The organism is Halorubrum sp. LN27 (assembly GCF_016635065.1).
In the GTDB taxonomy this organism is placed as follows: Archaea; Halobacteriota; Halobacteria; order Halobacteriales; family Haloferacaceae; genus Halorubrum; species Halorubrum salipaludis.
In genome coordinates this window covers 335893-447557 of record NZ_JAEPET010000001.1, presented here as the reverse complement: position 1 = coordinate 447557, position 111665 = coordinate 335893, and the positions used below count along the sequence as shown (strand labels likewise).

114 protein-coding genes (2 of these 114 only partly in view) are annotated in these 111665 nt (G+C 69.9%); 47 read left to right on the top strand and 67 right to left on the bottom strand.

Features of this window, described 5'->3' with window-relative positions; translation table 11 throughout:
* From JIN95_RS02165 to JIN95_RS02155, 3 genes are all read right to left on the bottom strand, one after another.
* Positions 1–1229: the start of a cation-translocating P-type ATPase gene (locus JIN95_RS02165; RefSeq protein ID WP_200530385.1), read on the bottom strand. It extends 1270 nt beyond the left edge of the window; 1229 of the gene's 2499 nt are visible here — the first part of the coding sequence; it begins with the start codon at positions 1227–1229; its stop codon lies beyond the left edge, outside the window.
* A gap of 1 nt (position 1230) precedes the next feature.
* Entirely contained in the window at positions 1231–2076 is an 846-nt protein-coding gene (locus JIN95_RS02160) for a sulfite exporter TauE/SafE family protein (protein ID WP_200530384.1), read from the bottom strand.
* Positions 2077–2184: 108 nt separating this feature from the next.
* Positions 2185–2610 carry a plastocyanin/azurin family copper-binding protein gene (locus tag JIN95_RS02155; protein ID WP_200530383.1) on the bottom strand — a complete coding sequence of 142 codons (426 nt, stop codon included), beginning with the start codon at positions 2608–2610 and terminating at the stop codon, positions 2185–2187.
* 332 nt (positions 2611–2942) lie between these two features.
* On the opposite strand from JIN95_RS02155, the gene JIN95_RS02150 reads away from it, so the two are divergent.
* The 4 genes from JIN95_RS02150 to JIN95_RS02135 all read left to right on the top strand — a co-directional run bounded on the left by JIN95_RS02150 (position 2943) and on the right by JIN95_RS02135 (position 6356).
* Positions 2943–3743, top strand: a complete 801-nt coding sequence (locus tag JIN95_RS02150) for a bacteriorhodopsin (RefSeq protein WP_200532096.1) — start codon at positions 2943–2945, stop codon at positions 3741–3743.
* Between the two features lie 117 nt (positions 3744–3860).
* Positions 3861–4199 (top strand): peptidyl-tRNA hydrolase Pth2, encoded by a 339-nt coding sequence (gene pth2, locus JIN95_RS02145; protein ID WP_200530382.1) that lies wholly within the window; start codon positions 3861–3863, stop codon positions 4197–4199.
* Complete coding sequence (truD, locus tag JIN95_RS02140; RefSeq protein ID WP_200530381.1) at positions 4200–5678, top strand: tRNA pseudouridine(13) synthase TruD; 1479 nt, start codon at positions 4200–4202, stop codon at positions 5676–5678.
* A 123-nt stretch (positions 5679–5801) separates the two neighbouring features.
* Positions 5802–6356 carry a GMP synthase subunit A gene (locus JIN95_RS02135; RefSeq protein ID WP_200530380.1) on the top strand — a complete coding sequence of 185 codons (555 nt, stop codon included), beginning with the start codon at positions 5802–5804 and terminating at the stop codon, positions 6354–6356.
* Positions 6357–6383: 27 nt separating this feature from the next.
* Here JIN95_RS02135 and JIN95_RS02130 read toward each other — a convergent pair whose 3' ends face one another.
* From JIN95_RS02130 to JIN95_RS02095, 8 genes are all read right to left on the bottom strand, one after another.
* On the bottom strand, positions 6384–6809 hold the full coding sequence (locus tag JIN95_RS02130; protein ID WP_095636298.1) for a universal stress protein: 426 nt from the start codon (positions 6807–6809) through the stop codon (positions 6384–6386).
* A gap of 82 nt (positions 6810–6891) precedes the next feature.
* Positions 6892–7089: an HVO_0649 family zinc finger protein gene (locus tag JIN95_RS02125; protein ID WP_095636297.1), complete on the bottom strand. Its 198-nt coding sequence runs from the start codon at positions 7087–7089 to the stop codon at positions 6892–6894.
* A gap of 172 nt (positions 7090–7261) precedes the next feature.
* On the bottom strand, positions 7262–7552 hold the full coding sequence (locus tag JIN95_RS02120; RefSeq protein WP_095636296.1) for a DUF3194 domain-containing protein: 291 nt from the start codon (positions 7550–7552) through the stop codon (positions 7262–7264).
* Positions 7553–7558: 6 nt separating this feature from the next.
* Positions 7559–7942 (bottom strand): prefoldin subunit beta, encoded by a 384-nt coding sequence (locus JIN95_RS02115; protein WP_095636720.1) that lies wholly within the window; start codon positions 7940–7942, stop codon positions 7559–7561.
* A gap of 112 nt (positions 7943–8054) precedes the next feature.
* Positions 8055–8318, bottom strand: a complete 264-nt coding sequence (locus tag JIN95_RS02110; RefSeq protein WP_200530379.1) for a KEOPS complex subunit Pcc1 — start codon at positions 8316–8318, stop codon at positions 8055–8057.
* Between the two features lie 18 nt (positions 8319–8336).
* Positions 8337–8471: a DNA-directed RNA polymerase subunit P gene (locus JIN95_RS02105; RefSeq protein WP_004049526.1), complete on the bottom strand. Its 135-nt coding sequence runs from the start codon at positions 8469–8471 to the stop codon at positions 8337–8339.
* A 4-nt stretch (positions 8472–8475) separates the two neighbouring features.
* A complete protein-coding gene (locus tag JIN95_RS02100; protein ID WP_200530378.1) occupies positions 8476–8742 on the bottom strand; it encodes a 50S ribosomal protein L37ae in 267 nt (88 codons plus the stop codon).
* A 146-nt stretch (positions 8743–8888) separates the two neighbouring features.
* Positions 8889–9299 (bottom strand): hypothetical protein, encoded by a 411-nt coding sequence (locus JIN95_RS02095; RefSeq protein ID WP_200530377.1) that lies wholly within the window; start codon positions 9297–9299, stop codon positions 8889–8891.
* 166 nt (positions 9300–9465) lie between these two features.
* Here JIN95_RS02095 and JIN95_RS02090 point away from each other — a divergent pair, with 166 nt between their 5' ends.
* From JIN95_RS02090 to JIN95_RS02060, 7 genes are all read left to right on the top strand, one after another.
* Positions 9466–10401, top strand: a complete 936-nt coding sequence (locus JIN95_RS02090; protein WP_200530376.1) for an FAD-dependent oxidoreductase — start codon at positions 9466–9468, stop codon at positions 10399–10401.
* A gap of 96 nt (positions 10402–10497) precedes the next feature.
* Positions 10498–11004 carry a metal-dependent hydrolase gene (locus JIN95_RS02085; protein ID WP_200530375.1) on the top strand — a complete coding sequence of 169 codons (507 nt, stop codon included), beginning with the start codon at positions 10498–10500 and terminating at the stop codon, positions 11002–11004.
* 109 nt (positions 11005–11113) lie between these two features.
* On the top strand, positions 11114–12871 hold the full coding sequence (gene pyk, locus JIN95_RS02080; protein WP_095636291.1) for a pyruvate kinase: 1758 nt from the start codon (positions 11114–11116) through the stop codon (positions 12869–12871).
* A gap of 77 nt (positions 12872–12948) precedes the next feature.
* Positions 12949–13266, top strand: a complete 318-nt coding sequence (locus JIN95_RS02075; RefSeq protein ID WP_200530374.1) for a hypothetical protein — start codon at positions 12949–12951, stop codon at positions 13264–13266.
* A gap of 207 nt (positions 13267–13473) precedes the next feature.
* A complete protein-coding gene (locus tag JIN95_RS02070) occupies positions 13474–14094 on the top strand; it encodes an NfeD family protein (protein ID WP_200530373.1) in 621 nt (206 codons plus the stop codon).
* 449 nt (positions 14095–14543) lie between these two features.
* Positions 14544–15014, top strand: coding sequence for a Rieske 2Fe-2S domain-containing protein (locus JIN95_RS02065; RefSeq protein ID WP_095636288.1), 471 nt, complete (start codon positions 14544–14546; stop codon positions 15012–15014).
* Between the two features lie 72 nt (positions 15015–15086).
* On the top strand, positions 15087–16094 hold the full coding sequence (locus JIN95_RS02060) for a hypothetical protein (protein WP_200530372.1): 1008 nt from the start codon (positions 15087–15089) through the stop codon (positions 16092–16094).
* A gap of 4 nt (positions 16095–16098) precedes the next feature.
* Here JIN95_RS02060 and JIN95_RS02055 read toward each other — a convergent pair whose 3' ends face one another.
* Complete coding sequence (locus tag JIN95_RS02055) at positions 16099–16545, bottom strand: DUF5788 family protein (RefSeq protein ID WP_095636719.1); 447 nt, start codon at positions 16543–16545, stop codon at positions 16099–16101.
* Between the two features lie 119 nt (positions 16546–16664).
* Between JIN95_RS02055 and JIN95_RS02050 the strand changes: the two genes are divergently transcribed.
* A complete protein-coding gene (locus JIN95_RS02050; protein WP_200530371.1) occupies positions 16665–17450 on the top strand; it encodes a YkgJ family cysteine cluster protein in 786 nt (261 codons plus the stop codon).
* Between the two features lie 46 nt (positions 17451–17496).
* On the opposite strand, the gene JIN95_RS02045 is transcribed toward JIN95_RS02050, so the two are convergent.
* The gene (locus JIN95_RS02045; RefSeq protein ID WP_200530370.1) at positions 17497–18402 is read right to left on the bottom strand and encodes a dihydrodipicolinate synthase family protein; all 906 of its coding nucleotides are present in this window, start codon (positions 18400–18402) and stop codon (positions 17497–17499) included.
* A gap of 161 nt (positions 18403–18563) precedes the next feature.
* On the opposite strand from JIN95_RS02045, the gene JIN95_RS02040 reads away from it, so the two are divergent.
* On the top strand, positions 18564–18983 hold the full coding sequence (locus JIN95_RS02040) for a TRAM domain-containing protein (RefSeq protein WP_095636284.1): 420 nt from the start codon (positions 18564–18566) through the stop codon (positions 18981–18983).
* Position 18984: 1 nt separating this feature from the next.
* Here JIN95_RS02040 and JIN95_RS02035 read toward each other — a convergent pair whose 3' ends face one another.
* Both JIN95_RS02035 and JIN95_RS02030 read right to left on the bottom strand, forming a co-directional pair.
* Positions 18985–19731, bottom strand: a complete 747-nt coding sequence (locus JIN95_RS02035) for a class I SAM-dependent methyltransferase (protein ID WP_200530369.1) — start codon at positions 19729–19731, stop codon at positions 18985–18987.
* Between the two features lie 121 nt (positions 19732–19852).
* The gene (locus JIN95_RS02030) at positions 19853–20245 is read right to left on the bottom strand and encodes a PPOX class F420-dependent oxidoreductase (protein ID WP_200530368.1); all 393 of its coding nucleotides are present in this window, start codon (positions 20243–20245) and stop codon (positions 19853–19855) included.
* Between the two features lie 152 nt (positions 20246–20397).
* On the opposite strand from JIN95_RS02030, the gene JIN95_RS02025 reads away from it, so the two are divergent.
* From JIN95_RS02025 to JIN95_RS02010, 4 genes are all read left to right on the top strand, one after another.
* Positions 20398–20670, top strand: coding sequence for a helix-turn-helix domain-containing protein (locus JIN95_RS02025; RefSeq protein ID WP_004049512.1), 273 nt, complete (start codon positions 20398–20400; stop codon positions 20668–20670).
* A 93-nt stretch (positions 20671–20763) separates the two neighbouring features.
* Positions 20764–21897, top strand: coding sequence for a glycosyltransferase (locus JIN95_RS02020; protein WP_200530367.1), 1134 nt, complete (start codon positions 20764–20766; stop codon positions 21895–21897).
* A 61-nt stretch (positions 21898–21958) separates the two neighbouring features.
* Complete coding sequence (hisF, locus tag JIN95_RS02015) at positions 21959–22777, top strand: imidazole glycerol phosphate synthase subunit HisF (RefSeq protein ID WP_200530366.1); 819 nt, start codon at positions 21959–21961, stop codon at positions 22775–22777.
* Between the two features lie 125 nt (positions 22778–22902).
* Entirely contained in the window at positions 22903–23085 is a 183-nt protein-coding gene (locus JIN95_RS02010; RefSeq protein WP_095636279.1) for a hypothetical protein, read from the top strand.
* Positions 23086–23607: 522 nt separating this feature from the next.
* Here the strand turns inward: JIN95_RS02010 and JIN95_RS02005 are convergent.
* Positions 23608–25773 (bottom strand): glucan 1,4-alpha-glucosidase, encoded by a 2166-nt coding sequence (locus JIN95_RS02005; protein ID WP_200530365.1) that lies wholly within the window; start codon positions 25771–25773, stop codon positions 23608–23610.
* Between the two features lie 103 nt (positions 25774–25876).
* Here JIN95_RS02005 and JIN95_RS02000 point away from each other — a divergent pair, with 103 nt between their 5' ends.
* The gene (locus JIN95_RS02000; protein ID WP_200530364.1) at positions 25877–28183 is read left to right on the top strand and encodes an alpha-amylase family glycosyl hydrolase; all 2307 of its coding nucleotides are present in this window, start codon (positions 25877–25879) and stop codon (positions 28181–28183) included.
* 61 nt (positions 28184–28244) lie between these two features.
* On the top strand, positions 28245–29348 hold the full coding sequence (locus JIN95_RS01995) for a TrmB family transcriptional regulator sugar-binding domain-containing protein (protein WP_200530363.1): 1104 nt from the start codon (positions 28245–28247) through the stop codon (positions 29346–29348).
* Between the two features lie 13 nt (positions 29349–29361).
* Here JIN95_RS01995 and JIN95_RS01990 read toward each other — a convergent pair whose 3' ends face one another.
* The 10 genes from JIN95_RS01990 to JIN95_RS01945 form a co-directional block, all read right to left on the bottom strand.
* Positions 29362–30405, bottom strand: coding sequence for a hypothetical protein (locus JIN95_RS01990; protein ID WP_095636275.1), 1044 nt, complete (start codon positions 30403–30405; stop codon positions 29362–29364).
* Between the two features lie 23 nt (positions 30406–30428).
* Positions 30429–31259: an FAD-dependent oxidoreductase gene (locus JIN95_RS01985; RefSeq protein WP_095636274.1), complete on the bottom strand. Its 831-nt coding sequence runs from the start codon at positions 31257–31259 to the stop codon at positions 30429–30431.
* Positions 31256–31420, bottom strand: coding sequence for a hypothetical protein (locus tag JIN95_RS01980; RefSeq protein WP_158224029.1), 165 nt, complete (start codon positions 31418–31420; stop codon positions 31256–31258). Before JIN95_RS01980 ends, JIN95_RS01985 begins: the two co-directional genes overlap by 4 nt.
* The gene (locus JIN95_RS01975) at positions 31417–31593 is read right to left on the bottom strand and encodes a hypothetical protein (protein WP_198951508.1); all 177 of its coding nucleotides are present in this window, start codon (positions 31591–31593) and stop codon (positions 31417–31419) included. The genes JIN95_RS01980 and JIN95_RS01975 overlap by 4 nt, the downstream gene beginning before the upstream one ends.
* On the bottom strand, positions 31594–32850 hold the full coding sequence (locus JIN95_RS01970; RefSeq protein ID WP_200530362.1) for an ABC transporter substrate-binding protein: 1257 nt from the start codon (positions 32848–32850) through the stop codon (positions 31594–31596).
* A 2-nt stretch (positions 32851–32852) separates the two neighbouring features.
* Positions 32853–34085, bottom strand: coding sequence for an ABC transporter substrate-binding protein (locus JIN95_RS01965; RefSeq protein WP_200530361.1), 1233 nt, complete (start codon positions 34083–34085; stop codon positions 32853–32855).
* A 114-nt stretch (positions 34086–34199) separates the two neighbouring features.
* A complete protein-coding gene (locus tag JIN95_RS01960) occupies positions 34200–35102 on the bottom strand; it encodes an ABC transporter ATP-binding protein (protein WP_200530360.1) in 903 nt (300 codons plus the stop codon).
* Entirely contained in the window at positions 35103–36272 is a 1170-nt protein-coding gene (locus tag JIN95_RS01955) for an iron ABC transporter permease (protein WP_200530359.1), read from the bottom strand. It lies immediately after the preceding gene.
* Positions 36269–37276 (bottom strand): FAD-dependent oxidoreductase, encoded by a 1008-nt coding sequence (locus JIN95_RS01950; RefSeq protein ID WP_200530358.1) that lies wholly within the window; start codon positions 37274–37276, stop codon positions 36269–36271. The genes JIN95_RS01955 and JIN95_RS01950 overlap by 4 nt, the downstream gene beginning before the upstream one ends.
* Positions 37273–38559 (bottom strand): ABC transporter substrate-binding protein, encoded by a 1287-nt coding sequence (locus tag JIN95_RS01945; RefSeq protein ID WP_200530357.1) that lies wholly within the window; start codon positions 38557–38559, stop codon positions 37273–37275. The genes JIN95_RS01950 and JIN95_RS01945 overlap by 4 nt, the downstream gene beginning before the upstream one ends.
* 252 nt (positions 38560–38811) lie before the next feature.
* Here JIN95_RS01945 and dpsA point away from each other — a divergent pair, with 252 nt between their 5' ends.
* The gene (gene dpsA, locus JIN95_RS01940; RefSeq protein ID WP_095636267.1) at positions 38812–39357 is read left to right on the top strand and encodes a DNA starvation/stationary phase protection protein DpsA; all 546 of its coding nucleotides are present in this window, start codon (positions 38812–38814) and stop codon (positions 39355–39357) included.
* A gap of 19 nt (positions 39358–39376) precedes the next feature.
* Here dpsA and JIN95_RS01935 read toward each other — a convergent pair whose 3' ends face one another.
* The 4 genes from JIN95_RS01935 to JIN95_RS01920 all read right to left on the bottom strand — a co-directional run bounded on the left by JIN95_RS01935 (position 39377) and on the right by JIN95_RS01920 (position 41526).
* The gene (locus tag JIN95_RS01935) at positions 39377–39718 is read right to left on the bottom strand and encodes an amphi-Trp domain-containing protein (protein ID WP_095636266.1); all 342 of its coding nucleotides are present in this window, start codon (positions 39716–39718) and stop codon (positions 39377–39379) included.
* Between the two features lies 1 nt (position 39719).
* Positions 39720–39887 (bottom strand): hypothetical protein, encoded by a 168-nt coding sequence (locus tag JIN95_RS01930; RefSeq protein ID WP_198951507.1) that lies wholly within the window; start codon positions 39885–39887, stop codon positions 39720–39722.
* Positions 39888–40038: 151 nt separating this feature from the next.
* On the bottom strand, positions 40039–40479 hold the full coding sequence (locus JIN95_RS01925) for a metal-dependent transcriptional regulator (RefSeq protein ID WP_200530356.1): 441 nt from the start codon (positions 40477–40479) through the stop codon (positions 40039–40041).
* 132 nt (positions 40480–40611) lie between these two features.
* Entirely contained in the window at positions 40612–41526 is a 915-nt protein-coding gene (locus JIN95_RS01920; protein WP_200530355.1) for a serine/threonine-protein kinase RIO2, read from the bottom strand.
* Between the two features lie 585 nt (positions 41527–42111).
* Between JIN95_RS01920 and JIN95_RS01915 the strand changes: the two genes are divergently transcribed.
* Positions 42112–42606 carry a redoxin domain-containing protein gene (locus tag JIN95_RS01915; protein ID WP_095636263.1) on the top strand — a complete coding sequence of 165 codons (495 nt, stop codon included), beginning with the start codon at positions 42112–42114 and terminating at the stop codon, positions 42604–42606.
* Positions 42607–42744: 138 nt separating this feature from the next.
* Entirely contained in the window at positions 42745–43542 is a 798-nt protein-coding gene (locus JIN95_RS01910) for an SDR family oxidoreductase (protein ID WP_200530354.1), read from the top strand.
* 59 nt (positions 43543–43601) lie between these two features.
* Here JIN95_RS01910 and JIN95_RS01905 read toward each other — a convergent pair whose 3' ends face one another.
* The 6 genes from JIN95_RS01905 to JIN95_RS01880 form a co-directional block, all read right to left on the bottom strand.
* Positions 43602–44372, bottom strand: coding sequence for an SDR family oxidoreductase (locus tag JIN95_RS01905; protein WP_095636261.1), 771 nt, complete (start codon positions 44370–44372; stop codon positions 43602–43604).
* Between the two features lie 39 nt (positions 44373–44411).
* Positions 44412–44801 (bottom strand): cupin domain-containing protein, encoded by a 390-nt coding sequence (locus JIN95_RS01900; RefSeq protein WP_095636260.1) that lies wholly within the window; start codon positions 44799–44801, stop codon positions 44412–44414.
* Between the two features lie 479 nt (positions 44802–45280).
* The gene (icd, locus tag JIN95_RS01895) at positions 45281–46543 is read right to left on the bottom strand and encodes an isocitrate dehydrogenase (NADP(+)) (RefSeq protein WP_200530353.1); all 1263 of its coding nucleotides are present in this window, start codon (positions 46541–46543) and stop codon (positions 45281–45283) included.
* A 154-nt stretch (positions 46544–46697) separates the two neighbouring features.
* Positions 46698–48125, bottom strand: a complete 1428-nt coding sequence (tcuA, locus tag JIN95_RS01890) for an FAD-dependent tricarballylate dehydrogenase TcuA (protein WP_200530352.1) — start codon at positions 48123–48125, stop codon at positions 46698–46700.
* A 136-nt stretch (positions 48126–48261) separates the two neighbouring features.
* Positions 48262–49275, bottom strand: coding sequence for an NAD(P)-dependent oxidoreductase (locus JIN95_RS01885; RefSeq protein ID WP_200530351.1), 1014 nt, complete (start codon positions 49273–49275; stop codon positions 48262–48264).
* Positions 49272–49709: a universal stress protein gene (locus tag JIN95_RS01880; RefSeq protein WP_095635222.1), complete on the bottom strand. Its 438-nt coding sequence runs from the start codon at positions 49707–49709 to the stop codon at positions 49272–49274. Before JIN95_RS01880 ends, JIN95_RS01885 begins: the two co-directional genes overlap by 4 nt.
* 136 nt (positions 49710–49845) lie before the next feature.
* On the opposite strand from JIN95_RS01880, the gene JIN95_RS01875 reads away from it, so the two are divergent.
* Positions 49846–51375: an SLC13 family permease gene (locus JIN95_RS01875; RefSeq protein ID WP_234699148.1), complete on the top strand. Its 1530-nt coding sequence runs from the start codon at positions 49846–49848 to the stop codon at positions 51373–51375.
* Positions 51376–51816: 441 nt separating this feature from the next.
* Here JIN95_RS01875 and JIN95_RS01870 read toward each other — a convergent pair whose 3' ends face one another.
* From JIN95_RS01870 to JIN95_RS01855, 4 genes are all read right to left on the bottom strand, one after another.
* Positions 51817–53307, bottom strand: a complete 1491-nt coding sequence (locus tag JIN95_RS01870; protein WP_095635224.1) for a tripartite tricarboxylate transporter permease — start codon at positions 53305–53307, stop codon at positions 51817–51819.
* Positions 53308–53925 (bottom strand): tripartite tricarboxylate transporter TctB family protein, encoded by a 618-nt coding sequence (locus JIN95_RS01865; protein WP_095635225.1) that lies wholly within the window; start codon positions 53923–53925, stop codon positions 53308–53310.
* A 96-nt stretch (positions 53926–54021) separates the two neighbouring features.
* Positions 54022–55026, bottom strand: coding sequence for a tripartite tricarboxylate transporter substrate binding protein (locus JIN95_RS01860; RefSeq protein WP_233138624.1), 1005 nt, complete (start codon positions 55024–55026; stop codon positions 54022–54024).
* 195 nt (positions 55027–55221) lie between these two features.
* Positions 55222–56199: a hypothetical protein gene (locus JIN95_RS01855; RefSeq protein ID WP_095635226.1), complete on the bottom strand. Its 978-nt coding sequence runs from the start codon at positions 56197–56199 to the stop codon at positions 55222–55224.
* A gap of 318 nt (positions 56200–56517) precedes the next feature.
* Between JIN95_RS01855 and JIN95_RS01850 the strand changes: the two genes are divergently transcribed.
* Positions 56518–57492 carry an aminopeptidase gene (locus tag JIN95_RS01850; RefSeq protein WP_095635227.1) on the top strand — a complete coding sequence of 325 codons (975 nt, stop codon included), beginning with the start codon at positions 56518–56520 and terminating at the stop codon, positions 57490–57492.
* Positions 57493–57624: 132 nt separating this feature from the next.
* Here the strand turns inward: JIN95_RS01850 and JIN95_RS01845 are convergent, their stop codons facing one another.
* Entirely contained in the window at positions 57625–58731 is a 1107-nt protein-coding gene (locus tag JIN95_RS01845; RefSeq protein WP_200530350.1) for an alcohol dehydrogenase catalytic domain-containing protein, read from the bottom strand.
* 157 nt (positions 58732–58888) lie between these two features.
* Here JIN95_RS01845 and tcuA (JIN95_RS01840) point away from each other — a divergent pair, with 157 nt between their 5' ends.
* The 7 genes from tcuA (JIN95_RS01840) (at position 58889) to JIN95_RS01810 (ending at position 66717) form a co-directional block, all read left to right on the top strand.
* A complete protein-coding gene (gene tcuA / locus JIN95_RS01840) occupies positions 58889–60298 on the top strand; it encodes an FAD-dependent tricarballylate dehydrogenase TcuA (protein ID WP_095635229.1) in 1410 nt (469 codons plus the stop codon).
* Positions 60295–61440 carry a PrpF domain-containing protein gene (locus JIN95_RS01835; protein WP_095635230.1) on the top strand — a complete coding sequence of 382 codons (1146 nt, stop codon included), beginning with the start codon at positions 60295–60297 and terminating at the stop codon, positions 61438–61440. Before tcuA (JIN95_RS01840) ends, JIN95_RS01835 begins: the two co-directional genes overlap by 4 nt.
* 163 nt (positions 61441–61603) lie before the next feature.
* Complete coding sequence (locus JIN95_RS01830) at positions 61604–62356, top strand: IclR family transcriptional regulator (protein ID WP_095635231.1); 753 nt, start codon at positions 61604–61606, stop codon at positions 62354–62356.
* A 990-nt stretch (positions 62357–63346) separates the two neighbouring features.
* A complete protein-coding gene (locus JIN95_RS01825; RefSeq protein WP_200530349.1) occupies positions 63347–64246 on the top strand; it encodes a biotin/lipoate A/B protein ligase family protein in 900 nt (299 codons plus the stop codon).
* An 88-nt stretch (positions 64247–64334) separates the two neighbouring features.
* The gene (locus JIN95_RS01820) at positions 64335–65171 is read left to right on the top strand and encodes a deoxyribonuclease IV (protein ID WP_095635233.1); all 837 of its coding nucleotides are present in this window, start codon (positions 64335–64337) and stop codon (positions 65169–65171) included.
* A 186-nt stretch (positions 65172–65357) separates the two neighbouring features.
* Entirely contained in the window at positions 65358–65825 is a 468-nt protein-coding gene (locus JIN95_RS01815; RefSeq protein WP_095635234.1) for a hypothetical protein, read from the top strand.
* 85 nt (positions 65826–65910) lie between these two features.
* Positions 65911–66717 carry a class I SAM-dependent methyltransferase gene (locus tag JIN95_RS01810; protein WP_200530348.1) on the top strand — a complete coding sequence of 269 codons (807 nt, stop codon included), beginning with the start codon at positions 65911–65913 and terminating at the stop codon, positions 66715–66717.
* A gap of 93 nt (positions 66718–66810) precedes the next feature.
* On the opposite strand, the gene kdgK1 is transcribed toward JIN95_RS01810, so the two are convergent.
* The 7 genes from kdgK1 to JIN95_RS01775 all read right to left on the bottom strand — a co-directional run bounded on the left by kdgK1 (position 66811) and on the right by JIN95_RS01775 (position 73968).
* Positions 66811–67776: a bifunctional 2-dehydro-3-deoxygluconokinase/2-dehydro-3-deoxygalactonokinase gene (kdgK1, locus tag JIN95_RS01805; protein WP_198951469.1), complete on the bottom strand. Its 966-nt coding sequence runs from the start codon at positions 67774–67776 to the stop codon at positions 66811–66813.
* Positions 67777–67914: 138 nt separating this feature from the next.
* Entirely contained in the window at positions 67915–68541 is a 627-nt protein-coding gene (locus tag JIN95_RS01800) for a hypothetical protein (protein WP_200530347.1), read from the bottom strand.
* Positions 68481–69935, bottom strand: coding sequence for a DUF58 domain-containing protein (locus JIN95_RS01795; RefSeq protein ID WP_234699147.1), 1455 nt, complete (start codon positions 69933–69935; stop codon positions 68481–68483). The genes JIN95_RS01800 and JIN95_RS01795 overlap by 61 nt, the downstream gene beginning before the upstream one ends.
* On the bottom strand, positions 69932–70537 hold the full coding sequence (locus JIN95_RS01790; protein ID WP_200530346.1) for a hypothetical protein: 606 nt from the start codon (positions 70535–70537) through the stop codon (positions 69932–69934). The genes JIN95_RS01795 and JIN95_RS01790 overlap by 4 nt, the downstream gene beginning before the upstream one ends.
* Complete coding sequence (locus JIN95_RS01785) at positions 70537–71574, bottom strand: DUF4129 domain-containing protein (RefSeq protein ID WP_200530345.1); 1038 nt, start codon at positions 71572–71574, stop codon at positions 70537–70539. The genes JIN95_RS01790 and JIN95_RS01785 overlap by 1 nt, the downstream gene beginning before the upstream one ends.
* 187 nt (positions 71575–71761) lie before the next feature.
* A complete protein-coding gene (locus JIN95_RS01780) occupies positions 71762–72808 on the bottom strand; it encodes an MBL fold metallo-hydrolase (RefSeq protein WP_200530344.1) in 1047 nt (348 codons plus the stop codon).
* A 116-nt stretch (positions 72809–72924) separates the two neighbouring features.
* Positions 72925–73968, bottom strand: coding sequence for a PAS domain-containing sensor histidine kinase (locus JIN95_RS01775; RefSeq protein ID WP_095635239.1), 1044 nt, complete (start codon positions 73966–73968; stop codon positions 72925–72927).
* A gap of 132 nt (positions 73969–74100) precedes the next feature.
* On the opposite strand from JIN95_RS01775, the gene JIN95_RS01770 reads away from it, so the two are divergent.
* The 5 genes from JIN95_RS01770 (at position 74101) to JIN95_RS01750 (ending at position 78164) form a co-directional block, all read left to right on the top strand.
* Entirely contained in the window at positions 74101–74478 is a 378-nt protein-coding gene (locus JIN95_RS01770) for a hypothetical protein (protein ID WP_095635240.1), read from the top strand.
* Positions 74479–74727: 249 nt separating this feature from the next.
* The gene (locus JIN95_RS01765; RefSeq protein WP_200530343.1) at positions 74728–75423 is read left to right on the top strand and encodes a phosphoribosyltransferase; all 696 of its coding nucleotides are present in this window, start codon (positions 74728–74730) and stop codon (positions 75421–75423) included.
* Between the two features lie 10 nt (positions 75424–75433).
* The gene (locus JIN95_RS01760; RefSeq protein WP_200530342.1) at positions 75434–76090 is read left to right on the top strand and encodes an HD domain-containing protein; all 657 of its coding nucleotides are present in this window, start codon (positions 75434–75436) and stop codon (positions 76088–76090) included.
* A 144-nt stretch (positions 76091–76234) separates the two neighbouring features.
* Positions 76235–77692, top strand: coding sequence for an FAD-dependent oxidoreductase (locus tag JIN95_RS01755; RefSeq protein WP_200530341.1), 1458 nt, complete (start codon positions 76235–76237; stop codon positions 77690–77692).
* 187 nt (positions 77693–77879) lie between these two features.
* On the top strand, positions 77880–78164 hold the full coding sequence (locus JIN95_RS01750) for a hypothetical protein (protein ID WP_095635244.1): 285 nt from the start codon (positions 77880–77882) through the stop codon (positions 78162–78164).
* Between the two features lie 56 nt (positions 78165–78220).
* Here JIN95_RS01750 and JIN95_RS01745 read toward each other — a convergent pair whose 3' ends face one another.
* Positions 78221–79648 carry an HD domain-containing protein gene (locus tag JIN95_RS01745; RefSeq protein WP_200530340.1) on the bottom strand — a complete coding sequence of 476 codons (1428 nt, stop codon included), beginning with the start codon at positions 79646–79648 and terminating at the stop codon, positions 78221–78223.
* A gap of 104 nt (positions 79649–79752) precedes the next feature.
* On the opposite strand from JIN95_RS01745, the gene JIN95_RS01740 reads away from it, so the two are divergent.
* From JIN95_RS01740 to mtnP, 3 genes are read left to right on the top strand one after another with little or no spacing between them, the layout of a single operon-like run.
* Positions 79753–79935 carry a hypothetical protein gene (locus JIN95_RS01740; RefSeq protein WP_095635246.1) on the top strand — a complete coding sequence of 61 codons (183 nt, stop codon included), beginning with the start codon at positions 79753–79755 and terminating at the stop codon, positions 79933–79935.
* Positions 79935–80930 carry a putative sulfate exporter family transporter gene (locus JIN95_RS01735; protein ID WP_095635247.1) on the top strand — a complete coding sequence of 332 codons (996 nt, stop codon included), beginning with the start codon at positions 79935–79937 and terminating at the stop codon, positions 80928–80930. Before JIN95_RS01740 ends, JIN95_RS01735 begins: the two co-directional genes overlap by 1 nt.
* Positions 80931–80985: 55 nt before the next feature.
* Positions 80986–81852, top strand: coding sequence for an S-methyl-5'-thioadenosine phosphorylase (gene mtnP / locus JIN95_RS01730; RefSeq protein ID WP_095635248.1), 867 nt, complete (start codon positions 80986–80988; stop codon positions 81850–81852).
* A gap of 404 nt (positions 81853–82256) precedes the next feature.
* Here the strand turns inward: mtnP and JIN95_RS01725 are convergent, their stop codons facing one another.
* From JIN95_RS01725 to JIN95_RS01715, 3 genes are read right to left on the bottom strand one after another with little or no spacing between them, the layout of a single operon-like run.
* A complete protein-coding gene (locus tag JIN95_RS01725) occupies positions 82257–83225 on the bottom strand; it encodes a ScpA family protein (protein WP_200530339.1) in 969 nt (322 codons plus the stop codon).
* Positions 83218–86811 (bottom strand): chromosome segregation protein SMC, encoded by a 3594-nt coding sequence (gene smc, locus JIN95_RS01720; RefSeq protein WP_200530338.1) that lies wholly within the window; start codon positions 86809–86811, stop codon positions 83218–83220. The genes JIN95_RS01725 and smc overlap by 8 nt, the downstream gene beginning before the upstream one ends.
* Before the next feature lie 23 nt (positions 86812–86834).
* Complete coding sequence (locus tag JIN95_RS01715; protein WP_200530337.1) at positions 86835–87287, bottom strand: bZIP transcription factor; 453 nt, start codon at positions 87285–87287, stop codon at positions 86835–86837.
* Between the two features lie 172 nt (positions 87288–87459).
* Between JIN95_RS01715 and JIN95_RS01710 the strand changes: the two genes are divergently transcribed.
* The 3 genes from JIN95_RS01710 to ftsZ all read left to right on the top strand — a co-directional run bounded on the left by JIN95_RS01710 (position 87460) and on the right by ftsZ (position 89690).
* Entirely contained in the window at positions 87460–88071 is a 612-nt protein-coding gene (locus JIN95_RS01710; RefSeq protein WP_095635252.1) for a zinc ribbon domain-containing protein, read from the top strand.
* Between the two features lie 217 nt (positions 88072–88288).
* Complete coding sequence (locus JIN95_RS01705; protein WP_004595187.1) at positions 88289–88468, top strand: ribbon-helix-helix domain-containing protein; 180 nt, start codon at positions 88289–88291, stop codon at positions 88466–88468.
* A gap of 4 nt (positions 88469–88472) precedes the next feature.
* Positions 88473–89690 (top strand): cell division protein FtsZ, encoded by a 1218-nt coding sequence (gene ftsZ, locus JIN95_RS01700; protein ID WP_095635253.1) that lies wholly within the window; start codon positions 88473–88475, stop codon positions 89688–89690.
* Positions 89691–89834: 144 nt separating this feature from the next.
* On the opposite strand, the gene JIN95_RS01695 is transcribed toward ftsZ, so the two are convergent.
* Complete coding sequence (locus tag JIN95_RS01695; RefSeq protein ID WP_200530336.1) at positions 89835–90815, bottom strand: TIGR00269 family protein; 981 nt, start codon at positions 90813–90815, stop codon at positions 89835–89837.
* A gap of 662 nt (positions 90816–91477) precedes the next feature.
* Here JIN95_RS01695 and JIN95_RS01690 point away from each other — a divergent pair.
* Positions 91478–91996: a DUF4442 domain-containing protein gene (locus JIN95_RS01690; protein ID WP_200530335.1), complete on the top strand. Its 519-nt coding sequence runs from the start codon at positions 91478–91480 to the stop codon at positions 91994–91996.
* 27 nt (positions 91997–92023) lie between these two features.
* On the opposite strand, the gene JIN95_RS01685 is transcribed toward JIN95_RS01690, so the two are convergent.
* The 4 genes from JIN95_RS01685 to JIN95_RS01670 form a co-directional block, all read right to left on the bottom strand.
* Complete coding sequence (locus tag JIN95_RS01685) at positions 92024–92812, bottom strand: response regulator (RefSeq protein ID WP_095635256.1); 789 nt, start codon at positions 92810–92812, stop codon at positions 92024–92026.
* A gap of 86 nt (positions 92813–92898) precedes the next feature.
* Complete coding sequence (locus tag JIN95_RS01680) at positions 92899–93855, bottom strand: alpha/beta hydrolase (RefSeq protein ID WP_200530334.1); 957 nt, start codon at positions 93853–93855, stop codon at positions 92899–92901.
* Between the two features lie 140 nt (positions 93856–93995).
* Positions 93996–95078 (bottom strand): methylmalonyl Co-A mutase-associated GTPase MeaB, encoded by a 1083-nt coding sequence (gene meaB / locus JIN95_RS01675; RefSeq protein ID WP_200530333.1) that lies wholly within the window; start codon positions 95076–95078, stop codon positions 93996–93998.
* Positions 95079–95498, bottom strand: a complete 420-nt coding sequence (locus JIN95_RS01670) for a cobalamin B12-binding domain-containing protein (RefSeq protein WP_050026575.1) — start codon at positions 95496–95498, stop codon at positions 95079–95081. It lies immediately after the preceding gene.
* 129 nt (positions 95499–95627) lie between these two features.
* Here JIN95_RS01670 and JIN95_RS01665 point away from each other — a divergent pair, with 129 nt between their 5' ends.
* Both JIN95_RS01665 and JIN95_RS01660 read left to right on the top strand, forming a co-directional pair.
* On the top strand, positions 95628–96578 hold the full coding sequence (locus JIN95_RS01665) for a VOC family protein (RefSeq protein WP_200530332.1): 951 nt from the start codon (positions 95628–95630) through the stop codon (positions 96576–96578).
* A 150-nt stretch (positions 96579–96728) separates the two neighbouring features.
* A complete protein-coding gene (locus tag JIN95_RS01660; RefSeq protein WP_200530331.1) occupies positions 96729–98987 on the top strand; it encodes a helix-hairpin-helix domain-containing protein in 2259 nt (752 codons plus the stop codon).
* A gap of 126 nt (positions 98988–99113) precedes the next feature.
* Here JIN95_RS01660 and phoU read toward each other — a convergent pair whose 3' ends face one another.
* From phoU to JIN95_RS01635, 5 genes are read right to left on the bottom strand one after another with little or no spacing between them, the layout of a single operon-like run.
* Complete coding sequence (phoU, locus tag JIN95_RS01655; protein ID WP_200530330.1) at positions 99114–99821, bottom strand: phosphate signaling complex protein PhoU; 708 nt, start codon at positions 99819–99821, stop codon at positions 99114–99116.
* Positions 99822–100652 (bottom strand): phosphate ABC transporter ATP-binding protein PstB, encoded by an 831-nt coding sequence (gene pstB, locus JIN95_RS01650; RefSeq protein WP_095635262.1) that lies wholly within the window; start codon positions 100650–100652, stop codon positions 99822–99824.
* Position 100653: 1 nt separating this feature from the next.
* Positions 100654–102438: a phosphate ABC transporter permease PstA gene (gene pstA / locus JIN95_RS01645; protein WP_200530329.1), complete on the bottom strand. Its 1785-nt coding sequence runs from the start codon at positions 102436–102438 to the stop codon at positions 100654–100656.
* Positions 102438–103409 (bottom strand): phosphate ABC transporter permease subunit PstC, encoded by a 972-nt coding sequence (pstC, locus tag JIN95_RS01640; RefSeq protein ID WP_095635264.1) that lies wholly within the window; start codon positions 103407–103409, stop codon positions 102438–102440. The genes pstA and pstC overlap by 1 nt, the downstream gene beginning before the upstream one ends.
* 57 nt (positions 103410–103466) lie before the next feature.
* Complete coding sequence (locus JIN95_RS01635; protein WP_095635265.1) at positions 103467–104507, bottom strand: PstS family phosphate ABC transporter substrate-binding protein; 1041 nt, start codon at positions 104505–104507, stop codon at positions 103467–103469.
* Between the two features lie 179 nt (positions 104508–104686).
* Between JIN95_RS01635 and JIN95_RS01630 the strand changes: the two genes are divergently transcribed.
* Positions 104687–105013, top strand: a complete 327-nt coding sequence (locus JIN95_RS01630; protein ID WP_095635266.1) for a hypothetical protein — start codon at positions 104687–104689, stop codon at positions 105011–105013.
* A 28-nt stretch (positions 105014–105041) separates the two neighbouring features.
* Here the strand turns inward: JIN95_RS01630 and JIN95_RS01625 are convergent, their stop codons facing one another.
* The 4 genes from JIN95_RS01625 to JIN95_RS01610 all read right to left on the bottom strand — a co-directional run bounded on the left by JIN95_RS01625 (position 105042) and on the right by JIN95_RS01610 (position 109449).
* The gene (locus JIN95_RS01625) at positions 105042–107204 is read right to left on the bottom strand and encodes a (Fe-S)-binding protein (protein ID WP_095635267.1); all 2163 of its coding nucleotides are present in this window, start codon (positions 107202–107204) and stop codon (positions 105042–105044) included.
* Between the two features lie 104 nt (positions 107205–107308).
* Positions 107309–108022, bottom strand: a complete 714-nt coding sequence (locus JIN95_RS01620) for an energy-coupling factor transporter transmembrane protein EcfT (protein WP_095635268.1) — start codon at positions 108020–108022, stop codon at positions 107309–107311.
* The gene (locus JIN95_RS01615) at positions 108019–108837 is read right to left on the bottom strand and encodes an ABC transporter ATP-binding protein (protein ID WP_200530328.1); all 819 of its coding nucleotides are present in this window, start codon (positions 108835–108837) and stop codon (positions 108019–108021) included. Before JIN95_RS01615 ends, JIN95_RS01620 begins: the two co-directional genes overlap by 4 nt.
* 30 nt (positions 108838–108867) lie before the next feature.
* Entirely contained in the window at positions 108868–109449 is a 582-nt protein-coding gene (locus tag JIN95_RS01610; protein ID WP_200530327.1) for a biotin transporter BioY, read from the bottom strand.
* Positions 109450–109597: 148 nt separating this feature from the next.
* On the opposite strand from JIN95_RS01610, the gene JIN95_RS01605 reads away from it, so the two are divergent.
* Entirely contained in the window at positions 109598–110272 is a 675-nt protein-coding gene (locus JIN95_RS01605) for a hypothetical protein (protein WP_095635271.1), read from the top strand.
* 592 nt (positions 110273–110864) lie between these two features.
* Here the strand turns inward: JIN95_RS01605 and JIN95_RS01600 are convergent.
* A protein-coding gene (locus tag JIN95_RS01600) for a signal recognition particle protein Srp54 (protein ID WP_095635272.1) crosses the window boundary here: on the bottom strand, positions 110865–111665 show its 3' portion. Its footprint extends 594 nt past the window's final position; 801 of the gene's 1395 nt are visible here — the last part of the coding sequence; its start codon lies beyond the right edge, outside the window; its stop codon occupies positions 110865–110867.

The following is a 111665-nucleotide window of genomic DNA, read 5'->3' as shown; positions in this document are numbered from 1 at the left end:
ACGCGGTCGAGGCTGGAGGTCGCGTCCGGGCCGACCTCCACCGTCAGCGACCCGTCCGCGACCACGGAGCCGCCGACCACGGCGTCGCCCGGCGCCTTCCGGACCGGCATCGACTCGCCCGTGACGACCGACTCGTCGACCGCGGCGTCGCCCGCGACCGCCTCGCCGTCGACCGGGACGCGCTCGCCGGCGCGCACGAGCAGGCGGTCGCCGGGCGCGAGGTCCTCGATGGCGACTTCTTCAGTCTCGCCACCGTTCCCCTCGGCCTCGCCGCCGTTCCTCTCTGCTCCCGCCGCGTCGACGCCGACGATCCGCCGGGCGCTGTCGACCTGCACCGCGGTGAGATCGGAGAGGAGCTCGGTCGCGCGCCGCTTGATCGAGTCCTCGTAATGGTTCCCGACGGTGACGATCACGATGATCGCGACCGTCACGTCGTAGTAGATCGACGGCGACTCGACGAAGATCACGGCGAGGGTGCTGTAGACGTACGCGCTGAGCGCGGCGATCGCGACGAGCAAGTCCATGTTCGGCGACCGCGTCCGCGCGCTGACGTACGCCCCCCTGAGTATCGGCTTCCCGGTGACGAACAGCACGAGCGTCGTCAACACGCCGATCACGATGAAGAAGTACGTCCCCGAGGTCGACGACATCGCCTGGTTGAGGTACTCCAGCGTGCGCTCGTTGTAGAAGGGGAACGCGAAGTACGTCGGGTAGATGATGACGATGTACTGTAACATGACCGCCATCCCGACCATGACGCCCGCCGCGAGCCGCGCCGTCGCCATGTTGTTCGCCTGCCGGCGGGAGAAGGCGTCGTCGCGGTCGTACGCGCTGTAGCCGAGCCCGCTCACCGCCTCCGAGAGGTCGTCCGGGGAGACCGCGTCGGGGTCGTGGTCGATCCGCACCGTGTCCGTGACGTAGCTCGCGCTGGCGGCGCTGACCCCCTCGGTCCGCGTGGCGACCGTCTCGATGAACGCCTCGCAGGTGGCGCAGTGCATCCCGTCGACCTCGAGGAAGGTCGCCTCGTGGCCGGCTGGGACCTGTGCGTCGGCGGAATCGTCTCCCTCCCCCTGCCGCCGCTCGCGAACCGCCTCCGCGTCGACATCGACGTCGCCGAGCGACTCGTACACGTCTCGACAGCCGGTACAGCAGAACGCGTTGCCCTCGTCGTCGACCACGTCGACGCCGGCGGTCGGGAGCTCACAGAGGGTGCAGTCGGGCGCGCTCATCTCACATTCCCCCCGCGGCGGCCGCGTCGAGCGGGTTCCAGAACGGGAGGCTCGGGTGCGGCACGTGGACGCCGACCGCCATCAACCCGTGCGCGAACAGGACGTAGCCGAGCGCCACGAAGGCGACGCCGAGCAGGCGGTGGACCCGGCGGCGATGGACCGCGTCGACGCTCTCGATGACCGTGCCGTAGAGGAAGACGGCCGGCATCGTCCCGACGCCGAGCGCGCCGAGCGCGAGCGCGCCGCTGACGGCGGAGCCGCTGGCGAACGCGTAGAGGTACGCCGGGTAGAGGATCGGACACGGGAGCAGCCCGTGGACCGCGCCGAGCCCGACGATCCCGGGCCCGTTGGCGAGCCGGTCGACGTGCCCGGTGAGCCACCCGGTGACGCGGTCGAGGCCGGGGAGGTGGACCCCGCCGGTCGCGCCGCCGAGCGCGTACCGGACGCCGACGACGATCACGGCCGCGCCGACGACGAGGCCGACGGCGCCGCGGACCGCCTCCGCCGCGCCGGTCAGCGTCGCAGTCGTGACGAGGAGGGCCCCGCCGAGCGCGCCGAGCGCCGCGCCGATCGTCGCGTAGCTCGCCGCGCGGCCGAGGTTGAACAGCGCGTGCTGGCGGACCTCGTAGGTCGTGAGGTGGCTCCCGCGCCGGTCGGCGGACCGGCCGGTTCCGCCGGCGGCCCCGCCGGTCGCTCCCCCGCCGTCGGCGCGTTCGCTCCCGTCGCGCATCCGGCCGGCGTACACCGTAACGAGCGGGCCGCACATCCCGATGCAGTGGGCGCCGCCGAGCAGTCCGATGGCGAGGAACAGCAGGACGTCGGTCCCGAGAAGCGGCGAGAGGTCCATGAGTCGAGTCACCCGTGGTAGGGGTCGCGCGCGCTAATGGGTTTCGTCGGGCCGGGGAGCGAGCGGTCGAGCCGGAGGAGGAAGCGGTGGGATCGGGAACCCCCCACGTCACTCCTCCACGACGACGGTTCCGACCATCCCCCCGGTCTCGTGGGGGATGCACACGTAGTCGTGGCGGCCGGGGACCTCGAACGTGTGGGAGAAGCGGTCCCCGCTTTCCAAGATGCCGCCGAAGTCGTCGTGCCACGCCTCGCGGGCGGTCACCTCGTCGTCGAAGCCGCCGGAGGCGAAGTAGTCGGCCGCGTCCGGGATCGCGCTCTCGTAGGCGGTAACGGTGTGGGCCCGCGCGCTCGTGTTCTCCCAGACGACGGTGTCGCCGACGGAGACGGTCAGCTCCGCCGGCCGATACGCGTCAGCGACCATTCCCACGTCGTAGCCGGGGTCGCCCCCGACCGCCGAACAGCCGGCGAGGGCGGTCGTCGCCGCCAGGCCCCCGGCCGCGCCGACCCGTCGGAGGAACCGTCTGCGGTACATACCCCTAACTGCGGTCCTCAGTCGTTTCAATACCGCGGTCGTCCCCGCCGAGTGAGAACGTCTCGCCGCGGACGCCGCGATCGCGGTGACGCCGTCTCACACCGGCCGTCTACCCCGAACCGATCGTCGATCCCCGAGCGTGAGAAACGCGCGTTTGCTGATGTAGGTAATAAGAAAAATGATCCGAATAATCCGACACAGAATGAAAAATACACGGCAAAACCCAACTAGTTGGGTGGTACCGTTTACCCGGTTCCTCTCGTACCGATAGGTGTCGAATGATCGAAACAGCAACGGCTGACCTGATCGCAAGCGGAACCGTCCCGCTCGAAATGACTCAAGCCGAGATTTTCCAGGCCATCCAGAGCGACGGGCTGCTGGCCGCGTCGCTCTGGATCAACATCGCCCTCGCGGGCCTGTCGATCCTCCTGTTCGTGTATATGGGTCGGAACGTGGAGGATCCCCGCGCGCAGCTGATTTTCGTCGCCACGCTGATGGTGCCGCTGGTGTCCATCTCGAGTTACACCGGGCTCGTCTCCGGGCTGACGGTAAGCTTCCTCGAGATGCCGGCCGGGCACACGTTGGCGGGGCAGGAAGTGCTCACCCCGTGGGGGCGGTATCTCACGTGGGCGCTGTCGACGCCGATGATCCTCATCGCGCTCGGCCTGCTCGCCGGATCGAACGCGACGAAGCTGTTCACGGCCGTCACGGCCGACATCGGGATGTGCGTCACGGGGCTCGCGGCCGCGCTGACCACGTCCTCCTACCTGCTTCGCTGGGTCTGGTACGGCATCAGCTGCGCGTTCTTCGTCGTCGTCCTGTACATCCTGCTCGCCGAGTGGGCTCAGGACGCCGAGGTCGCCGGCACCGCCGAGATCTTCAACACGCTGAAGATCCTCACCGTCGTCCTGTGGCTCGGCTACCCGATCGTCTGGGCGCTCGGCGCCGAGGGCTTCGCGGTGCTCGACATCGCCATCACCTCGTGGGCCTACAGCGGGATGGACATCGTCGCGAAGTACCTCTTCGCGTTCCTCCTGTTGCGGTGGGTCGCGAGCAACGAGCGCACGGTCGCCGACATGGCTTCGGGACTCGGTTCGGCCTCCCGCGGCGGCGCGGCGCCGGCCGACGACTGACGACGCGATCGCGGCGTCGCCGTCGCAGACCCGTTTTCGGCCCGTCTCGACACTCGCCGACCGCGAACCGGCGGACGAGAGACAAACGCTAAACCCGCGGCGGCGGTGGTCGGAGACATGAAACAGGCCATCGTCGCCCGCACCGACATCGGGATGGGCGAGGGGAAGCTCGCCGCGCAGGTCGCGCACGCGTCGCTGTCCGCGTACCAAGACGCCAGCCGGCGCGCCCGCAAGAAGTGGCAGGGCGAGGGACAGAAAAAGGTCGTGCTGAAGGGCGACTCGGAGAGCCAGCTGTTCGAGCTGGCGGACAAGGCGGACAGGGAGGGGATCCCGTACGCGATCGTCCGCGACGCCGGCCACACTCAGCTGGAGCCGGGGACCGTCACCGCGCTCGCCGTGGGACCGGCCCGCGACGACACCGTCGACCGCGTGACCGGCGACCTCTCGCTGTACTGAATGGCGCCAGAGAGCCCCCTCCGCGAGGCGCACCCGGCCGAGCGCGCCGCGGGGATCGACTTCTACGTCAGCGACGGCGACGGGATCGGCGGCCGGCTCCGCGAGTCGCCCGAGGACTTCCGCGTCCGGGAGCTGGAGGCGTTCGAGCCGGAGCCGCTCGGCGCGGACCCGGGGAGCTACCCCGAGCTCGTCGTCCGCGTCACCCTCCGCGACTGGGACACGAACGACTTCGCGCGGCGGATCTCCGACGCCCTCGGGGTCAGCCGCGAGCGCGTCTCGTGGGCGGGGACGAAGGACAAGCGCGCCGTCACCACTCAGCTGTTCACGCTCCGCGAGGTCGACCCCGACGAGCTCCCCGAGATCCGCGGCGCGGAGATCGAGGCCCTCGGCCGCGCCGGCCGCGGGCTCTCGTTCGGCGATCTGGCGGGCAACGCCTTCGAGATCCGGGTCGCCGACGCAGTGAGCGAGGCGCCCGAGCGCGTCGCCGACGCGGTGAGCGATCTGCGGGCGTTCGGCGGCGACGGGGGAGACTCGGCGGCCAGTGGTCCGGCCGGCGACGACGCAGCCACCGTGGGCGTCCCCAACTACTTCGGCCAGCAGCGCTTCGGGAGCCGGCGGCCCGTCACCCACCGCGTCGGGCTCGCCGTCGTCCGCGGGGACTTCCGCGAGGCGGTGCGGCTCTACGCCGGCAACCCCGCGGAGACGGAACCCGACGACACCCGCGCCGCCCGCGACCGGGTGGACGCCGCGTTCGGGGTTGACACGGGAAGCGAGGCGACCGGCGACGACTCCGGCCCCGCCGCCGACGGCACCGGCGACGGCGACTGGGAGGCCTGCCTCGACGCGATCCCGGGCAAGCTCCGGTTCGAGCGCTCGATGGTCCATCGGCTCGCCGAGCGCGACGTGGCCCCCGACGCGCCGCCGGACGGCGACGACTGGCGGCACGCGCTGGAGGCGGTCCCCTCGAACCTCCAGCGGCTCTTCGTCAACGCCGCCCAGTCGTCCCTGTTCAACCGGATCGTGAGCGAGCGCCTGCGCCGCGGGCTCCCGTTCGACCGCCCGGTCGCCGGCGACGTGGCCTGTTTCGCCGACGGCGACGCGCCCGACGAGCTGTACGCCCCCGACACGGACCGGCTCCAGCGGGTCGACGAGGACCGGGTCTCCGTCGTCGCCCGCCACTGCGAGCGCGGGCGGGCGTTCGTCACGGCGCCCCTCGTCGGCACCGAGACGGAGCTCGGCGACGGCGAGCCCGGCGAGATCGAGCGAGAGGTCCTCGACGACGCCGGGATCGAGCCCGGCGACTTCGCGCTCCCGGGCGAATTCGACTCGTCGGGCACCCGCCGCGCGATCCTCCTCCGAACCGACCTCGACGTGACGTTCGAGGACGGCGACCCGCGGTTCGCGTTCGCGCTCCCGAGCGGGTCGTACGCGACGGTGCTGCTCCGGGAGTTCACGAAAAGCGGGCCGCTCGACCTCTGATCGGCGCGCGCTCCGCATATCGATCCGCATGTGTGGATCATCGACAGTCGATAACGTCCGAAACCACCACGATACTGCGCTCCGTTCCGAGCCGTTTTTGTGCGGGAGCCGCCAACCGGAGCCATGACCCGGATCGTCGTCATCGACCTCCACGGCCAGTTCACCCACCTCGAACGGCGGGCGCTCCGCGACGTGGGCGTCGACACCGAGATCGTCTCGGCGGACACACCCCCCGCGGAGCTCGACGCCGACGGAATCGTGCTCTCCGGCGGCCCCGACATGGACCGCGTCGGCAACGCGCCGGAGTACCTCGATCTGGACGTCCCCGTGCTCGGGATCTGCCTCGGGATGCAGCTGATCGCGGTCGAGCGCGGCGGCGCGGTCGGCGGCGGCGACTACGGCGGCTACGCCGACGTCGACGTGGAGATCGTCGACGACGAGGACTCACTGGTCGGGTCGCTGGCGCCGGAGACGCGCGTCTGGGCCTCCCACGCGGACGAGGTGACCGAGGTCCCCGAGGGGTTCGTCCGGACCGCGACCTCCGACGTCTGCGACGTGGAGGCGATGTCGAACGCCGACGCGGGGCTCTACGGCGTCCAGTGGCACCCCGAGGTCGCCCACACCGAGCGCGGCGAGGAAGTGTTCGAGAACTTCGTCGCGATCTGCGAGTCGGCGTAGGAGAGCGACTAACCTCCCGATCAGCTATTACTCGCCGATGTGGGCCGTCAACACCGGGAGCTCGCTGTGTCGCACCACCCGCTCGGCGACCGAGCCCGCGGTGACGAAGCGCCCGATCCCGGTGCGGCCGTGGGTCCCCATCACGATCAGGTCGACCCCGTAGTCGGCCGCGGCGTCGAGGATCTCCTCGTGGGGGCGACCGCGCCGGAGGTGGGGTTCGGCCTCCACGTCCCGGTTCGCGGCCGTCTCGACCACCGCGTCGAGCGCGCGCTCGCCGCGCTCCTCCTCGCGTTCGACGACCAGGTCCCACTCGTCGGCCCCGGCGATCCCCTCGTCGACGACGAACAGCGCGTGGATACGCGCGCCCGTCAGCGCGGCGAGATCGCAGGCCTGCTCGATCGCAGCGTCGCTCCCGGCGCTCCCGTCGGTCGGACAGAGGATCGCGTCGTACATGTCGGTACCCCACGGACCGGTAGGTGTTAACGGTTCGCAGTATCTCGGTCGGAGCCGTCGGTCGCCGTCGGATCCGTCGTCCTCAGAGCCGGTACCGCCGGACGCGTTCCGTCCCGCAGCTCGGGCACTCTCTGCGGTACTCGACGGTCGCGCCCGACGTCACCGCCTCCCACGACCCTTCCTCGTCGACGAACCCGCACTCCTCGCAGGCGTGCGACTGCCCGTCGAGCCGCGCGCGGAGCCGATCGAAGGCCGACGTGCCGCCGTAGCTGGATGACATACGGTACCAATACACAATAACATGATTAATAATTATCGATCGGCCGGATCGCGGAGACGAACGCGCCGGCGACGTGCGCGTCCCTCTCCGGTTCGGCCGCCACAGCGGTCCGAGAAGACGCGTCGCTCTCCGTCTCGATCAGCACCGCGGTCCGAAAAGGCGGTGCGCCGCCCTACGCCTCGAACAACTCGTCGACCGCCTCGCCGGCGGTCTCGGCCGCCTCGCGGGCGACGGCGTCCGGGTCGGGGTCGTCGGGGGCGTTCAGGTAGACGTCGACGTCGAGGACGCCCTCCTCGAACGTGACCGTCACGTCCAGGTCGGTCACCGCCGACTGGTCGTAGTGGGCGAACACGACGCCCTCGGCCGCCTCCGCGGCGGTGCGGACGACTTCGTCGTCCGCGGGTTCGTCAGTCGGCCCGTCGGTCGGCTCGGCTGTCGATCCGTCGCTCGATCCGTCGGACATCGGCGCTTACGCGCCGCCCGCGCCCGGACCGCCCGGACCCATCGGGCCGCCGCCGGCGCCGCCCTGGAGCATCTGCTGGAGCTCGCCCTGCAGGTCGTCGAACTGCTCCTGCACGCGCTCCTCCTGCTTCTCGAGCTGCTCGACGCGGACTTCGAGGGAGTCGACCTTGTCCTCGAGGTCGTCGTAGGCGGACTCGTAGTCCGTCTCGACGAGGACCTCGCCGATCTCGCGGTACATTCCGGCGTCCTCGTCGACGTCTTCGAGGGCGTCGAGGGCCGTCTTGGACTCGTTGAGCGCGGACTGCGCCTGCTCCTTCTGCTCGGCGACCTGCTGTGCGGTCTCCTGCAGCTCCTGTAGCTCCTCGATCTTCTCCTGTGCCTCGGGCGGCATGTTCCCTTGCATGGGCGCAACGAGGCGGCCCGGACGGAAAAACCCCCGACTTCTCCGCCGCCGACCGATCCGTCGGGTACAGCACTGGAGAAGCAGGAAAACGGCGGTCGAGCTACTGCCGACCGCCCGCTGCCCCGACGCGCTCGGCGACCTCGACGAGCCGCGACCAGCTGTTGATCCCGGCGCGGAGGGCGACGAGGTCGTCGGCGACGACGCGGACGCGGACCGCGTCGCCGTCGCGGGCGACGGTCGCGGCGGACCGGGCGTCGTCGATCTCGCCGACCTCGGGTTCGAGCGCGTCGCCGACGAGCCGTGCGCGCCGCTCGGAGGGGTAGGAGAACGTGAGGACCGTTTCGTGTGCGCGGGTCGCCGTCACGGTCGGAGGCGTCCCGGGCTACTCGACGTTGACTTCTTTCACGTCGCCGCCGCGCTCCTTCAGGAGGACGCGGTGGCCGCAGTACGGACAGCGCACGCCGCCGTACTCGTCGAGGGTGACGTCGCGCTTACAGCGGGAGCACTTGTAGCTCATCGCCTTACTCCTCGTCGGAGAGCGCGGCGCGGATGGAGCGGCGGACGGTGCGACCGCCGGGCGTCTCGGGGCGGTACGCGCCGCCGGTGAACGTCTCGCCGGTCTCCTCGTTGACCCAGATGCCGGTACCCTTACGCGTGACGTCGTCGCCGTCGACGGTCGCGTTCTGCATCTCCTCTTCGATGTCCTGGACCCGCTTGCGGGAGACCCGGCCGTAGCGGGCGCCGAATCGGCCCGCGCTGCCGGTGCTTCGTGCCTTGTCCTCAGCCATAGTGACTGCGTCTACCGCCAGCGCGGGTAAAAAGGCTACGAGTCGAGTCGAGCCGATCCCGGCGACATCGACTCCCCGTGTCGAGTCGTCGGGGAGCCGGATCGATTCGCTCTCCTCACGAAGCAGTCGGTTCCACCGAACCCCGGTCACGACACGTCGTCGTCGTACACCCACGCTTCGACGACCCGCTCGTCGTCGTCCCGCCGCCACTGGATCTCCACGATGTCGGTTCCGGTCATAAGCCGGAGTCGTATCTCGTCGCCGTCGATCACGTCTTCCGCCTCCAGCTCGCCGTCCAGTTCCGCCCACGATCGGGCGCCCGTCTCGCGAGACTCCCAGTCGACGACGACCTCGTCGAAGTACACGTCGCCCGCTCGCAGGGTCTCCCGTCCGCCTGTGTGCCGAACGTCCAACCTGTTTGCCGCGTCATCGGCGCCGTGATACTCGAACTCGAAGCAGGCGGTCTCGTCACAGCCCGTGAGTCCGTGATACGCGGTGAAACCGCCGCCGACGGCCGCCGCGCCGGCGAGCGCGACGATCCGGCGTCTGGAGGGCATGGAACAGCCTCTCCGAGAGAGCCACTAAGCTCCTTCGACGGTCCGGGTCTCCTCGCGGAGCCGCGAGAGCGACGAGAGTCGCCGAGACGAGAGGCTCTCCCGCCGGTATCCGCTCTCCCACCTCGACCGCAACGCCTTTCACTACTTGGTAATACTACTTGGTTGTATGCACGGATTCGACGGCTTCAGCGACGTGAGCGAGACCGACGTGACGAAGGCGATCGGCAACGAGTGGACCGACGGATTCCTCGAGTTCACCGATTCGGAAGTGATCATCCTCGGCGGCGGTCCGTCCGGGCTGATGGCCGCGAAGGAGCTCGCCGAGCGCGGCGTGAAGGTGATGATCGTCGAGAAGAACAACTACCTCGGCGGCGGGTTCTGGCTCGGCGGGTTCCTGATGAACACGGTGACGGTCCGCGACCCTGCACAGGAGATCCTCGAGGACCTCGACGTCGACTACGAGCCGGTCGAGGACGTCGACGGCCTCTACACCGCGGCCGGCCCGGAGGCCTGTTCCGGGCTGATCAAGGCGGCCTGCGACGCCGGCGCGCGCGTCCAGAACATGACGGAGTTCACCGACCTGGTCGTCCGCGAGGACCACCGCGTCGGCGGGATCGTGATGAACTGGACCCCCGTCCACGCGCTCCCGCGCGAGATCACCTGCGTCGACCCGATCGCGGTCGAGTCCGACCTCGTCATCGACGCGACCGGCCACGACGCGGTCGCGATCAGCAAGCTCGACGAGCGCGGCGTCCTCTCGGCGCCCGGCATCGAGCACGCGAAGGAGCACAACACCGGGATGGACCAGACCGGCGACGGCGAGTACGGCGCGCCCGGCCACGACTCGCCCGGCCACGACTCGATGTGGGTCGGCGAGAGCGAGGACGCCGTGGTCGAGCACACGGGCGTCGTCCACGACGGCCTGATCGCCTCCGGCATGGCGGTCGCGACCGCCCACGGCCTCCCGCGGATGGGGCCGACCTTCGGCGCCATGCTCGTCTCCGGCAAGAAGGCCGCCCAGAGCGCCCTCGACGAGCTCGGCGTCGACGGCCCCGACGTGAGCCTGTCGACCGGGAGCGCGCCCGCGCCGGCCGACGACTGAAGGAAGCCCTCGCGACCGCTGACTGCGGCGGAACCCCCCGCTGACGGCTCTCCCTCCCTCGACGGGTTTATTACCGAAATCCCCCGAGCGTCGGCCATGTACTGGCGGGGCCACGTCGGGATCGCGCTCCTCGCGTACGCGCCGGTCGCGGCGGCGGTCCGCGTCGCCGGCGAGCCCGGACTGGCGGTCCTCGGCGCGGCGGTCGCCGTCGCGTTCGCGACGGTCCCGGACCTCGATCACCGGCTGCCGGTCGCGCACCGCGGCCCGACGCACACGGTCGGGTTCGTGGTCGCAACGGGAGCGGTCGTCGCCGTCGCCGGCGGGCTCGTCTTCCCCGCGAGCGGCGGGACTGACCTCCTCGCGAGCGGCGGATTCGCGCTCCCCGCGTGGACCCCAGCCTTCGCCGGCGGCGTCGCGACCCTCTCGCTCTGTTCGCACGTCGCCGCCGACGTGATCACGCCGATGGGGATCCGGCCGTTCCGCCCCCTCTCGACGTGGCACGTCACCTTCGACCTGACGCCGGCCGCGAACCCCCGCGCGAACCGGCTGTTCCTCGGCCTCGGCGTCGCGGCCCTCGCGCTGTCGGTCGCGCTCACGCCCTGAGCCGCCGGCTCCGGGAGCGCAGTCGGTGATCCGAGCAACCATCACGAACGTTCACTCGGTGGCGACTCAACCGTGTGGCTTTTTCCGCCCCTGCGCCGAATCCGGCGACATGCGAAACGCCAAAATCGTCTGTACGATCGGTCCCGCGTCGGACGACCGGGACGCGATCCGCGACCTCGCCGACGCGGGGATGTCCGTCGTCCGGCTGAACGCCAGCCACGGGACGACGGCCCACCGCGAGGAGGTCATCGAACGCGCGCGCGCCGTCGACGACGAGATCGACGACCCCCTCGCGGTGATGGTCGACCTGAAGGGGCCGGAGGTCCGCACCGCCGAACTGGAGGAGCCGATCCAGCTCGCGACCGGGTCCGAGGTGACGTTCGTCGAGGGCGACGACGCCACGCCCGAGCGCGTCGGCCTCACCCACTCGATCGGCGCCGCCGAACCGGGCGACACCGTCCTCCTCGACGACGGCCGGATCGAGTGTCGGGTCGAGCGCGTCGACGGGGAGTCGGTGGTCGCCACCGTCGTCTCCGGCGGGAAGCTCAGCTCGCGGAAGGGCGTCAACCTCCCGGGCGTCGCCATCGACGTGGACCTCATCACCGCCGAGGACGAGGCCGAGCTCGACCTCGCGGCGCGGGCGAACGCCGACTTCGTCGCGGCCTCCTTCGTTCGCGACGCCGCCGACGTCTATCAGATCGCGGACGCCCTCGAGGCGCGCGGCGCCGACGACATCCCGATCGTCGCGAAGATCGAGCGCGCGGGCGCGGTCGAGAACCTCGACGGCATCGTCGACGCCGCCGACGGCGTGATGGTCGCCCGCGGCGACCTCGGCGTGGAGTGCCCGCTGGAGGACGTGCCCGTCATTCAAAAGCGGATCATCCGCAAGTGCGTCAACGCGGGCGTCCCCGTCATCACGGCGACGGAGATGCTCGACTCGATGGTCTCCTCCCGGCGGCCGACCCGCGCCGAGGCGTCCGACGTGGCGAACGCGGTCCTCGACGGGACCGACGCCGTCATGCTCTCCGGCGAGACCGCCATCGGCGACGACCCCGTCAACGTCGTGGAGACGATGGACCGCATCGTCCGCGAGGTCGAGTCCAGCGACGAGTACGCGGAGACGCGCGAGCAGCGCGTCCCGGCCGCCGCCGAGGGCTCGCGGACCGAGGCGCTGGCCCGGTCCGCGCGCTACCTCGCGCGCGACATCGGCGCCTCCACCGTGGTCGCCGTCTCCGAGTCGGGCTTTACGGCCCGCAAGACGGCGATGTTCCGCCCCGGCGTCCCGGTGGTGGCGACGACCCCGAACGACCGCGTCCGCCGACAGCTCGCGCTCTCGTGGGGCGTCCGTCCCGTCCTCACCGAGTACGCCCACGACATGGAGACGATCCTCGACAACGCGGTCGACGCCGCGCTCGACCGCGGCGGGGCCGAGTCGGGAGACACCCTCGTCGTGCTCTCCGGCATGCTGACCGAGTTCGAGGGGACGAACACGACGAACACGCTCAAGGTCCACGTCGCCGCCGAGACGCTCGTGACCGGCAAGGCGGTCGTGGCCGGCAGCGTCGCGGCCCCCGTGTACCGCACCGCCGACGGCGACCTGAGCGAGGTCCCCGAGGGGTCGATCGTCGCGCTCGGCCCGAACTTCGAGGGCGAGTTCACGGGCGATCTGGACGGGCTCGCCGGGATCGTCGACGCCCGCGAGGGGATGACGGGATACCCGGCCGTGGTCGCGCGCGAGCTCGGCGTTCCGATGGTCTCCGGCGCGCGCCTCCCCGAGAGCGTGGCCGACGGGACCGTGGTGACGGTCGACGGCGAGCGGGGCGTGGTCTACGACGGCGACGTGATCGCGGCGGCGCGGGAGCGGTAGCGACGCGGTTTCCACGCTCGCTTCGCGTACCGCCCCCACCCGCCAGCCATTTACTGATGAGTCGCTTAGCCGCCGGTATGAGCAGCGACGACGGCCGCGACCGAGGGAGCGGCGACGGGGGGGACCGCGACGGGGAGAACCGCCGCGACGACGGCGGCGACGTGCGGAGCCGGGCGAACGAGACCCGCGCCGACGACCCTGGGGGCGACGACGAGGGCGACGACGAGAGCCAGTGGCGGTTCGCCGTCGACGACGTGGGTCCCGACGGCGTCACCGAGGACACGCACACGCCCGAGGACGAGCCGATCGAACCGGGATCGATCGACCCCGAGAACGCCGTCTTCGTCGCGCTGGGCGTCGTGCTCACGCTCGGCGTCCTCTTCGTCGGGTTCTGATCGGTTGCCGGCCGGGTCCGGCGCCCTCCGGCACTGCCGCCCACCCGCTCCGTCCCCGCACCGCCATCTCGCCGCACCGCCACCTTCCCGCACCGCCATCCTGCCGCACCGCCACCTTCCCGCACCGCCATCCTGCCGCACCGCCACCTTCCCGCACCGCCGCCCTCCCGCACCACCACTTATACCGCCGCGGCCGTACGTCCGGACATGGACGTGCTCGTGCAGTCCGGACTCCTCGCTCCGGACACGCTGCCCCTGCTGTTGTTGACGGCCGGGCTGTTGCTCTCGATGGCGGAGGCGCTGGCTCCGGGCGCGAACTTCATCGTGGTCGGGATCGCGCTGATCGGCGCCGGGCTCGGCGGCCTCCTCCTCACGTCGCTCGGCGTCGTCGGCGCGGGGCTGACCCTCGTCATGGCGATGCTGACGCTCCTCTTCGGCGCGGCGGCCTTCTACGGCTACCACGAGTTCGACCTGTACGGCGGGAAGGGGCAGCAGCAGACGAGCGACAGCGACGCGCTGAAGGGGAAAACCGGCGTCGTCACCGAGGAGGTGACCACGGCCGGCGGCGAGGTGAAGCTCTCCGGCGGCGGGTTCAACCCCCACTACTCCGCGCGCTCGATCGAGGGGACGATCGAGGAGGGCGAGGAGGTGATGGTCGTCGACCCCGGCGGCGGCAACGTCGTCACCGTGGAGTCGATGGGGTACGTCGAGGACGACATCGACAGGGAGCTCGCCGCGGACCGAGCGCGGAAGGAGGCGCAGCGGGGGGCCGAAGAGAGCGCGGACGGCGGCGAACCAGAACGCGAGACCGAGACCGAACGCGAGTGACTGCGGCAGCGACGATCGCTTATAAACCGGACTGCGGTGGCGCGCGCCTCCGAGTGGCCGCCCTCGGCGGCCACGAGGAGCGCGTGCGAGGGAGTCGCTGGCGCCTTATAAGGCGCCAGCGACAGGGCGAGAGCGAAGCTCTCGCTTGCAACCGGACGTAGTCCGGTGACGAGGCTGGGGAGGCGTGAGGTGCGGTTGCGGTGCGGGGTGGGCGGGACTCAAAGGGGCAGTCGGGAGGACGGCGCAGGTGACGTAAGGACCGCAAGGAGCGAGCAGCGCGAGCGACTGAGGACCGCAGCGAACGTGCGCCGTCCTCCCGACTGGGGCTTTGGAGGCGTTCACCGCCGATCCGCTGTCAACGATTTATAAGCGATCGACCGGGCGTCGGAACTCGTCACGGAACTCCACGCTATCGATCAGTTAAAACGCGCCGCCAGTCACGAACGCGTATGGACGCGGACCGCCGGATCGCCGCCGTCGAGGAGGTTCCCGAGGACAGCACGCTGCTCGTGACGCTGCGGCCGGTCGACGCCGACGCGGTCGACGAGGGCGAGGGCGACGTAGGGGAGGCCGCGGACGGTACCCCCGAGGCGGAGGCGATCCTCACCCGCGCGGCCGGCGAGGTGCGGGCGTTCCGCAACTACTGTCAGCACTGGACCGACGTGCGCCTCGACAAGGACGACGGGGCGTTCGTCCGGAACGGCGAGGTGTTCTGCCAGAAGCACGGCGCCACCTTCGAGGCCGACGGCGGCTACTGCAACTTCGGGCCCTGCGAGGGGGCCGTTCTGGAGTCGGTCGACGTGACCGTCGACGGCGACGACGTGTACCTCGCCGATGACGCCTACGAGTTCGTCCGGCTCGGCCACGCGACCCGCGACGACGACGCCGGGGACTCGCGGATCGACTTCACGGGGAACTGAGGAGAACGCGGAGACGACAGCGGCTCTTTGTGCAACGCCGGCGCATTTATGGGGGCCCGACGTACGACGGGTATGCACACTCCGAAGCCCTCCCGGCGCCGGCTACTCGCTGGCGGCCTCGCCGCGGTAGCGGGCACAATCGCCGGCTGCCTCGACGGGTCGGTGACTGGCGGCCCAGCGAACGACGGCGACGCCGACCGCGTCCTGTCGCTCAGCCTCAGCGACGCGGGAGAGACGCTCCGAGACGGCGCCGTCGTCGACCCCGCGGAGACCGATACGCGGTGGGACGACGGGGCGTTCGCGGCCGCCCGGCGCGGGGAGACGCACACCACGCAGTTCCGGACGCCGTTCTTCTCGACGCCGGACGACCCGACCTACGCCGTCCACGAGGGGACGTACTACCGGCTGAGCTCCGTCGTCGTCGACGAGGCGGCAGCGACCCGACCGGTGCTGCGGCTGTTCGGGGTCGAGGACCCCGAAACCGACGAGCCAGAGGCCGCCGACGCCGAGGCGCTCCCGGAGGGCGACCGGCGCGCCGTCGAGATCGCGCACTTCGCGGCGCGGGCGCGGGACAACGCCGGCGGGATGCCGGTCGGGTTGGTCGAGCGCGGAGGATACGTCTACCGAGACGAGGAGGCGGTCGACGCGAGCGCGCTGCTCGCCGACGACGGGCCGTCCCGCGTCACGTACCGCGACATCGTCTATCGGGTCGCGGTCGCCCGCGAGCGGTTCTACGAGCCCGTGTACCGCGCCGTCGCGGAGCCGGTCGCGGAGTCGCCCGCGGAGATGGAGGCGATCCTCCGAGCGCGCACCGTCGGCGCGCGGATCGACGGCGACGACCTCTCGGCCGACGCGCTGGAGGTGATCGAAGCGGCCAGACACGACGGGTACGAGGAGTCGCACCCGTACTCGGACGGGTACGCTGAGGTGCTCCGGGCGTTTCACGAGCGCCCGTACCTCGACGGCGACGTTCGGAACGACGGAGGGGTGAGCGAGTCGGGGGCGGATCGGATCCGCTACGAGGACCGGTACTACGACTACCGGCTCCGGTTTCTGCCGGCCGGCGACGAGTCGCCTTGAGGGGTTAGAAGCGCGTCCGACCGCCCGCGCCGCCCGCGTCGTCCCGCCCGAGCGCCTTCTTGAGGAAGCTCATCCAGCGCTTGCGGTCGGCCGCCTCCTGCCGTTTCGCCTCCGTCTCCGGGTCGGGCGCGTCGAGCCCCTCCAGCGCGTCGAGCGCGCGGTCGATGCCGATGATCGAGGCCGCCAGCTCCTCGCCGCGGTCGTAGCTCACCTCGTTCTCCTCGATGGGTTCGAGCCGCTCTAACCGCTCGCGCCGCAGGTTCCGCTTCGCCTGCTCGACCCGTTCGCGCTCGCCGGGCGGGACCGTGTCGCGGCGCTTGATCTCGAAGACGAACGACCGAAGCTCGATCGGCTCGCCCTGAATCTCGATCTCCTCCGGGATGTCGGCGCCCACCGTCGCCGCCTCGCGGTTGACGCGTTCCAAGAGCCCCTTCCGCTCGTACTCCTTCACGCCCGGTCGGTAGGGGGCGGTCGCACTTCGCTCCTTCGCCGCGCGCCTCGCTCCGCCCTCGGAGGGCACCGCAGCGAGCGAAGGAACGGGGTTAACTCGCCCGCGCCGCAAGCGGTCCCATGGAATCGCTCGAAGCCGAGCTCGACCGCGCCCGCGACCTCGACCCCGGCGAGCTCGCCGACGCCATCGAGTCGATCGGCTTCGAGTGCACGCGCTGCGGCGGCTGCTGTACGGGGTACGCGCCCGACGAGCCGGGCGGCGCGCCGGCGGGGGAGGGTGTCGACGGGCCCGCCGGCGACAGCGACGACCGCGACGCCACCGACGACCGCGACGCCACCGACCGCGAACCCCACACGGCCACCGTCTTCCCGGACGAGGTCCGCGCGGTCGCCGACGCCGCCGAGGCCGAGTTCGGCGAGCCGTACGACTGGCGCGACGTCGCCCGTCCCATGCCCTTCGGACTCTCCGCCGACGAGGACGGCGAGCCGACCGGCGAGACGTTCGAGTGGGCGCTCGCGACCGACGACTGCGGCGACTGCACCTTCTACGAGGAGACGGACGGGCAGGGAGCGTGTACCGTCCACGACGCCCGACCGCTCATCTGCCGGACCTACCCGTTCAGCGTCGCCTTGGAGGGGACGAGCCAGCCGATGGGCGAGGCGGTCGACGAGGCGGGCGTCGTCCGCGCCCACGAGTGCGAGGGGCTCGGCCGCGACATCTCCCGCGAGGACGCGGAGGCGCTGGCGGCGTCGCTCAAGGAGCGCGCGGTCCGCGAACTGGAGGAGGCGATCGGCGTGCGCGACGGCTACGACCCGACCGCCGCCGAGCGCGCCGAGGGCGACGCGGTCGTCTTCGACTCCGAGGGGCCGAAGGAGGCCGACGGGACGCCGATCGACGGGGAGTGAGCGCGCTCCGCCGCCCCGGCGCGCCGGCGACCGCCCGCTTCTCCCCTCAGACCGCGTCGAGCGCCGCGTCCACGTCGGCGGCGATCGCCTCGCGCGCCGCCGCGTCGGGGAGCGTGAGCGGCGGGCGGACCCGCGGGTCCGGAATGAACCCGCGGTGCGCGGCCCCGACCTTCGCGACGGGCGCGAACCCGTGCTCGGCGCACCGTGCGAACACCGGGGCGATCGCGTCCCGGTGGAGCGACAGCGCGCGGTCGTCGTCGCCGGCGCGGAGCGCCTCGCCGAGCGCGACGAACGCCTCGGGGATCACCTGCGAGAGCGCGTTGATCCCGCCGTCGACGCCGAGCGACGCGGTCGGGTAGAGCTGGGCGTCGACGCCCTGGAAGACGGTGAACGAGTCGGGGCTCCGGCGGAGGGCGGCGTCGAGCCCGGTGAGGTCGCCGGACGTGTCCTTCAACCCGACGACCGACTCGTGGTCGGCGAGGTCGCCGACGACCCCAGGGTCGATCGGCTCGCCGACCGTCGCCGGGATGTCGTACAGGTAGATCGGGAGGGGAGAGCCGTCGGCGACCCGTTCAAAGAAGGCCCGCTGGCCGTCGAGGCTCGTCGACGTGTGGTAGTACGGGAGCGTGATGAGCCCGGCGTCGGCGCCCGCCTCGGCGGCGAACCGCAGCCGATCGTGGGCGCCCGAGACCGTCGTGTCCGCCGCGCCGGCGATCACGGCGAGCCCGTCGTCGGCCGCCTCGACGACGGTCTCGATCGCGGTCCGTCGCTCCGCGTCGGTGAGGCTGGCGAACTCGCCGGTCGTCCCGCAGGGGACGACCCCGTCGAGGCCGGCGTCGGCGAGCGCCTCGACGTGGGTCGCGAGCGCGTCGGCGTCGACGCCGCCCTCGGCGTCGAACGGCGTCACGATCGGGGACGAGACGGCACCGTGTCGGAACTCCGGTTCGGTCATGCGTGTCGGTTCGGCGGGCGCCGAGAAAGGCCTTGGTCCGGTGGCGACGGTTGCCGGAGGCGACCCCCGTTACGAACGCACCGCCCGGAGTCCGAACGGATCGCGGGCGTGTCGGCGGTACAACTATACTGGTCCGTCACCACGTTTCGCTGGAGTCTACTATGGAGATCTCAGAGAAGCTCCTTTGTCTGTTCAGCGCCGACGTTCGCGAGGAGGACGGCGAGTACGTCGTCGACGTCCCGCGACGCGAGGTCGAGACCGGTTCGCTGGAGCCGGGCGAGACGTACCGCGTCGCGCTCATCTCTCGGTCAGAGTCCGAGGCGACCGAGACGGCCGACGAGGGCGTCGACGCCTCGGCGTCCCGCGCCGACGACGACGGCCCCCAACCCCCGGTCGAGCCCGGCGAGATGCGCTACGTCGAGATCGAGGACCTCGGCAAGCAGGGCGACGGGATCGCCCGCGTCGAGCGGGGGTACGTGATCATCGTCCCGGACACGGAGGTCGGCGAGCGCGTGAAAATCGAGGTAACGGAAGTCAAATCGAACTTCGCGGTGGGCGAAGTCGTCGAGGAGTCGCCGTAGCTCACTCGGCGGCGTCCGGTTCCGCCGAGCCCTCGTTTCCGGGGATCCGGGCGTCCCAGTAGGAGACGGACGCGACGTAGTCGCCCGGGATCGTGTTGCCGACGAGCTCGTCGAGCACCCGGAACGGCTTCGCGACGGGCCCCGGAAGCTCCCGGTAGAAGCCGTACGGCAGCACGAAGTCGTGCTCCTCGCCGGCGAGCGTCAGGTCCGCCGCGCGGAGCATGTCGACGACCTGTTTCTCGGAGTAGAGCCGGGACCCCATCGGGAGCAGCCAGGTGTACAGCGTCCGCAGGCTGCGGCTGTTGAAGGTGTCGAAGAACACCTGATCGGCGCTGACGCGGCGCAGCTCCGAGAGGAACGGAACCGGGTCGTCCATCAGGTGGAAGAAGCGCATCGCGACCACCGAGTCGAAGTGGTCGTCGGGGAACGGGAGCCGAGAGGCGTCGCCGCGGACGAACTCCAGCGTGTCGGAAAGCCCCGACTCGGCCGCCTTCTCGCGGCCCTGTTCGAGCATCTCGCGGGAGATGTCGAGCCCGACGATGTCGGCCCCCTGGTCCGCGAGCATGGTCGTGAACCGGCCGGTGCCGCAGGCGACCTCCAGCACGCGGTGCCCCTCCTCGATCGGTCCGAGCGCCGAGAGGACCGCCTCCTTCTCGCGCCGGTCGATGAGCTCCCCGCCGCCGGAGAACCGTACGTCCTCGTACTCTTCCGCGACCTCGTCGGCCTGGTACCAGTCCTGTCCCTTCACGTTGTGCGTACTGCACGCCCGACCGACAAAACCGTACTGGATGCGGTCGGCGAGCGTTCGACGGCGGCGGCGCCGACCGGTCTCACGACGGTCGGCGGCCCGAGCGACGGGACGGAGCCGGTTACCCGCTCGTCGTGACGGTCTCGGCCGGGATCTTCACCAACACCCGCGACCCGGACTCCTCGCCGTGATGGGGGTACTCGTCGACGTCGAAGTAGCGCCGCGCGAGCTCGTCGATGTGCTCGGTCGCCCCCTCCTCGGTGAGCTCGGCCTCACCGCGCACCGAGACGTACCGGTAGGGGTCCGTCGGGTCGAGCACGCTCACGCCCACCCTCGGGTTCCGGCGGACGTTCCGCTCCTTCTGGCGGCCGCGGGCCGTATTGACGAGGACGTACTCGCGGTCCTCGTGGTCGACCCACACCGGCGTCACGTGCGGCGTCCCGTCCGGCATTACCGTCGCGAGGTGGGCGTATGACTCGGACTCGAAGATGTCGACGTGCGACTCGGGGATCATCGACCGATCGGACGCGCCACGGCGTCAAAATACGCCTGATCGATCGGGATTGACAGCCGTCTGAGCTGTGATATTAACACATTATATTATTCCAATCGGATTGCCCTATATGTAGCCAACCTTTACCAATAGGCGCGGATTTGGCATGAGACATGAGTACCAGTCCCGCGGAGACCGCTGACCAGGACCGCCTGTCGGAAGCCGAGTACCGCGACCGCTTACGCGAACTCCCCCCGAGCGCCAAACTCGTCGCGAAGGTGCTGGAGGGCGACGCCCCGCTCTCGCAGGGCGGCCTCGCCGACGAGTCGCTGCTCCCCGACCGGACCGTCCGCTACGCGCTCAACCGCCTGGAGGAGGAGGGGCTCGTGGACTCCCGCTACAGCTTCAAGGACGCGCGCAAGCAGGTGTACTACCTGACTGTTTGAAGCGCGCCCGGACGCTCGCCGACCGATCGCGGCGCGACCGCGCTGTCGCCCGCACAGAGCCCTTTTTAATCCTCGGCCTCGATACCCGACCGTATGGACCTCTCGGTCGTCGTTCCCACGCTCAACGGGCGGGACCGGTTGGCCGCCTGCCTCGACGCGCTGGCGGCCCACGCTCCCGAGGCGGAGGTGATCGTCGCCAACGGCCCCTCCGCCGACGGCACCACCGGGATGGTGCGGGACCGCGACGACGTGGACGTGCTGGTGGAGATCTCCGACCGCACGGTCAACGTCGCCCGCAACGCCGGCATCGAGGTCGCCACGGGCGACGCGGTCGCCCTCGTCGACTACGACAACCGGATCGGAGCGGGGTGGGTCGACGCCGTCCGCGCCGGCCTCGACGACGCGGACGCCGTGACGGGACCGGTGACCCCGATCGAACCGGCGGCGGGGCGCGACGACGACGGAGGGCGCGACGGTGAGGACGGAGGACGCGACGGTGAGGACGGAGGACGCGACGGTGAGGACGGAGGACGCGACGGGAGACGCGGAGACGGAAGAGAGAACGACGAAGACGGGCGGGGAGACGACGAGCGCCGCGACGGCCCGGAGCGCCGGAGCATCGCGGGCACCGAGGTGACCTACTTCGAGGGGGGCAACGTCGCCTTCCGGCGCGAGACGCTCCGGGACCTGGACGGCTTCGACGAGTACCTCAACACCGGCGGCGCGCGGGACGCGGCCCACAGGCTGGCCCAGATGGGGCGGACCGTGGCGTGGCGTGAGGAGATGGCGGTCGCCAAGGAGCTCCCGAGCCCGACGGCGGCCGACGGCGGGCGCAGCGCCCGCGAGTGGGGGTGGAAGTACCGGGCGCTCGCGTACCGCCTCCTGAAGAACTACGGGATCCGTCCGACGGTGCTCGCGCGGGCCGGGACGCACGCCGCGACCGACGCCGTCGGGGCCGCCGGCGACGTGCTCCGCGGCGAGTCGACCCCCTCGCGGTGGGCCGCCACCGGCCGCGACGTGCTCCTCGGGCTGGCCGGCGGGACCTCCGACGGCCTCGTCGCGCGGAGTCGGGACCGGAGCCCCGCCCGGAACCCGAACGGCATCTCGAAGCGCGCCGACCGCGCGGTCGCGAAGTACGACCGGCGGTCGTCGGCGTCGGAGAGAACGGAGGCGGGGAGCGGGGAAAATGCGAAAGGGGAGAGCGGAGAGCGGGAGACGGAGGAGTGATCTCGCGCCGAGCGCGACCCCGCGTCTTTTAACCCCGGCCGCCGCCAACGACCGGTAACGAATGGGACTCACGAAGCGGATCATTCCCTGTATCGACGTCGACCTCGACGACGACGGGGACGCGGCGGTGTACACGGGCGTCAACTTCGAGAACCTGGAGTACACCGGCGACCCGGTCGAGCTGGCGAAGAAGTACAACGCCGCGGGCGCCGACGAGTTCGTCTTCCTCGACATCACCGCGAGCGCCGAGGGCCGGGAGACGATGCTCGACGTGGTGAACGCGGTCGCCGACGAGTGTTTCATCCCCCTGACGGTCGGCGGCGGCATCCGCACCAAGGCCGACATCAAGGAGACGCTCCGCGCGGGCGCGGACAAGGTGTCGATCACGACCGGCGCCCTGGAGCGCCCGGAGCTCATCGAGGAGGGCGCGGCGGCGTTCGGCAGCCAGTGTATCGTCATCTCCGTCGACGCCCGCCGCCGGTACGACGACGCGGGCGAGCACTTCTACGAGGACGAGGACGGCGAACGGGTGTGGTTCGAGTGCACCAAGAAGGGCGGCCGCGAAGGCACCGGCATCGACGCCGTCTCGTGGGCGAAGGAGGCCGAGGAGCGCGGCGCCGGCGAGCTGTTCGTCAACTCCATCGACAAGGACGGGACGAAGGACGGCTACGACATCCCGCTGATGACGGCGGTGTGCGACGCCGTCTCGACCCCCGTCATCGCCTCCTCCGGCTGCGGCGGCCCCGAGGACATGCACGAGGTGTTCACCGAGGCGAACGCCGACGCCGGGCTCGCGGCCTCCATCTTCCACTTCGGCGACTACTCGATCGAGGAGACGAAGCAGTACCTCGACGAGCGCGGCGTTCCGGTCCGGCTGTAGGGGAGGCGAATTCGATCTGCCGTTTCACTCGGAGTTCGGTTAATTTCCGGTATTGACGACGGTTGTTTCGCAGATTGCGAAAGAAAACCAATACTTATTATTTGATCCGGAGCGAATCGTGACGTATGTCCACGTCATCGACGCGCGTCCGTGCCGAGCGGTCGGAGCTCGTCTGTAAGCGGACCGACGGCGACTCCGACGGCGGGGAGGTGACGTTCTTCGAGCGGGACCGCGATCCCGACGAGCGGACGACCCGGTGGATCACGGTCCGTGCGGCGGACTGCGTGCCGGCCGACGAGTGGCGATAGGTCCGGCGCGTCGATTTTTGCGTGTGTTGTGTGAGATACCGCACCCGCAAGTGATGCGTGTCCGAAGTGAGTTTATAAGTATCCGACGAAGCGACGAAGACCGCCAAAGCGCCAGCCGCTCGCTTATAAATCGTTGGCTGCGGATCGACGGTGAAGGCCGCCAAAGCCCCAGCCGGGAGGACTCGCGCGGCTTGCTGTGCTCCTCGCTCAGTCGCGTTGCTCCTTCGCTGCGGTGCTTGCTGCGCCGTGCTTCGTCCTCCCGGCTGCCCCTTTGAGTCCCACCCGACCGCACCGCAACCGCACCTCACACCTCCCCAGCCTCGTCGCTCACTTCGTCGCCGGCGCTCCGCGCCGGCTGCCCGTGGCGCTCCGCGCCACGCTGTTCGCGACTCCCTCGCGCGTGCTGACTCGCGGCCTGTCGGCCGCTCGCAGGCACGCGCCACCGCACCATGACTTATAAATTCGGATCGCATTCGCTCATCGTCTTTTAAATATTGGATCGAAAACCCGCCGTCCGTCGCGTCAGTCGTCGGCGGCGACGCAGTCGGCGAACTGCGGGAGCTCGTCGTCGAGCAGCGCCACCGTCGCCAGTCGGATCGCGTGGGGCCAGCCGAGCGGCGTCGCGCTGTCGGGCGTCCCGTCGTCGAAGAACTGCTCGGGGAGATACGTCGTCGGTTCACAGAGGGAGCCGCCGGGCGAGACGTGCGCGAGCAGCTCCCGGGCGTTCTCGACCATCTCGGCCGCGCGGGGGTCCTCGCGGTCGGCGAGGAGGACCGCCAGCTCCGCACAGGCGTTCGCCCCCCACGCGGTCGAGACCGTCCACACCTTCTCGGAGCGCTGGCCGGCCCGCCGCCAGCCGTCGCCCTCGTACCGGATCAGGCCGGCGATCTCGTCGCTCTCGTGGGCGAGCCCGTCGACGACCGTCTCGACGTGCGAGACCAGCCGGTCGAGGCGCTCATCGTCGACCGCGCCGGGGGCGTCCGCCCCGTCGCCGCGCTCGCCGCGCTCGCCGTCGCCCCGCCCGAGCGCGTCGAAGGAGCGGTGCGCGCTCGCCAGCGACAGCGTCGAGGAGTCGAGCCGGTCGTCGATCGCGCCCTCGGCGGTCTCGCGGAGCGCGTAACAGCCGCGCTCGGGGACCCACAGGTCGTCGAGGGCGTCGTACACCCGCGCCGCCTGATCGCGGGCGTGGGCGGCGAGGTCGTCGGGGAGCGCGGCGGGGTCGAGCGCCGCGGTCGACCCGAAGGCGTCCGCGTCGAGCGCAGCCGCCTCCAGCCCGTCGCCGTGGAGGGCGAGCTCGCTGTACGCCTCCAGGAACGTCGCGGTCGTGTGCGCGAAGCGCCCGGCGCTGTCCTCCCACGCGTTCTGGCACACGACAGGGCGCCCGTCGTCCGCGAGGGTCTCGTCGAGCCCGGCGAGCGCGGCGACGAGCGTCTCGTCGAGCCCCTCGGCGTCGACGCCCGCGGCGCGCGCCTGCGCGAGGTAGGCGATGACGCTCCCGGTCTGGTCCGCCTGGTAGTCCACGTCGGGCCCGTCCTCGATGCGCGCGTTCGCCCAGCCGGGCGCTAGCGCCCCGTTCCGGGGCCACACCCGGTGGGGCCACGAGCCGTCCGGGCGCTGGGTGGCGACGTACATCTCGGCCGAACGCGCGTGCCAGTCGTCCAGCCCGAGCCCGAGCCGGTCGTCCGCGTCGAGCGCGAACGTCGAGATCTCGGCGTCGTCGCGGAACCACGTGTAGCCGTAGCCGCCGGAGGTGGAGTAGAAGGGGTCGAAGTCCGGGCCGGCGATCCGGAGCCCGGACTCCGCGGAGAGCAGGGAGAGAACCCGGAGGTCGGCGACGACCGACTCCCGGGCCGGGACCGACTCGGGGACCGCAGGGATCGTCTCGCCCGCGGCCGCGGCGAGCGCGTCGGGGGAGTCGAGCTCCGCGAACAGCGCCGCGAGCCGCTCGCGGGCGGCCTCGCGCGTCGTCTCCTCGCGGTCGGTCAGCAGGGTGCCGACCGTCGCGACGCCCTCCTCGAAGGGCACGTCCGCGATCACCTCGCCGGAGAGCCGCTCCTCCTCGTAGCGGTCCCCGTCGCGGTCGCGCGGGAGGTCGGTGGGGGCGTCGTCGAGCAGCTCGGGGAACGTCGCCGGGAGCTGGCCGCGCAGGTCGGCGAGACCGGTGTCGCTCGCGAGGAAGTCGCGCTCGTCGGCGTGGTACACCTCGACCGCGTCGTCGTACCGGAGCTGTCCCACTCGATCGTCGCGTCCGTCCGGCGCGAACCGGGCGTACACGACGAGCGAGAGGTCGGCCGGGTCGACGTTCGCGTGGCCGTCGTCGCCCACGTCGACCGACGCGCGCGTGAGGTGGGCGTCGCCGATCGTCGCGTCGTGGCGGGTGACCGTCCCGTGGTCCGTCTCGTGGACGGTCTCGATCAGGGTCGTGTCGCCGACGTAGCGCTGCTCGGTCGGCACCTCGTCGAGCCACGCGATCTCGTCGCCGACCGCGAGGCCGACGCGCGAGCGGACGAGCCCCGTTCGGCCGGTCAGCGGGTAGCCGAAGTCGCGGAGCTCGCCGTCGCCGGCGACGTGAACGAGCCGTCCGTCGCCGCCCGAGAATCGCCCGGTGACGGTCCGGCGTTCGCCCGGGAACCGGGTGGCGTGCCCGGTGTTTCGCTTGTAGTCGTCGAGCGCGTCGCGGAGTTGCATTACGCGAGTACACGGACCCTCCGCGTATGAAGTTTTGGTGTAATTATTGTTCATTCGTTCGCAGAACGGAAACGCTCAAGCCGGGGCGCCGTCGGGAACCAGTATGCACGACCCCGGTCCGCCGCGCGCGACGAGCGTCGGCGAATCCGTCGAGCTGTCGCCGCGGAGCCCCGATCCGGACGGAACCTACGAGTGGACCCTCCGCGACGCGCCCGCGGAGAGCGACGCGCGCGCCGACGGGGAGCCGGTCCGCGGAAGCGACGACGACGATGGAGTCCTCGTTCCCGGCGCGACGAGCCGGCCTGACGCGCCGGTCGTTCACCTCCGACCCGACGCCCCCGGAACGTACGTCCTGACGCTCGACGCCCCGGACGGGACCCACCGCCAGCGCGTGCGCGCCTACCCCGACGAGCGGCGGCCGGTCGAGCTCCGCGTCCCCGCCGCGGACCTCCCCGTCGACGACAGCGACGTGGACCGCGTCTCACTGATGTGGCCCCACAACGACCGCCTGCTCGCGCGCGACCGCCCCGAGCGCGACGGCGACGACTGGGTCTGTCCGGTCCGCGTGCCGCCCGGTCGCCACGGGTTCAGCTTCGTCGCCAACGACGACCCCGGCAACGAGCACCGCGACGCGGTGACGGTGCCGGGCCCGGGGCGGCCGCGCGTCTCGCTGTCGACGAGCGTCGTCGAGGGCGACGGCGACGCCGAGGCGGTCCGAATTACCGCCGACGCCGCCGCGCCGCCCGACCTCGACGGGGGGGAGGAATCGACCCCCGACGACGGGGACGGCGCTTCCGGGAGGACCGCCGGCGAGTCGCCCGTCGCCGTCGACTTCCTCGTCGACGACCGCGACGCGCCCCCCGAGACGGTCGCGCGGATCGAGTCGCTGGCGGCGGGCGACGCCCTCTCGATCCCGGTCTCGGCGCTTCCGGACGACCTCGCTGGCGGGGTCCGGATCCACGCCGTCCCGCACGGGGACCGCTACGGCGCGGCGGAGACGGTCCGGATCGAGCGCGACAGGAGCGGCGCCGCGGGGGTGGACGAGGCCGGGTCGCTCGCCGTGCGCGACCCGCACGCCCCGCCCGAGTGGGCCGACTCCCCGACGATCTACGAGGTCTTTGTCCGGTCGTTCGCCGGCGACACCCTGCCGACGACGTTCCGCGAGATCGAGCGCCGGGTGCCCTACATCGAGAGCCTCGGGGTCGACGCGCTCTGGCTCACGCCCGTGCTCGCCTCGCCGACGGAGCACGGCTACCACGTCACCGACTACTACGACACCGCGAGCGACCTCGGCTCGCGCGAGGCGTTCGAGTCGCTGGTCGCGGCCTGCCACGACGCCGGGATCCGGGTGATCTTCGATCTGGTGATCAACCACACGTCCCGCGACCACCCCGCCTTCCAGATGCACGCCGCCGGGGTCGATGAGTACGCCGACCACTACCGCCGGGCCGACAGCGCCTTCGACGTGACCGACACCGACTGGGCGGAGCTCGCCGACGGCGACATGCCGGAGTACTACTTCAACTGGCGCCGGATCCCGAACCTCAACTTCGATTCGCCGGCGGTCCGCGAGTGGCTGCTCGACGTGGTCGACGAGTGGAGCGCGGTCGTCGACGGCTTCCGCGCCGACGTGGCGTGGGGCGTCCCCCACGGCTTCTGGAAGGAGGTGAGCGACCGCGTCCCCGACGACTTCCTCCTGCTCGACGAGACGCTCCCGCACGACCCCTTCTACGGCGAGGGGGAGTTCGACCTCCACTACGACACCTCGCTGTACGAGACCCTCCGGTCAGTCGGGGCGGGCGACGCGCCCGCGGACGCGCTCGCCGACGCGTTCGCCCGCGCCGAGTGGCTCGGCTTCGACGACCCGGGCCTGCAGATGCGCTACGTCGAGAACCACGACGAGGAGCGCTACCTCGCCGAGTACGGCCGAGGAGCGCTGAAGGCGGCAGCGGCGACCGTCTTCGCCCTCCCCGGCGCGCCGATGGTGTACGCCGGACAGGAGCGCGGCAACGAGACGTACCGCGGACCGATCCGGTGGCACGACGGCGACAACGACCTCACCGACTTCCACCGCGACCTCGCCGCGCTCCGCGAGCGCGAGCCGCTCCTCCGGGACGGCGCCGTCGACTTCGCGGGGCTCGCCGCCGACGTGTCGGTCGTCGACGGCGACGCCGAGCGCGTGACCGCGTTCGTCCGGAGGCCCGACGAGGACGACGGCGAGCATGGCGGCGACGGTGGCGCCAGCGGCAGCAACGACGACAGTGACGGCGACGACGCCCTCCTCGTCGTCGTCAACTTCGCGGAGGCCCCCGCGACCGTGACGGTTCCGGACCGGGTCGAGACCGACCTGTTCGCGGACCGCGCGGTCGACACCGACGTCGCGGTCGACTCCGTCGCGGTCCTCCGGTGAGGGACCGCGCCGCCGCGTCGCTCCGACCCTTATAAGTGAGTCCCTCGCCCTTCTCTGTCACATGGACGACCGGACGCTGAACGATCTCCTCCGCCGGTTCGGGCTCTCGGACAAGGAGGTCGACACGTACCTCAGTCTCTTGGCGCACGGCGAGGCGAAGGCGAGCACCGTCGCCGACGCCGCGGGCGTGTCGAAACGCTACGTGTACAGCGTGAGCGAGTCGCTCGCGGAGCGCGGCTTCGTCGAGGTGAACGACCACGTCGTGCCGACGACCATCCGCGCGAACCCGCCGGACGAGGTGATAAACCGGCTCCGGTCGGACGTGGACGCGATCCGCCCCGGGTTAGAGGAGCGCTTCTCACGGGTGGAGCGACAGACCGAGCAGTTCGAGGTGATCAAGTCCCGGGTGACGGTGATAAAGCGGATCCGGTCGCTGCTCGCGGACGCGGACTCGGAGGTGGCGCTGTCGATCACCGCCGACCACCTCCCCGAGATCCGCGAGTCGCTCGTCGAGGCCGTCGACCGCGGCGTCCTCGTGCTGCTCATCGTCTCGGACGCGAGCGGGGTCCCGGGCGGGTTCGACGGCGAGCTCGACGGCGTCGCCAGCGTCGTCCGGACGTGGGGCGAGGCGATGCCGACGCTGCTCACCGTCGACTCCGCGGCCGGGGTCGTCGTCCCGCCCGAGCTGTTGCGCCGGTCCAACACCGACCGACAGGCGATCCACTTCTCGCAGGAGCAGCTCGCGCCGGTGATCGTCGGCTCGTTCCTCGGGAACTACTGGCCGGCCGCCGACGAGCTCGCGACCGCGGCGCCCGCGCCGCTGCCAGCCGAGTACGCGAACTTCAGGCACACCGTCCTCCAAGCGACGCTCCGCCTCCGCGCCGGGGAGACCCCTCGCGTCACCGTCGGCGGGCGGCGGACCGACGACGACGAGTCGGTCGAGATTGTCGGCCGCGTCGTCGAGTCGAAGCAGGGGATGGTGGAGCCGACGACCAACGAGTTCCCCGTCGAGCACTCGCTCGTCGTCGAGACCGACGACGGCGAGACCGTCACGGTCGGGGGACAGGGAGCCTTCGTGGAGGACGTGGAGGCCGACCTCGTGCGGATCGAAGCGGAGGGGGCGGAGGGGGCGGAGGGGGACGGCTCCGACGACGCGGACGAGTGACGGAGCGCTCCGGTTACGACCGGATCGCCGCGCTGGCGAGCCCGACCGGCCCGTCGCCGGAGCCGGCGGAGAGGCTGACCCGCCACCCCTCGTCGACGGCGTCGATCCGGACCGCGTCGGGGCGACGACCGGGCTCCGTCCGGCGGTACAGTTCGAGGACGAGCGGCAGCGTCGGGAACCGCCCGTTTCGGGGCGTGAACGCGTAGTTCGACACCAGAACGGTATCGCCGTCGGGCGACGCGACCGGCCTCGACTCGGACTCGCGGCTGTAGCCGTCGACGACGCCGGCCCCCGCAAGGCGGTCGAACGCCCCGGAGACGGGGTCTGCGTCGTCGACGGGCGGGAGCCCCGACGCCGCTTCCGACAGCACCGACGCCTGCTCGTCGGGCGCGAGCCGCCGGTGGAGGACCTCGGCCATCGCTTCGAGGAGGCACAGACAGAGGTCGTCAGGGTCGTCCACGCGCTCGGCGAACGCGAAGTACGCGTCCATCACCGCCGACTCGGCGTCGTCGTGGCCGCCCGCCGACAGCGCCTCGAACACCCCGGCCGCTGCCTCGTGGCAGAACTCGACGCGGTCGCGGCCGCGGTCGTTCCGGTCGCGACCGCGGTCGTCCCGGTCCCTCGCCTCCCTCCGGCCGCCTCGGTCCCCCGGGCGGCCCGCTCCAGTCGCGTCCTCCACGGCGGGCTCGGTGAGGTCCCACTCGGAGGCTTCCGCAGCCGAGAACCGCCGCACGTCGTGGGGATCGTCGGACCGCTTCGGGCCGCTGGCGCCGGCGTTCGGTCCGGCGCCGGCCCCGAGGTCAGGGCCGTCTCCCGCGAACTCCTGGCGGACGATCACGTCGTAGTACGGCAGCCGCGGGTCGTACCGGCGGAGCGCGTCGCGGTACTGCTCGGTGGCGCGCGCCGCGGCCCGCGCGACGGCGCGGCTCTCGAACCGGAGCCCGGCCGCCGGGACCGGTCGGTCGCCGTACCGCGCGCAGACCAGCGAGTACTCGCCCGTCTCGCTCGCGAGCGATTCGATGTGGTCGCCGATCTCGAGTAGCGTCGTTCCGATCACGTGGTGTCACCTCCGCGCGCCGCTCACTCCTCTAGGCTCGGGTGCGTCTCCTGCGGGTCCGGGTGCGGCCCCGCGAACCGCTCCCGGATCGCCTCGCGCGACGCCGCCTCGCGCTCGCGGCGCTCGTCGTCGCCGATCTCCTCGCAGCCCGGCGGCACCTGCCGGCCGCGGTCGGTGAAGTACCCCTCGGGCGCGACCCAGTCGTGGTAGAACCCGCGGTCGTCCTCCTCTAGGATCGTCACGCCGACCTCCGCGCCGTGGCCCGCGCACACCGCCGCCTGGTGCGGCTTCTCCGCGAGCCGGCCGGCCGCGTACAGCCCGTCGACGCCGGTCCGGCCGCGCTCGTCGGTGTCGACGTACGACTTCCCGCGGTCGAGGATCCCGACCCCCTCGACGCCGTCGAGGTAGCCGACCTCGTTTTTCGTCGCGGCGACGACGTGGCGGGTCCGGATCGGGTCGGTGCGGTCGTCCGCGTCGTCCCCCTCGCCAGCGCCGTCGACCTCGACGACGAACCGGGCGTCGCCGCCGGTCTCGGAGCCGTCGGTGTCGTCGAGGTCGACCGCCGAGACGCGCGTCGCCCGGCCGTCGAGCCGGTCGGCGCCGGCGGTCTCGGCCTGCTCGGCGAGGAGGTCGAGCAGCCGTCGGGCGTCCACGCCGAGCGGGAAGCCGGGGAAGTTCTCCAGGTGCGCGTTCCGCCGGAGGAGCGACCCGCCGTCGTCCACCACGAGCGTGTCGAGCCCCTGTCGGGCCGTGAAGACGGCCGCCGAGAGCCCGGCGACGCCGCCGCCGACGACGACCACGTCGCGGGAGCGGCGCGAATCGGCCTCATCTACGGGCGTCTCGTCGGCGCTCATCGGTCGATCCCCCGTTCGAGTCGCGAGTCGTCGCCGTCGATCGCCACCGTCGTCGCGTTCGCCATACCGGTCGGGGCGCGCGAGCCGCCGTAGTCGCTTCGGTCCGGGACCGCACCGGTTCCGGCCAGTCCCGGGACCCCATCGAGGCGGGTCGCGCTCATCGCCGCACCCGAACCGGTCGCGCCGCCGCGATGAACGGCTCGTCGCGGTCGGCGGCCGCGAACGCGAGGTCGCCGTCGTCGCCGCGCTCGACGCGCCACGTCGGGAGGTCCGGCACGTCGTACTCCGTCGGGTCGCCGAACGCGGCGGCGACCGTCCACTCGCGGGCGCGCATCTACAGGTCCCCGTTGATGACGTCGGCGACGCGCTGACGGTCGAACAGCCGCTCGTCCGCCGGAATCTCCGGGTACGGGCCCGACTCGTACCGCGGCCACGCACCGAACTCGTCGGGGTAGAGCTGCTTCGCAGTCATCTCGATCTGGAAGAGGTTGAGGATCGGCCCCTGGTACCGGGCGCCCTGCGGGTGGATCCGGTCGTTCTGAACCGCCGCGACCTGCGAGCCGACGGGGTCCTCCTCGAAGGCGGTCCGCCGCCCGGCCATGTCCGTCCCCGGCTCCATGCCGCCGAGGTATAAGATTACGTCGGGGTCCGCATCGAGGATCGTCTCGAAGTCGACGACCGAACCCGACTCGACGCTCCTCTCGAACGCGTCGCGCGGCCCGAGCGGGCGCGTGTGCGACGTGAGGAAGCCGGGGTTGCTCAGGGTGTACGCGTAGATCTGCTCGATGTCCGCGGCGGCGATCATGACCGCCGTCGGACGCTCCTCCTCCGGCGGCAGCCGCTCGTCGACCGTCGACAGGAGGTCCTCGCGGACCGCCGCGAGCGCCTCGTAGCGCTCGCGCTCGTCGAACGCCTCGGCCACGCGCTCGAACTGCTCCCAGAGCCCGTAGTATTCGTAGCCGTCGACCCACTCTCCGGCCGGCTCCTGATGGCGGTCGCTGAGGGAGTTGCCGAACCACGGCGAGACGTTCTCGGCGATCTCGTCGACGTCCTCGCGCTCCCATCCCTCCAGCTGCGTCAGCCACGCCGGATCCGCGAGATGAACGTCGCTGTCGAGGTCGTACAGCTTCTCCTTGTCGGGTTCCCACGAGGAGTAGAGCCCCGACCAGTCGAGCGAGACGCCGGGGAGCCGCTCGACGTACTGGTTCCAGAGCCCGTCGTAGTAGTCGGGGGCGTGCATCGCCGTGATCCCGTCGCCGCGGCCGAGCGCGAACGCCATGTCCGCGTGGTGGGTGAGCCGCGTGAACACCGTCTCCGGCGGCGACTCGAAGGTCACGTCGCCGACCGGAGAGATCGACGCCGTGTAGCTCTCGTCGGCCTCGTCCTCGGAGTCGGACTCGTCCGAACCGTCCTCGGTCGAGTCGTCGTCAGTCGAGTTCTCGGTCGGGGCGGCGTCGGACGAACCGGATCCGTCGCCGTCGCCGCCGCCGACACAGCCGGCGAGGAGACCGCCGAGGGCGACCGTACCGCCGTACTTGATCGTCTCTCTCCGCGTCGCCGTCCCGTCTCGAATCGTGTCGTTGGTATCCATTGTTAGAGTTCTCCGTTGATGATGTCCGCAACCCGCTGGCGGTCGAACAGCCGTTCGTCACCGGTTACAGGGCCGAACTCCTCCGGGTAGATCTGTTTCGCGGCCCGTTCGGTCAGGAAGAGGTTGTGGATCGGCCCCTGATAGAGGTAACCGCCGCGGTACACGCGGCCGTTCTGGACCGCCGTGAGCTCGCTCCCGACGGGATGGCTCTCCATGTACGCGAGGACGGTGTCGCGGAACTCCGCCGCCGATTTGCGCTCGTGCCCGCGGACGAGGATCACGTCCGGATCCACTTCGAGCAGGTTCTCGTAGTCGAGCTCGCCGCGGTTCGTGGTGCTGAGGTTCTCGACGTCGGTCCCCGCGAGCGCGTCGTTGACCCCGAGATCGAGCCACTGCTTCTTGCTCGTCCCCTTGTCGACCAGCCGGTACGGCGAGAAGGTCTCCGGCTCGTCGGTTCCCTCGAACGTCAGGAACACGCTCGGCCGGTCGTCCGCCGACGGAAGCCGGGCTTGCACGTCGGCGATGAACGACTCGTGGAGCTCGGCGAACGCCTCGTAGCGCTCGCGCTCGTCGAACGCCGCGGCGACGCGCTCGAACGCCTCGTACAGCGTGTAGTACCGGTAGTCGTGCCACCCGTCCGACCGCCGGAAGATCAGGTTCCCGAAGAAGGGGGCGACGTTGTCGCGGAGCTCCGCAACGTCGTCTTCCCCCCAATCGAACCAGTTGACGAGCATCTGCGGGTCGTACAGGTGGATGTCGGCGTCGATCTCGTAGAACTCCTCTTTCGTCCTGACCTCCGGGTACGCCTCGATCTGGCTCCGATCGACGTCGACCCCGGGAAGCTCGTCGTAGACGTACGTGTAGTACCGGCTGGCGTTGCCGACCCCGGCCAGTCCGTCGGCTTTCCCCAGCGCGACGGCCATGTCCGCGAAGCCGCCGTCGTACGCGACCCACCGCTCCGGGACCGCCTCAAAGGTCACCTCGCCGACCGGTTCCATGGCGGCGGTGTACGGGAACTCGTCGGATCCTTCGCTCTCGGAGTCCGACTCGGTTGCGGTCGTCGAGGCGGCCTCCGCACCACCGTCGTCGCCGGCTTCACCGTCTTCGCCGGCGCCGGTACCGCTCTCGGCCCCGCCGGTGCAACCGGCGAGCAACCCGCCGAGCGCGGCGGTGCCGCCGTACGTGAGGATGCTTCGCCGAGTCGGTTTGCCGGGTTCCGCGTCGTCTCTCGACATGTGTTTTAGGCTCACCTAAACAAATATAACCGTTCCGATCTTTAGGCTAGCCTAAAACATAGATCGCGCGGATCGTCTCCGAGTTACTCCGCGCCCTCGTCCGAGACGCCGCGCTCAATCCTCGTGACGCGCTCGGAGCGGCGTCACGCGCGGGCCGTTCTCGGTCTGGACCACGTCGGCGTCGACGCGGAACACGTCGGCGAGCAGGTCCTCGGTGACGATCTCCTCGGGGGCGCCGCGGGCGCGGATCTCGCCGTCCTTGAGCGCGACCATCCGGTCGGCGAGCCGGGCGGCCTGCTCGATGTCGTGGAGCACGACGACGACGGTCACGTCGCTTCGGTCGCGCAGCGTCTCGATGATCTCCATCACCTCCATCTGATGGTGCATGTCGAGGAACGTCGTCGGCTCGTCTAAGAGGAGCACGTCGGTGTCCTGCGCGAGCACCATGGCGATCCACGCCAGCTGTTTCTGCCCGCCGCTGAGGCTCCCGACCTCCCGGTCGCGCAGGTGGCCGCAGCCGGCCAGCTCGATCGCCTCCTCGACCGCGGCCGCGTCCTCGTCGGTCGTCCGCTCGAAGAACCCGCGGTGCGGGTACCGGCCGTGGTACACCAGGTCTTCGACCGTGATGCTGTTCGGCGAGGTGCTCTCCTGCGAGAGCAGCCCGAGCTTCCGGGCGAGCGCCTTCGTGTCCATCGAGTGCACGTCCTCCCCGTCGACGAGCACGGAGCCGTCCTCCGGCGCGATCTGGGTCGCGAGCCCCTTCAGCAGGGTGCTCTTCCCGGACCCGTTCGGGCCGACGAGCGCCGTGACCGCGCCGGGTTCGGCCGCGATCGACTCGCCGTCGATGACGGGCTCCGGGGCGTTCGGGTACCCCAACACGAGGTCCTCGCCGTCGAGGTCGCTCGCGTCGGTCGCGGCCGACCCGTCGGGAGTTCCCGCCGAGGCGTCCGCGCCGTTCGATCCGTCCGGTCCGTCCGTCGTCTCCGTCCGCGTCGTGTCCACGTGTTCTGTCGACATTCAGAGCTCACCCATGTTCTGCTGGCGCCGCATCAGGTACAGGAAGTACGGGCCGCCGATCAGCCCGGTGACGATACCGACCGGGATCTGCGAGTCCGCGCCCGTGATCACGCCCATCCCGAGGCGCGCCCCCACGTCGGCCGCGACCATCAGCGCCGGGCCGACGAACAGGCAGCCGACGATCACCCGCTTGTAGTCGCTGCCCACGAGGTTCCGGACCATGTGGGGGACGATCAGGCCCACGAAGCTGACGATCCCCGCCACCGCGATGCTGGCCGCCGCCGCCAGCACGGCGACGCCGGAAAGCGCGAACCGCACCTTCTCGATCGACATCCCCAGCGACTTCGCCGTCTGTTCGCCGAGGAGGAGGAGGTTCAGCTGCCGCGACCCCGCGAGCGACAGCGCCACCGCCGCGAGCGTCCACGGGAGCGCCATCCGGACCTGGTCCCAGTCGGTCCCCGTCAGCGACCCCGTCGTCCACTGGATCGCCGACTGGACGACGCCGATGTCGTCCGCGAAGAAGAACAGGCCCGTCTGGAGGCTGTTGAAGACGGTCCCGACGATCACGCCGGCGAGCACGAGCCGGACCGGGCTCGTCCCGTTCTTCCACGCGATCGCGTAGACGATCAGGAACGCGACCGCGCCGCCGAGCGCCGCGATCAGCGGGAGGAACGCCGAGAGCCCCCCGAACACCACGAGCGTCAGCAGGATCATCAGCCCCGCGCCCGAGGAGACGCCGAGGATGAACGGGCTCGCCAGCTCGTTCCTGGTGACCGCCTGGAAGATGGCCCCCGAGACGCCGAGGTTCATCCCGACGATGGCGGCGACGAGCACCCGGGGAAGCCGAATGTTCCAGACGATGAGCGTCTCGTGTGCCAGCTCGGGCAGCTCCCCCTGAAAGCCGGTGATCGCGCGCATCACGCCCTCGCCGACGACGAAGTTCAGGAGCCAGCGGGGATCGAGGAGCACCGCGGGGTCGAGGACGGCGCGCCACGCCTCCCCGACGGTCATCGAGTACGCGCCGAAGCTCACCTGCACGAGCCCGCCGACGACGACGACCGCGACGCTGGCGAGCGCGACCGTGACAAGCTTGGGGTCGAACAGCCACCCGAGCCGTCCCTCGGACGCCCGGTGCGCCGCGCCGCCGGCGACCGATCCCCCGCCGCTCATCGCTCCCCCTCGGCGTACGCGGCGATCGCCTCGTCGTCCATCGCGTCGAGCAGCGTCTCGGCGCCGTGCGCCTCCACGACCGCGGCCGGGTCGAGGTGGCCGGCGAGCGCGCGCCGCCCCTCGGCCGCTCGCGCCTCGGCCTCGTCGGCGTCGACGTACGCCGCCAGCGCCTCGTCGACCGCCGCCTCGCGAACCCGAGCGAACCGCTCCGAGTCCGCGTCGACGGGGGCGTCGGCGTGGCGCTCGTCGAACCACTCGACCCACCGCTCGCGGTCCGCCCACTCCTCGTCGCGCTCGGCCTCGCGGCGCACCCAGTCGACGCCCTCGGCCGCCGCGGGCCACCAGCCGTCCGCGACCCGCGCGTCCGTGACGACCCGCCGGGCCACGCGGGCGCCGCGCCCGGCCGCCGTGATCGCCTGCTGGGCGGCCTCGGACGGCGAGGCGACGTAGAGCCCGTCCACCGGCGTCGTCCCGTCGGGGTCGGCGTACCCCCGGTCGAAGTGCTCGTGGGTCTCGCCGCCGTGCTCGTGGCTCTCGAACATCGCGTCGTCGTCGTCGAGCCCGCGGAGGTACTCGCCGTCGTACCGGGTCGCCGCCACCACGCGACGGGCGGTCACCGGCTCGCCCTCCTGCGGGGTGACGCGGAAGCCCTCCGTCCCCGCGTCGCCGCCGTCAGCCGCCCGCGTCTCGACCGCCTCGACGAGGTCGTCGACGAGCGCGGCGCCCGCGCGTTCGACGTGGTCGTGCAGGAGGTCGTAGAACGTCTCGACGTCGATTCCGCCGGGGAAGCCGAGGTAGTTCCCCAGGTGCGCACAGCGCGCGATCGACGACCGACCGCGGTCGAACACGGCGACGTCGAGCCCCTCGCGGGCGAGGAAGACGGCGGCCGAGCAGCCGGCGGGGCCGCCGCCCACCACGACGACCTCGCGGTCGACCGCGTCGCAGTCGACCGCGTCGGCGACCTGGTCGCGGTCGGCCCCGTCGCGATCGACTGGCTCACTCATTCCGAATCACCGGCGACGATCTCCGCCACGCGGTCGCGGTCGAAGAGCCGCTCCGACTCGGGGATGTCGGGGTAGCCGTCGCCGAGCTCGTAGTCGGGCCACTCCCCGAACCGCTCGGGGAACAGCTGTTTGGCGGTCATCTCGATCTGGAAGAGGTTCATGACCGGCCCCTGCACCGGGTCCCCCGAGGGGTAGAACCGGTCGTTTTCGATCGCCGAGAGCTCGCCGGCGACGGGGTGGTCGGCGAGCTCCTCGCGGACCGCGGCTACGTCGTAGTAGGACTCGACCCCGTACTGGTGGAGGATTACGTCGGGGTCGATCTCCAGCAGCTGCTCGTGGTCGTAGGCGGTCTCGTAGGTCACGTCGTCGGCGCCGAACGCGTCGGGGACGCCGAAGGGACGCACGTGGGCGTTGGCGAACCCGGGCTTGTCGATCCGCGAGGGGTAGTAGGTCCCGTCCATGTAGAGGAGCGTGGCGACCGTCGGGCGCTCCGCCTCGGGCGGGAGGTCGGCCCGCACCGTCTCGACCAGGTCGTCGCGGACCGACGAGAGCGCCTCGAAGCGCTCCTCCTCGCGGAACACGCCCGCGACGCGCTCCGTAATGGCCCAAAGGTCGTAGTACTCGTAGTCCTCGCGGTACGCCGCCGGCGGTTCGGAGTGCCGCCGGCTGTACACGTTGCCGAACCACGGGCCGACGTTGTCGCGGATCTCCGCGATGTCGTCCTCGTCCCATCCCTCGAAGGAGGCGAACAGCGCGGGGTCCGCCAGGTGGAGGTCGGAGTCGAGCTCGTAGAGCAGCTCCCGGTCGACCGTGATCCCGTCGCCGGAGCCCGAGTTGAGCTGGGTGAGTCCCTCCCGGTCGAACGCGACGCCGTCGAGCTCGGCGTAGTAGGCGTCGAGCGTGCGTCCGCCCGCGTCCGCGTCGAAGCCGAGCGAGTTCACCGCGTCGCCGTGGCCGAACGCGACCGCCATGTCCGCGTACAGCAGGCTGTAGACCATCACGTCCTCGGGGACCGCGTCGAGCGTCACCTCGCCGACCGGCGCCATCTCGACGGAGTACGAGCCCGCGGACCCGTCGTCCTCCGCCCCCTCGCCGTCGGAGCCCTCGGCCCCCTCGGTCTCGGCGTCGTCCGAGCCGTCGGCGCCGTCGGAACCGCCGCCCGAGCCGGAATCGCCCGACCCGCCGCCGAGACATCCAGCGAGCAGTCCGGCCCCCGCGACCGCGCCGCCGAACCCGATCACGGTACGGCGCGTCGGCGCGTTTCGGTCCGCGTGCTTTCCCATATGGTTTAGGCCTCCCTAAAGCATTAAATCGCTTTCGAATCTTAGGGAAACCTAAATCGAGGAGATCGACGCTGACGCCGCCTCGTCGCGTCGTTCGTCTGCCGATCGATTTTATATAAAAACTCGGATAGAAATTCGGAATACAACACCGATAGCTCCCCTACCGTCGTCACGGTGGAGTTTTAGGCCGTACGAAAAAGTGTATTTGTATTGATAACTTATAAGTAGGAAGAGGCCGTACGAAGTAGTGTTATGAGCACGCAGAAGGAGACCCGACAGCGCGCAGGCACCGTCGAAGAGAACGCCCTCAGGCTCGAACCGGAGAAGGCAGAGCAGATCATCGAGGCGCTGAACGTCGACCTCGCGGACGCGTACGTCCTCTACCACCAGCTCCACAAACACCACTGGAACGTCGAGGGCGCCGAGTTCCTCGACGTTCACGTGTTCTTACAGGAGGTCTACGAGGACGTCGAGGCGGCCGCCGACGAGCTCGCCGAGCGGCTGCAGGCGCTCGGCGGCGTGCCGCACGCCAGCATGACGACGCTCGCGGAGAACGCCACCGTCGAGCCGGAGGACGAGGACGTGTACGACATCCGCACGTCGCTCGCGAACGACCTGGAGATGATGGGCGACATCATCGAGAGCTACCGGCAGCACATCGAGCTCGCGGAGGGGCTCGGCGACTACGCGACCGCGGAGATGCTCCGCGAGCAGCTGGAGGGGATCGAAGAGCACGCGCACCACATCGAGCACTACCTCGAAGACGACACGCTCGTGACCGAGTCCGCGACGAACTGACGGAGAAACTCCGAAACCGCTAACGCACGTCCGGCGCCGTCTGGTCGGTCCGACCGGGCAGCGTCACTTCGATCTCTAACTCCGGTTCGCCGACGCCCTCGTAGTCGACCTCGAGTTCCACGGGCTCGCCGAACGCGAAGGGGAGCTCCCACTCGTCCGTCTCGATCCGGAGCTCGCCGCCGTCGCGGAGCCCCTCGCCGAGCGCGATCAGGAACTCGCCCGCCTCGCTCGCGTCGATCCGATACTCCTGTTCGAAGTTCCGACCCGCAATGACCGTCCGGTCGTCGTCGACCGACGACGCCGGCTCCTCCGAACCCGGCTTCGCCGAACCCGACTCCGCCGAATCCGATTCGTCAGTCATCTCACCGAGTCACGTCGACGACGTGATCGCTCGCGATCCATCCGTCCGTGTTCTCGGACTCCATGAACACCGACCGGCCGGGACACCCCTCACAGACGGTGACGGAGGGGACCTGTTCGGGTTCCGATTCGCGACGGGAGTCGGTGCGGGACCGAGCGCCTGCAGACATTGCGTGCCTTTAGGCAAACCTAAAACAAAAAGGATGCGGTCGGCGGCGAGGGTTGCGAGAGGCCCGGCGGACGGCACGGCCTCGTTGGTCCGTCGCCGCCGAACGCGAACCGTCTCCGTCCGCCGAACGCGAACCGTCTCCGCCGGCCGAGTCACTCCGGGCGTGTCCGCGGGACACCGAGGTCGTTGGAGCGGGCCTCGGCGTCGACGTCGAGGTCTTCGAACAGCAGGTGGGCGAGTCGCTCGGCGACCGCCGGACTGACCAGCCCGGCCATCTCCATCGCCTCGCGCTCGTGCGCGTCGAGATCGAGCACGTCGCGGAAGAACCACGACAGCGCGACGTACGTCTCGTGAAGCGCCTCCGCGCGCTCGCGCCCGGCGTCGGTGAGCGTCGCGCCCTCGTACGGCTCCCGAGCGACGAGCCCGTCGGCGGCGAGCCGCTGGAGCATCTCCGTCGTCGCCGCCGGGGACCGGTCGAGCATCTCCGCGATCCGTCCGGGCGATATCGGCGGCGACGCCCGGTGTTCCGCGATGTACAGCGCGAGGAGGTAGCGGGCCGTCCGCGCGGACCCCGGTTCGCCGACGTGCGCCATAGATTTAGGCCACCCTAAAATTATAAATCGGTTTCGGATCCGAATCGCAGCGCGGCGTTGTCACGATGGTTCGGAGCGAACGCGTTCCTGATGGGAACGGCCGTAAGCTAATTCAATATAGCTAAATGGAGTTTATTCATCGCCGAACGCCCGGATCGTGGTGAAGGAGCCGTCGACGATCGCGGCCGCGATCCCCTCGACGTCGGCGTCTCGCGGCACCTCGTGGGGGTACTTCCGCCCGAAGTACCGCAAGAGGTTCTCTACGTCGCGTTCGAGGAATTCCCGGGCGTTCTCGTGGTCGACGGGGACCGCCTGCGGCCAGTCGAAGATCGTGACGCCGCTTTCCGCGACTGCGACGTTGTGCTCGGACATGTCCGCGTGGACCCACCCGAGGTCGTGGGCGGTCACCAGCTCGCGGAGGACGAGGTCGAGGACGCCGATCGCCTGCTCGGGATCGAGTTTCGCGCGCGCGAGTTCGACGCCGTCGAACTTGTCCATCACGATGGCGTGACGGTTGTGATCGACCGGCCGCGGCACCGACACGTCGGGGTACAGCGCCTCCATCGCCTCGTACTCGCGTTCGGCCGCCTTGCGCGCGGTGTACAGCCAGGAGACGTGGTCGCGGTCGGCGGTGTACTCGCGCTCGCGGTTCACCTCGCGGAAGTTGGTGTACCCCTCGCGGTGGTACTTCAGGGCGAGCGGTTTGAACGACTGCACCTCGTACACGTCCCCCTCCTTGCCGAACCCCAGGGGCGAGCCCACGCCGTCGATGGTCTCGCGCTCGGCGAACGTACGGAGCGCCAGGGCGTCGTACCCCTCGAAGGTGAGCTGGTACCCCTCGTACTGGATCGTCTTCCGCTCGATCAGCTCGCGGTCGAGACACCGGTCGATCCGGTAGTCGACCTCCTCGCGCGTCAGGTCGGCGTAGTCGGGGATCTTGTCCCGGCGGACCCACTCGGAGAAGCGCATCCCCTGCTCGACGCCCGAGAGGAGATAGAAGTCCTCGGGATCGAGCTCGGCCATGTCGCCGGCGACGTTTCGAACCATACGCGCCCCTACTCCGGCAATTCCTAAAAGGGACGCGCGTTCGGTGAGCAGGGTATAAATCGAATATCGCGATATAGAATAGATTCGGCCGGCGCGTCGCCGTCGGAGCGATCGCTCGGGGTCGCAGTGGGTCGTGTCTGTTCGACATCCAAACAACTACGTTGACAGTTCCGAGATGCGATCTGAGTAAGATCGGATCGCGATATCTCGTCCGGAGGGCACCACATCCGGGCGAAAACGGGGATATTACGGTACGGGCGAGCGCCGACCAAGGAAAGAGGTAATAACGAACTGACGGCGGACGACCCCGACAGTGAGCGTCAGTTTTCCGGGAGAGAAGGACGCTACGGACGTTTTCTTCCATTGGCCTCGAGACCGTCACCGACCCGACAGAGGCACCGCCTCTGCGTCGAACGTGTTTTTCGCAGCGAATGTCGACAGACAAGTCCGATCGCTGATACACGGAGCGGACCGGATCGGTCACGGAGAAACACTGGCAACCGCGTCGGGAGGCGTGCCGCGACGCTCCCGCTCGCGATCGGGGGAGCCGTTAGCGTTAGGTTGCTGTCCGTGCTGGTAGTGGGCATGGTTTCCGAAGGCGACCGTGCACCCGATTTCACCGTTCCGCTGGCCGGCGGCGAAAGCTACGACGACGTCTCCGAGTTCACGCTCTCGGAGGCGATCGGCGACGGACCGATAGTACTCGCGTTCGTGCCGGGGGCGTTCACCGGCGGGTGTACCGAGGAGATGTGCACCTTCGGGAGCGAGCTCGACACCTTCGAGGCGCTCGACGCGTCGGTGTACGGCGTCAGCGTCGACCTCCCGTTCGCCCAGAACGTCTGGATACAGCAGGAGGGGTTCGACGTGCCGATGCTCTCGGACTGGGACCACGAGGTCACCCGCACGTACGACGTCGTCTACCCGGATATGTACGGGTCGATCGAGTCGGCCCAGCGGAGCGTGTTCGTGATCGATTCGGACGGGGTCGTCACGTACCGATGGGTTCGCGAGGGCGGGAATCCCGAGTTCGAGCCGTTCGTCGCCGACGTTCGAGAGCAGGTGAAAGCGGCGCGTCGATAGCGCTCGGTCCGAGGGGCCTGACCGTCGTCGTCGACTGCGGGTCTCCCGCGTGATCCGCGTCGGGGAGTGGCGCGTCGGATGTCCCTCGTGTCCTACCGTGAACAGAAACGTTACCTATCCGCAAAGCGATGGCGACGCATGGAGCTAGGACTCGACGGAGCGTCAGTGTTCGTCGCCGCGGCAAGCAAGGGACTCGGCCTCGGGGCGGCGACGCAGTTCGCCGCGGAGGGCGCGAACGTCGCGATCGCCTCCCGGAGCGCGGACAACCTCGCGGCGGCTCGCGAGTCGATACTCGACGAGACGAGCTGTGACGAGGACGCGGTCTTCACCGTCGAGGTGGACCTCGCAGACGCCGACGCGATCGAGTCGGGAATCGAGGCCGCCGTCGAGGAGTTCGGCGGACTGGACGTGTTGGTGACCAACCACGGCGGTCCGAACAACGCCTCCTTCGAGGACACGTCCTTGGAAGCGTTCGACGGGGGATACAACGACGTGCTCCGGAGCACGGTCGTACAGTGCAAGGCCGCCCTGCCCGCCCTCCGCGACGGCGGCGGCGCGATCACGCACCTCGTCGCCGCCTCCGCGGCGGAGCCGACCTCGCACGGGACCCTGGGAAACGTGTTCCGACCCGGGATCTACGGCCTCTCGAAGACCCTCGCCAACGAGGAAGGGGAAAACGGGGTCCGGTCGAACTGCGTCGCCCCCCGAGGGGTGCTCTCCGACCGGATCGAGTCGAAGATCGCCGCGCGGGCCGAACGGGAAGGGATAACCGAGGCGGAAGTGCGCGAGCTCCGGGTCGCGGAGCTCCCCCTGCCCGAGATGGGAACGACCGAGGAGTTCGGGAAGGCGGTCGCGTTCGTCTCCTCGCCGGCCGCGTCGTACGTCACCGGATCGGTGTTGCCCGTCGACGGCGGCTGGAGCTCGCGCCTCCTGTAGGGTCGGGTCGCGAGCTCGACTCCCGACTGCCCCGAACGCTGCCGGAATCGTTCGCGAACCTACCGATCCGGGACCAGTGTCGGGATCGGGTAGGTCCCGCCGTTGACGTGTAACACCTGCCCGGTCACGAACGACGCCGCGTCCGACGCGAGGAAACAGCACGCGTCGGCCACCTCCTCGACGTCTCCGAGCCGGCCGAGCGGGGTCGACTCGATCACCTCTCGCTCGATCCGCTCCCACTCCTCGGTCCGCGTTCGATCGACGTCGATGAGCCCGGGCGAGACCCCGTTGACGCGGACCCCGTCGGGGCCGAGTTCGGTCGCCAGCTGCCGTACCTGTCCCTCGATCCCGAGCTTCGACCCGTAGGAGTGGGCGTGACCGTGTTTCCCGAGATACACCATCGCTCCGATCAGGTTCACGACCGCGCCGCCGCCCCGGTCGATCATGTCCGGGACGACCGCCTGCGTCGTCTGGAACACACCCCTGAAGTTGACGGCGAGCACGCGGTCGAGGTCCTCGGTCTCCACGTCGAGGAACGGCTTCGACGGACGGTAGGTCGCGTTGTTCACGAGCACGTCGATCGGTCCGAGCCGGTCGCGGAGCTCCTCGACCATCGACCGGACGGCGTCCGGATCGCCGATATCCGCGAGCGCGACCGCCGCCTCGCTACCGGTTTCTCGAACGAGACGCGCGGTCTCCTCGCAGCCGTCCGCGTCGCTGCGAGCCGTGACCCCCACGTCGGCTCCGGCCTCCGCGAGCCGGACCGCCGTCGCTCGGCCGATGTTCCGGCTCGATCCGGTGACGAGGGCGGTTTTTCCGGTCAGGTCCATGCGCGTTTCACCTCTCCGCTCTGTCGGTGGGCGCTCCGATTAGACATCGAACTCGGCCTGGTAGTCCGTCGCGTCGAGCCGGTCCTCCCGGAGGGGCCAGAACGCGAGCAGGCGCGCCGGCTCCGAACCGACGGCGCGAGAGGCGTGCGGGACGTCCGGCGGGATCTCGACCGCGTCGTGCGTGCCGAGCGAGACCCGCTCGCCGTCGACGAGGAAGTCGACCTCCCCCTCGATGACGATCGTCGTCTGCTCCCACGGATGGGAGTGCTGCGGCTTGTCCTCCCGCTCCGGCCCGATCGTCGTCATGCCGACCATCTGGTCGACGCCGCGGAAGACGACCTGCTCGAATCCGGGCCCCTCCTTCGCGACGGGAGCCTCGGAGAGGTTGTACACGGACGGAATTTTCTCCGGGTCGTACTTGCGTACCATACCCTACCGAACGGCGAAGAGAAGTTAAAAGCGTAGGGTCGAACGGATCTCGGCCCCCGATCGGCGACGGCGGACGTCGCAGCCCGAAAGGGCTCTTTAGGCGAGCGTTTCGATGTCTCCGGCCGGCGGCCGGAGGCCAGAGAACCCGTCTACGACAGGTTCTCGATGTTCCCGGAAATCTCGGATTTCCGGGTGCTCGAAAAGCTCTATGAGAGCTTTTCGATGTCTCCGGCCGGCGGCCGGAGGCCAGAGAACCCGTCTACGACAGGTTCTCGATGTTCCCGGAAATCTCGGATTTCCGGGTGCTCGAAAAGCTCTATGAGAGCTTTTCGATGTCTCCGGCCGGCGGCCGGAGGCCAGAGAACCCGTCTACGACAGGTTCTCGATGTTCCCGGAAATCTCGGATTTCCGGGTGCTCGAAAAGCTCTATGAGAGCTTTTCGATGTCTCCGGCCAGCGGCCGGAGGCCAGAGGACCTGTCTACGACAGGTTCTCGATGTTTTCGACGACGGCGTCGGCGAACTCGCTGGTGGCGAGCTTCTCGCCGCCGTCGATCTGGCGGTGGAGGTCGTAGGTGACCTTCCCCGAGGAGATGGTCTCTTCGACGGCGTCACGCACCAGCTCCGCCGCGTCGTCCCAGCCGAGGTAGTCGAGCATTTCGCGGCCTGAGAGGATCATGGCGGTGGGGTTGACCTTGTCTTCGCCGGCGTACTTGGGCGCGGAGCCGTGGACGGGTTCGGCGAGACAGCGGCCGTGGCCGCGGTTGATCCCGGGCGCGATGCCGAGTCCGCCGATCTGGGCGCCGGCCGCGTCCGAGAAGTAGTCGCCGTTGAGGTTCATCGTCGCCACCACGTCGTACTCGCTCGTGCGGGTGAGCACCTGCTGGAGCATGTTGTCGGCGATGCGGTCTTTGACGACTACGGTGCCGTCGGGCTGCTCGCCGTCGTGTTCCTCCCACAGCTCGTCTTCGGTGAGGACGTCCTCGCCGTACTCTTCGTCGGCGAGCTCGTAGCCCCAGTCGCGGAAGGCGCCCTCGGTGAACTTCATGATGTTGCCCTTGTGGACGAGGGTGACGGAGTCGCGGTCGTTGGCGAGCGCGTAGTCGATCGCTTCACGGATGAGGCGTTTCGAGCCGAACCCGGAGATGGGCTTGACGCCGATCCCGACGGGACCGTCGTGGATGATGTCGTCGATGCCCATGTCGTCTTCGACGAACTCGCGGACCTGTTCGACCTCGTCGGTGCCGGCCTCCCACTCGATGCCGGCGTACACGTCCTCGGTGTTCTCCCGGAACGTGACCATGTCCATCGCTTCGGGGTTTTTGACGGGCGACGGCACGCCGTCGAGGTGGTAGGTCGGCCGGACGTTCGCGTACATGTCGAGCGTCTTGCGCAGCGCGACGTTCAGCGAGCGGAAGCCCGCGCCCACGGGCGTCGTGAGCGGGCCCTTGATCGCGACGCGGTGGGTCCGGATCGCCGACACCGTGTCGTCGGGCAGGTTCTCGCCGTACTTGTCGCGGGCGCTCTCGCCCGCGTAGACGCGCATCCACGCGATCGACCGGCCCGTGGCCTCCGCGGCTGCGTCCAGTACCTTCTGAGCCGCCGGCCCGACGTCAGTCCCGATCCCGTCGCCGTAAATGATCGGAATAATCGGGTTCTCCGGCACCGTCAGCTCTCCTGTCTCCTCGTCCGCCAGCTCGATCGCCTCGCCGTCCGCAGGGACGTCGACCTTCTCGTAGCTCATGAACGTTCGGTGGGTCGCTTCGGGCCGATAAAAATCTGCCCGTTCGGGGTTCGACGAGCCCGCTTCCGGTCGCCCGATCCGCCGTCTCCGTCGATCGAGCGTCTCCTCCGATTCGTCGAGCTCGTCGCTCTCGTGGGAGAGCCCGTCGACGCGATCAGTCGTCGGCCGATTGGGGCGGTGCCTCCGAGACGTACTCGGCAGCGGTGTCCGCGGAGACGCGGCCGTAGACCGCCGCGTTCGTCAGCCCGGACCCGCCGGGATAGTTGTCGTAGAACAGTCCGCCCGTGACGTTGCCGGCCGCGAACAGGCCGGGGATGACCCTGTCGGTGGTGTCCAGCACCTCGCCGTCCGGCGTGATCGCGACCCCGCCGAAGGCGAACGTCATGCCGCCGGTGACCGGATAGCCGGTGAACGGCGGCTCGTCGAGGGGAAGCGCCCAGTTCGACTTGGGCGGCTCGACGCCGGTCGCCGCGTTCCCGTCTAAGGCGTCCGGGTCGTAGGTCGACGCGGCGTCGTCGGCGCACGCGTCGTTGTACGCCTCGACGGTCTCGACCGCCCGTTCCGGGTTCTCGATGTCGAGCCGCCGCACCAGCGCCTCGATCGAGTCCGCGGTGATCGCGCGGGAGGGCCCCATGTGCGCCACGTCGTCGACGACCTTCGAGTCGACGACGATGAACGCCTCGTGGTACGGCTGTTCGAAGATCCGGCGACCAAACTTCGCGTACGTGTGCGCCCGCGAGTCCTCGCCCTCGTCGACGAACCGCTCGCCGTCGTGGTTGAGGATGAGCCCGTACTGATACCCGTCGATCCGGGTGATTCCCCCCTCGACGTCGGGCGAGCCGGCGTCGATGATCGCCATGTGGGCGTCGCCCCACTCGCCGTCGGACTTCGCGCCGGCGTCCATCGCGGAGTCGATCACCTCGCCGGTGTTGTACCGGCTCCCGCGGACCTTCATGTTCCCGTAGCCGGGGCCGAAGTACCGCGTCCGCTTCTCCTTGCTGGAGCCGTAATCGCCGGCGGCGAGGACGACGGCGTCGGCCTCGAACCGAACCCGGCGCCCGTCGACGAACCCGGACACCCCGGAGACGGAGCCGTCGTCGGCCCTGATCACGTCCTGTACCATCGCGTCGTACCGCACCTCCCCGCCGAGCGACTCGTAGTGCTCGACCAGGTCGTCGATCATCGTTTCGCCGTCGAGCCAGACGCGCCCCGCCGTGTATCCGGGATGGGGCGCCTGATACTCCCAGTCGAGGCCCATCTCGGTGAGCCACTCGAAGGTGTCCGCGGCCTCCTCGGTGACCGTGCGGGCCAACTCGTTGTCGGCCCGGTAGTTCGTCGTCTTCATCAGGTCCGAGTAGAAGTCCGCGGCGGTGTAGTCCTCGACGTTGAACTCGACGTCGAGGTCGATGTCCGCCGTCGGGATCCGGAACGATTCGGTGAAGCGCGTGTGACCGCCTCGATGCGCTTCCGGAGACTTCTCGAGAACGATCACGGACTGGTCGCGTTCCGCGAGACGGATCCCCGCGGCGAGCCCGGCGATCCCGCAGCCGACGACGACCGCGTCGTACTGTTCGGTAGACATGGATCTCTGTGACCGCCTCCGACTGGACCGCGAACCGCCGAAACGATTCCGCCGAACATGTGAAGGGATATTTATACCGGACGGTGGCGTCCCGATCGGTCGGCGGGGGGTGCGGCGGGATCCGGCGCGTAGAGCGTCAGTTCTCCTCGGGGTCGGCGGCCGCGTCGGAGCGCGTTCCCTTGCGCGGGTCGATCGCGACGAACCGCTCCGGGAGGGTGTCGCCGTCGAGGAACGCGAACGCACACTCCACGAGCGTCTCGATGATCGCCGAGCGCGCTCGGACCGACGACGCCGCGATGTGCGGCGTCGTCACGACGTTCTCGAAGTCGTGCAGCGGGGAGTCGGCCGGCAGCGGCTCGGTCTCGAACACGTCGAGGCCGGCACCGCCGATCGTCCCGGCCGCGAGCGCGTCGACGAGCGCCCCGGTGTCGACGATCGGTCCGCGGGCCGTGTTCACCAGCACGGCGTCGTCGTCCATCGCTGCGAGGGCCCGTTCGTCTATCATCCCCCGCGTCTCGGGAGTGTGCTCGGCGGTGACCACCACGGCATCGGGCTCCGAGAGCACGGTCTCGAAGTCGGTGAGCGTCGCGCCGGTGACCTGCGTGTCGATGTCGTGGACGTACGGGTCGTGGGCGTACACGTCGACGTTGAACCCGTCGAGAAGCCCCGCGAGCCGCGAGCCGACGTTGCCGAAGCCGACGATGCCGACGGACGTGCCGGCGACCGCGCTGGCGTTCGGCACCTCGTCGCGCCACTTCCCGGCCTCCAGCGCGCGCTGACCGATCAGGACGTTCCGCTTGACCGCCAGCAGCAGCGTCAGCGCGTGCTCGGCGACCGAGAGCGCGTTCATCCCCGGGGTGTACACGACCGTCACGCCCTCGTCCGCGGCGGCGTCGAGGTCGATCGTGTCGATCCCCGTCCCGATCTTCGCCACCAGCCGCAGCGAGTCGGCGTTCTCGAGCACCCGTCGCGTGACCGGGAGCCGGGACGTGGTAAAGAGGATCTCGACGCCGTCGAGCGCCTCGATCAGCGCCTCCTCGGTCGGCTCGACGCCGACTTCGAGCGCGAGGGCGTCGCCGACCTCGCGCTCGAGCACGTCTCGCGGCTTCACGTCCTGATCGACGAGCGCTCGCGGCGCTCCGCCGGTCATTTCTCGTCCGGCCGAACGTGGGTGACGACCGGACACTCCGCGTTCAACAGCACGTCCTGAGTGACGCTGCCGAACAGCGCTTTGCCGACCGCGGACCGACGGCGACCGCCGACGCAGATGTAGCTGGCGTCCTGCTCGTTCGCGTACCGGACGAGCTCGTCGCCGGCGTCGCCGACGAGGCCGACGGCCTCGAAGTCGTCGGTCGTGCGGCTCGCGACCTCGTCGGCCGTCTCCTCGGCGAACGCCCGAACGTCGTCGACGGGGACGGTCTTGCCCGTGTCGCTGAGGCTGTCCTGTTCGAGATCGCGGAACGCGGACTGGCTCAGCACGTGGACGACGTGGAGGTCCTCACCGAACGCGTCGGCGTGTTTCCGTCCCTCGATCACGGCGTTGCTCTCCCGGTCGAGCCGTTCGACTCCAGCGACGATTGTCATGGTTGCCAATCCATGCGTGACGAGCACCCTTATAGTTTTCAGTGGATCCCGGCCGCCGCCGGGCTCACGTGTTGCTCACCGTCGCGTTTGCTTGGTCCGTCGCGTTTTTGAGGTGTACCCGCGTTGGTTGGGAGACATGCCTGCCTCCAAGGGCGGATCGCGCGCGTCCATCGCCGGTTTGTCGCTCCCGAGCTTCGCCGTCGCGGGGATCTGGGTCTCGATCGCCGTGCTCGTGGGCGGCGCCCTCGCGCCGCCGCTCGGCGGTCTCGAGCGAGAGATGCAGCTCGTGCTCGCCGTCTTCCTCTTCGCGCTCGTGTTGTGGCTGACCGAAGCCGTCCCCTACGTGGTGTCGAGCACGGCCGCGTCGGTCCTGCTGTTCGCTCTCGACCTCGTCCCGACGTTCGGTGACGCGGTCAGCGGGTTCGCCTCGACGCTCGTGTTCTTCCTGCTGCTGCTGTTGCTCCTCGGCGGGGCGATCTCCGAGGTCGGACTGGGGAAGGTCGTCGCCGGGCGGATGCTCTCGACCCGGAGCACACCGCGGACGAGCGTTCGCTCGCTCGCGGCCCACATGTTCGGGCTCTCGCTTTTGATGCCGTCGGCGGTCGCTCGGACCGTGACGTTCATCCCCGTCGTCAACCGGATGACGGACGCGTACGGGCTTCCGGACGACGGGACGTTCCGCAAGGCCTGCTTCATCGTGCTCGGCCACATCAACCCGATCGGGTCGATGATGCTGATGACCGGCGGGGGGATGGCGATCATCACCTCACAGCTGATCAACGAGTCCGTCCGGACGGTCACCTGGGTCCAGTGGGCCGTGTACATGATCCCGCCGATGATCCTCCTGTTCTGGCTGTCGACGGTCAGCGCGCTCGTCGTGTACGGCGTCGACGACGACCTGACGCTCGAGTCGAACGGCTCCGACGGGGACGCCGGAAACGGGGAGCACGCGGAACGCGACGGCGATGACGCGCTCAACACGACCGGAGGCGATGACGCGCTCGACGCGAACGGGATCGGCGATCGGAGCGGCGGCGGAGTCACGCTGACGCGGGATCAGCGGATCGTCAGCGTCGTCATGCTCGGCGCGGTGGTGGCGTGGATCGCCGGCTCCTTCGTCGGGCTTCCGACCATCGTCCCGGCGGCCGCGGCGGTCGCGGTCCTCTCGGTCCCGGGCGTGGGCATCGTCGACCGGGACCTGATCGCCGACGTCAGCTGGGGCATCCTCTTCCTCATCGGCGCGATGTTCTCCATCCTCGACGCGATGGAGACGACCGGAACGCTCGATTACGTCGTCGAGACGCTCATCGAGGTTGTCCCGTTCGCGGCGATGGCGCCCTGGCTGGTGATCGGGACCCTCCTCGCGCTCGCCGTCTTCATCCGCTCGTGGTTCTCGACGGCGTCGGCCGCGATCGTGGTCGCCCTGCCGATCATCATGGAGTTCGCGACCGTCCTCGGCCTCAACCGGCTCTACCTGGCGCTGTCGGTGCTGATCGCCGTCGGCTCGACGACCTTCTTCCCGTTCAACACGACCTCGGTGCTGCTCTCGTATGACAAGGGACCGCTGGGGCTCCGGGAGGTGCTCGTCTTCGGGCTCGTGACGATGGTCCACGGCGTCGTCGTGATCGCGCTGTCGTGGCTCTTCTACTGGCCGCTCGTCGTGTGACGTTCGCCTCGGGGCGGCACCGTAGGCGGCCCTCCCTCCGGTCGGATCGGTAGACGGACCGAGACCCCGGAGCCCATCGCGTTCTCGCGTGGGTTCGAGACCCCGTCGGGTCAGCGGTGGCTCCGAGCGAACACCAGAGCGATCGGCGAACGCGACTGGAAGAACGACTCGGACGGGACACGAACGGGGTGCACACTGCGGTCGTCGACAGCGTCGACACGCCGATCCCCTGACGGATGGCACAGACGGACCGTCGGGATCGGCGGCGGAACGCTCCGCCGCACGCCGTCCGGAACCGCCACGATCCGGGCGAGCGGATCGCGAGAGCAGGTCGAGAACCGCGTCCAGACCGGAGAAGGGTGTGACGAAGAACCGCGTCCAGACCGGAGAAGGGCGGTGACGAAGAGGTGCGGCGGAACGCGAAACGCGCCCGAACCGCGGCTAGCCGAGCCGCCGTTCGAGCGCGGGCTTGACGTACGGTCCGAGGAGGATCACGAGGATCCCCGCCGTGATGAGCAGCGACAGCGGCTTGGTCACGAAGATGTCGTAGGAGCCGCCGGATATCTGCAGCGACCGCATGAGGTTCTCCTCGGCGATCGGCCCCAGGACGACCCCGAGCACGAACGCGATGATCGAGTAGTTCTTCCGGACCATGATGTACCCGAGGAACCCGAGGACGAGGACGGTGATCACGTCGACCCAGTTGGACCGGAGGGTGTAGCCGCCGACCATCGATAACACGAGGATCAGCGGGATGATGACGTGGGTGTCGACCTGGGTGAGCTTCGCCAGGCGCGTCACGACGAGCACGCCGATCAGGACGATGAAGATGTTACCGACCAGCAGCGCGATCAGGAACGCGTACGTGATGTGGAGGTCGGCCTCGAACAGCTGCGGACCGGGGCGCAGCCCGTGCATCAGCAGGCCGCCGAGCAGCACGGCGGTCGAGCCGCTGCCGGGGATCCCGAACGAGATGGTCGGGATCAGCGACCCGCCGATGGTGCCGTTGTTCGACGCCTCGCTGGAGATGACGCCGAGAGGCTCGCCGTTGCCGAACAGGCCGGGGTTGTCGGAGCTCCGCATCGCCTCGCCGTACGCGAGGAAGTTCGAGACGGTCGCGCCGGCGCCCGGAATCGCGCCGATGAACATCCCGATGTAGCCGGATTTGATGATTTGCCACGGGTGCGAGAGCGTCTCGCGAACGCCGGAGAGCGTGTTTCCGGACAGGTCGATCTCGGCGTCGGCGATCCCGCCCTCCTGGCCGGCGAGCTTCAGCATTTCCGCGACCGCGAACATCCCGATGAGCGCCGCGATGAAGTCGATCCCGTCGTAGAGCCCGAGGCTCCCGAAGGTGTACCGGAGCTCCGGGGAGTTCGGAGCGATGCCGACGGTCGTGATCAGCAGGCCGGCCGCGCCGGCGACGAGCCCCTTGACCATGGACCCCTCGGCGACGATGGTGATCATCGAGAGCCCGAGGATGGCCATCAGGAAGTACTCTGGCGAGCCGAACAGCAGCACGACCTCGATCAGGATCGGCGAGATGAGAAGCAGCGTGAGAACCGAGAGGAACCCGGCGGTCGCGGACGCGGTTGCGGACATCGAGAGCGCGTCGACCGCGCGGCCCTGTTTCGCCATCGGATACCCGTCGAACGTCGTCGCGGCCGCCCCGCCCGTCCCCGGGACGTTCACGAGGATGGCGGAGATGCTGCCGCCGTACATCGCGCCGCTGTACATGCTGACGAGGAGGATGATCGCGTTGATCGGCCCCAGCGGAAGCGTCAGGGGCAAGACGATCGCCATCCCGAGGGAAGAGCCGATCCCTGGGAGCGCGCCGCCGATCATGCCGAGCGTCAGCCCAATCACTACCCAGATCGGCGTGGGCCAGCTGAAGACGATCGAGAGCGCCTCCGAAAAGGCGGCGAGCGCCGCCATCTAGAACACCCCGCTCGTGACGAGCAGTTGACCGCGGTCGAGCGGGACGCCGAGCACCGACATGAATCCGTACGCGATCGCGAACCCGACGACGGCGAGCACCGCCGTGAGGTACCGGGGGAGCTTGAACCAGTAGCCGTACACGGCGACGAAGATCGGCGTCGCCCAGAGGATGCCGATCGCGAAGCCGAGCGCGGCGTATCCGGTCGCGATGAGGCCGGTGAACACCGAGTCGTGGATCGGGCGTCCGACGGTGGACAGCTCGTTCCGGTCCGCGTCGGGCTCCGTCGCGCCGGATTCCGTCGCGTCGTCTCCCGACTGTTGGCGCCCTTCGACCTCCTGTTGCCGCTTCTCGAACTCCTCGTCGGCCTCGAAGACGCCCGCCGACTCCTCCACGGCGGCGCGGAGCGGCCCCGGGAGGTACTTCGAGAAGAACAGCAGGAGCGCACCGACGAACACGACCGATCCCGTCAACCGCGGGAACCGCGCGGCTGAGCTGATGTCGAACCGGAACGTTTCGGCGAGCGCGAGACCGGATCCGAGAATGAGGACGATCAGGAGGAACCGCTCCTGATCGAACCGCTCGGACAGTCGTCGGTACAGCGATTTACTTGACATGCTTGCGTGGTACTGGAGCGTGGGTGATATTAATACACATGGTCTCGACTGGTGGTGTGGCGGACGACAACTCCGCGGCGGGAAAGCGAGGGAGGTCTACTCGTCCGCGGCCTCGCGGACCGCTTCGAGGTCGACCTGTTCGGGGATCTGTTCGAACGCGTCGGCGACCGCCTGGGACGCGCTCTCGGGCCCGCCGTACTCGACGACGTTGCCGGTCTCTTCGGACCAGCTCTGCACCTCGTCCGCCTGAAGGGCGGCTTCGAGGGCCTCGGTCAGCACCTGGATCTGGTCCTCGGAGGTCCCCTCCGGAGCGAAGATGCCGCGAACGAGCTGCCCGAGGAAGTCGATGTTGTCGTATCCGAGTTCCGTGGTGCTCGGAACGTCCGGGAAGACCTCGGACCCCTGGCTCGACAGACACGCGATCACGTCGAGGCGGTCGTCCTCGACCGCGCCGGCGGCGCCGGTGTCGGTGGCGATCGCGGCCGGCACCTCGTCGGAGATGGTCGCCTGCACCGCCGGGCCGGTCCCGTCGTAGCCGACGTACCGGTCCCACTGGAAGTCGTAGCTGTCGTTCCCCTGCATCAGGAGGGCGAGCACGTGGTCGACGCCCCCGCGCTCCTTGCCCGAGAAGATCTCCAGTTCACCGTCGGCGTACCGGCTCAGCAGGTCGTCGAAGTCCTCGATCTCGTAGCTGGGGTTGGCGACGACGACGAACGGCGTCCGGGCGTACGTCCCGACGCCCTCGAGTTCGGTCATGTCGTACTCCGGCGGGTTGACCATGGCCGAGACCGGGGTCGACGGCGGGTTGAACCCCCCGATCGTGTAGCCGTCGGGGTCGGCGTTGTACAGCTGGCCGGTGCCGCGGAGCGACGCCGCGCCGGGGACGTTCTCGATCGCGATGTTGGTCCCGAGCTCGTCCGCCATGTGGCTGATGAACTGGCGCGCGTACGTGTCGGTCCCGCCGCCCTCCGAGAAGGGGATGATGTACGTGATGTCCCCGTCGGGGTACTCGCCGTCGCCCCCACCGGAACAGCCCGCGAGGCCGGTCATCGCCGCTGCGGACGCGGCGCCGGCGTACTTGACGTAGTCTCGACGTGACACAGACGATCGATCGTGATTGTCTCCCATACAACCGATATGAACGTCGGACCCCTATTTGAATCTTCCGGTACACGAGGCCCGTGGGAAATCGAGTTTATTTACGAACTCGTCGTGAGGGGGCCAGAATATCCCACATCGAGGATTGAAAGCCGCGTATCGTCGGAGAAGTGCGTTTCTTACAAAAACACGGGAGAATCAGAAGAACGTGAACTCCCCGTCCTCGACGACGACCTCGCCGTCGAGCTCGAGCGTCGGCTCGGCCATCATCGCGTCGAAGTGAACCGGCGCGCGGGTGGTGCCGCCGAGGTTGCTGCTCGTTCCGATCCCGAAGTGGACGTTGCCGTAGCGGCCGTGATCGTTCGAGAACCAGCCGTTGAACTCGGGGCACTCGGGGTTCATGCCGACCGCGAGCTGGGCGATGTTGTAGACCGCCGGATCGTCGTGTTCCGCCCAGACGCGCTCGATCTTCTTCGCCTCCTTGCCTCCCTCGACGGAGGTGACCGCGCCGTCCTCGATCTCCATCCGGACCGGCTCCTCCAGGACGCCGATGTCGAGGTTCGGGATCGCGCCGTCGAAGACGACGGTCCCGTCGGTCGTCCCCTCGACCGGGGAGATGTTCGCCTCGATGTGCACCAGCGCCGTGAACTCGCCGGGTTCGTCCGCGATCCCCGGGTGCGCGTTGCCGTCGCGCCCCTCGAGGCCGACAGTCACGTCGGTCCCCTGCGGGGAGGTGACGCGCGCCTCGCTCGCCTCGGAGAACTTCCGCGCCATCTCCTCGCAGTGGGGGCGCATCCCCTCGTAGTCGGCGTACAGCCCGCCGCGGACGAGCTGTTCGTCGGTGAACTTCACCATGCTGATGACGCGCGCGCCGTTCGCCTTCGCCTCGGCGGTCGCGCTCGAGTGCGTGATCGACCGGTGGACCGGCGTGATGATCACGTCGGCCTCCATCATCGCCGCCGCGACCGTGTCCTCGGGCTCGTTGCCGTCGTACTCGCGCGGCTCCATCATCGTCATCGTCACGTTGGCGTCGCGCTCGTTGGCCGCCGCGGCGACGCGCTCCGCCACGTCCGCGACCTGCCAGTCGGTCACGACCAACACGTCCTCGCCGGCCTCGATCGCGGCGCAGGTGTCGACGACGATACTCGCACCTTTCATCTCTTGGATTGAGTCCATACACGGAGAACGGACAGCCGGTTACAAATACGTTCCTGAAACGGTCGAATTCGATCGTGTAGGTTACGAGGTCCCGTCCGCCGGTCGGGGGTCGCCGACCGCAGAACAACATCGGCGCCCGCACCGGGCTCGACCTCTCGCGCTCCACGACTGAACGAGCCTCACCGAGCCTGCGGTGCGGACGGTCCGGCGACCGTATAGCAACAACTGATTGAAACGGGAAATCAGTTTAATTCTTCATATTAAATCATTGGAGACTGTCGGCGGGATCCTTCACCGGTGTGTTTATTATATCCGAACGAATCTGGTAAATCGTTCATGTTAGACGTCGAAATGGCGGCGGCAGCACGGGGTATCGTCGAGGACTGTCTCGACGTCCAGCCCGGCGAGGAGGTCCTCGTCATCGCGGACGCGAGGAAGGAGCGAGTCGCGCGGAGCATCGCGCGCGCCGCGTCGGGAGCGGGCGCCGAAGCGATCACGACGACCATGCCGCTGTTAGAGAGCCACGGCAACGAGCCGCCGGAGACGGTGGCCGAAGCGATGGCCGCCGCGGACGTGGCGTTCACCTGTACGAGCCACGCGATCACGCACACGCGGTCGCGGCTGGCGGCCGCAGAGGCCGGCACGCGGTTCGGCATCCTCCGAAGCGTCACCGAGGACATGATGGTCGAGGGCGCGATGAGCGTCGACTTCGAGGAGCTCCGCCGACGGACCGAGGCGGTCCGCGACGTGCTCGACGCGGCCACCGAGGCCCACGTCACGAGCGACAAGGGGACGGACGTCTCCTTCAGCCTGGAGGGCTGCTCGGCGTTCTCGCTGGACGGCTACTACCACGAGAACTACGGCTTCGCGACGCTCCCGCCGGGAGAGTCGCCGACCCACCCGGCGGAGGGGACCGCGAACGGCGAGATCGTGATCGACGTCTCGATGGACAACCTCGGGCAGGTCGACGAGCCGATCACCCTCCACGTCGAGGACGGCTTCGTCACCGACGTCACCGGCGGCGAGGACGCCGACGAGCTCCGTCGCATCATCGACGAGAACGACGAGAACGCCGGCAACATCGCGGAGTTCGCGATCGGCACCAACCCCGAGGCGAAGCTCATCGGCAACCTCGCGGAGGACAAGAAGAAGGCGGGGACCGTTCACTTCGCGGTCGGCGACAACGAGTCGCTCGGCGGCACGCTCAAAAGCGACATCCACCTCGACGGCGTCGTCCGGACGCCGACCGTCCGGCTCGACGGCGAGGTCGTCGTCGACGACGGCGAGCTCGTCGAATCGCTGTTCGACTGACCGACGCGGTCGGTCGGACGCCGCTGCGTCCGCGGTCTTCAGGGCCGGGAGGCAGAGAGGGAGCTCGTCGCGCGCCGACGGCGTCTGGCGCCGGCGACCTCAGTCGAGAACGTCAGTCGGGAATCGAGAACGTCAGTCGAGGACGATCTGCGCGGGGCCGAGCGCGTCGTGTGCGCCCTTGTCGAGCGTGACGTCGACGACGGTTCCGAACGAGTCGAGGCCGTCGAACTCGTGGGTGACGTACTCGCCGATGGGGACCGCGCCGCTCGCGACGAGCTCGCCCGCGAGCGTCCCCGTGTCGGTCCCCGGGCCGAGGTCGGCGACCCCCTTCCGCGGGTTCTCCCAGCGGACGGCCTTCGATCTGGCCGATCGGGGGGTCATCTCGACGTCGCCGGAGATGTGACCGACCTGCAGCACCGTCCCGCCCCGGCGGGCCGCCCGGAACGCCTGTGCCAGGGGGTCGTCCCCCTCGGTCGCGTGCGTCTGATCGCCGCCGACCGCCTCGATGACCACGTCGGTCCCGAGGCCGCCGGTGGCCTCGCGGACCGCGTCGACCGGGTCGGTCTCGGTCGCGTCGATCGGGACCGCGCCGTTGGCCGCCGCGATCTCCAGCGGGCGGTCGCGGACGTCCGCGGCGTACACCGTCGCGGCCCCGAACCGCTCCGCGAGCAGGGCGCACTGGAACCCCATGACGCCGGCGCCGACGACGAGCACGTCGTCGCCGGGGTCGATCTCGGCGTCCGCCACGCACAGCACGGAGCTCGCGAGGGGCTGGAGCGCGGCCCCCTCCGCGTCCGAGACGCCCTCGGGGACCGGCCGGAGGGGCTCGGTAGGGAGCCGGACGGACTCCGCGAGCGCGCCCGGCCGGTCGTACCCGATCGCCTCGGTGTCCGGACAGTAGTTCTCGTAGCCGGACCGGCAGTACGGGCACTCCCCGCAGTGGATCTTGCCGGGCGCGTACACGCGGTCGCCGACCTCGTAGCCCTCGACGCCCGGACCGCACTCGGCGACGACCCCGCAAAACTCGTGGCCGAACAGCCTCGCGCCGGGCTCCTCGTCCCGGATCCGCCGTCTCACAGCGTCGTAGTGCGCGACCGACTCGCCGCGGTAGAGCAGGCACTCGGTCACGCTCAGCTGGACCCGCGACACGTCGATCAGGACCTCTCCCGGACCGGGCTCCGGGCGGGGGACGTCGATCACGTCGAACGACTCGAACTCGTCTATGACGACTGCGTCCATACCGCCCACCTCGACGGCCGCACGAATATATCCTCTGGCGGGAACGGGGCGTTCCCCGACGACGGCGAATTCCCCCGACGGCGGCAGTGCATACGGCTGACGACGACGGCGAAGGGACGAAACGTCTATGTCCGTTCATCATAGATAATCAGTGGAGATGCAAATCGTCACCGACCAGGATGTCGTCGTCGTAGGCTGTGGGATCGCCGGACTGAGCGCGGCCAACCGCGCGGTCGAGCAGGGGTTAGACGTCACCGTTCTGGAGAAGTCGCCGAAGGACAAGCGAGGGGGGCACACGCGGTACAGCGAGTCGTTCCGGGTCGCGTCGTCGGACTCTGACCTCGAGGAGTACGGCTACGAGTACAACATCGACGACTACACGCCCGACGACTTCTACGCGGACATCATGAAGCAGACGAACGGGCGGGCCGACGAGGACCTGGCCCGGACCATCGTCGACAACATCGGCCCCACGGTCGACTGGCTCACCGAGCGCGGCGTGAGCTGGGACATGGAGCCGCTCAACGTCGGGTACACGGTCGCGCGGACGTTCTTCGACGGCGAGGAGCTCGTCGCGGACCTCGTGGAGGCCGCCGAGGAGCAGGGCGCGACGTTCGAGTACCGCACCGAGGCCCGCGAGATCCTGTTCGACGACGGGGCGGTGTCCGGGCTCCGCGCCCGCAACGACGACGGCGACGTCGAGTACCGCGCCGACGCCGTGGTCGTCGCCGCCGGCGGCTACGAGTCGAGCGAGGAGAAGCGGACCCGGTACTACGGCTCCGACTACGACGCGATGAAGGTCCGCGGCAGCCGGTACAACACCGGCGAGGGGATCGAGATGGTCCTCGACGCGGGCGCCCGCGCGGACGGGCAGTGGGGCGGGGCCCACATGGCGCTCATCGACAGCGAGTCGCCCGACTACGAGGGCGGCGCGAACCGTGTCGACGGGTACCAGTACGGCGTGCTGTTGAACAACGACGGCGAGCGCTTCTTCGACGAGGGCGAGGACGCCCGCGCCCACACGTACGCCAAGCTCGGCCGGATCATCTTCGAGGAGCCCGGTCACGAGGCGTTCATCGTCATCGACGACCCCCTGAAAGAGCACATGCGCGCGACCGGACCGGGCGGCTGGGTGACCGGCGACACGGTCGAGGAGGTGCTCTCCGAGCTCGGCTGCGAGGAGCCCGAGGAGGGGGCCGCGACCGTGGACGCGTTCAACGCGGCGACGGACCCCGGGGAGTTCGACCCCGACTCGCTCGACGGGAACCACACGGACGGACTCGATCTCGAGAAGTCCAACTGGGCGCTGCCGCTCGACGAGCCGCCGTACCACGGGTACCGCGTCACCGGCGGGATCACGTTCGGCTTCGGCGGCGCGGCGACGGACGACCGCGCCCGCGCGCTCGACACGATCGGCCGTCCGATCCCCGGGCTGTACGTCGCGGGCAACACCACCGGCGGGCTGTTCTTCGACAACTACCCGGGCGGGACCGGTCTCGCCAACGGGGCCGTGTTCGGGAAGATCGCCGCCGAAGAGACGGCCGAGTACATCGAGGGAGCAGAATGAGCGGCGAACGAGTCGGCGACCAGCGCGCGATCGAGTGTTCCATCGTCCGCGGCGGCACGAGCAAGGGCGTGTTCATCCCCCGAGAGAACCTGCCGACGGAGGACCAGGACGAGGCGATCCTCTCGCTGTTCGGCAGCCCCGACGACAGACAGATCGACGGGCTCGGCGGCGCGACGTCGACGACGTCGAAGCTGATGGTCGTCTCCGAGAGCGACCGCGAGGGGATCGAGATCGACTACACGTTCGGACAGGTGGCCGTCGAGGACGCGGTCGTCGACTACGGCGGCAACTGCGGGAACCTCACCTGCGCGATCGGGTCGTTCGCCGTCGACGAGGGGATGGTCCCGGTCGATCCGGACGACGACACGGTGACGGTGGAGCTGTACAACACGAACACCGGCGCGGAGATCACCCAGACCGTGCCGCTGTGCGACGGCCGCGCGGCGAGCGTCGGCGACTTCAAGATCCACGGCGTCCCCGGCACCGGCGCGAAGATCGACACGACGTTCCACGACCCGGCCGGCGCGATGACCGACGGGCTGTTCCCGCTCGGCGGCCCGACGATCGAGATCGACGTCGACGGGGAGACGATCGAGACGACCGTGCTCGACGTGACGACGCCGATCGCCTTCGTCCGCGCGGCGGACATCGGGCTCACGGCCACCGAGGGTCGCGCGGAGATCGACGGCGACGCGGACCTCCTCGAACGGCTCGAACGGATTCGGGGGACGGTGGCCGTCGAACTCGGCTTCGTCGACGACCCCGACGAGGCCTCGATCGAGACGCCCGGCTACCCGAAGCTCGTCTTCGTGGCGCCGCCGACGGACTACACGACGCCGGAGGGAGGCGACGTCTCGGCCGAGGAGATCGACCTGACGGCGAGGTACATGAGCATGGGGAAGCTCCATCCGGTGTACGCCGTCACCGGCGTCTCCTGTACCGCGGCGGCCGCGCAGATCCCCGGAACGATCCCCAACGAGGTCGCCTCGGACCCCGGTTCGACGGTCACGCTCGGGCATCCGAAGGGCACGATGGCCGCGACCGCCGAGGTCGATCGGTCGGTCCCCGCGGTCGAGTCGGTGACCGTCTACCGGACGCAGCGTCGCCTGATGGAAGGGACCGGCTACTACCGGCCGGAGTGAGGGCGTTCGCCTCACGGCTCACCTGACGACGCGCGGTCGGGGACCGGATCGACCGCGGTCCGAGTTCGATCGACTCGATCTCCGAGCGAACCGGCCGCGGAATCGGCCACTTCTCATCCCGCGATGCGGGACCATTATTACCCCCGGTATCGTCAGTGGGCACATGGAACACACGCCGGATCGCGGGCGGGTCAAGGCGGTCGACACGACGCTCGACGTCGTCCAATTTCTGCACCGGGCGGGATCGGCGAGCATCGAGGAGGTCGCCGAGGCCGTCGGGGTCGGGACCAGCACGGCGCATCGTCACCTCACGACGCTTCACGAGCGGGGATACATCGTTCGCGAGGGGAACGAGTACGAGCTGAGCCTCCGGTTCCTGACGCACGGCGGACGGCGGCGGGAGACGCTGCCGGCGAACGAGCTGATACACAGGAAGGTCAGACAGCTGAGCGGGGACACCTCTGAACGCGTCCAGTTCATCACGGAGGAGCACGGCGAGCGCGTGTACATGTACACCCACGCGGGCCCGGACGCGGTCAAGACGGACGCGACGATCGGCAAGCGCGGGCCGCTTCACGTGAGCGCGGCCGGAAAGGCGATCCTAGCGAACCTCCCGACCGAGCGCCGGGAGCGGATCCTCGACGGGGTCGCCGCGAACGGAACCGCCGAACGGGAGGCGCTCGACGAGGAGCTCGAAGCGGTCAGGGAGCGGGGATACGCGTTCAACGACGAGGAGTCGACATCCGGGCTCCGCGCGGTCGGCGTCCCGGTCCGGTACGAGAGCGACACGGTGCTCGGGGCGATCAGCGTGTCGGGACCCGCCAACCGGCTGACCGGCGAGTACTTCCGCGAGGAACTGCCGAACCTCCTCTTGGGCACGGTCAACGAGATCGAGCTGAACATCGAGTACCTGTAATCGGCTCGGAGACGCCTCCCTCCGACCGATCTCGTTCTGTCCGCGGTCGATCCGCGACGCCACCGACAAAGGGCTTCGCGTATCCCGAACACGCTCCCGCGATGCGGGACGGAACCGATCGGAACCGACCGACATGTACGGCGACCGACGAGGTCATCTCCGCATTCCGGCCGATATTCGGCGATCGCATCGACGGAAGTAACGCGGATCGAACGATTCGACTGCGCTCGGTATCCCGCGTCGCGGGACAGATCAGAGATGATCGTTACTGATCGTAGCCGTGCGGGAGAGTCGGTCCCACGAGAGATACCCGGCGCGCGGGCCGAGAGACAGCGATCGCAGCGGGAAGCCGACAGCGGACAAAGAATCCTATTACAGCCATAGTTCTGTAAAGTCATTCAGACCATTGGGACCCGAATTCGGCGAACGTCGAGAAGCCGATCGACCCGCTATCTTCATAATGATAAGAAACCATATATTTTGATAATCATACCAGAATTCTGTTAGTAATTCTAGATCTCTCTTTTCTGAGTTTATCTCAACATTTTTTGTTTGTGTGGTCTATTATACCCAATATTTATGCTGAATATATATTTATTTGGCAAATATAGTCTCTTTTTGGTCTTATACCCATTTTAAACCAGACAACTATTTGATCAGGTCTAATACAATCTAAACGCACCTATTGGGGATCTATAGGCGGTTTTTTCTAGCATCCGCTTCGATCCTGTTCTCTAAGATCACAGAACTACCAATTTTAAATAATACATTGATAATCTATACGTCTCGGTGATCGAACGCGATCGGGGCAGTTCGTTCGACATCGCGTCGACCCGTCCGAGATCGCGTCCGGCGGTTCGGTCGTGACGTGTCGGGGCGCGGCGCCCCGAACGCAACCGCTTTCGGCCGGGGCGGCGACGTGGGGCGTATGCACGCGGACGGAGCGAAGGAGAGAGGCGAGCGACGATCGCGGAGCGCGGGTGGTCGACGGTGACCGCGCCCGCGGGCGACTGGCGGCTGATCCGGGAGGAGGCGCGGCCGGGGCCGATGCAGATGGCGCTCGACGAGGTCGCGGCGGAGACGGCGGCCGCCGGCGGGCCCGCCACCGTGCGGACGTACCGGTGGGACCCGAGCTGTCTCACTCTCGGGTACCGACAGGACCCGGAGACGGTGGACTGGGCGTTCTGCGAGCGCGAGGGGATCGACGTGACCCGGCGCCAGACCGGCGGCGGCGGGATCTACCACGACGGCTTCGGGGACGTCGCCTACTCGATCGCCGTCCCGGCGGCCGACGTGCCGGGCGAACTGCTCGACTGCTACCACCTGCTCTGCGAGCCCGTCCTCGACGCGTTCGACCGGCTCGGGATCGACGCGGACTACGTCGAGGAGTCGGTGCCGGAGCTGTACCACCCGGCGTGTTACCTGCGGGAGCTTCACCCGGCGCACGACGTGGTGGCGGGCGGCGGGAGGGACGGCGTCGCCGAGGAGCGGCGGAAGATCGCCGGCAACGCCCAGTACCGGAAGCGGGACGCCGTCATCCAGCACGGCTCGCTGACGTTCTCGGTCGAGGCGGAGCGACACCTCGGGACGTTCGCGGACCCGCCGGTGACCGCGAGCGCGTTCCGCGACCGGGTCGTCGGGATGGACGAGCTTGCCGCGATCGATCGGGCGGACGCGGTGGCGGCGGTGGAGGCGGCGCTCGTCGCGTGGGTGGTCGGAGAGGGCGACGCCGGAGAGGGCGGTGACCGCGGGGACGTCGACATCGATCGGGACGCGTCGTGGACCGACGAGGAGCTCCGGCGCGCGGCGGAGCTCGTCGAGACGAAGTACCGGGACGACGAGTGGGTCCGGACCCGTCCCGGGAACAGTGGCGGGGGCGCGGACGGATAGCACCGCTGACGGTTCTTCGACGGAAGCGGACGACGGGACTCCCGCCCGGTTCCGAAGGGGCTTTTTCCGGCGCTCGCGTGGAGACGGTATGAGTCTCAAGGTCGGCGCGCACGTCTCGATCGCGGGCGGCGTGGACAACGCGGTCGAGAACCAGGTAGAGGTCGGGGGCAACTGCGGACAGATATTCACCCACTCCCCGCAGGTGTGGCAGGACCCGAACATCGGCGACGAGGAGGCCGAGCGGTTCCGCGAGGGCACCGCGCGCGAGCTGGAGGGACCGTGGGTGATCCACACCTCCTACCTCGTCAACCTCTGTACGCCCAAGGAGGGGCTCCGCGAGAAGTCGCTCGACTCGATGCAGAAGGAGGTCGACGCGGCCGACAAGCTCGGCATTCCGTACGTCAACGTCCACCTCGGCGCACACACGGGCGCGGGCGTCGAGGGCGGGCTCGACAACGCGGCGTCGGTGATCGACGACATCGACGTGCCGGACGGCGTCACGATCCTGATCGAGAGCGACGCGGGCGCCGGCACGAAGCTCGGCGGCGAGTTCGAGCACCTGGCCGGGATCATCGACCGCACCGAGACCGACATCGACGTCTGTATCGACACCGCCCACGCGTTCGCGGCGGGATACGACCTCTCGACGCCCGAGGCGGTCGATCAGACGATCGGGGAGTTCGACGACGTGGTCGGGTTAGAGCACCTCGAGTACGTCCACCTCAACGACTCGAAGCACGCCTGCGGCACCAACAAGGACGAGCACGCCCACATCGGCGAGGGACTGATCGGCGAAGCGGGGATGGAGCGGTTCCTGAACCACCCGGATCTGGCGGACGTGCCCCTCGCGCTGGAGACGCCGACGGAGGACGGCAAGAGCTTCGCGTGGAACATCGACCGCGTCCGCGAGCTGCGGGCGGACTGAGGTTCAGGCGGAGTGACGAACGACTGAGGGTCGGGCGGAGTGACGGACGACTGAGGGTCGGGCGGAGTGACGGACGACTGAGACTCGGACGGACGGGGACTCGCACGGGGGAATCCCCGGAAATTCGTTGAATCGCTTAAGAGTGTCCGACGCGCCTTTATGTACCCGGAGCTGTGATCCACGGACATGACCACCACGAGAGCGCTGCTCATCGGGCAGCGGCGTCGGTTGGCCCTCACGATGGTCGTGGGATTCGCCGGCCTCGTGGCGCTGGCGGTGGCGTTGGCAGTCGTCGCCGAGCTCGCGGACATCCGGGCCGCGGCGGCGGTGACCGACCGGCTCGTCCCGCTGTTGGTGTTCTACGCGCCGGCGCCGATCGCCGCGGCGGGCGCGTACGCGCGTTGCGGCGGCCCGGCGTGCCTGACGGTGGGCGTCGTGCCCGCCCTCGTGTTCGCCGCGCTCGTGGTCGTCGGGACCGTGTTCGGCGTCCCCGGCGTGGGCGGCGGCGACGCGCCGCTGGGCGGGGTGACGATGTCGTTCGCCCTCGTCGGACTGAGCGGGGCGTTCGTCGGCTACTGCGCCGGAGTCACCGCCGCGCTCCTCGCGGACCTGGCGGGGATCGGGGGCGGTGACGAGACGGACGACGCCGAGTGAGGCGGCGCCGGCGGCGAGGGCGCCGACGGCAGCGAGCGGGACCGAGTTCCGTATGTTTATTCTCCCCTGCGCCGAACGCGGGGACGTGCGACGCTTCTCCGCGGAGTACCTCGAACACACCCGGCGCGGGATGTGGGCCGACGACCGGGAGGCCCTCGCGGACCTCGACCTGCCGAGCCGCCGCCGCGTCCTCGACGCCGGCTGCGGCACCGGGGAGCTGACCCGCGTCCTCGACGCCGAGACCCCGCCCGACGCGGCCGTGCTCGGGATCGACGCGGACCCGGAGCTCCTGCGCGTCGCCCGCGAGGAGACCGGGCTTCCGTACGTCGCCGGCGACGCGACGCGGCTCCCGCTCCCGGACGACGCCGTCGATCTGGCGGTCTGTCAGGCCCTCCTCATCAACCTCCCCGACCCCGCCGCCGCGGTCCGGGAGTTCGCGCGAGTCTCTTCCGACCTGGTCGCCGCGATCGAGCCCGACAACGCCGACGTGACGGTGACCTCCACCGTCGACGCCGAGGAGCGATTAGAGCGGGAGGCGCGGGAGGCGTACCTGCGGGGAGTCGACACCGACGTTGCCCTCGGCGACCGGGTCCGCGAGGCGTTCGAAGCGGCGGGGCTCGGCGACGTGCGGACCGGCCGGTACGTCCACGAGAAGCGGGTCGCGGCGCCGTACGCGGAGCCGGACCTGACCGCCGCGGCGCGGAAGGCCTCCGGCGCGGGGCTGGCCGACCACCGCGCGGAGCTGATCGCGGCGACCTCCGAGCGCGCGTACGACGACCTGCGGCGGCGCTGGCGCGAGATGGGGCGCGAAGTGGTCGACGCCATCGGGAACGACGAGTACGAGCGCGTCGAGCGCGTCCCCTTCGACGTGACCGTGGGACGGGTTCGGTAGCGGGTCGGGAGAGCGTGACGCGAGGTCGAGAGAGCGTGACGCGGATCGCAGACAGTCCCGCGGCCCACGCCACACGGTCGTTCAAAAAGCCCGCTACCGATTGATCCCGCCTTCGCCGCCGACGACGCTTTCGACGTCGTCGGGCGTGATCACCGCGAGGTCGCCGTCGACGGTGCGCTTCAGCGCGGCGGCCGCGGCGGCCCACTCCAGCGCGTCGGCCACGTCGCCGCCGTCGGTCCGCTTCGCGAGGTAGCCGGCGACGAACGCGTCGCCGGTGCCGATCGCGTCGAACGTGTCGGCCTCGAACACGCCCTGCTCGTACACCTCGCCGTTCCGGAGCGCGACCGCGCCCTCCGTGCCGCGGGTGACGACCACCGTCTCGAAGCCGAACGCGGACGCGAGCCCGTGGGCGATCTCGACCGCGTCTCCCTCCCGATCCAGCACCTCGCGGGCGTCTCTCCGGGGGACGAACAGGGTGTCGACGTGTTCGAACAGCCCCTCGTAGGCGGCGCGGGCGGTCTCGGGGTCCCAGAGCTTCGCCCGGTAGTTGAGGTCGAGTGAGCGCGTCGCGCCGGCCTCGCCCGCGGCGCGGAGCAGGGCCGTCGTCGTCTCCGCGGCCCGGTCCGAGAGCGCGGGCGTGATCCCGGTCGTGTGGAAGCGGTCGGCCGACTCCAGCGCCCCGGTCGGCAGCTCCGCGGGCGTGACCGTCGTGATCGCGGCGTCCGCGCGGTCGTAGATCACGTTCGTCCCGCGCGGCTCCCCGCCGTGTTCGAGGTAGTACGTCCCCAGCCGGCTCGTCTCGGGGTCGGCCCACGAGACGCCGGTCCGGACGCCGTGGCTCCGGAGCTCGCCGACGATCCGACGCCCGAGCGGCGACTCCGGGAGCTTCGAGAGCCAGACGGCGTCGGCGCCGAGCCGCGCGGCGCCGACCGCCACGTTGCTCTCCGCGCCGCCCGCCTGCACGCCGAGGCTGTCGGTGGTCTCCAGCCGCTCGCCGCGCGGCGGCGAGAGCCGGAGCATCGTCTCGCCGAACGTCACGAGGTCCGTCACGCCGACCACCCCGCGGGGACGGTCGCCGGGGGCTCCGCGGTCGATCCGGTGACTACGGTGTGCATACCGGAGCGTCGGCGAGGGAGTACAAAAGGACCCGCGATCGGCGGCGGGTCGCGCGGGCCGACGGTCACCCACTACCGACGGTCACCGCACCGCCGACGCCAGCGCGACCGCCCCGAACAGGAGCAGCGCGAGCGCCGCGACCGGCTGGCTGCCCGCGGCGGCCAGATACGCCCCGTAGACGACCGCGATCGAGAGTCCGCCCGCGAGCAGGTTCGTCCCGGCGTGGACCGCGACGTTCCGGCGCGTCCGCGCCTCCCGGCCGACCTGCTCGCCGAGCGAGACCCCGTGGTCCGCGAGGTCCCACGCGAGCGCGAGCGCGACGCCGGCCGCGAGCAGGGGCTCGACCGCGCCGCCGCGGTACCCCGCGACCGCGATCCCGACCGCGCCGATCCCCGCCGCCCACGAGAGGAGCCGGTGGGACCGCCGGAGCGACCCGGCGAGGAGGCCGAGCGCCGCGAGCCCGACGAGCGCCCCGCCGATCGGGGCGGCGAGGAGCGCGGCCAGCGCCGCGACCGCGCCGGCGACGAGGCTCCCGACGACCGCGAGCGTCGGGGGGCGAGCGTCGCGCTCGCGGTCGCTGGCGTCGAGGGAGTCCGCGTCGATGGGGGCCGCCTCGTCCCCGTCGCCGGCAGTCGCCTCTCGCCGGCTCACCGCGACCACCTCCCGGTGGCCCGCGCGACCGCGACGGGGAACGACCGGTCGCCCCACTCGACCGCGCGGATCCCCGCCCCGCGCAGGTCGCGGAGCCGCTCGCGGCGCTCGAACGCGACCAGCCGCGTCCCGGGGGTGTCGCCGGCGGGATCGTCGCGGTCGTCGCCGGCGGTCACGTCGGGCGAGAGGACGGTGACGAGGTGGCCGCGGGCGTCGATCCGGCGCGCGAGCGACGCCGCGAAGTCGTCCAGGAGGGGGGTGAAGAAGAGCACCTGCGCGTCGGCGGGGAGCCGCCGCCGGAACCGGCGGAGCCACAGCGACCCGTAGAACCGCCCCTCGCTCGGCGTCGGCGCCAGCGCGGGGTCGGTGGCCAGCGTCTCGCGCCCGCGGGCCGCGTGCGCGGTGCCCGCGCCCGGCCGGAGCCAGCAGTCGCGCGGGCCGAGCGCTGCGATCCCGACCCGGTCCCCGCCGTCGAGCAGCGCGGTGAACGCCTGCCCGGCGGCCTCGACGCTCGCCTCCACGGCGGTGTCGGCGTCCGGTTCGGTCGCGGCGTACGCCGACTCGCGCGCGTCGATCAGGAGCACGACGGTCGCGGCGCGCTCCTCGCGGAGGTCGAGCGTCGCCAGCTCCCCCGTCCGCGCCCGCCGATTCCAGTCGATCCGCTTGATCGGGTCGCCGCGGCGGTACTCCCGGGTGGCGTGGAACTCGACGCCGGCGCCGCCGACGTCGGTGGGGACGCGGCCGTGGTAGACGGTCGTCAACCCCCGGAGGGGGAGGTCGCCGCCCGCGGACAGCTCGGGGGTGCAGGCGATCCGCGTGGGGGTCGCGAGCCCGGTGGTGCGCTCCCGAGAGCCGGCCGGGTCCCGCGTGATCGCCCGCGCCGGCCCCCACTCGTGTTCGCCACGGGTCGCCCGGACGGTGTACTCGAAGGCCGCCGTCGCCCCCGGGCGGAGCGCGGTCGCGATCCGCGCGGGGCCGTCGACGACCTCCAGCCCGGGCGGCACCCCGTCGACGAGCCGGAGGTCCGGCAGGGGGGCGTCGCCGACGTTGCGCGCGCGGACCGCGACGACCACCTCGTCGCCCGGCTCGGGCGCGTCGTCGCTCACGGTCCGTTCGAGCTCGACCGTCGCCTCGCCCGCCTCGCCGATCCGGGCGTAGACGGCGTACCCCACGCCGACGGCGCCGGTCAGCACGAGCCCGGGCTGCCGGGCGACGACTCCGACCCCGACGAGCGCGAGCGCGACCCCGGCGATCCCGTCCCACCGGCCCGTCTCGGACCTGCGGAGGGGCGTGCGCTCGGTCGTCGGCTCCGTCTCGCTGTTCGCCGGCTCCGTCTCGCTGTTCGCCGGCTCCGTCCCGCTGTTCAACGGCTCACGGGTCGCGTCGTCGCTCTGGGGGGCGTCGCTCTCGGAGTCGTCACCCTCGACCTCGCCGGCGGCGCCGCCGCTCATCGCACCGCCTCCGCCGGATCGGGAGTCGGAGCCGACGCGGTATCGGAGCCCCCTGTCTCCCCGGCATCGAGCCGCCCGATCGCGTCGATCGCCGCGCGGAGCCCGTATCCGTACCGCGAGCGCCCCCGGACCGCGGCTCGGAGCCGGACCCGGATCGGGTACGACGCGTCGCCCGCGAAGAACGCGGCCGCGGTCCGGTCGTCCGTCCACGTCCCGACGTCGACGGCCCGCTCGGCCGCCGCGGTCGAACAGTTTCGCTCTCTGGCGACCGCCGCGACCGCGACGGCCCGGGCCCGCTCGCGAAGCTCGCGCCGGGAGGCGTACGCACCGGGCGAGGCGGCGGTCATCCGGGCGATCCGCTCGTCGAGGTCGGCCCCGGGCACCGTCGCGGGCGCTCGGCGCTCCGGCTCGCCGGGGTCGGCTGTCCGCCGGTCCCGACCGCGGCGCTCGTTCGCGTACCGGACACCCTGTACGACGGCGAGCGCGCCGATCAGGGTGACGACGAGGGTCGAGGGGTCGATGGCGGCGGCGACGCCGCGGTTCGCGACGGCGACGAACCCGACCGCGACCGCCGCGACCCCGACGAGCGCGAGGGGACGCACTACCGGTCACCCCCGGAACGCGTCGGGTCGTCTCGGCGCTCCGCGTCTCCGCGCCTCCCGTCCCAGTGCCCCTCGCTGCCACCGTTCCCCTCGCCGTCCCCGTGCCGCTCCTCGATCCGGCGCAGCGCCTCGACGGCCCTGCGCTCGCGGTCGTCGGTCGCGGCCGCGCCGCCGTACCGGACTCGCTCGAACACGTCGGTGAGTGCCGCGACGGGCTCCTCGTCGACGCCCGCGTCGACCGCCGCGGCCGCGAACTCCGCGGGCGTCGAGGAGGCGGGGCGGTCCACGTCGAGCACGGCCGTCATGTCGCGCCAGGCACGGTACACCTCGTTGTCGGCGTCGGACGACTCGATCCGGTCCGCGGCTTCGCCGGCGGTCCGGCCGACCGCGGCGAGGTCGGGCGTCGGCTCCTCGGGGTCCTCCTCGGCCGCGGCACTGTCGCCCGGCGTCGCGTCGTCGTCGCCGCCGGCGAGGAGGAGCACCCCGACGCTGGCGACGAGCGCGGCGACCACGACGACCGCGAACAGGAGCTCCGGCGCCGACGCCGCCCCCTCGCCCCCGCCGGCTCCCGCGCCGCCGGCCGCTCCCTCCGGCACGATTCCGTCGTCCGGGCCGGCGATGCCGAACTCGAACTCGCTCCCGGTCTGGGTCGCGCCGCAGGTCGTCAGCGCCGTCCACAGCAGCCAGATCGGGACGCCGACCGCGGCGGCGGCCGCGAGGGCGGCGAGCGGCGAGCGCGTGTCGCGGTAGGCGATCGCCGCGATCCCGACGACGAGCCCGGAGAGGAGGAGCACGGCCGGCGGCTCGCGGAGGGACTCGTAACACAGCGGCTGCGTCGCGAGCGTCGTCTCGCCGCCCGGCGACGGGGAGAGCCCCGGATCGCCCGGGCCGTCGCCGGCGCTCGGCGCGTCGCCCTGGGCCCCGCCGAACCCGCCGCCGTCGAGGCTGACGGCGGAGTCGAGCGTGGCGGCGGCGACGCCGAGCGCGACGACCGCGAGGAGGGCGAGGGCGACCGCGAGGAGGGCGTCCCGCTTCACGTCCGTGGATACGCGGTCTCGGGGGAATAGCTTTCGGCGGGGGAACGGGCGGCGGAGCGCAGGGGGTCGGAGCGGGGGGTCGGATCGGGGGTTGGAGTGGGAGGTCGGATCGGGGGTTGGAGTGGGAGGTCGGATCGGGGGTTGGAGTGGGAGGTCGGATCGGGGGTTGGAGTGGGAGGGTCGCCGCCTACCCCTCCGAGCCGTCGACCGCGTCGTCGAGGGGGGTCGTCGGGAACAGCGCGTCGACGTCCGGCTCCGGGTCGACCAGTCGGTACGCGGTCCCGTCGCGCTCGACGACGCCGGCGTCCGCGAGGTGATCGAGGTGCGCGAACGCCTCGCCCGGCCCGTGGAGGACGTGGATCTCCGAGAGCTCGCCGAACAGCGCGGCCGACACCTCCCACGCGGTCGCCGGTCCCCCGTCGGCGAGCACGTCGAGCACCCGCCGCGTGCGGTGCCGGTGGTGGTCGAGGATCGTCGCGGCCCGCAGGCCCGGCTCGTCGATCCGCTCGCGGTGACCGGGGTGGGCCGCGTCGAAGTCGCGGGCGACGATCCGCGCGAGGCTCTCCGCGTAGGCGGCCAGCGGCGCGTCGACCCGCACGTCGGCGCCGCCGACGTTCGGGGTGTACCGCGGGAGGAGCGCGTCGCCGGCGAACAGCTCTTCGGTCGCGTCCGCGCCCCCGACCGGCTCGTGGCCGGTGACCGCTCGCGGGTCGAACGCGAACCCGGTGAGTCCGGCGGTGTGGCCCGGCAGGTGGACCGCCTCGAGTTCGACGCCCCCGACCTCGATCGCGTCCCCGTCGCCGAACGTCGTTACGTCGGCGGGGCGGCCGCTGAGGTCGGCGCTCACCGCGTCGAAGAAGGCGGTCAGTCGCTCCCGGTCCGGCTCGGGCATCCCCCACCGGTCGAACGTCTCGCGCTGGAGGTCGCGGTCGAGGAACAGCGGGGGCTCGCTCCCGTCGACGAGCGGCGCGTCCGCCGCGTGGACGTACACGTCCGCGCCGCCTTCGGCCTGTATCTCGCCGGCCAACCCGGCGTGGTCGGGGTGCCAGTGGGTGAGCGCGACCGCGTCCACGTCGGCGAAGGAGTACCCGTGCTCGGCGAGGCCGGCCTCCAGCTCCGCGCGCACGTCGGAGAGCGCGACCCCGGTGTCGACGAGCGCGGTCGTCTCGCCGTCGAGCAGGTACGCGTCGTTTTCGCCCTCGAAGACGGTGTTGCCGAGCTGGATCCGTTTCACACGGGAGGGTCGTCGGGAGCCCTTTTGAGGGTTGTCACCGCGGAAAGCGACGGCGGGGGCGACGGCGCGGGCGATCCAGTGGAGGCGCTCCGGCGCGAGCGGTCCGGCGCGCGGACTCAGTCGAGCACGTCGACACCGGCGAACTCGAACCGGGCGCCGCCGCCCGCGGCGTCGGTGAGGCGCACGTCCCAGCCGTGGGCGTCCGCGACGGACTCGACGATTTCGAGGCCGAACCCGGTCCCGTCGTCGCTCGTGGTGTACCCCGCCTCGAACACCGCCTCGCGGTCGATCTCGGGGATCCCCGGACCGTCGTCGGCGACGTAGAAGCCGTCGCCGTCGTCCAGGTCTCCGACCGTCACCGTGACGCCCTCGCCGGCGTGCTCGACACTGTTTCGCAGGAGGTTCTCGAAGAGCTGTCTGAGGCGGCTCCGGTCCGCGCGGACCGCGGCGTCGGTCTCGACCCGAAGCGAGGCCGACCCGGTCTCGACGCCCTCCCAGCACGACTCGACGAACTCCCGGAGGGGGACCCGCTCCGTCTCCTCGTTCCCGTCGCCGTCGCGGGCGAGCGTCAGGAGGTCGTCGATGAGCGTCGCCATCCGCTCGTGGGCGTCGGCGACGCCCGCGAGGTGCTCGGAGTCGTGCTCTTCGCGAGCGAGTTCCAGCCGCCCTTGGGCGACGTTGAGCGGGTTCCGGAGGTCGTGCGAGACGATGTTCGCGAACTCCTCGAGTCGCTCGTTCTTCTCTTTGAGGGCCTCCTCGCGTTGCTTCCGTTCGCGGACGTCTCGGATGACGCCGACGCGGTCGAGTTTGGACGCGTCCTCCCCGCCCAGTCCCTCGACGAGCCGATTGAACCGCATCTCCACCGGGAACCGGTCGCCGTCGGCGGTGAGGAACTCGTACTCGACCGCGCCGGCCTCCCGCTCCCCGGCCTCGATCTCGCGGCGCACCTCCCTCGCCCTCTCCGCGGCCTCCTCGGTCACCCAGTCGTAGATCTGGGTCCCGATCAGCTCCTCGCGGGTCACGCCCTTCATCTCGGCGTAGCGAGCGTTGACGTACGCGATGGTCCCGTCGGGACGCACGGCGTAGACCGCGTCGTCAAGCGAGTCGAGAATGGTCTCGTACCGCCGTAGCTCCCTGTCCCGAGGCGACTCATCCGTCATGGCTCTTCTCGGACGTTCCTTTCGGCCGTTCGGTTATAAATGGGCCGTCGAAAGCGCCGTTCCGGGGGACGAAACGCGCCGACCCCCGCGCCGATCCGGACCCTTTTGGAACGCGGACCCCGTGGGATCGGTATGGAGTATCAACCGGGCGTGTGCAACATCGGACCGGCCCAGCAGCGGCGGCGGCTCCTCCTCGGCGTCGGGTCGCTGCTGCTCGCGGTCGTCACCGTCGCCGCGGTCCTCGCGATGGGGTGGCCGCAATGGGCGCTGTTGGCCTCGCTGTTCCCGCTGTACGGCGCTGCGATGGGCTACTTCCAGTACCGCGAGCGGTTCTGCGTCGGGTTCGCCGGGATCGGCGTCTTCGACACCGGCGAGGGGACACAGGAGGTGGCCGACGCAGAGGCGCTCGCGGCGGACCGCCGGCGCGCGGTCCGGCTGAACGCGAAGTCGCTGGCCGTCGGCGCGGTCGGAGCGATAGTGATCTACGGGGCGTCGATCGTACTGGCGTAGCGGTCCGTTTGATCGCGGATCGACGGCGGTGAACACCGCCAAAGCCCCGCCCTCGTCGACCGGCATTTATAAGCGCCGGCCGTCAGAGAGAGCATCGGTCTCTCACTACTCGCGCCCGTATCAGGGCGCTCGGAGGCACGCGCCGCCGCAGAGGCGTTCGTGTCGGCGTGCCGTGCTGGTCGCCGCGGCCGATTCCTCGCTGGGAACGTTGTAAACCCTTATCAGCGCGCGGGTGGGAGAAGCGGTCGTATGAGCGATCTCCCGGACGACTTCGACTGCACTCTGACCAACTGGGAGTACATCTACGGGCTCTGCCGCAACGTGTCGAACGCGGTGAAGCGCGCCGACTTCGAGCCGGACGTGGTCGTCGCGCTGGCCCGCGGCGGCTGGTTCGCCGGGCGGTGTATCTGCGACTTCCTCGGGCTCAACGACCTGACGAGCCTGAAGATGGAACACTACGTCGGCGCCGCCGAGAAGAGCGACGAGCCCCAGATCCGCTACCCGATGCCGGAGGGGAGCGTCGAGGGGAAGAACGTCCTGATAATCGACGACATCGCGGACACCGGCGGTTCGATCCGCCGCGCCGAGGAGTACGTCGAGGACCGCGACGCGGGGGAGGTCCGGACCGCCACGCTCCAGCTGTTGGGCACCTCCGAGTTCCAGCCCGACTTCGTCGGCGAGCGGCTCGAGCAGTGGACGTGGGTCGTCTACCCGTGGAACTTCCTCGAAGACATGATCGACCTCACCGAGGGCGCGATGGAGCGCGCCGACAAGAACGTGTTCGACCGCGAGGACGTCCGACACTACCTCGAGGAGTACCACGGCATCGGCCGCATCGAGATGGAGGTCGCACAGCCCGACCGCCTCGACGAGGTGCTCGACGAGATGGTCCGGCGCGACGTGGCCGACCGCGCCGGCGAAGACGCTTGGACGCTCGCGGAGTAGCCGGCCGGGGATGACCGCGGACGACGATCCGGACCCGACCCCGAACGACGACGCCGCCCCCGCGCTCGACGCGCTCCTCGACGCCTACGCCCTGAAAGACGAGCGGCGCACGGGCTGGCAGCTCCGCGGCGTCGAGGCCCCCGAGTCGGTCGCCGCGCACGCGTGGGGCGTCGCGTACCTCGTTCTGGCGCTCGGCGACCGGTTCCGCGAGGACCTGCCCGGCGTCGACCTCGACCGCGCGCTCCGGCTCGCGGTCGTCCACGACGTCGCGGAGGCCGAGACCGGCGATATCGCGACGCGCGCCGATTCGACCGCGGACTCGGTGGACCCGAACGCCAAGGAGGCCGCCGAGCGCGAGGCGATGGCGGACCTCGCCGGACCGCTCCCGGACCGCGTCCGCGACGCGTGGGAGGCGTACGAGGCCCGCGAGTCGCCAGAGGCGGTCCTCGTCAAGGAGTGCGACCTGCTCGACGTCTGTCTGCAGGCGGTAATCTACGAGCGCGGCGACCGGTACGACCCCGCCGACGGCGACCCGGAGGCGTTCCGCGAGTACGACGACCTCGACGAGTTCTTCGCGACGACCGAACCCCGCCTCCGGACCGAGACCGGGCGGGCGCTGTTCGATCGACTCCGCGAACGGTACCGGGCGGCCCGCGACGGGAGGTAGCAAGTCCGACACCTCGCCCCCATACGACATCTGTCGAACCTCAAAAACGACGACTGTAGGTCCTCTCCCGGCCGATCAGCGGCGAGAGATAGCAAGAACGTTAACGGCCGAGTTCGTTTCGGGGAGTGAGAGCTTTCACCACGCATGTCCGAGAACACTGATCTGATTATCGTCGGCGGGGGAATCAGCGGGGCGTCGCTTCTGTACACGGTCGCGAAGTTCACCGACATCGACGACGTGACGCTGATCGAGAAGGAGCGGGAGATCGCGGCGATCAACTCCCACCGGACGAACAACTCCCAGACGCTGCACTTCGGCGACATCGAGACGAACTACACCTTAGAGAAGGCCGAGGAGGTCAAGGAGGGCGCCGAGCTGCTCGCGGGCTACCTCGAGGGGACGGACCCGGACCGGGAGATGCACAGCAAGCGCAGCAAGATGGTGCTCGGCGTCGGCGACGAGGAGGTCGCCAAGCTAGAGGAGCGCTACCGCGAGAACGGGTTCGGCGACCTCTTCCCGAAGCTGCGCGAGATCGGCCGCGAGGAGATCGCGGAGCTGGAGCCGAAGGTCGTCGAGGGCCGCGACCCCGACACGGAGCTCAAGGCGCTCCAGACGCCCGACGGCTACGTCGTCGACTACGGCGCGGTCGCGAAGTCGTTCGTCGACGCCGCCCGCGAGGAGGAGGGCGTGGGCGTCCACCTCGGTACCGAAGTCGAGAACGTCGACGAGGGCCGCGACGGGTTCACCGTCGAGACCGACGACGGCGACTTCGAGGCCGACGCGGTCGTCGTCGCCGCCGGCTCCCACAGCCTCCAGTTCGCGAAGGAGATGGGGTACGGTGAGCACATGTCGCTGCTCCCGGTCGCGGGGAGCTTCTTCCTCGCCGACGACCTGCTGAACGGGAAGGTGTACACGCTCCAGATGAAGAAGCTCCCGTTCGCCGCGGTCCACGGCGACGCCGACGTGCACGACCAGGGCGTCACCCGCTTCGGGCCCACCGCGAAGCTCGTCCCGGCGCTCGAACGCGGTCGGCTCTCCACCGTGGGCGACTTCGCCGACGTGTTCGGCTTCTCGCCCGCGTCGGTCCTGAGCTACGTCAACATCCTCTCGGACCGCATCCTGTTCCCCTACGTCGTGCGCAACCTCGTGTACGACCTCCCCGAGGTCGGGAAGCGCGCGTTTCTCCCGAACGTCCAGAAGGTCGTCCCGTCGGTCGACGTCGACGACATCGAGCGCGCGAAGGGGTACGGCGGCGTGCGCCCGCAGATCGTCAACACGGAGACCAAGGAGCTCGACATGGGCGAAGCGAAGATCACCGGCGACGGGGTCTTATTCAACATCACGCCCTCGCCGGGCGCCTCGACCGCGCTGAAGAACGCGATGACCGACGTGCGGACGGTCCTCGACTTCTTCGACGAGGACCACGAGTTCGACGAGGCGGCCTTCCGCGAGGCGACGATCGAGAACTTCCCGCGGGTCGACGACGTCGACGGTGACGGCGACGCGGAGGCGGACGCCGACGAGGACGAGACGGAGGGAGACGCTGCCGACGACGACTCCGACGACTCCGACGACCGCGTCCCCGCCGAAGCCGACGACTGATCCCGTCAGATCGACGCGCGCGCCGGGACTCGAGTCGCGTTTTCTCTCGATACCGGCCGCCGCCGCCACACGGCGTCGCTATCCGTGTTGAGTCGGATACAGCCGGATTAACTCGGCTCAAATCGGGTCCAAACCGGCTGCAGGGCCGTCGTCCCTTTTATCCAATCACCCGCTAGGCCGAATCGCAATGTTCGAAGCAGATCCGCTCACGACGGCAACGCTCGCAACCGACGCGGCCCGAACCGCCCTGCAGGTCGGCCCGCCGGCCGACGCCGCCTCGCAGGCGCCCGCGTTCGTCCAGGAGATCCTCGCCGAGGTCGGCTCCTCGGCCGGCGACGCCGCGGGCGGGCTCGGCGAGACGATCAGCGAGCTGACGCCCGGCGGGAGCGGCGTCGCCGAAGCCGGGAGCGACGCGGCCGAGGGCGCGAGCGACGCCGCGAACGGCGCCGCGGGGAATGCCCCCGGCCGATAACGCGCCTCTCACGACCGGTCCCGCTCGCCACGTAGACGCTCCTCGCTGACTCGTTTTCACGCCGGCGTTTCTTCGCCGACCTCCCGCTCGAACGCCTCGCGGAGCACGCGGATCGCCCGCCGCTTCGTTCCGTCGGGCACGAACACGAAGGGGATCGGCACGTCGAACGCGCGGTCGCCGTACAGCCCCCAGTCGCCGACGGACCGAGTCGTCCCGCCGTACGCGATGGGGATGTCCTCCAGCTCGTCGGGGTCGTAGGCGGGCACGTACGACCGGTCGATCCACACCTCGTGGACCGGCACGTCGAGGGTGTCGGCGAGGAGCGCTTCGAGGCGGTCGTCGTTCGCGGTGAGCCACGTCGTGAACTCGTCTAAGCGGGGACCGCGACCCTTCTCGCTATCGCCGCCGAGGTCGCCTCCCACCCGGTCGGCCAAGGCGATCCGGTGTTTCCAGCAGGTGGCCGGGAAGCGCCGCCCGCGGAAGCGGTCGTGCATCGACGCCAGCGTCGAGTCGGGGCGCTCGCGGGCGGCGAGCTTGAGGCGTTCGAGCACCGCGTTGTCGTCCAGCTCGCGGTCGAGTATCCCGTCGACCGTGACCGGGCTCTCGCCGGTTTCGGCCGCGTACTCGCCGAGCATCGCCTGTAAGAGTCGATTCGCGTACACCGACTTGTGGTGTTGGGTGACCCACATGTATAACGCGATCCGGCCTTCGAGGTAGTTGCCGATGGTCGATAACGCCTTCTCCGAGAGCGCCAGTCCCTCCTCGGGGTGGGCGGTGTAGGCGTCGACCATGCGCTCGACGTCGAAGCTCAACACGCCCGCGCCGGTCATCTCGTTGTCCCGGGTGATGTAGTCGAGCCGGTCCACGTCGATGGGGGAGTGGAGCAGCTGGGCGCCGACCCCGTACTGCCACGGCTCGCCGCGCTCGTACGCGAGGCTGTAGCCGAGCACATACGCGCACACCTCGAAGGGGTCCACGTCGAACGCGCGGAGCGCGTCGCCGTACTCCTCGACGACGATCACGCAGCCGAGCAGTTCGTGGGGGTTCGCCGACCGGAGCGGGGCGCCGCCGACGCCGGCCCGATCGAAGGCGTCGACCAGCCCGGCCTCCGCGACGCGGTCCCGGAGGACCCCCTCGTCGAGGAACCGCTCGGAGAGGTGCGAGAAGGGCGGGTGCCCCACGTCGTGGAGCAGGCAGGCGCACTCCAGCGTGCGCTGGATCTCCTCCAGCTCGTCGGTCGTCGCGTCCCGCGTGAAGTACGGCTGCTGCCGGAGGTTCTCGAAGACGGTCCGGCCGAGGTGGTAGACGCCCAGCGAGTGCTCGAACCGGGTGTGGTTCGCGCCCGGGTACACGAGGTGCGTCGCCGAGAGCTGGCGGACGTACCGCAGCCGCTGGAACGGTCGGGTGTCGACGACGCCCTCGACGAGCGCGTCCGGCAGCTCGACGTAGCCGTGGACGGGGTCTTTGATCTGGGTGGTGGGCATCGATTGTCGACACGACACCGCCCCGCGACGTGCGTCTTTCGGTCCGAGCCCTCCGGTTCGCCCGCGGTCACGTCCTATAAGTGCGAGCGTGACGACGCACGTCCATGGTATCGGACGCCGCCGGCACGGGCGACGGGACGGACGCCGCAGACGACGCGGGCCCCGCAGCAACCGGTTCCCCGCTCGTCGACCGGTGGACCGCGCTCGACCGCGGCTGGCAGGCGCTCGCGCTCGGACTGGGGATCGTCGCCGCCCACGCCGCGGCGCAGGCCGCGGGCCGCTTCTGATGGGCGTCGCCGCCGCGGCTCGGCCGTACCTCCCCGGTCTCGCGCTCCTTTCCGCCGGGGCGCTCCTCTCGCAGCTCGTCGCCGGCGCGGTCGACGGGCTGCAGCCCCTCGTCGTCGCGGTCGCGGTCGGCGCGCTCGTCGGCAACACGGTCGGGACGCCCGAGGCGGCCGCGCCCGGCGTCGGCGTCGACAAGCTGTTCTTGGAGACCGGGATCGTCCTGCTGGGCGCGGCGGTCGTCGTCGAGGAGTTCCTCGCCGCGGGGCCGACCGTGCTCGGGCTCGTCGTCGCGACGGTCGCCGGCGGGCTCCTGCTCGCCGAACTGATCGCCCGAGGGCTGTTTCGACTCGACGGGACGACGCCCTCGCTGCTGGCCGCAGGCGCGAGCGTCTGCGGGGTCTCCGCGGTCGTCGCGATCGGGCGCGTGCTCGACGCGCGCGGGTCGGCGATCACGTTCGCGGCGGCGACGGTCCTCCTCTTCGACGCCGTCACGCTCGTGGCGTTCCCGGTCGCCGGCGAGTGGCTCGGGCTCACCGGCCGGCAGTTCGGCGTCTGGGCCGGCGTGAGCATGTTCTCGACCGGTCCGGTCGCGGCCGCGGGGTTCGCGCACTCGCCCGAGGCGGGCCAGTGGGCGACCGTGACGAAGCTCGCGCGCAACTCCCTTTTGGGGGGTGTCGCGGTCGCCTACTCGCTGGCGTACACCGCGCGCTCGGCGACGGACCCCGGCGTGCGCCGGCTGTGGGCGGAGTTCCCGAAGTTCCTCCTCGGCTTCCTCGCGGTCGCCGCGGTGGCGAACACCGGGCTCCTCTCGCCGGCCGCGTTGGCGTCGATCGGGCGGGTCTCCGACGCCCTGTTCACGCTGGCGTTCGTCGGCCTCGGACTCTCGATCCGACTCCGCGAGATGCGCGCGGTCGGCGGGGCCGCCGTCGGCGCGGTCCTCGTCCACCTGCTCGTCGTGAGCGCGCTCGCGCTGGCGGCGGTGCGATGGCTGCTGTAACCCCCGTCTCGGTCCGCTTCAGTCCGTATAAGTAGCGGGCGGGCGCACTTCGGGTATGAGCACCATCGGCTTCATCGGGGGCAGCGGCATCTACGAGGCGCTCCCGCTGAACGACGTGCGCGAGGTCGAGTACGACACGCCCTACGGCGAGCCCAGCGACGCGATCACGATCGGCGAGTTCGCGGACACCGGCAAGGAGGTCGCCTTCCTCCCCCGGCACGGCTCGGACCACGGCGTCTCGCCCACGGACCTCCCGTACCGCGCGAACATGTACGCGCTGAAGCAGGCGGGCGTCACCCACGTCTTCGCGTCGAACGCGGTCGGGAGCTTAAAAGAGGAGCTGGAGCCCGGCACGCTCGTCGTGCCCGACCAGATCTACGACCGGACGAAGCACCGCGATCTGTCCTTCTACGGCGACGGCGTCGTCGTCCACCAGCCGTTCGCCGATCCGTACAGCCCGGAGCTGGTCGACCACCTCACCGAGGCCGCGGAGGCCTCCACCTCCCCCGACACGGACGTGGTGAAGGGCGGCACCTACGTCTGCATCGAGGGCCCGCAGTACTCCACGCGCGCGGAGTCGGAGTTTTATAAGGCCCAAGGGTGGGACCTGGTCGGGATGACCGCGATCCCGGAGGCGAAGCTCGCCCGCGAGGCCGAGATCGCGTACGCGACGATCGCCGGCGTCACCGACTACGACGTGTGGAAGGAGGACAGCGAGGTGACGCTCGAAGAGGTGCTGGAGAACGCCGAGCAGAACCAGAAAGCGATCAAGGCCGCCGTCGAGGAGGCCGTCCGGTCGCTCCCGGACGACTTAGAGTGCGAGGCGCACACCTCGCTGGAGGGCACCGTCAACACGCCGACCGAGGCCATCCCGGAGGCGACGCGCGACCGCGTCGAGCCGCTGCTGGGCGACTACTTATAAACTGAACCCGCGATGCGGCGGCGCGTGCCGCCGAGCGCCCGACGGGCGCGAGGTGTACGCGCGAGGGAGCGGTGAGCGCTCGGAGAGCGCGAACCGCGAGGCTGGGGAGGTATGAGGTGCGGTGCTGTGCGGGGCGGGTGGGACTCAAAGGGGCAGCCGCGAGGACGACGCTTGGCGACGCAAGCACCGCAGGGAGCGAGTGAAACGAGCGACCGAGGAGCGCAGCGAGCCACGCGAGTCGTCGCGGCTGGGGCTTTGGAGGTGTTCACTGTCGATCCGCCGTAACCGACCGCTTATAACCGAGCGGCTGGGGCTTTGGAGGTGTTCACTGTCGATCCGCCGTGACCGACCGCTTATAAGCGAGCGTCTGGGGCTCTGGAGACGACTGTAACCTCGAAAACGTACTAGTCCGCGATCGCCTCGGATTCCCCGGCCATCGCCGCGGGGTCTTTCACCCACAGGTCGCCGAAGAAGTCGTCCTGCTGGAGCCGCACCGAGCCGCGGTGGGCCATGAACAGCAGCGCGAGGTACGTCATGAACGGGCGCCCGCCCGCCGTCTCGATCTCCGCGAACAGCACCTCCGTCCGCCCGCGGTCGAAGTGGGTCCGGAGGACGTTGTCGATCTCCACGATCACCTCCTCGATGTCCTCGTCGTGGGTGCGGTCGGTCGCCTCGCCGGCGGTCGGCTCGCCGTCCTGTCGGAACTCGTCGCCGGCGTGGTAGTCGAGCGTCTGGGTGCCGCGGGCGTGGCCGTGCGGCGACTCGGAGGTGTCGTACTCACGGGAGTCCTTCCACCACGAGCCGCGCTCGGCCTCGCGGAGCTCCCGGACCAGCTCGTCGAGCGTCTCCGGCGAGCCCCGGGTGTTCTTCCGGTCGAGCCGGCGGTCCATCTCGGCCTCCAGCTCGTCGACGGGGTCGAAGTCGCCGTCTGCGGGGTCGGGCGCGCCGCCCTCCATCGCGACCTCCCACGGCTCCGGCTCGGGCTCGTCGTCCTCGTCGTCGTCGTCGGCCAGCATGCCGTCGCTTTTCATCCGGAGCAGGACGCTAGCGTAGAAGAGGGCGCGTCCGGTCGTCCGGAGGTCCGTCTCGTCGAGCTTCTCTAAGAACGCGTCGGTCACCTGCACGATGTCGATGTCCCACGGCTCGATCTCGCCCTCCTCGGCGAGCTGGACGAGGAGCTCGACGGGCTCGACCTCGCCGTCTTCGCCGGGCGCGTCGTCGGACTCTCCGTCGGTCCCAGCGTCGTCCGCGTCGCGCTCGGGCGCCCCCTCGCCGCCGGGGGTCTCGGGAAGCGACCCGCCCTGCGACCCGCCGCCGCGCTCGCTCGTGAGGTCCAAGTCCGGGACGCCTCCGGACTCCGGCGGCTCAGTCATCCGCGGTCACCTCCGGTTCCTCCTCGCCGTCGCCGCCGTCGCCGAACTGCATCCCCGTCACGGCGGAGAGGTTGTCGCCCTGCATCGTGACGCCGATGGCGCGGTCGGAGCGCTCCAACAGCGCCGAGCGGTGGCCGACGACGACGAACTGGGCCTCCTCGGCCAGCTCCTCGATCATCTCGCCGACGCGCTCAGCGTTGACCGCGTCGAGGAACGCGTCGATCTCGTCGAGCGCGTAGAACGGCGCGGGGTTGTGCCGCTGGATCGCGAAGATGAAGGAGAGCGCGGTCAGCGACTTCTCGCCGCCGCTCATCGCGTCGAGCCGCTGGACCGGCTTGTCGGCGGGCTGCGCCTTCATCGTCAGCCCCTCCTCGAAGGGGTCCTCGGGGTTCTCCAACAGGAGCTCACCGCTGCCAGCTGAGAGGCGCGCGAAGATCTCCTCGAAGTGGTCGTTGATCGACTCGAACGTCTCCATGAACGTCCGCTTCTTCTCGGCCTCGTACCCCTCGATGCGCTCCTCGATCGCGTCCCGCTCCTCGACCAAGACGTCGCGGCGCTCCTGGAGCGTCTCCAGCTTCTCCTCGACCTCGTCGTACTCGTCGATCGCGAGCATGTTGACGGGCTCGAGCGCCTCCATCTCAGCCTCCAGATCCTCGATGCGCGACTCCACCTCGTCGAGGTCCGGGATCTCCTCGGCGTCGTACTCGCCGACCTGCGACTCCAGCTCGTCGATCTCCCACGCCAGCCGGTCGCGGCGGTCGGTCAGGTCCTCGAGGTCCGACTCCGCCTCGGAGACGAGCGAGCGCTGCTCGTCGCGCTCGCGGGTCGCCTCGGTGATCTCCTCGCGGAGGTCCTCGCGGTCGGCCTTCAGCTCCTCGAGCTCCTCCTCCAGGTCGGCGATCGCCTCGCGTTTCTCCGCCAGCGTCCCCTCCTTCTCGTCGATCGCCGCCTCGTGCTCGGCGATCGCCTCCTCGGCCTCGGCCTTCCGGTTCTGCGCCGTCTCGACCGTGTCGTGGAGGTCGTCGACCGCGTCCTCGGCGTACCCCTTCTCTAACTCCAGCTCGTTTTGCCGCCCGTCGAGCGAGCTCATCCGGTCTTCAAGATCCGAGATCTCGCCGCGGATCTCGTCGGCGCGCTCCGAGAGCTCCGGGATCTTCGAGTCGGCCAGCTCCGCCTCGATGTCGTCGATCTCGGCGTCCAGCTCGTCGATCTCCGCGTTCAGCCCGTCGATCTCGGCGTCCAGCTCGCTCATCTCCGCGTCGACCGACTCGCGTTCCGCCTCCAGCTCCTCGAGCTCGGTCTCCAGCTCGCCGATGCGCGCCTCGGCGTCCGCCAGCTCGTCTTCGGCGCGCTCCACGTCTGCCTCCAGCGACCGGACGCGCTCCGCGGCGTCGGCCTTCCGGTCCCGCGCGTCGTCGATGTCGTCTTCCAGCGCGTCGATCTCCGCCTGGAGCGCCTGCCGCTCGTCCTCCAGGTCCGAGATCTCGGTCGCGAGCCGTTCGAGCTTCCCGCCGCCGGACTTCGTGAACGCGTACCGGGAGCCGCCGCCCGACCCGCCGGTCATCGCGCCGGACTTCTCGACGAGGTCGCCGTCGAGCGTCACCATCCGGTAGTCGCCCATCAGGTCGCGGGCGGTGTCCATGTCCTCGACGACCAGCGTGGAGCCGAGCACGTACGAGAAGATCCCCTCGTACGCGGCGTCGTAGTCGACGAGGTTGCGCGCGAAGCCGACGACGCCGGGCATCGAGGGCTTCCGCGGGAGGCTCCGGTCGTCCATCTCCGTGATCGGGAGGAACGTCGCCCGGCCCGCGTTCCGCCGCTTGAGGTAGTCGATACACGTCGACCCCACGCCGTCGTCGTCGACGACGACGTTGGCGAGCCGCCCGCCGGCCGCCGTCTCGCAGGCCTCGGCGTACTCGGCCTCGACGGAGCCGAGCTCGCCGACCGCGCCGTGGACCCCGTCGATCCCGCCGTTCTTCACCTCGGTCACCGCGCGCGGCCACGAGGCGTCGCCGCGCTCGTCGGCGGCGGCCTCCAGCTTGGCGTACTCGTTCTGCTTCTCGCGGAGGTCCTCCTCGACCGCCTCCAGCTCCTCGCTCTTCTCGGCCTTCTCCGCGAACAGGTCCGCGACCGCGTCCTCGATCGTCGCCTCGTTCTTCTCGGCCTTGTCGAGCTCGCTCTTCAGCTCGGAGACTCGCGCCTTGTGTTCGGGGACCGACTCGCGGGCCTCCTCGAGGTCCTCGCGGGCCTCGCTCACCGCGTTCGACCGCCGGCGGGCCTCGTCGAGCAGGCGGTCCTTCTCGCGTTGCAGCTCGTTTTTCTCCTCGCGTAGCGACTCGATCGACTCCTTCTTCTCCGCGAGATCGGCTTTCAGCTCGTCGAACTCGGTGTCGGCGCCCTCGATCTCGGCCTCCACGTCGGCGAGCTCGGAGCGCTTCGTGGCGATTTCCGATTTGACCGAGGCCTTCTCGACTTTCGCCTCGCGGATCTCCTCGTCGAGCTCCTCGATCGTCTCCTCTTTGCGATCGATCTGGACGAACGCGTCGCGCCGCTCGGTCTCGGCCTCCGCGGCGCGCTCCTCGGCGGCCTCGATCTTGTCCTCCAACCGCGAGATCTCGCCTTTCACCTCCTCGATCTCCGAGCGGATCTCGATCTGCTCGTCCTCGCCTTTGGTCTCGATCTCGTGGTTGAGGTCGGCTAAGTCCTCCTCCAGCCGCGTGAGCTTGCCCTGTCTGGCGTCGAGCTCGGCGCGGAGCTCCTCCAGCTCGGCCTCCGCGTCGTCGATGCCGTCCTCGACGCCCGCGAGCGTCTCGCGCTTCTCCTCCAGCTCGGACGCCTTGAGGAAGCCGCGGTACTCCTCTAACTCGTCGCGGAACTGTTGGTACTGGAGGGCGGTCTCGCGTTCGTCGGCGAGCTGGTCGAGCCGGTCCTGCTTCTCGCCGATCCGGAGGTCGGCCTCCTCGATCCGGTCCTCGACGGTCTCTAACTCCTCGTAGGCGGCCTCCTTCTTCTCGTCGAACTCGGCGACCCCCGCGATCTCGTCGACGATCCCCCGGCGCTGGTAGGGGGTCATGTTGATGATCTCGGTCACGTCGCCCTGCATCACGACGTTGTACCCCTCCGGCGTGACGCCGGCGGCCGCGAGCAGGTCCTGCACGTCCGAGAGGTTCACCGACCGCCCGTTGAGGTAGTAGTACGAGTAGTAGTTGTCCTCGGTCTCCTTGACGCGGCGCTTGATCGTGATCTCCGAGACGTCGCCGACGTTCTCCGTGCCGGCGGCGGAGACGACCTGCGACCGGTCGAGGGTCCCGTCCTCGTTGGAGAGCACGACCGTCACCGACGCCTCGTTCGGGCCGCCGGACCCCTCGCCGTCGTCGTGGCCGGGGTTGTAGATCAGGTCCGTGAGCTTCTTCGCCCGGATCCCACGGGTGCGGGCTAGCCCGAGTGCGAAGAGGACCCCGTCGATGATGTTCGACTTCCCGGAGCCGTTCGGTCCGGTGACGACCGTGAAGTCGTCATAAAAGGGGATCCTCGTCGTTCGTCCGAAGCTCTTGAACCCGTCTAAGACCACTTCTGTGATGTGCATGTCGCGGGAGGGTGAACGGCGGGTTACGCGACGATGATGTCGCTGTCCGACTCCTCGTCGCCCTCTCCGTCGGCGTCCGCCCCGTCGGCCGCCTCGGCGTCGGGCGTCGTCGCCTCGCGCTCGGGGACGATCACGTCGTCGCCCTCGGACGCCTCGGCCTCGCTCTCGTCGGCCGCGGACCCGTCGTCGGTCCGCTCGACGACCTCGACGTGGTCGTCGGAGTGGGTGCGTCGCTCGCCGCCGGTCGCCTCGGACTCAGCGGCGGCCGCCTCGTCCGACTCGGCCGACGCCTGCGCTGACTCGGCCGCCTGCGCCGACTCCGCCGAGGCGGTGGCGTCGGCATCGACGGACACCTCCTGAGCGTCTTCCACCTGTCGGACGCGCTCTTTCATCTCCACGAGCTCCTCGGTGAGCCCGTTGACCGCCGCCTGTAGCTCCGCGACCTGTCGTTCGAGGTCCTCGACGCGGTTACTCATTATACACACGTATGCCCACGCGGGCCGTATAAATCTGCGTCAGACATGTGTGTGCGTGCCACACGGATCGCCGAGGGAGCCGGAAACACACGTTTCAGCGGTGTGAAACGTGTCTGTCGATCGTCGGACACGAGGAGAAGATACTTGTAGTGGGGGTTGATACCGGTTCGGTATGAGCAAGATCACCTTCCGGGCCGACGACGACCTCGTCGAGCGGCTGGAAGCGTGTGACGCCTCCAAAAGCGAGGTGATGCGGGAGGCACTCCGGACCCACCTCGACGGCGCGGTCGACGGGGACGCGACCGGCGACGGCGCGGGCGGGTCCGACGCGACGGTCGACGACGCGCTGGCCGATCGGATAGACGACCTCATCGCCGATCGGCTCGACGCGGCGTTGGACGAGCGGCTCGGCGATCGAGGGGCGCCGTCGCCGGCGTCTCACGCGGCGTATACGCCCGGAAACGCCGGTGAGATCAACGTAAACGTCACGCTCGACGCTCCGGGCGCCGATGAGGACGACGCGCGTGTAACGCGTGAGACGGCGACGGACGACGAGACGCAGACGCGTAAGACGCCAGCGGAACCGGACGTGCAAACGCGGGAAAACGTCTGTGGCGGATGCGGCGAAAACGTGCCCTCTGACCACGTTTACTGCCCGAACTGCGGAGAGAAACAGTCCCATAGAGCGTTCTGTGAGTGCGGCGACGAGCTCCGGACCGACTGGGCGTTCTGCCCCGGCTGCGGGCGTCGAACCCCTGCTGCGGACGTGTTGAAGGATCGATAAACGCTGTCTGAGTGCCTGTATACGCCAAAATTCGGGCGTTTTCACGATCTGTCTTACAGCGTCCGATAGTTTTATAATGGTAGCCTCGGTGACTACATCTGCGTAAGACGGTCGTCTTACAGCGACCGTCCGCGTCGGGGTGACCCTCCGTCGTCGGGCGATTCGTCGCTGTAAGACACACGCGTCGCGTGGTCGCCGTCTTACCGGGGGAATACCAATGGAGCGTGTGACACTACGAATCCCGAAACAGCAGATCGACGAGGTCGAACAGATGGTCGAGACGGGCGAGTTCCCGAACCGGAGCGAGGCGATCCGGTCGGCCGTCCGCGACATGTTGAACGAACAGGACGGCGAGCGCGACGAGCGCGGCCGCAACCGCAACTGGGCGAAGGTGTAAACTGATGCAGGACCTCGTTCAGGACGCCCTCGACAACGCGGAAGCGGAGAAGCGCGACATGGACGTCGACATGGACGACGACGAGTTCGGGGACCCCCGAATCGTCATCGTCGGTGCCGGCGGCGCCGGCAACAACACGGTCAACCGGCTGTACAACATCGGCGTCGACGGCGCCGACACCGTCGCGATCAACACGGACAAACAGCACCTCAAGATGATCGAGGCCGACACCAAGATCCTCGTGGGCAAGTCGCTCACGCAGGGGCTCGGCGCCGGCGGCGACCCCAAGATGGGCGAGCGCGCCACCGAGATGGCTCAGGGCACGATCAAAGAGGTGCTCGGCGACGCCGACCTCGTCTTCGTCACCGCCGGGATGGGCGGCGGCACGGGCACCGGCGCGGCGCCGGTCGTCTCGAAGATCGCCAAAGAGCAGGGCGCCATCGTCGTCGGGATGGTCTCGACGCCGTTCAACGTCGAGCGCGCCCGCACGGTGAAGGCCGAGGAGGGCCTCGAAGACCTCCGCAACGAGGCCGACTCGATCATCGTCCTCGACAACAACCGGCTGCTCGACTACGTCCCGAACCTGCCGATCGGGAAGGCGTTCTCCGTGATGGACCAGATCATCGCGGAGACGGTCAAGGGGATCTCCGAGACGATCACCCAGCCGAGCCTCATCAACCTGGACTACGCCGACATGTCCACCATCATGAACCAGGGCGGCGTGGCCGTAATGTTAGTCGGCGAGACTCAGGACAAGAACAAGACCCAAGAGGTGGTCAACGACGCGATGAACCACCCGCTCTTGGACGTCGACTACCGCGGCGCGAGCGGCGGGCTCGTCCACATCACGGGCGGCCCGGACCTGACGCTCAAGGAGGCCGAGGGCATCGCGAACAACATCACCGAGCGGCTGGAGGCGAGCGCCAACGTCATCTGGGGCGCCCGCATCCAGGACGAGTACAAGGGGAAGGTCCGCGTCATGGCGATCATGACGGGCGTCCAGAGCGCGCAGGTGCTCGGCCCCTCGACGCAGAAGCAGGCGGACAAGTCCCGCGCCGCGGTGAACGGCGACGACCTCGGCGACTCGCGCTCGCGGGCGGCCGAGGCGAACGGCACCGCCGGCAACGCGGCGGTCTCGGGCGGCACCGACCAGGGCGCGTGGGAGTCCGACGGCGGCAGCGACCCGACCGAGCAGAACAACGGGCTCGACGTCATCCGCTGACGCCGGCTTCGCCCCGTCTCGGAACCGTCGCTCCCGGCGCTGCACCGATCTGCTGACCGCGGTTTTTCCGTCCGGTTCCTCTGTCCGACACACTTGTCAGACGCACTCGTTGGACGTACCCGTCCGACATCGCTACCGCCGGAACTACGCCGCCTCGATCGAGTCGAGCAGGCGGCACTTCCGGCAGACGTCCCGGCTCGTCTTCGAGCCGCAGCGCTCGCACTCGCCGAGGTCCGGCGAGTCGGCGGCGGCGTCGCCACCCTCCCGGTACGCCTCGGCGGCGAGCGCCGACAGCTCCTCGTAGCCGGCCATAATCGAGTGGCGGGCGCCGGGGTGGTTCTCCTCGAGCTCGTGGATCGTCGACTGGATCTCGCCCCGGTACGCCTCCGAGGAGTGGGGACACTCGGCCATGTGCGTCGGGAGGTCGCGGACGTGACAGTATAAGGCGATCTCCTTTTCGGGCACGTCCCGCAGGGGCTTGGCGCGCGGGACGAACGCGTCGGTTCCCTCGCGCTCGTCGAAGGGGCCGAGCGAGGCGTCGAAGTGTTTCGCCACCTGTCGCACGTCGCCCTCGAGGAAGTTCATCATCGCCGTCTGCGCCTCGTCGTCGAGGTTGTGGCCGGTGAGCAGCTTGTCGGCGTCGAACTCGGCGGCGTACTCCTCTAAGAGATCGCGCCGGAACACGCCGCAGTACGCGCAGGCGGCCATGTTCTCGGGGTCGCTCTCGACCACGTCGTCCATCTGCACGTCGAACTCCTCCTCGTAGGAGACGACCTCGTGGCGGATCGACAGGTCCTCCGCGAGCTCGATCGTGGCGTCGATGCTCTCGTCGCGGTACCCCTCGATCCCCTCGTGGATCGTCAGGGCGAGCATCTCGACGCGAGGGTCCCGCCCGAACACATCGTCTAAGATCTGCGTCAGCGCGACGCTGTCTTTCCCGCCGGAGAGGCCGATCACCCAGCGGTCGGGGTCGTCGGGCGTCGCGTCCGGATCGAGCAAGTTGTCCTCGCGGACGCGGCGTTTCACGCGCTTCTCGACCGACTGTCGGAGGTGTTCGCCACAGAGGTGCGCCCCGGAGTAGGCGGCGTGGTGGATCGCGTCGTCGCCGCACCTGTCACACTCCATCGGTGTCGGGTTGCGGACGCGCGGGGATACCCGTTTCGGGCCGGATACGTGAGTGGACCTCTGTGACCAGACTGGTTCGTAGCGACCTCGAACTCTGCGGTGAAGACCTCCAACGCTCCAGCCGATCAGTTATAGGTGATTGCTGACGACGGATCGACGATGCACACCTCCAAAGCCCCAGCCGCGAGGACGGCGCAGGTGACGCAAGCACTGGAGGGACCGAGCAACGCGAGCGACTGAAGCGCGTGGTTCGAGAGAGCGAAGCTCTCTCGTCATCACGAAAGGCGCAAAGCGCCTTTCGAACGACAGCAAGCGTGCGCCGTCCTCGCGACTGCCCCTTTGAGTCCCGCCCCGCACGGCACCCGCACCTCACGCCTCCCCAGCCTCGTCGCTGGCGCCGACGGCGCCAGCGACTCCAGCGAGGGACCGAAGGTCCCTCTGGCAGCGAGGGACGGAGTCCCTCGGGCAACCAGGCTCCGCCCGGTGACAGCCGGAGCGTAGCGCCGGCGACCTCGCGCGTGCTCCTCACGGCCGCCCCCGGCGGCCGTTCGGAGGCACGCGCCACCGCAGTCGGTGGTCCGGAACCGCCCGACACCGACAACACCGGGCGCGTTGTCGCCGGTTCCGACACGGGTTTGACTGCGGCTCCGTCTCCCTCGAACGTGACCGACTCTCCGACCGGCGTCGACCGCGATCCCGACCCGTGTCCCCTCCGCGAGGACCCGCCGGCTGAGAGCCTCCGAACGCGGCTGTGGCGCCACGGGTTCAATCTCTTCCCCGCCTACCGCGGCACCGGCGCCCGGGTCGACCACATCGCCGCGGACTGGCGGTACGTCCGGATCCGCGTCCCCTTCAACTGGCGCACCCGGAACGCGGTCGGCGCGATCTTCGGCGGCAGCCTCTACGGCGCGATCGACCCGGTGTACATGACGATGCTCCGCCGGACCCTCGGCGACGCGTTCACGGTCTGGGACAAGTCGGCCGCGCTGGAGTTCCTCGAGCCCGGCCGCGACACGCTGTACGCGGAGTTCGAACTCGCGGACGGGGAGGTCGAGGCGCTCCGGGAGGAGCTGGGCCCCGGCGAGTCGACCGACCGCGAGTACCTCGTCTCGCTGGTCGACGAAAGCGGAACGGTGCACGCGGTCTGCGAGAAGACGCTGTACGTGCGCCGCGACGAGTGAGGGGGAGAGCGGCGGGGCGGATGACGATCAGTCGTCCGCGCGCGCTCCCGGCGCCCCCGACGCGACCTCTTCGAACTCCGAGACGGAGATGACGAGCCGGTCGTCGCTCGTCGTCGTCACCATCTTCGACTCCGCGAAGGTGGACCCGTCCGCGCGGAGTCCGGTGCTCGTTCCGGTCCAGCGCTCGCCCGCCATCACCGCCGGGATGATGTGCGTGCGGATGTGCTCGACCTCCTCGGTCGGGTGGAGCCGCTGCCAGCGCTCCCCGACGAGCTCCTCGGGGTCGTAGCCGTACAGCTCGCCGTACTCCTCGCCGACGAACTCGAACGTGCCGTCGGGCGCGACGGTGCAGACCCCGTCGAGCGCGACCGCCGCGGACGGGTCGCCTCCCGACTCCCGGTTCGGCTCCGATTCGAAGCGTCCGCCGTCGCCCTCGACCGCGTGTTCGACCCGGCGCAGCAGGGCGGTGTAGCCGTCGGCGCCCCCGCGCTTGGTGACGTAGTCGCTGACGCCTGCGCGGACCATCTCGGCCGCGATGGCGTCCGGCTCCGTCGCCGAAAAGAGGAGGAACGGGAGGTCGGGACGGCTCTCTCTGGCGTCCGAGAGCAGTTCGACGCCCGTCCGGCCGGGCATGTCGTAGTCGCTGACCACGCAGTCGAACGGCTCGCGTTCGATCCGGTCGAGCGCGGCCGCGGGGTCAGTCTCGACGACCGTCTCGCAGTCGATCGCGTCGTCGCGTTCCAGATACGCCGCGACGAGCGCTGCGAGGCCCGGCTCGTCGTCGACGCAGAGCACTCGCAGCGGTGCGTCCGTCATGCCCGGGACTCGGCGGCGTCCGATTAAACCGGTTACTCCCCGATGTTCAGAACTGATACCGGTCGCGCTCCCGAGAGCGACGACGCTTACGCCGTCGCGCCCGCGACGAGGCTCTCCTCGACGGTCTCGACGAACCGGTCCGGGTGTTCGACGTGCGGCAGCAACTTGGCGCGGTCGAAGACGACGAGGCGGGCGCCGGAGGCGTCGGCGAGCTCGCGCCCGTCGGCGAGCGGGCTCACCTCGGCCTCGCGGCCCCAGACGATCGTCGGCGCCGCGTCCATCTCCGCGAGCGCGGCCGCGAGGTCGAGGTCGCTGTTGAGGTACCCCGAGACGAACGACGCGGGCGCGAACCGGGCGTTCTCGACGTGGGCCGTGCGCCACTCGTAGTCGGTCCACTCGTCGCTCGGGTTGGTCGGGTCGTCGTAGCCGTGGTCGGCGTTGAAGTACCGGATCGACGGCTTCGAGGCGATCGCGTTGAACAGCGCGTCGCCGACCAGCGGCGCCCGGATCAGTTCCCGCAGCCACGACTTCGGCGGGCTCGGCCCGGCGACCGTCGTCGGGCAGACGCCGACGAACCCGCGGATCGACACGTCGTCGGCCGGGGAGCCGGCGTCGGCGACCGCCGCGGCCGCGTACGCCGCCGACAGCGACGAGGCGACGACGGCGGGGCGATCGAAGTCGGCGAGGAAGTCGCGGACGAAGTCCTCGTACAGCGCCGCGGAGTAGCGCAGCGGCGGGCGGTCGGAGCGGCCGAACCCCGGCAGGTCGGGGGCGACGACGTGGTGCTCGGCGGCCAGGTCGTCGAACACCTCGCGCCACTCGCCCGCGGAGCCGGCGGCGTTGACGCCGTGAAGGAGCACGAGGTCGGGGTCGTCCGGATCGCCCGCCTCGGTGTAGGCCACGTCCATCCCGCGCCAGCGGAACGTCCCGTCGTCGCCGTCGAGCGGCGACTCCAATTCCCCCTCGTACCGGAGCCCGGTGTTGAGGGCGGCGATCGCGCCGACGCCGAGGAGGGCGGTCCCCGCGAGGTTCCTGAGCTTCATGGAAACCTGTTGGTCCGCTGGCGACTTATACCTCGTGGGCTCGCGGGCGCCTCTCGGTCCCGGGGTGGCGCGTCACGCGGAGGCCTTGTGATCCCGCGGTGGCGCCTCACGCGGAGGCCTTGTGATCCCGCGGTGGCGCCTCACGCCTCGTCGCCGTCGACACAGTCGGCGATCGGCTCGACGATCTCCGCGGCGAGGCTGTACGGGTCGGTCTCCCGCCGCCGCACCGAGTCGGCGAGCGCGTCGATCCCGCCTCGGCGCTCGATCTCCGCGGTCGCGAGCGCGCCCACGTCGGACCGGACCAGCGTGCGGATCTCCTCGGCGTAGCGCCGGCGCTTCGTCGACTCGATCGCGCCCGACTCGCGGAGGTGGGTCGCGTGGGCGTCGAACGTCTCGATCAGCTCCGCGACGCCCTCGCCGGTGTTCGCGACGGTGCGGAGGACCTCCGGGGTCCAGACGGTCTCGTCGTCATCGGGATCTTCCTTCCCGTCGTCAGGGTGATCCGGCACCTCGAACCCGTGGTGGCCCCCGTCGAGCCCCTTCGTCGGGCCCTCGCGTCTGTGGACCATCTCCTCTAACTCGGCGAGGGTGCGCTCCGCGCCGTCCATGTCGGCCTTGTTAACGACGAACACGTCGCCGATCTCCAGAATGCCGGCCTTCAGCGTCTGCACGTCGTCGCCGGAGCCGGGCTGGACCAGCACCGCGACGGTGTCGGCGGTGCGGACCACGTCGACCTCGTTCTGCCCGGCGCCGACCGTCTCGATAATGATCACGTCCTTCCCGAAGGCGTCGAGCGCCTTCACGGCGTCCGCGGTCGCCATCGAGAGCCCGCCGAGCTGACCGCGGGCGCTCATCGACCGGAAGAACACGTCCATGTCGCCGACGTTCGACGCCATCCGGATCCGGTCGCCGAGGACTGCGCCGCCGGTGTACGGCGAGGAGGGGTCGACGGCGACCACGCCGACGGTGTCCCCGCGGTCGCGGTAGGCGGCCGCGAGCTTGTCGACGAGCGTCGACTTCCCGGCGCCGGGCGCCCCGGTGATCCCGATCACGTCGGCGTCGCCGGTGTGCTCGTGGAGGGCGGCGACGATCCCGCGGTACCCCGGGGCGCGGTTCTCGATCCGGGTGATGACGCGGGCGAGCGCGCGGTGGCTCCCCGCGAGGAGGTCCTCGACGAGCACGGCGTCGCCGTCGGCGAGCGCGGTTGCGTCCGTCCGGCCCATCTACGCGCGCTCCGGGAGGTTGTTCCGGATGAACTCGATCGTCTCCTCCATCGGCGTGCCGGGCCCGAACACCTCGGCGACGCCGAGCTCCTTGAGGTCGTCCTCGTCGTCGTCGGGGATGATCCCGCCGACGAGGATCAGGGTGTCCTCGAACGCGTCGTACTCTTTGAGCCCCTCGATCACCTTCGGGACGAGGGTGTTGTGCGCCCCCGAGAGGATCGAGATGCCGAGCACGTCCACGTCCTCTTGGACCGCCGCCTGTACGATCTCTTCGGGCGCGCGGTGGAGCCCGGAGTAGACCACCTCGAAGCCGGCGTCCCGGAACGCCCGCGCGATCACGTGTGCTCCGCGGTCGTGGCCGTCGAGCCCGACCTTCGCAACCAGACAGCGGACGGCTCGCGTCTCCTGTTCGGCGCTCATACCCGACTCTCGGTCGCGTGACCGTTTGATTCTAACGGACGTTCAGGAGGTTCCGGCGCGGCAGAGACGATCGTCCGGCGCGCTTCCGGGACCGACGCGTTCAACGCTCCGGGGACGGTACCGAATCGCATGGACACCGACGATCCCGACGCGCCCGGCGCCCCCGACTCCCCCGACGCCCCCGACGTCCCCGACGACCGGCTCCCCGCCGGGACGCGGATCGGTCGCGCCGCGCTCCGGGTCGCCGACCTCGACGAGACGACCGCGTTCTACCGCGACGTCGTCGGCCTCGCGGTGCTCGACCGCGACGCCGGAGACCGGCCGACCGCGGTCCTCGGCGTCGACGGGACGCCCCTGCTCGTGTTGGAGGAGACGCCCGACCGCCCGGAGCGAGGCCGGACCGACGCCGGCCTCTTTCACACCGCGTTCCGGGTCCCCACCCGCGCCGCGCTCGGCGAGGCGCTGGCCCGGGTTCGCGACCGGTGGCGGCTCGACGGCGCCTCCGATCACCTCGTCAGCGAGGCGCTGTACCTCGACGACCCCGAGGGCAACGGCGTGGAGATCTACCGGGACCGCCCCCGCGAGGAGTGGCCGGTCGACGACGACGGAACGGTCCGGATGGCGACCGACCCGCTCGACGTGCAGGGCGTCGCCGCGGCGGCGGGCGCCGATTCCGCCGATTCCGCCGCGGTCGTCGACCGCGCCCCGCCCGGCACCGACGTGGGGCACGTGCACCTCGAAGTCACGTCGCTGGCGGCGTTCGAGGCGGTGTACGTCGACGGCCTCGGGTTCGAGGTCGGCATGTCCGGCCCGAACGTCCGGTTCGTCGCGGCCGGCGGCTACCACCACCACCTCGGCGCGAACACGTGGCGGGGGCGGACGACGCCCGCCGCGGGGCGCGGGCTCGCGTGGTTCGGGGTCGTGGTCCCCGACGAGGCCGCGCTGGACGCCGTGATCGACCGACTCGACGCGGTCGCGGCCGAGGGCGACGCCGAGTTGGCGGTCAAGGAGCGGGACGGCGGGATCGCGGTCACCGACGGCGACGGGATCGAGGTCCGGGTCCGGATGGAGCCGGCGTAACCGCCGACTATCGCGGGTAGCGCGTCGCTCCGTCCGACTCTCAACTTCGAACGCTCCGTATGTTGTAGATCTATTTCTGAGTAAAAAATATATGTCATTAAAATGTATTGGATAGTTGTCCTGTCTGACGCAGGACGGGCGGTGCCAGCAATGTCAACAAACGATACAATCGAACTGGAGAAGATCCCTGGAATCGGCCCCAAGCGAGCGAAGGCGCTCCGCGTTGCTGGCTACGAGACGCTCGACGACCTGGAGGCGGCCACGGAAGATGAGCTCCGGGACGTCGCGATGTTCGACGACATCCTCGCTCGCGACATCAAAGCGACGGTCAGTCCGGACGACGAGCGCGTTGCGGTGAAACACCCCAACGCCGTCACGCCGGACGACTGGCGAGTGACCGAGCGGCAACTGACCCACATCCGAACGTTGGCCGACGACGCCCCCCTGGAGCTGGACGCGGAGACCGCGCTCGACCTCCGCGACCGGCTGGAGTTCGCCGTCGACCCCGACCTGCTCGACTTCCGGCGGGTCTGCGGGCGCGTCGTCACCTACGACGCCGACACCGACGAGTACCATCCCGTTCCGAACGCGACGGTCCACGTCGAGGACACCGACTGCTCGTTCCTCTCGCAGTTCCCGAGCGACTTGGGGTTGGGGTGGTTCTATCCGTACGACTGCACCCGCGAGACGATCGCGACGACGACGACCGACGAGTGCGGGGAGTTCTGCGTCTACGTCCCGACGTGGGACATCGACCGCGTACTCTCCTTCCGGGAGGAGCGGCTCTGCCTGCCGGAGATCGCGAAGCCGCGGCTCCGAGACGTGTTGGAGCGGCCGGAGGTGTTCCCCGACCCGGTCCGTCCGCCGGACCTCCGACCGCGGCCGCGTCCGGACCCCCTCCCCGACCGGCTGTTCGACCCCGGCGTCCTCGAGCGGACCACCGAGCTGCTCGGCGACGCGGCCGTCCGCCGGCTCGGCGCGGGCACCGAGGGCGGCTCGTTCGGCGACCCGCGCCCGGACCTCGGGATCGACCTCGACCGGCCCGCCTTCCCCGACCCGCCGGAGCCGCCGACGCCGGAGGGGTTCCGGCGTCCGGAGCCGGACGAGCGGGTGGAGCTGCTCGGCGAGGAGCTCCCGGTCGACCGCGAGGTGCTCGGCGCGATCGACCCCGACCGGTTCGTCGGCCCGTTCCTCGCGTGCACCGACGTGACCCTTCCGGAGTGGCGGACGATCGTCGACGTCCCCGACATCACGTTCCGCGTCACGCAGGACGTCGACGGCGACGGCACCGAGGAGACGATCTACTCGGAGGGGTACTTCGACGTCCGCTGGGACGAGGCGGGCTCCGTCGACGTGGACCTCGTCGCGGACGACGAGGCAAACTCGATCCCGACCTGCGACGGGCTCACGCCCGAGAACGTCGAGTGCGACGGCCCGTCGATCGACTCCGTCGGCCTGATGCCGACGCGGGCCCCGATCTACGACGACGAGACGGGGTACGCGCGACGGATCAACCGCCCGAAACCGTCGGGGTCGACTAGCTCCCGGCCGGACGGCACCGCCCCGTTCTCCGGGACCCTCCAGCTGCACGGCTGCCACCGATTCGAGGAAGCGGAGTACTACCGCGTGCTGTACTCCTACGAGGGCGGTCCCGAACAGCCGTTCACTGGCCACGAGTGGCACGCTCCCGCGATCGGCCGCGACCCGGTCCACGTCCAGCCGACGGGGTCCGACGGGTGGTACCCGATCCTCGATATCCCGTACCTGGAGAGCTACTACGGCGAGTCGCTCGGCGACAACCCGCTGTTGTTCCCGTACTGGCTGTTGAACTGGAACACCCGCGGCTACCGGAACGGGACCTACGAGGTGCGGCTCCAGCTCGGGGACGCGAACAGGGACCCGCTGTCGACGGCCTCCGCGAGGTACGCGATCGAGGTCGACAACCGGGCGCCGAACCTCGACATCAGCCGACTCGCCTGGGGGAAGCTGTCGGATCCGGTCGAAAAATGGGACAACGACATCACGGAGTCGTGTCCGCAGATCAGACGGCCCGCCGGCGAGAACATCGGGATCAAGGTGACGTTCAGAGCGTGGGGCGAACACTTCCGCAGCGTCCAAGCGAAGATGAACGGCTGTAACCGGAATCCGACGCTCTACCGTCCGTCGTCGGGGGGATCGAGCCAGTACTCGTACTGGCACGAGACGGTCGGCGACCGCAACCACCGGAAGACCGTCGCGTTCGAGGTGCCGTCGGGGTACCAGCAGGGCGCCTACCGGCTCCGACTGCGCGCCGTCAGCCGCGCGTTCAACCCGGCCGGCGGCAACAGCGGCCCGTCCACCAACTGGGAGTACGACAACGGCCGCATCGACACGTGGTTCACTCGGTCGATCAGCATCACGAACCAGTAACGCGCCGGGGCGTCCGGTCCGCGGTCGGCCGGCGAGGACGGCGCCGATTTTTTCCGAGGGGGAAGGGAGGGGAGAGGAGAGAGGAGACCGAAGCGACGCCCTACCGATCGCCGCCGTCAGTCGCGCTCAGTAGATCAGCTCGTCGTCGTTCTCGACCATGTACAGCGTCCGGGCGGCGACGTTGACCGCGTGGTCGGCGACCCGTTCGAGGTCGCGGACCGCGAGCAGCGCGCGGGACACCTCGTCGAGCGAGGCCTCCAGCGCCTCGGCGTCGGCGTCTGCGCCGGTCCCGTCGGGCGCTCCCTCGTTGCGGGCGCGGTCGGCCTCCAGCAGCTCGCGGACGACCGCCTCGCTCGCGCGCCGACACCGCTCGTCGAAGTCGTCGTCGCGGGCCGCGATCTCGCGGCAGGCCTCAGCGTCGCCCGCCTCGTAGGCCGCGACCGCGTCGGCGACCATCTCGCCCGCGTCCTCGCCCAGCTCGCGGAACTCAACCGCGGGGTGGACGCCCCCGTCGGGGCCCCCGTAACCCGCGAGGTTCGTCGCCAGATCGGCGACGCGCTCGAGGTCGGTGATCACCTTGAACGAGGAGGTCACCAGCCGGAGGTCGCCCGCGACGGGCTGCTGGAGCGCGAGCAACTCGGTACACTCGTCCTCTAAGGCGAGGTACGTCTCGTTCACCTCGTAGTCGCCCTCGATGACTTCCTCGGCGAGCGCGTCGTCGCCGGTCGCGGCCGCCTCGATCGCGGACGCGTACCGCTCGCCCACCAGTTCGCCCATCGCGACCACGTCGGCCCGGAGTTCGTCGAGCCGCTTCTGGTAGTTCTCGCGCGGCATCTATCCGAACTTCCCCGTGATGTAGTCCTCGACGCGCTGTTCCTCGGGGTCCTCGAAGATCTTCGTGGTGTCGTCGTACTCCACGAGCCGGCCGCCGGTGAGGAACACCGCGGTCCGGTCGGAGATCCGGGCCGCCTGCTGCATGTTGTGGGTGACGATGATCACGGTGTACTCCTCGGCGAGGTCGTCGATGAGGTCCTCGATCTTCGAGGCCGCGACGGGGTCGAGCGCGGAGGTCGGCTCGTCCATCAGGATGACCTCCGGGTCGGGCGCGATGGCGCGGGCGATACAGAGCCGCTGTTGCTGGCCGCCAGACAGCTCGAGCCCCGAGGAATCGAGCTGGTCTTTCACCTCGTCCCACAGCGCCGCGCCCTTCAGCGACTCCTTGACGCGGGCGTCGACATCGCCGTCGAACCCCTGGATCTTCAGGCCGTACGCGACGTTGTCACGGATCGACTTCGGGAACGGGTTCGGCTTCTGGAACACCATTCCGATCTTCCGCCGTAAGGCGACCGGGTCCACGTCCGCGTCGTACACGTTCTTGCCGCCGAACTCGACGTCGCCCTCGACCCGGCAGATGTCGATCATGTCGTTCATCCGGTTGATACACCGGAGGAACGTCGACTTGCCGCAGCCCGACGGGCCGATCAGCGCGGTCACCCGGTTTTCGGGGATCTCCATCGACACGTCGTCGATCGCCTGTTCGTCGCCGTAGTAGACGTTCAGGTCGCGCGCGGCGACCGCCGTCCGATCGGGCGCCACGGCGTGTTCGTCCGATCCGGTCTCTACATCCGTCGTGATGAGCGAGTCGCTCGATTCTGTGTTACTCATGTTAGGTCCCCCGCTCCGCGCGGTTCCGCAGCAGTATCGCCGTGCCGTTCATGCCGACCAGGATGATTAACAGCGTGATCACGCCGGCCGCGACGACCCCGTACCGGAAGTCCGCCTGCGGGAAGCCGGCCCACGCGTAGATCTGCATCGGCATCGCGCTGTACTTATCGAAGAGGCTGTTCGGCGCGCTGAACACGGTCGTCGCCGCGCCGACCATGATGAGCGGCGCGGTCTCGCCGATCGCCCGCCCGAGCGCGAGGATCGTCCCGGTCAGGATCCCGGGGAACGCCTCCGGGAGGACGACGTTCTTCGTCGTCTGCCAGCGGGTCGCGCCCATCGCGTCCGACCCCCGCCGCAGGTCGTCCGGCACCGACCGGATCGCCTCCTGCGCGGAGATGATCGTGATCGGGAGGATGAGCAGCGACAGCGTCAGCGACACGGTCACCGCCGTCCCGTACCCCAGCCCGAGGAGGTTCGCGAACAGCCCGAGCCCGAGCAGTCCGTAGACCACCGACGGGATCGCGGCGAGGTTCGCGATGTTGATCTGGAGGAGCCGCGTCAGCGCGCCCACGATGCCGCTGTTGGCGGTGTACTCTTCGAGGAAGACGGAAGTGCCGACCCCGAGGAGGAACGACAGGACCGCCACCATCGCGATGATGATGACCGATCCGACGATCGCCGGGTACAGTCCGGCGTCCGCGGGCGTCCGCGACGGCGCCTCGGTGATGAACGAGCCGTCGATCCACGGGTCCGGCGCCGGAAAGCCGAACGCCTCGACGACGAGTGCGCCGACGAGCGCGCCGACGACGAGAAGCACCGGGAGGCCCAGCCCGATCACGCCGTCGCCAGCGTCGACGACACGCTGGAGGTAGACGGCCGTCGGGACGCCGGCCACGGCGATCACCAGCAGCGCGTTCGGGCCGCCGACGCCGAGTCCGAGAATGCCTCCGAAGAGTCCGACGACGGTCGCGAGCGCGAGCGGGACGCCGCCCGCGGCGATCGCTTCGGTCCGGCTCCCGCGCGCGCCGACGACGAGCGCCCCCGCAGCCGCGATCGGGATCGCCAGCGTCCAGAGGTAGATGAACGCCGTCGTCGGGTACGTATCGATAACGGGGCGCAGGAACACCGCGACGAGCACGCCGACGATCCCGACCGGGACCGCAGCCGTGCTCGCCCCCGGGCGCTCTCGGAACCGACCGTACGCGTACGAGGCCAGCGCCGGGACGATCCCGAGCGTGTACGCGAGGAACCACAGCCGCGCGTCGAACACGAGGAAGAGGACCGCGAGCGCGAGTCCGATCGCCGTGCCGCCGATCAGTCGCCCGACGAGTCCGAACCCGACCCCGCCGACCCGTCCGCTACTTCCGACGTACGTGACGTACCCCGTCAGCGGGAAGACGACCACGAAGAGGTAGGCAAGCTGCCAGGAGAGCCGCGGGATCTGCGTCACGAACGCCTCGATAGCGGTGAAAACGACGGCGACGGCGACGAGCCCGCCGCCGAGCACGCCAGCGGCCCGTCGCGTCAGCTCCCGGTCGTTCGCGCTGTAGAGACAGAAGGCGAGGAACGGGACGACCAGCGTGAGGAAGTACGTCAGCAGCCACTCGGGACTGGCGTTCGTCAGGTCGAAGGCGTCGATCGTGACGTACACCAAGAGCACCGCGAGCGCGAAGATCCCGAGGACGCTCGCGCCGAGCGAGAGGTACTCGAAGATGATCCCGCGGACCCGGCTCACCTCGCCGAATCCCTCAGCGCTCGCGGTTCCTGTGTCGGTATCGGTCGCCATCAATACTCCTCCCGGTAGCGTTGTGCGATGATGTCGCTGAGTACGTTCATTACGAGTGTCACCACGAACAGCGTGAGTCCGAGCGCGAACATCGAGTCGTACGGGATCGTCCCGCCGGTGAGGTCGCCGTTGGCGATCTGAACCATCGCGACGGTGATCGTCATCCCCGACTCCAAGAGCACGTCGGCCGGGTTGATGAAGGGGACTCCGAACGCCTCTTGGACCGCCGGCATCCGCGCCTGCGCACCCATCGCGACGACGACGATCATCGTCTCACCGATCGCACGCGACACCGCGAGGATGTACGAGGAGGCGATCCCGGAGATCGACGCGGGGACGACGATTCCCGTCGACACCTCGAACTTCGTCGCGCCGAGCCCGTAGCCGGCCTGTCGGAGGTCGTCGGGGACCGCGCTCATGGCGTCTTCGGATATCGACGACACCATCGGGATCGTCATGATCCCGACCATCAGCGCGGCCGACAGCGCGTTGAAGGTGCTCATCTCCGGAAACAGGGTCGCTTTCAGCGCCGGCGTGATGTAGACCAGCGCGAAGTACCCGTACACGACCGTCGGGATTCCGGCGAGGATCTCCAAGAGCGGCTTGAGTATCGAGCGCGCGTTCGGCGTCGCGTACTCGCTCAGGTAGATCGCCGTGAGCGTCCCCACGGGAAGCGCGATGAACGCCGCCGTGATCGTCACGGTGATCGTTCCGATGACGAGCGGCACGATGCCGAACGACTGTCCGCCGCCCCGCGGATTCGGACTCCAGCTCGTGCTGGTCAGGAACTCGATGACCGGTACCTCGGAGAAGAACACCACTGCGTCGTACAACAGCGTCGCGAAGATCGCGACCGTCGTGAGCAGGGTGACCGCCGCGCACGCGGCGAAGAGGCCACCGTAGGTTCCCTCCTTCAGTCGTGTGAGCCCGCTCTGGCGCTGGAGATCCGGACTCTCGGTACTCTCAGTCACAACCAGTCGGGTATCGAACGCTGTCGTAAATCAATACACCGGTTCATGGCGCGGGCCTCAGCCCTGCGCCTGCTCGATCGCGTCCTCGAGGATCCCCATCTGCTCCTCCTGCGTCTCCTCGGTGGCGGGGACGTACCCCACGTCGCCGGCGACGAGGTCCTCGTTCGTGGTCTGCTCGACGAAGTACCGGGCGAACTCCGCGACGTGTTCCTCCCCGAGCGACTCGATCGAGGGATAGGTGAACAGCGGCCGGGAGAGGGGAGTGTACTCGCCGCTCGATGCGGTCTCGAGGCTCGGCTCGACGGGCCCGTTGCCGTCGTCGATGCCGAGCGCCTTGAGCTGGTCGGGGTTCTGGAAGTAGTACGCGAAGCCGAAGTAGCCGATCGCGTACTCGCTGCCGGCGACCCCGGTGGCGATCTGGTTGTCCTGCTCCGTGGCCTGGTAATCGTCCGTGTGGCCGCGGTCCTCCAGGACGGACTCGATAAAGTAGTCGTACGTCCCTGATGTGTCGGCGGCGCCGAACCGCTCGATCTCCTCGTTCGGGAACTCGTCGCGGACCTGGTCCCACGTCTCGACGGCGTCCTCCTCCCAGATCGTCGCCAGCTCCTCGACGGTGAGCGAGTCGATCCAGTCCGCGTCGGGGTTGACGACCACCGTGAGCGCGTCGGTCGCGGCGATGAGCTCGACGTACTCGACGCCGTTGTCGGAACAGAGCTGCTGTTCCTCCTCCTTAATCGGGCGACTCGCGTTGTTGAAGTCGGTCTCGCCCACGCAGAAGAAGTTCGCGAATCCGCCGCCGGATCCCGTCGAGCTGATGTCTATAGAGACGTCCGCGTGGTCCGCGGAGAAGTCCTCGGCGACCGCGCTCATCAGCGGGAAGACGGTCGAGGAGCCGGCGATGTTGATCGAGCCGGACAGCGAGTCGGAGCCGTCGGAGCTACCGTCCGAACCGTCGGACCCGTCGGATCCACCGTCCGAACCGTCGCTTCCTTCGGTCTCCGTACACCCCGCGAGCGCCAGCGCGCCCGCGCCGGCGAGCGCCGTAAGTGATTTCCGACGAGTGATCCCCTCGGTATCCGCGTCGTGGCTTGATGCCATCACCTGACTGTGGGCGATTTCCGGTTAAATAGTATGCTATGAGAGGTACGACTGACCCAGTATCGCTCCCCGGTGCTATATACTCTATATAGATCGCTCGGCGAGCACGTCCCGCGGGTCGACCGCCGATCCGACCGTTCGGGCGTATTTTTAAGACCCTCCGGGCGAAGACCCCGACCATGACCCCACCGACGGACCGGGACCGGATCCGGCTCTCGCTCTCCCGCGAGGAGGCGTGGATCGCCCACGACGCCCTCCTCGACGCGGGCGAGGCCGCGGCCGACGCCGGCGACGACGCCCCCGCGCAGTGCCGCCCGATCCGCCGCATCGAGTCCGGCCGCGCGCTCACCCCGGACGGCGCCGAACTCCTCCGCGACGCGCTGGTCGACTACCTCGGCGACGCTCCCGTCCGCGACCGTGCGCCGGGGCGAGCCCTGCTGGGGCGGGTGGACGACGCGGTCGAGTCGTCCGACCGCTCGGCGTCGGCCGCCGACTCGAACGCCTGAGTCGGGCGGACGGTCCGGTTCTCCCCGGCTACGAGTCCGCCTCCACCGCCTCGATCAACAGCTCCGCGACGTCGACGATCTCCACCTCGTCTTCGAAGTCCCCCGTCTTCCGCCCGTCTTCGAACATCGTCGTGCACATCGGGCAGGCGACGACGAACTTCTCTATCGCGCCGCCGGCGTCCGTGTCCTCGACCGCCTCGCGGAGGCGCTCCTCGCTCGGCTTGACGTCCTCGTCGTGTTCGGTCCACAGGCCGCCCCCGCCGCCGCCACAGCAGAACGAGTCGTCCCGCGAGCGCGGCATCTCGTGGAGGTCGGCGCCGGTCGCTTCGATCAGCTCGCGGGGGGCCTCGTACTCGTCGTTGTACCGCCCGAGGTGACACGGGTCGTGGTAGGTGACGGTGTAGTCGAGCTCGTCGCCGGACAGGCCGAGCCGGCCCGCCTCGACCAGCTCCTCGACCACCTGCGTCCAGTGGAACACGTCGATCTCCCCCTCGGGGTTCCACGGCTCCTCGCGGTCGAACGGCATCATCGGGTCGTCCGCGAACTCCGCGAAGTCGACCTCGGGGTACTCGTTTTTGATGGTGTTATAGGAGTGCGGATCGGTACAGACGATCGAGTCGAACTCGCAGTCCGCGAACGTCTCGACGTGGTGGCCCGCCAGCTCGAGGTAGAGGAACTCCTCGCCGATCCGCCGGATGTCGTTGCCGTCGGTCTTCTCGTCGTCGAATAAGATTCCGAACTCGACGCCCGCCTCGTCGAACAGCCGGGCCAGCGCCCGGGCGACCTTCCTGTTCCGGTCGTCGAAGCTCGGGTAGTCGCCGACGTACCAGAGGTACTCCACCTCGCGCTCGCGGGCGTCCGGGACCTCCACGTCCTCGTCGAGGTCGTCCGCCCAGTCGCCGCGGGCCGACTGCGACTCGCCGAAGGTGTTCCCCTTCTGCATCACGTCCTGGAACACGTCCTGGAGGTTCGAGTCGACCGCCCCCTCGTCGACGAGCTGGCGGTTCATCTTGGTGAACGAGGTGAGGTGTTCGATGTCGACGGGGCAGGCGTCCATGCAGGCCATACACGACATGCAGGACTCCATCGACTCGCTCGCGATGACGCCCCCCTCGTCGGCGACGATGGGGACGGTTCCTCCATCAGTCGCGACCGCGTTCCCGTCCCCCGCACCCGCCACCGCGTCGTCGCTCACGGACTCGCGGTACGCCTTCAGGTCCAAGATTACGTCCCGGGGGTCGAGGTTCCGGCCGACGGTCTCGGCGGGGCAGGCCGACGAGCACCGCCCGCACTTCGTGCAGGCGTCGCCGTCCATGAGCTCCTTCCAGGTGAAGTCCTCGATCGACTCGGCGTTGGTGTGATCGAGGTCGGCGGGGACGTTCGGGAGCCGCGCGCCCGCGTTCTCGTCGCGGGCGACGACGTTCGCGAACGAGGAGATCATGTGGAACGGCTTCGCGTACGGGATCCACGCGATGAACGCGAACGCCAGGAGCGAGTGGCTCCACCAGACGACGCCGTAGAGCGCCTCGGCGCCCGCGGGCGTGAGGCCCGCCGCCTCGAAGCCGGCCGCCATCGCCATGCCGACGAAGCTCACCGTCTCCGTCGCCCGCGCGGGCTGGCCGACGATACCGAGCGCCTGCACGACGAAGCCGCCGACGCCGAGCGCGAAGAGCGTCCAGACGAACGCGTCGTCCTCCAGCGAGGTGTGTTTGCCCCAGAGCCGTCCCTCTCGGTTCCGGTAGCGACGGACCATCGCCATCCCGACGCCGACGACGAACAGCAGGCCGAACGCGTCGACGACGAACTGGTAGGCCAGGTAGAAGTCGCCCACCCAGAACGACTCGCCCGCGATCGGGCGGTACACGTCGATGTCGAACCCGAGGATCGTCGTCGCGACGAGCAGGGTGAGGAACCCCCACAGCACGAGCGTGTGCATCACCCCGGCGTACAGGTCCCGGTCGAACTGGTTCTCGTTCGAGAGCACCGTCTTCGTCGCCGCGACCGTCCGGGCGGGGAGGTCCGACAGCCGGTCGCGGGGGTCCGCGCTCCCCCGTGCGTACGCCGCAAACCGGGCGTACACCCCGTACAGGAACACGAGGATCGCGACCGCCGCGAGCCAGTAGAACGCGGCCTTCCCGACCGGGCCGATCGTCCAGAACGTCTCCCGAGTGGCCGCCTGCATGGGAGTCATGATCGATCACGCGGATACGGCGGGGTTAAAGCTTGCCACAACGCGGGGCGCGTCGTCGGCCGTTTCCGGGGCGATCCCGCCGCCTCCTCTCGGTCGGCGGCGAGCTACACGACGGTCGCCACGGCGGCCGCCGCCAACCCCCCGCCGACCGCGAGCGCCGGGAGGTCGGCGGGCCCGAGCGCCAGCCGCGGGAGCGTCGGATTCCACGCGAAACACCGGGCGTTCAGCGCGGTCCCCAGCCGGTCGGCCCGCCCGAACGCGCGATTGAGCCCCGCGACGGCGACGAGCCGCATCCGCTCGCGGACCGGGAGCGTCCCGCCGCCGCGCGCCCGGACCGCCTCGCGGGCGGTCAGCAGGTCCCGCCGGAGGAGCGGGAGGAACCGGAACACGAGCGCGACGCCGACCCCGAGGAACTGACCGGGTCTCCCCGGGATCGCGCGCTGGATCGCCGCCCGCGAGTCCCGGACCGGGGTCGACCTGACGTAGCCGGCGGCGACGACGAGGATCAGCAGGACGCGGTAGCTCGCGAGCCCCGTGGCCGCGGCGCGCTCGACCCGGAACCACGGCGCCCCGAGCGTCGCACCGGCGATCAGGGGGGCGAGGAGGAGCACCGGGAACGCGGCCCGGTAGGTCCAGAGGTCCCGCGGTCCGCCCCCCGCGAGGAACAGGCAGGCGACGGCGAGGAGGGTGAGCGCGGCGAGCCCGCGGGGCGTCGTGTACGCGTACGCGGCGGCCGCGAACCCGGCCTGCACGAGGAGCTTCGACCGCGGGTCGAGCCGGTGGGCGAGCGAGTCGCCGGGGACGTACGAGAGGGTCACTGGTCGGTGGGGCCGCCGGTCTCGTGCTCTGAGGGCTCGCCGGGCTCGCGCCCGGTGGGCCCGCCGGTCTCACCGAAGTCGAACGACGCCGGCACCCGCACGTCGAGCCCCGGCAGCTTCTCGGCCGCCGCCCGCGGCGCGTCGTCGACGGCGACGCGCCCCGCGGACAGCCCGACCACCCGGTCCGCGAGTCCGAGCACGTCGCGGAGGTCGTGAGTGACGGCGATCACGCTCGTCCCGGCCGCGTGCAGCTCGCGCAGGCGGTCGAGCACCGAGCGCCGGGCCGGCTCGTCGAGGCCGGTGAACGGCTCGTCTAAGACGAGGTGATCGGGCTCCATCGCGAGCGCGCCCGCGATCGCGACGCGCTCGCGCTCGCCCCCGGAGAGGCCCGCGATCCGGTTGTCTCCGCGCCCGGCCATGTTCACCGCCGCGAGCGCGTCCTCGACGCGCCGGTCGATCTCGGCGTGCGAGCACCCGAGGTTCTCCGGGCCGAACGCCACGTCGGCGCCGACGGTGGCGGCGACCAGCTGGTCGCGCGGGTCCTGGAACACCATGCCGACCGCGGCCCGGGCCGCCACGAGGTCGTCGCTCACGGGGGTTCCATTCACCGAGACCGTCCCCGCGTCCGGCGTCACGAGCCCGTTGAACGTCCGGACGAGCGTCGTCTTGCCGGAGCCGTTCGCGCCGGCGACGACGAGGAACTCGCCGTCGGCGACCGAGAGGGTCACGTCGTCGACCGCGACGACGCCGGCGTCGCCCTCCGCGCCTCCCGCGGCGCCGCCGAACCGGCAGGTGACGCCGTCGGCCTCGATCACGGGTTCGCCTCCTGAGCGATCACGGCGGCCTCACGCGGCCGCGACCGCGTCGGAGCGAACGATGCCGACCGCGGCCGCGACCTTCAGCGCCTCCGCGGGCAGGAACGCGACCGCGCCCACGGTCACCGCCTCGACGGGGCCGAGCGCGAGCACGTACGCGAGCCCGGCGACGCCGAGCGCGTAGATGACGACGGTGCCGAGGACCATCGCGCCCACGAGCGTCGGCAGCCCGACCGTGTCGAGGTCGCGGAGGGTCGCGCCGCGGTGAACGACCGCGCCGACGGCGGCGGCGGCCAGCGGGTACGACCAGAGGTAGCCCGCCGACTGGCCGACGAGCGCGCCCACGCCCGCGGAGCCGCCCTCGAACACCGGGGCGCCGACCGCGCCCGCCGCGAGGTAGAGGACGAGGGACGCGGCCCCCCACACCGGACCGAGGTAGATCCCGGCGAGGAACACGCCGAGCACCTGGAGCGTCACCGAGACGGGCGAGACGGGATTCGGGAAGGTCACGTACGCGAACGCGCCGACGAGCGCGGCGAAGAGCGCCGCGCGAGCGAGGTTCGTCGCGGCCTCGTCGCCGACGAGATCCACCGACTCCGTGCTGGTTGCCATGTCTCCGAGACCCTCGTAAACCGACTTGAAGGTACTGGTTGACGACGAGAGAAGGGGGGAGGGCTCCGTCGGTCGTCGATCGTCTCGCCGAAAGCCGGCTCGGGCCGGACGCGAGGCTTATTTGTCGTCGGCGCGTATCGCCCCGTCCATGGACGAGAAGACCTCCGAGCTCCGCGATCTCTTCGTCGAGACCACCGGGTCCGAGACGGTGACCGAGCGGCAGGCGGAGTCGCGCGGGACGCTCACCGACCGCGACGAGGCGGCGGTCGACGAGCGGCTCCGCGAGCTCGTCGCCGCGATGCGCGAGCGCTATGACTTCTCGACCGACCTCGACGACGCGACCTACGTCCGGATCGCTCGCGGGCGCTTCGAGGAGGAGGACGACGAGGCGATCGCGACCGCGCTCGTCGAGGAGCGCGAGGCCGACGGGGACGGCGATGGGGCGGGAGGCGAGTCGGGCGCCCCGCCCGTCGTCGACCCCGGAACGGTCCGCGACGCCCGGCTCGACCTCCACCTCGTCCGCGAGGCCGACCGCGAGGTCGGCGACGCCGCGTTCGCGTACGACGACCTGAAGCAGTTGACCGCCGAGGGTCGCTCGATCCCGGAGTGCGCCGAGGCGCTCGACGCCGACCCCGACGCCGTCGCGAAACACGCCCGCGTCGCCCGCGTGGACCTGACCTCCACCCGCGCGAACGACCGCTTCCGCGACGAGTTCCGCGACCTCCTCACCGACGCCGAGATCGAGGGCTCACACGCCGAGACCGCCCGCGACGACGGCCTCGAAGAGGCGACCGAGGACATCGAGACCGACGTTTCCTTATAAATCGAACTGCGGTCGGCGCGTGCCGGCGAGCGGGCCATCGGCCCGCAAGCCGCACGCGCGAGGGAGTCGCTGGCGCCTTATAAGGCGCCAGCGACAGGGCGAGAGCGAAGCTCTCGCTTGCAACCGGACGTAGTCCGGTGACGAGGCTGGGGAGGCGTGAGGCTGCTGTGCGGGGTTGGACTCAAAGGGGCAGCCGGGAGGACGGCGCAGGCGACACAAGCACCGCAACGAGGGAGCGATAGCGACCGAGTGAGGAGCGTGGTTCGAGACGCCTCCGGCGTCTCGTCATCGCCAGAAATCGGAGATTTCTGGCTAGCAGTCAGAACGCTTCGCGTTCTGACGACATCACGAAAGGCGCTTCGCACCTTTCGAACGACAGCGAGCGTGCGCCGTCCTCCCGGCTGGGGCTTTGGAGGAGTTCATCGTCGATCCGCAGGTAACGGCTTATAAGTGAGCGGCTGGGGCTTTGGAGGAGTTCACCGTCGATCCACGGACAACCATTTATAAGCGAACAGCCGGAGCTGTCCGATCGGCTATTGCCGATACACACTCAAAAACGCCGCTTCACGAATACTGACCCGCGATCGATTCCTTAAAACGGCCCCTTACCGCCGCCCATCATGTCGCCGAGGCCGCCGCCGTCGCCGCCGCCCATCTTCTTCATCATGCGCTGCATGTCGCCCTCGCCCATGCCCTGGAACTGACTGATCGTCTGTTCCATCATGGAGTGCTGTTCGAGCAGCTGCTGGACCGTCTCCTCGTCGGTGCCGGAGCCGCGCGCGATCCGCTCCGTGCGCGACTGGCCGACGACGCGGGGGTTCTCCAGCTCCTCCTCGGTCATCGAGTCCATGATGCGCTCGAAGCGACGCATCCGGTCTTGGGTCACGTCCATCGCGTCGTCCGGGAGCTGGTCCATCATCCCGCCGCCCATCCCGGGGATCATGTCCATCACCTGGTCTAAGGGCCCCATCCGGTTCATCGCGTCCATCTGCTTTTTCATGTCCTTCAGGGTGAACTCCCCCTGCAGCATGTCCTCGGGGTCCCAGTCCTCGTCCTCCTCCTGAGCCTCCTGCATGGCGCGCTCGACGCGCTCGGAGAGCTGCTTGAGGTCGCCCATCCCGAGCAGCCGGGAGATGAACCCGGAGGGCTCGAACCGCTCGATGTCCTGGACCGTCTCGCCGGTCCCGAGGAAGGCGATGGAGGAGTCGGTCTCGTTGACGGCCGTCAGCGCCCCGCCACCCTTCGCGGTCCCGTCGAGCTTGGTGATCATTACGCCCTCGATGCCGATCGACTCCTCGAACTGGCGGGCCTGCTCCTTCGCGCCCTGCCCGATCGCGGCGTCCAAGACGAGGAGGGAGCGGTCGGGGTCGACCGCCGACTCGATCTCTTCGAT

Coding starts and splice junctions, on each gene's coding strand:
- JIN95_RS01685 (WP_095635256.1), bottom strand. CDS start 92,812: ATGACGGACGCACCGCTGCGAGTGCTCTGCGTCGACGACGAGCCGGGC.
- dpsA (WP_095636267.1), top strand. CDS start 38,812: ATGAGCACGCAGAAGGAGACCCGACAGCGCGCAGGCACCGTCGAAGAG.
- JIN95_RS01970 (WP_200530362.1), bottom strand. CDS start 32,850: ATGGATACCAACGACACGATTCGAGACGGGACGGCGACGCGGAGAGAG.
- JIN95_RS01710 (WP_095635252.1), top strand. CDS start 87,460: ATGAGCAAGATCACCTTCCGGGCCGACGACGACCTCGTCGAGCGGCTG.
- JIN95_RS02040 (WP_095636284.1), top strand. CDS start 18,564: ATGGAGATCTCAGAGAAGCTCCTTTGTCTGTTCAGCGCCGACGTTCGC.
- JIN95_RS01775 (WP_095635239.1), bottom strand. CDS start 73,968: ATGACGGATGAGTCGCCTCGGGACAGGGAGCTACGGCGGTACGAGACC.
- JIN95_RS02010 (WP_095636279.1), top strand. CDS start 22,903: ATGTCCACGTCATCGACGCGCGTCCGTGCCGAGCGGTCGGAGCTCGTC.
- JIN95_RS01740 (WP_095635246.1), top strand. CDS start 79,753: ATGGTATCGGACGCCGCCGGCACGGGCGACGGGACGGACGCCGCAGAC.
- JIN95_RS02030 (WP_200530368.1), bottom strand. CDS start 20,245: ATGATCCCCGAGTCGCACGTCGACATCTTCGAGTCCGAGTCATACGCC.
- pstB (WP_095635262.1), bottom strand. CDS start 100,652: ATGAGTAACACAGAATCGAGCGACTCGCTCATCACGACGGATGTAGAG.
- JIN95_RS02085 (WP_200530375.1), top strand. CDS start 10,498: ATGTACTGGCGGGGCCACGTCGGGATCGCGCTCCTCGCGTACGCGCCG.
- JIN95_RS01870 (WP_095635224.1), bottom strand. CDS start 53,307: ATGGCGGCGCTCGCCGCCTTTTCGGAGGCGCTCTCGATCGTCTTCAGC.
- JIN95_RS02095 (WP_200530377.1), bottom strand. CDS start 9,299: ATGCCCTCCAGACGCCGGATCGTCGCGCTCGCCGGCGCGGCGGCCGTC.
- icd (WP_200530353.1), bottom strand. CDS start 46,543: ATGAGCTACGAGAAGGTCGACGTCCCTGCGGACGGCGAGGCGATCGAG.
- JIN95_RS02115 (WP_095636720.1), bottom strand. CDS start 7,942: ATGCCGCCCGAGGCACAGGAGAAGATCGAGGAGCTACAGGAGCTGCAG.
- tcuA (WP_200530352.1), bottom strand. CDS start 48,125: ATGTCTACCGAACAGTACGACGCGGTCGTCGTCGGCTGCGGGATCGCC.
- pstA (WP_200530329.1), bottom strand. CDS start 102,438: ATGGCGACCGATACCGACACAGGAACCGCGAGCGCTGAGGGATTCGGC.
- JIN95_RS02075 (WP_200530374.1), top strand. CDS start 12,949: ATGAGCAGCGACGACGGCCGCGACCGAGGGAGCGGCGACGGGGGGGAC.
- JIN95_RS02050 (WP_200530371.1), top strand. CDS start 16,665: ATGGAATCGCTCGAAGCCGAGCTCGACCGCGCCCGCGACCTCGACCCC.
- JIN95_RS01930 (WP_198951507.1), bottom strand. CDS start 39,887: ATGTCTGCAGGCGCTCGGTCCCGCACCGACTCCCGTCGCGAATCGGAA.
- JIN95_RS02000 (WP_200530364.1), top strand. CDS start 25,877: ATGCACGACCCCGGTCCGCCGCGCGCGACGAGCGTCGGCGAATCCGTC.
- JIN95_RS02065 (WP_095636288.1), top strand. CDS start 14,544: ATGGACGCGGACCGCCGGATCGCCGCCGTCGAGGAGGTTCCCGAGGAC.
- pth2 (WP_200530382.1), top strand. CDS start 3,861: ATGAAACAGGCCATCGTCGCCCGCACCGACATCGGGATGGGCGAGGGG.
- truD (WP_200530381.1), top strand. CDS start 4,200: ATGGCGCCAGAGAGCCCCCTCCGCGAGGCGCACCCGGCCGAGCGCGCC.
- JIN95_RS01820 (WP_095635233.1), top strand. CDS start 64,335: ATGAGTCTCAAGGTCGGCGCGCACGTCTCGATCGCGGGCGGCGTGGAC.
- tcuA (WP_095635229.1), top strand. CDS start 58,889: ATGCAAATCGTCACCGACCAGGATGTCGTCGTCGTAGGCTGTGGGATC.
- JIN95_RS01705 (WP_004595187.1), top strand. CDS start 88,289: ATGGAGCGTGTGACACTACGAATCCCGAAACAGCAGATCGACGAGGTC.
- JIN95_RS01885 (WP_200530351.1), bottom strand. CDS start 49,275: ATGACCGGCGGAGCGCCGCGAGCGCTCGTCGATCAGGACGTGAAGCCG.
- JIN95_RS02025 (WP_004049512.1), top strand. CDS start 20,398: ATGAGTACCAGTCCCGCGGAGACCGCTGACCAGGACCGCCTGTCGGAA.
- JIN95_RS02160 (WP_200530384.1), bottom strand. CDS start 2,076: ATGGACCTCTCGCCGCTTCTCGGGACCGACGTCCTGCTGTTCCTCGCC.
- JIN95_RS01610 (WP_200530327.1), bottom strand. CDS start 109,449: ATGGCAACCAGCACGGAGTCGGTGGATCTCGTCGGCGACGAGGCCGCG.
- JIN95_RS01920 (WP_200530355.1), bottom strand. CDS start 41,526: ATGGTTCGAAACGTCGCCGGCGACATGGCCGAGCTCGATCCCGAGGAC.
- JIN95_RS02135 (WP_200530380.1), top strand. CDS start 5,802: ATGACCCGGATCGTCGTCATCGACCTCCACGGCCAGTTCACCCACCTC.
- ftsZ (WP_095635253.1), top strand. CDS start 88,473: ATGCAGGACCTCGTTCAGGACGCCCTCGACAACGCGGAAGCGGAGAAG.
- JIN95_RS01770 (WP_095635240.1), top strand. CDS start 74,101: ATGGAGTATCAACCGGGCGTGTGCAACATCGGACCGGCCCAGCAGCGG.
- JIN95_RS02060 (WP_200530372.1), top strand. CDS start 15,087: ATGCACACTCCGAAGCCCTCCCGGCGCCGGCTACTCGCTGGCGGCCTC.
- JIN95_RS01955 (WP_200530359.1), bottom strand. CDS start 36,272: ATGAGCGGCGGGGGATCGGTCGCCGGCGGCGCGGCGCACCGGGCGTCC.
- JIN95_RS01945 (WP_200530357.1), bottom strand. CDS start 38,559: ATGGGAAAGCACGCGGACCGAAACGCGCCGACGCGCCGTACCGTGATC.
- JIN95_RS01965 (WP_200530361.1), bottom strand. CDS start 34,085: ATGTCGAGAGACGACGCGGAACCCGGCAAACCGACTCGGCGAAGCATC.
- JIN95_RS01960 (WP_200530360.1), bottom strand. CDS start 35,102: ATGTCGACAGAACACGTGGACACGACGCGGACGGAGACGACGGACGGA.
- JIN95_RS01795 (WP_234699147.1), bottom strand. CDS start 69,935: ATGAGCGGCGGCGCCGCCGGCGAGGTCGAGGGTGACGACTCCGAGAGC.
- pyk (WP_095636291.1), top strand. CDS start 11,114: ATGCGAAACGCCAAAATCGTCTGTACGATCGGTCCCGCGTCGGACGAC.
- JIN95_RS01625 (WP_095635267.1), bottom strand. CDS start 107,204: ATGACTCCCATGCAGGCGGCCACTCGGGAGACGTTCTGGACGATCGGC.
- mtnP (WP_095635248.1), top strand. CDS start 80,986: ATGAGCACCATCGGCTTCATCGGGGGCAGCGGCATCTACGAGGCGCTC.
- JIN95_RS01950 (WP_200530358.1), bottom strand. CDS start 37,276: ATGAGTGAGCCAGTCGATCGCGACGGGGCCGACCGCGACCAGGTCGCC.
- JIN95_RS02005 (WP_200530365.1), bottom strand. CDS start 25,773: ATGCAACTCCGCGACGCGCTCGACGACTACAAGCGAAACACCGGGCAC.
- JIN95_RS01915 (WP_095636263.1), top strand. CDS start 42,112: ATGGTTTCCGAAGGCGACCGTGCACCCGATTTCACCGTTCCGCTGGCC.
- smc (WP_200530338.1), bottom strand. CDS start 86,811: ATGCACATCACAGAAGTGGTCTTAGACGGGTTCAAGAGCTTCGGACGA.
- phoU (WP_200530330.1), bottom strand. CDS start 99,821: ATGCCGCGCGAGAACTACCAGAAGCGGCTCGACGAACTCCGGGCCGAC.
- JIN95_RS02120 (WP_095636296.1), bottom strand. CDS start 7,552: ATGTCCGACGGATCGAGCGACGGATCGACAGCCGAGCCGACCGACGGG.
- JIN95_RS02130 (WP_095636298.1), bottom strand. CDS start 6,809: ATGTACGACGCGATCCTCTGTCCGACCGACGGGAGCGCCGGGAGCGAC.
- JIN95_RS01935 (WP_095636266.1), bottom strand. CDS start 39,718: ATGACTGACGAATCGGATTCGGCGGAGTCGGGTTCGGCGAAGCCGGGT.
- JIN95_RS01980 (WP_158224029.1), bottom strand. CDS start 31,420: ATGAGCGCGACCCGCCTCGATGGGGTCCCGGGACTGGCCGGAACCGGT.
- JIN95_RS02020 (WP_200530367.1), top strand. CDS start 20,764: ATGGACCTCTCGGTCGTCGTTCCCACGCTCAACGGGCGGGACCGGTTG.
- JIN95_RS01865 (WP_095635225.1), bottom strand. CDS start 53,925: ATGTCAAGTAAATCGCTGTACCGACGACTGTCCGAGCGGTTCGATCAG.
- JIN95_RS01985 (WP_095636274.1), bottom strand. CDS start 31,259: ATGAGCGCCGACGAGACGCCCGTAGATGAGGCCGATTCGCGCCGCTCC.
- JIN95_RS01855 (WP_095635226.1), bottom strand. CDS start 56,199: ATGGACTCAATCCAAGAGATGAAAGGTGCGAGTATCGTCGTCGACACC.
- JIN95_RS02125 (WP_095636297.1), bottom strand. CDS start 7,089: ATGTCATCCAGCTACGGCGGCACGTCGGCCTTCGATCGGCTCCGCGCG.
- meaB (WP_200530333.1), bottom strand. CDS start 95,078: ATGGGCCGGACGGACGCAACCGCGCTCGCCGACGGCGACGCCGTGCTC.
- JIN95_RS01975 (WP_198951508.1), bottom strand. CDS start 31,593: ATGCGCGCCCGCGAGTGGACGGTCGCCGCCGCGTTCGGCGACCCGACG.
- JIN95_RS01630 (WP_095635266.1), top strand. CDS start 104,687: ATGACCCCACCGACGGACCGGGACCGGATCCGGCTCTCGCTCTCCCGC.
- JIN95_RS01605 (WP_095635271.1), top strand. CDS start 109,598: ATGGACGAGAAGACCTCCGAGCTCCGCGATCTCTTCGTCGAGACCACC.
- JIN95_RS01995 (WP_200530363.1), top strand. CDS start 28,245: ATGGACGACCGGACGCTGAACGATCTCCTCCGCCGGTTCGGGCTCTCG.
- JIN95_RS01635 (WP_095635265.1), bottom strand. CDS start 104,507: ATGGCATCAAGCCACGACGCGGATACCGAGGGGATCACTCGTCGGAAA.
- JIN95_RS01880 (WP_095635222.1), bottom strand. CDS start 49,709: ATGACAATCGTCGCTGGAGTCGAACGGCTCGACCGGGAGAGCAACGCC.
- JIN95_RS01905 (WP_095636261.1), bottom strand. CDS start 44,372: ATGGACCTGACCGGAAAAACCGCCCTCGTCACCGGATCGAGCCGGAAC.
- JIN95_RS01755 (WP_200530341.1), top strand. CDS start 76,235: ATGTCCGAGAACACTGATCTGATTATCGTCGGCGGGGGAATCAGCGGG.
- JIN95_RS02150 (WP_200532096.1), top strand. CDS start 2,943: ATGACTCAAGCCGAGATTTTCCAGGCCATCCAGAGCGACGGGCTGCTG.
- JIN95_RS02105 (WP_004049526.1), bottom strand. CDS start 8,471: ATGAGCTACAAGTGCTCCCGCTGTAAGCGCGACGTCACCCTCGACGAG.
- JIN95_RS01845 (WP_200530350.1), bottom strand. CDS start 58,731: ATGGACGCAGTCGTCATAGACGAGTTCGAGTCGTTCGACGTGATCGAC.
- JIN95_RS01830 (WP_095635231.1), top strand. CDS start 61,604: ATGGAACACACGCCGGATCGCGGGCGGGTCAAGGCGGTCGACACGACG.
- JIN95_RS01680 (WP_200530334.1), bottom strand. CDS start 93,855: ATGAAGCTCAGGAACCTCGCGGGGACCGCCCTCCTCGGCGTCGGCGCG.
- JIN95_RS01760 (WP_200530342.1), top strand. CDS start 75,434: ATGACCGCGGACGACGATCCGGACCCGACCCCGAACGACGACGCCGCC.
- JIN95_RS01665 (WP_200530332.1), top strand. CDS start 95,628: ATGGACACCGACGATCCCGACGCGCCCGGCGCCCCCGACTCCCCCGAC.
- JIN95_RS01835 (WP_095635230.1), top strand. CDS start 60,295: ATGAGCGGCGAACGAGTCGGCGACCAGCGCGCGATCGAGTGTTCCATC.
- JIN95_RS01765 (WP_200530343.1), top strand. CDS start 74,728: ATGAGCGATCTCCCGGACGACTTCGACTGCACTCTGACCAACTGGGAG.
- JIN95_RS01900 (WP_095636260.1), bottom strand. CDS start 44,801: ATGGTACGCAAGTACGACCCGGAGAAAATTCCGTCCGTGTACAACCTC.
- JIN95_RS01670 (WP_050026575.1), bottom strand. CDS start 95,498: ATGAGCGCCGAACAGGAGACGCGAGCCGTCCGCTGTCTGGTTGCGAAG.
- JIN95_RS01735 (WP_095635247.1), top strand. CDS start 79,935: ATGGGCGTCGCCGCCGCGGCTCGGCCGTACCTCCCCGGTCTCGCGCTC.
- hisF (WP_200530366.1), top strand. CDS start 21,959: ATGGGACTCACGAAGCGGATCATTCCCTGTATCGACGTCGACCTCGAC.
- JIN95_RS01695 (WP_200530336.1), bottom strand. CDS start 90,815: ATGGAGTGTGACAGGTGCGGCGACGACGCGATCCACCACGCCGCCTAC.
- JIN95_RS01875 (WP_234699148.1), top strand. CDS start 49,846: ATGCCTGCCTCCAAGGGCGGATCGCGCGCGTCCATCGCCGGTTTGTCG.
- JIN95_RS01745 (WP_200530340.1), bottom strand. CDS start 79,648: ATGCCCACCACCCAGATCAAAGACCCCGTCCACGGCTACGTCGAGCTG.
- JIN95_RS02070 (WP_200530373.1), top strand. CDS start 13,474: ATGGACGTGCTCGTGCAGTCCGGACTCCTCGCTCCGGACACGCTGCCC.
- JIN95_RS01910 (WP_200530354.1), top strand. CDS start 42,745: ATGGAGCTAGGACTCGACGGAGCGTCAGTGTTCGTCGCCGCGGCAAGC.
- JIN95_RS02155 (WP_200530383.1), bottom strand. CDS start 2,610: ATGTACCGCAGACGGTTCCTCCGACGGGTCGGCGCGGCCGGGGGCCTG.
- JIN95_RS01925 (WP_200530356.1), bottom strand. CDS start 40,479: ATGGCGCACGTCGGCGAACCGGGGTCCGCGCGGACGGCCCGCTACCTC.
- JIN95_RS01715 (WP_200530337.1), bottom strand. CDS start 87,287: ATGAGTAACCGCGTCGAGGACCTCGAACGACAGGTCGCGGAGCTACAG.
- JIN95_RS01850 (WP_095635227.1), top strand. CDS start 56,518: ATGTTAGACGTCGAAATGGCGGCGGCAGCACGGGGTATCGTCGAGGAC.
- JIN95_RS01725 (WP_200530339.1), bottom strand. CDS start 83,225: ATGACTGAGCCGCCGGAGTCCGGAGGCGTCCCGGACTTGGACCTCACG.
- JIN95_RS02090 (WP_200530376.1), top strand. CDS start 9,466: ATGCACGGATTCGACGGCTTCAGCGACGTGAGCGAGACCGACGTGACG.
- JIN95_RS01660 (WP_200530331.1), top strand. CDS start 96,729: ATGTCAACAAACGATACAATCGAACTGGAGAAGATCCCTGGAATCGGC.
- JIN95_RS02100 (WP_200530378.1), bottom strand. CDS start 8,742: ATGGCTGAGGACAAGGCACGAAGCACCGGCAGCGCGGGCCGATTCGGC.
- JIN95_RS01750 (WP_095635244.1), top strand. CDS start 77,880: ATGTTCGAAGCAGATCCGCTCACGACGGCAACGCTCGCAACCGACGCG.
- JIN95_RS02045 (WP_200530370.1), bottom strand. CDS start 18,402: ATGACCGAACCGGAGTTCCGACACGGTGCCGTCTCGTCCCCGATCGTG.
- JIN95_RS01815 (WP_095635234.1), top strand. CDS start 65,358: ATGACCACCACGAGAGCGCTGCTCATCGGGCAGCGGCGTCGGTTGGCC.